The organism is Antrihabitans stalagmiti (assembly GCF_016482825.1).
GTDB lineage: Bacteria > Actinomycetota > Actinomycetes > Mycobacteriales > Mycobacteriaceae > Antrihabitans > Antrihabitans stalagmiti.
The window spans coordinates 57,672-172,423 of sequence record NZ_JAEMNV010000001.1 but is presented as its reverse complement, the minus strand read 5'-3'; the positions used below and the strand labels follow the sequence as shown (position 1 = coordinate 172,423).

Here is a 114,752-nt window from a genome sequence, read left to right as displayed (position 1 = left end):
CGACCGAGATCCCGCAGCGCGTCCAGCGCGGACCGGATGGTCCGACCGGAGAACAGGACGTCGTCGACGAGGACGACAAGTGCGTCCTCGATCCCGCCCTCGGGCACCGAGGTCCGTTCGAGCGGACGGTGGGGTTTGTTGCGAAGATCGTCGCGGTAGAGCGTGATGTCGAGGGATCCGAGAGCCGGCCGCACGCCGGAGAACTCTTCGATCTTGTTCGCGAGCCGAACCGCGAGTGTGGTTCCGCGAGTCGGGATTCCGACCAGAACAACCCTGGCGACAGCGGGATCGTCGGAATCGAGTGCAGTCTTCTCGATGATCTGGTGCGCCATCCGCGCGACCGTCCGCGCGACATCTGCCGAGGACAGCAGTTCACGGGCAGACGCTGCCCATTCAGGACTGTGGCGAGTCGACGAATCGACCGCTCCCGCATGTTCGGAGACCGATTTATCGGGCATACGCATTCTCCGACCTCCTTCTCCGCCTCACTGGACGGATCGTTAAAGGATGTCTTATCGGCCATAACCTTAGCAGCGCGGGGCGCATGTCCAGATATCCTGGTCTCGACGTCGGCGTGAGGGGGAAGTTTGACTGCGGTTCTGATCGCATGTTTCGCCGTAGGCGTTGTCGCGCTCGCGGGGAGCCTGGTCGTCGGGGAATTCGGTGGCGACCACCAGATCGGCGCCGGCGGGCACGGCGACGGCATATCGTTTCTCAGTCTCACGACGATCGCTACGGCGATCTTCGGCTTCGGTGCGGGCGGCCTCGGAACAAAGTTCGCCGGCGGCGGTGACGCTCTGCAGATTTCGGTCGGCGCGGCCGCCTCCGTCGGGCTTGTCGCCCTCTTTCGCGGATTGCTACTCCCCTACCTGCAGCGCCAGCAGTCGAATTCGCACTTCGGGCGCAGTTCCTACATAGGTCTGCTCGGCCGGGTCGAACTGTCGATTCCCGTCGACGGCTGGGGTGAGGTGTCGTTCGTCGATCCCGACGGCAGCCGAGTACGAGCCAAGGCCAAGAGCGCCGAACCGAATGTCCTACCCACCGCGAGCCGGATCTACATAACCGACGTCGACGACGAGTTCGTACACGTCGTCGGTGTTCCGGAGATCTAGCCGTACCGGAGATCTAGCAGTTCCAGACCTCACCCGAAGGACCAACGAATGCTGACGATTGTCATCATCGCCGCCATCGCGGCCCTCATCATCTTCGTCGCTCTGCCTCTGATCTATGTGAAGAACTACATCAAGGTGCCGCCCAACGAAGTCGCCGTGTTCACCGGCCGTGGCACCCCGAAGGTTGTGCGCGGCGGCGCCCGCCTGCGAATCCCCGGTATCGAACGGGTCGACAAGATGTCGCTCGAGCCGTTCAACGTGAACATCAACCTGCAGAATGCGTTGTCCAACAACGGCGTTCCTGTCAGCGTCGAGGCAGTCGGACTTGTCCGAATCGGCTCCAACGACGAAGCGGTCCAGACCGCGGTGCAACGCTTCCTGACCGCCGACCTGCACGAATTGCAACGTCAGATCAACGAAATTCTGTCCGGCAGCCTGCGCGGTATCACCGCGACGATGACCGTCGAAGATCTCAATTCGAATCGGGACACCCTCGCACGCAGTGTCGTCGAGGAGGCGGGCAGCGACCTCGCCAGGATCGGCATGGAGGTCGACGTTCTGAAGATCGCCGGAATCTCCGACAAGAACGGCTACCTGGAATCGCTCGGCCAGCGCCGAATCGCCGAGGTCCGACGTGACGCCATCATCGGAACGGCCGAGGCCGAGCGTGATTCGCAAATCCAGTCGGCCCGCGCCCGCCAAGCAGGTTCGATCGCCCAGGCGGAGGCCGACACCGCCATCGCGACCGCCAACCAACAGCGCGATGTCGAACTCGCACGGTTGCGTGCCCGCACCGAAGCCGAAAACGCCGAAGCAGACCAGGCCGGTCCACTGGCGCAGGCCACCGCCGAAAAGGCCGTCGGTATCGCGAAGGAACAGGCCGAAGCCGCCCGCGTAGAGGCACGGACCATCGTCGAGCAGAAACGCGCACAGCAGGCACAGGCAGCGCTGCAGGCCGACGTGATCGCTCCCGCCGAGGCCGAGCGCCAGGCAGCGATCGCACGCGCCGAAGGTGAACGTCGATCGTCGATCCTGCGTGCCGAGGCAACAGCGGAAACCGCACGACAGACCGGTGCGGCCGAAGCAGACGCGAGAAAGTTCGCCGCTGAGGCGCTGCGAGCCGAACGCCAGGCAGAGGCCGACGGTTTACGGGCACGTCTCGAAGCAGAGGCGGCAGGCAAGAAGCAGGTTGCCGAAGCCTTGAACACGTTCGGTGCCGAAGCCGCGCGGCTACAGATGCTTCCGGACGTGCTGCGAACACTCGTGGATGCGACGTCGGCCGCTGCCGCGCAGGTCGGGCAGATCGAGAGCATCTCCATCGTCGGCGGCGGCGACGACGCCCGCAACTCGATCGGGTCGATCCTCGGCGTATCGCCCCAGGTAATCGCAAGTGTCATTGCAACACTGGAAAATTCGGGTGTGGACATCACGACGATCCTGAACGGTCTCGGTAGGAACGGAACCGAACCGAGGTTGGATCTTGTTCCTGACGCGGCGGAGTGACTGCCACTCCCGCTAAGCTCTGCTGAGCTTGTAAGCGCCCAGGGGCAAGGGAGATTCGGTGGACGAGACGCCGTTCGGTCGATATCGCCTTCGGGAGTTGATCGGCGAAGGCGGTATGGGCCAGGTGTACGAGGCCTACGACACCGTGACCGACCGAATCGTCGCATTGAAGGTCCTGCCGCAGCAGATGGCCGCCGACAAAGAGTTTCGCGAACGGTTTCGGCGCGAGGCACATGCCGCCGCAGGTCTCCGTGACCCACACGTCGTGCCGATTCACGACTTCGGCGAGATCGACGGTCGCCTCTTTCTGGATATGCGCCTCATCGAGGGCACGGATGTCGGAGCCATGCTGCGGGCGAGCGGGCCGATGCCACCTCGGTTCGCGGTGTCGGTCATCGATCAGGTCGGGTCCGCATTGGACGCCGCGCATGCCGAAGGCCTGGTCCATCGCGACGTCAAACCGTCGAACATGCTCGTCACGCCGAAGAACTTCGTCTATCTCATCGACTTCGGTATCGCCCGCTCGGCCGGGGACACCAACCTGACCAGCACCGGAATCGCCATCGGAACCATGACCTACATGGCTCCCGAGCGCTTCACCACCGGGCAGGCCGATGCTCGGTCCGACGTGTACGCGCTCGCCTGCGTCCTGCACGAATGCCTCACCGCGTCGCGTCCGTATCCGGGAAAGAGCCTCGAGCAGCAGGTCGCGGGACATCTGAACAAACCACCGCCGAAGCCGAGTGCCCTTCGGTCGAGCGTCCCGACCGCATTCGACGAAGTTGTCGCACGCGGGATGGCGAAGAACCCCAACGACCGCTACGACACCGCGGGGGAACTCGCCGCCGCCGCCTATCAGGCACTTCGCGCGGTTCCCGGTCCGAGACTGCCGACTCCCCCGCCACCTCCCGCCGAAGAACCGACGATCGACTTCAGCGAGACGAGGGCAAACGCAACTCGACAGAATCAGCCGCCACAGAATCAGCCGCAACCGACGCGGCGTGAGACGAGTCGGCAAGCACCGCCGCCGACGAGGGTCGGGCCTCCGCCCGTGCCGCCGCTGTCACGGCCACCGGTTCCCTCGCGGTCACCGGCACCAGCGCCGAAGTCACGGCGCTGGATTCTCGTCGCCGCGATCGTCGGGATACTTGCCCTCGCAGGCGCTTTCGCGGTTTGGCAACTTGCCGCCTCCGACGATAAAGCAAAGGACTCGACCGCAAGCAGCACACCTGGAGACACCGCCGATTCAGGCGCCGCCATCGCCAACGGTCCCGCCGCCTCGATAGCCACGACGATTCCGGTGGGGACCACACCCGTCGCCGTCGTCATCGAGGCCAATTTGCGCAAGTTGTACGCCGCCAACGCCGACGATTCGTCCATCACCGTCATCGACGTCGACTCCGGTGCGGTCACCACCTCGATCGACGTCGGAAAGACACCGGTCGGTCTTGCAGTCGATTCGGATACGCAGACGCTGTATGTCGCAAACATCGGCGACGGCACCCTGTCGGTCATCGATGCCTCGACCGACTCCGTCACTGCGACGGTCGACATCGGCAAGGCAATCGCGCGTATCGCCGTCGACCCTGGTACTTCCTCGCTGTTCGCCTCGAACCCGGACGACGGCACCGTCATCGTGGTCGATACCTCGACCCGTGAGGTCGTCGACACCATCACGGTCGGCGCGTTCCCGTGGGGCGTGACGAGCGATCCGTCGAGTCAGACCGTCTATGTAGCGAATTCGCGCGACAACACCGTCTCGGTCATCGACTCGTCCACACGCGCGGTGCGTGCGACGATTCCGGTCACCGACAAACCCGCTCGAATCGGGATCGATCCGGCGTCACAGACCGCGTACGTCACCCACGAAGACGCGAACGTGGTCTCCGTGCTCGACACCAGCTCCGACACGGTTGTCGCGACCGTTGCCGTCGGCGCCTTTCCGGTTGGCGTCGTCGCAGATTCCGACCTCGCGGTCGTCTATGTCAGCAACATCGAGGACAACACGATCTCGGTCATCGACACGACATCGCGGTCCGTGGTGAACACGATCACCGCAGCCGACGGACCGTCAGGTATGGCGGTCGATCCGATAACGCACGTGCTCTACGCGGGCAACGAGTACGACGGCACGGTCTCGGTGTTCGAGCCGGCCCCGAGCTGACCGCTCAGGCCTCCGGCCGATCGGCCAGAGTGGCTGCCGCCGCTGCGCGCACCTGAGGTGCTACGAGCACAACCTGTCCGAGAACTCCGTTGATGAACGATGGCGAATCGTCGGTCGACAATTCCTTCGCCAACTCCACGGCCTCGTCGACGGCGACCACGGGCGGCACGTCGTCGGCGTGGAACAGTTCCCACACGGCGATCCGCAGGATTGCGCGGTCGACCGCGGGCAAGCGGTCCAGCGTCCAGTCCTGCAGATACGACGCAATGGTCCCGTCGATGCGATCGAGATTCTCTGCGACGCCGCGCACGACGGTCACCGCGTAGGGGTTCACCGGCGCAACAGCGTCGTCGCTGATTGCGAGTCGAACCCGCTCGTCGGCCATGTCGACAGGATCGACGTCACGTGCCTCTGCCTCGAAGAGCAGGTCGACAGCGCGACGCCGAGCCTTGTGCCGGGCGCCGAGCTTCTTCGGCGCTGGCTTGTCCGAAGGGCCCACCGGATCCTGGGAGTTCGAACTGGACGACGCCACGACTACTTCCTGTCCCGTCACTCGACCGGTCAGCTGTTCACGCGGCCGAGGTAATTACCGTCGCGCGAGTCGATCTTGAGCTTGTCGCCGGTGTTGATGAACAGCGGAACCTGCACCTCGGCGCCTGTCTCCAGCGTGGCGGGCTTGGTTCCACCGGTCGAGCGGTCGCCCTGCAGACCGGGATCGGTGTGCTTGACCTCGAGCTCGACCGTGACCGGGAGCTCGACGTACAGCGGCGCGCCGTCGTGAATCGCGACCTGTGCGGTCATGTTTTCGAGCAGGAAGCGTGCGCTGTCACCGATCGTCGCCTCGCTGATGGAGTGCTGATCGTAGGTGTCGCCGTCCATGAACACGTAGTCGCTGCCGTCGTGGTAGAGGTACGTCATGTCGCGGCGGTCGACAGTTGCGACCTCGACCTTGACACCCGCGTTGAACGTCTTGTCGACGACCTTGCCGGAGAGCACGTTCTTGAGCTTCGTCCGCACGAACGCGGGACCCTTGCCTGGCTTGACGTGCTGGAACTCGATGATGTTCCAGAGCTGTCCCTCGATGTTCAGGACAAGGCCGTTCTTGAAATCGCTGGTTGAAGCCACTTGCTTCGCGTCTCCTCAATGCGTCTGTCTCGACGCGTTCATCGTGATGTTGTTCGTACCCGCCCCTATACGACGGTCAGGTCTTTGCTGGTGAGGGTGAGCAGTTCCGGGCCCTCGTCGCGCACCACAAGAGTGTCCTCGATTCGGACGCCTCCGCGGCCGGAGAAGTACACACCAGGTTCGACGGTCACTGCCTCGCCGGTAAGAAGTGTACCCGTGCCGAGCTTGCCGATTCCCGGCGCTTCGTGGATCTGCAGCCCGACACCGTGGCCGAGTCCGTGGAGAAACAGCTCACCGTGACCTGCGTCCTCGATGACCGTGCGTGCCGCAGCGTCCACATCGACGACATCCGCGCCGGGAAGCAGTGCAGCTCGACCCGCTGCCTGCGCACGCGCAACCAGGTCGTAGACGTCGATCTGCCAGGCCGCCGGCGCGTCGAGAACATAGGTCCTCGTCATGTCCGAGTGGTATCCCCCGACAATTGCGCCGAAGTCGATCTTCACGAAGTCGCCGCGCGCCAACAGCGCATCGGTAGGACGGTGATGTGGGATCGCCGAATGGGCACCGGCCGCGACGATCGTTTCGAACGACACGCCTTCGGCGCCGTGTTCGAACATCAGAAATTCCAGCTGCCTGCCGACTTGACGTTCCGTTCGCCCAGGCGCGAGGCCGCCGGCTTCCAGCAACGCCGCAAGCGCCCTGTCCGCTGCAGTGCAGGCCGCGCGGAGCAAAGAGACCTCGTGCTCGTCCTTGACTCGGCGCAGTTCTTCGACCAGCCCTGGGGTCCGCACCAAATCGAGTGCCGTGCTCAGCTCGGTCCACCCGCGGAGTTGGTCGACCGTCGCGATGTGACTCTCGAACCCGATCCGCCCGACGTCCGTTTCGAGCGCAAGCTCCACCAAACGGCGCGCGCTGGCGCGGGCTATCTCCGCGCGAAGGTCCGGCACCTGCGCGGCGACCTGGGCCAGGTAGCGACCGTCGGTGCAGATGACGGTGCGATCCTCGGACGTGCGTGAATCGCCTGTATGAATCAGCAACGCAGCATTCGACCCGGTGAACCCGGTGAGATAGCGGATGTTGACGAGATCGGTGACCAATAACGCATCGACGTTGTTACCAACAAGAAGGCATCGCAACGCTTCGCGTCGAGCACCGTGATCAGCGGACATTTCACAAACCTACAGGCGGGCAGCCCACGGCTGTGGTTACCTCTATTTATGAATTCTTGGTTGTTGCGTGGTCTGGGTCTTGCGCTGGTGCACGTGGTTATCAGGGTCGTACTCGGATTCGCGATCGCGCAATGGCCGTTGCACGGTTCCATCGCTCGCTTCGCTCTGTTCGCCGTCGTCGTCGTTATCGCAGGCGTGTGGGGATACGCCGACGCCAAGGCCGATCGACGCGATTTCCCGAGCGGCAGAGGCGGCGCGGACCTGACCATCGGTTGGCTCTGCGCGAGTGCGCTCGGCGCGGTCGCTGCAGGGATCGCGTGCTGGGTGATCGGTCATTTCCCGAAGATCGACACCGGCGGCGAAGGGCTCATCTTCGAGCTCACCTCGGGCGCGGCGTGGACCCTGTTGCTGATTTTCATCCCCGCAATGATCGGCATCGGAATCAGCCACTTCCTGGCACGGCGACACGAAAGCCACGAATCGGAGCGCACCACCGCATCGGTTTAAGGCAGCTCCCACGCCTTCTGCACTGCCAACGGCGTCTCGGCCTGAGTTCGGTCGGACAGCGCATCCACTTCGGCGTTGGTGATCGGCGTGTCACCGCGTGCGAGCAACAGGTTCTCCAATGCGACAGCCTCCGCCGTCTTGACCTCCGCGCTCTGCCAGATCGGGACTACCACCAAAGACATGGTCGGCGCAGCAGTCGCGGCGAAGGTCAGCGCTGCGACTTTCTTCGGTCTGAACGGCAGCCACGGCCAGTTGGTCGGCATACCGTGCGAGCGCTCGAAGATCGTCCAGACCGCTGCAGCGATCCAGTTGAACACCCAGTAGGCGACGAGACCGATCGCGGCGACGATCGTCACCGGCAGCACCGTGATCACACCGAGCAGAAAACCACCGACGAGTTGCAGCAGCTTGATCGGCAACGACGGACCGTCGATCCCGAAGCGACCGTGCACGACGGCGTTGGTGCGAACACCCCACCACATGAGCCCCCTGGTGAGCGCAGGCATACCCGTCTCCCGCAGCGCGCGTCTGAACAGACCGTCGGCGTTCCAGGGATCGATCCGGCGAATATCCTTCGGCTCTTGCGACTCTCGCCAGACAGCATCATGCAGGACCGCAGCCTCGGAGTTGCCGCCCGAACTGTCGAGCAACCACGCGATCGGCTTCGGGATCGATGCGAAGTCGGTCTCGAACCCTGCCTTGATGACGTAGTAGTCGCGTTTGCCCTTGTATACCAACGGCGCGTTGAGCTTCCACGTCTTGCCCAAGACATGGGACACCGTCAAATTGGTCATGAACATAGGACACCCCCGAACTCGAACCCACCCGCATCGACCTGACGCCGTGCGCGAAGTTTAGTGCGAGGTACCGACATTTCTATTCGCCGTGCTCGTTCGGCCTCGACCGACGAACGTCTCGACCTTGACAGCATCTGCACTCTTCTCGAGGATCGGGGTGTGTCAACCGAAAGCCTCGTATGGTGAACGTCCGCGGCATCTCGTACCTCGTCGACGAGATGGCGCTCGAGGACATCCAACGCGACCTGACGATCATTGCCGAAGGCCTGCAGTGCAATTCGGTGATGCTTATGTGCCGTGACACAACGCAGCTGATCATGGCCGCTCGCTGCGCCCTCGATATCGGCTTGGACGTCTACCTCCGGCCCGACGCCACCGATCGGACGCAGTCGTGGATGCTGGCGAACCTGGCCGAGCTCGCCGAAGCCGCGGAGACACTGCGTCGCGACCATCCCGATCGCGTCACGCTCCTGGTCGGCAGCGAGTTCTCCCACACCGTGCCCGGCGTCGTCCCCGGACCGAAATCGTTCGCGCGGCTGTGGCTGATCATTCGGTACCGCAGAGTGCTGCGTCGCAGGATCGACCGACGCCTGCACAAGCTCCTGACCCGGACGATCGCCGTCGCGAGGCCCCGCTTTCACGGCCCGATCACCTACTCGGCCGCCGCCTGGGAAAATCCGGACTGGTCCGTTTTCGACCTTGTCGCCGTCAGTCTCTACCGCGCCGCCCGCAACCACGCCACCTACGGGGACCGGTTGCATGCCCTGGCACACGACCACGGCAAGCCCATGATCGTCTCCGAGTTCGGCTGCGGCGCTTTCACTGCCGCCGACCAGCGTGGCGCGGGTTCCTTCCAGATCGTCGACTGGTTCGCCAAACCGCCGCGCATCCGCGGCGACCACCCACGCGACGAGTCGGTGCAAGCCCGCTACCTCACCGAGTTGATCGACCTCTACAACGCCGAGGGCATACACGGCTACTTCGTCTTCACCTTCACGATGCCCGATTTCGTGCACCGCGCCGATCCGGCCTTCGATCTGGACAAAGCCGGCTTCGCAGTTATGGCTGCACTCGAAGACGGCACCTACCGGCCCAAGCAGGCCTTCCGTGCCATCGCCGACCGCCACACCGGTGCGACCTGACTTTTCCCGCTACAGCAGGACCGCACCGCCTGGTTTCGCATCGCGGGCAACGGCCGAATATGCCGCAGCAAGGAGCGAGGGATCCGGACCTTCGAGTCTGCCCGGCTTCGCCAGCCCGTCGAGCACGACGAACCGCAGAATGCCCGCCCTGCTCTTCTTGTCGGTCTGCATACCTTCGAGCAACTGTCCGAGGGCATCGGCGTCGTACGTGGTCGGCAGCCCGACGCTCTCCAGAACCGCACGATGCCGATCGGCGGTCGCGTCGTCGAGGCGACCGGCAAGGCGACCGAGTTCGGCAGCGAACACCAGACCGACCGACACCGCCGCACCGTGACGCCACTTGTACCGCTCGCGTCGCTCGATGGCGTGGCCGAGGGTGTGACCGTAATTGAGGATCTCGCGGAGATTCGACTCGTGCAGGTCGGCGGCGACCACCTTCGCCTTGACTTCGACGGACCTGCGAATCAGTTCGGGAAGGACCTCGCCGGTCGGATCTAACGCAGCCTCGGGGTCGCGTTCGATCAGTTCGAGGATCACCGGATCGGCGATGAAACCGGCTTTGATGATCTCTGCCATACCGGCGATGATCTCGTTGCGCGGCACCGTTTCCAGGGTCGCGAGGTCGATCAGTACGGCAGCGGGCTCGTGGATCGCACCGACGAGGTTTTTGCCTGCTTCGGTGTTGATACCGGTCTTGCCACCGACCGCGGCATCGACCATCGCGAGCAGCGTCGTCGGGACATGCACGATCTTCACCCCGCGCATCCAGGTCGCCGCGACGAAGCCCGCGAGATCGGTTGCCGCTCCCCCGCCGAGACTGACGATCGCGTCGCTGCGAGTCAGGCCGATACGGCCGAGGACCTCCCAGCAGAACCCGGCGACAGCGAGATCCTTACCGTCCTCGGCATCGGGAATCTCGATGCGGTGCGCGTCGATTCCCTTCTCGCTCAACGCCGCACGCACCGCTTCCGCGGTCTCCGCGAGCGGTGGCTGATGGAAGATGGCGACCGTTCGCGTTCCCGACAGCTCGGCAACAAGGTCGCCGAGCAGACCACGCCCGATGATCACCGGGTAGGGCCGCGCTGTGCGGACTTCGACTCGTACCGGCTCGGTCACGTTGTTGGCTCCGATTCTGTTGGGCGTTCGGTATCTGGTTCTGCCACACCGAGTTTGGCGAGGATCTGCTTGACGACACGGCCAGGGCTGCGGCCGTCGGTCCGTACTCTGATCGTCGCGACCTCACGGTAGAGCGGTCGGCGTCGACGCATCAGTTCTCGATACTTCGCGGCCGGATCGGCCCCCGCAAGCAACGGCCGCGACTTGTTGGAACCCGTGCGGCGCAACCCTTCCGCCACACTGATCTCGAGATAGACAACCTGCCGACCTTTGAGTGCCTGCCGCGTCGACCTCGACAGGATCGCACCACCGCCGAGCGACACGATGCCCTGCTGCTCGGCAACAGCCTGCTTCACAACACGTTCTTCGATCTTGCGGAACTCGGGTTCGCCGTCGGTCGCGAAGATCTCCGAGATGGTGCGGCCCTCGTCGCGCTCGATGGCGGCGTCGGTGTCGAACAACTCGACGCCGAGCGCGTTGGCCAACCGACGACCGATCGTCGACTTGCCTGCTCCCGGCGGTCCGACCAGCACGGCGCGCGGCGTCGCCGCTACGGCGCGAGCACGTCGGCTCTGAGGTATCACCGCGGTACGCGGGCCGATGTGCCCTTGATGTACCCGGTGATGTTCGCGACCGTCTCACCTAGCGAGTCGCCCCCGAACTTCTCGAGTGCCGCCTGCGCAACCACCAGTGCCACCATGGTTTCCGCAACAACTCCGGCAGCGGGTACCGCACACACATCCGAGCGCTGATGGATGGCGACAGCCTCTTCACCCGTGCTCATGTCGACGGTCGCAAGCGCCCGCGGCACAGTCGAAATCGGCTTCATCGCGGCGCGGACCCGCAGCGCTTCGCCGTTGGTCATGCCACCTTCGAGACCACCTGCCCGGTTGGTCGAGCGCAGCACACCGTCCGGTCCGGGGCGCATCTCGTCGTGGGCCTGACTCCCTCGACGACGTGCGGTCTCGAAACCGTCGCCGACCTCGACACCCTTGATCGCCTGGATTCCCATCAGCGCGCCGGCCAGCCGGGAATCGAGGCGGTTCTCGCCGCTGGTGAACGAACCGAGACCGACAGGCAGACCTTCGACAACCACTTCGACGACACCGCCGAGCGTGTCGCCGTCCTTCTTCGCCGCCTCGATCTCGGCGATCATCGCGGCTTCTGCTTCCTTGCTGAATGCGCGGACCGGGCTTTCGTCGATCGCGGCGAGGTCGGTCGCGGTCGGGACGAGTCCGTCCGTCGACGCTGCGGACCCGATGGACACCACGTGCGAGATCACCTCGACGCCGAATGCCTGACGGAGGAACGCCCTTGCGACCGTGCCGACGGCGACACGAGCGGCCGTCTCACGAGCACTCGCCCGTTCGAGCACATTGCGAGCGTCGTCGAAGCCGTACTTCAACATTCCGGAATAGTCCGCATGGCCCGGCCGGGGTCGCGTCAACGGTGCGTTACGCGCCAGGTCCGCGAGTTCGGCTTCGTCCACGGGATCCGACGACATAACCGTCTGCCACTTCGGCCATTCGGTATTGGCGACCTCGATGGCGATCGGACCGCCCATCGTCTTGCCATGGCGAACACCACCGATGATGGTGACCTTGTCTGCCTCGAACTTCATCCTCGCGCCGCGGCCGTAGCCGAGGCGGCGGCGGGCAAGCTCTCCGGCGATATCGTCAGTCGTCACCTCGACCCCTGCAACCATCCCGTCGAGCAGAGCGACGAGGGCGGGACCGTGCGATTCTCCTGCGGTTATCCAGCGCAACACGGTGTCCATCCTTCCATGTCCGACGGACTGTCGAACGACGTGGCCTGTGCCCACACACCCGAAGAGCCGGAACGGATGTCGCGCACGGAAAGTTCGGCAGACGGGAAAGTTGGCGAAAAGCTACCCGGCGACGAGCGCGAACACGGTTGCGGCGCACATGAAGGGCCCGTGTGGAACGACGGTCCGGCCACTTCGGCGGCGCCGAACGATCAGCACGAGCCCGGCGACCGCGGTTCCGAGCGGTGCGAGCAACGCCGCCAGCACCCAGGCTTCGCCACCGCCGAGCGCCGCCGCTGCGCCGACGCCGATCGCTAGTTTCACGTCGCCCGCACCCATCGCGCTCGGCGCGAGAAGATGGACCGTCAGGTACAGCAATGCGAGCAGCAGACCGCCGATCACGGCGACCGAGCCACGTCCGGTCGCGACGCCGTAACCGAGGACGGCTACTGCTCCGAGCAGGGTCGATGCGTTCGGCAGGCGCAGCGTTGTGGCGTCGATGACGGACAGGGCGGCACACCACGCGGTGAAGACAACGAAAGGGATCCACTCGGGCACCGATCCAGCCTGCCCGACCGGAACCGACCTGCACGCGACGAATTTCGCAGCCTGTGGATGGACGCGAAGTTGTCCACAGCCTGTTCTGGAATCAGCAGGTCAGTGCGTGCGCACGGCCTCGGCCATCGCCGCGTGCGGTGCCGGCATTCCGGTGAATTGCTCGACCTGGCGGTAAGCCTGGTTGAGGAGCATCTGTAGTCCGCTCACAACGGTCCCGCCGGCGTCGAGGACAGCTTGTGCAAGCGGTGTCGGCCAGGGGTTGTAGATCGCGTCGAGGACAACGGGTGCCTGCGCGACCGCACCGGCGATCGGCTCGACCGCCGCGGGTGGAACGGTACTGACCACAGCTCGGCTCTGCGCACACGCGGCGGCGACGAGTTCGGCGGTGAAGTCGATGACACGAGCCGACATTTTGAGCGCACCCGCCAACTCGAGCGCGCTTTGGGCCCGACCGGCGTCACGGGCCACGATCGTCACCCTTGTCACACCGAGTTCGGCCAATGCCAGCAGGGCGGGCCGCGCTGTCCCACCTGCACCGACGACAACAGCTTCGGCGCCGGTCAGGTCGGTCACACCACCGTCGAGCAGTGCGCCACGGACGCCGTCGACGTCGGTGCAGTCCGCACGCCAGCCGTTGTCGACCCGGACCAACGTATTCGCCGATCCGACCAGTACCGCCCGTTCGGTGCGTTCGGTTGCGAACTCGAGGGCCTCGACCTTGCCGGGCATCGTGACGGACAACCCGACGTATTCGTTGCCAAGTCCGCTGACGAGCAATGGCAGTGCCCCCGAGGGGCACTCGATCCGCTCGTAGGTCCAGTCGTCTAGCCCGAGCGCCCGGTAGGCGGCAAGGTGCAGATCGGGCGAACGCGAATGCGAGATAGGACTGCCGAGGACGGCAGCCTTGCGAGGACCGGTCGCTCGATCAGCGGCCACTGTCCAGGATTCCGCTCTCCAATGCCCGCTCGATGCTGCGCAGGTGCTCCTCGTAGCTGTCTGTGAAGACCGTCGTTCCTTCTTTGTCGACCGTCACGAAGTACAGCCAGTTGCCCTCGGTTGGGTTCTCCATTGCTTGCAGCGCCGCGATGCTCGGGGACGAAATGGGCGTCGCAGGCAAACCGGGCATCGCGTAGGTGTTCCACGGTGTCACGGCCTCGCGGTCGGCATCTGTGGTGGCGACTTCGGTTTTGTCGAGGGCGTAGTTGACGGTCGAATCGAACTGCAACGGCTGATTCACCTTGAGGCGATTCAGGATCACTCGCGCGACCTTCCCGAAATCCTCGGGCTTGGACTCACGCTCGACGAGTGACGCTGCAACGAGCAGCTGATACGGCGAAAGATTTCCGCTCCCCGATTCGAGGATTCCGGTCGCGGTGTAGGCAGCAACGCTGTCGGTTACGAGTTCACTGAGAATCTGAGTCGGCGTGCCGGTCGGGTCGAAATCAAGGCTCCCAGCCGCCAACAGACCTTCGAGTTGGCGATCACGATCGGGAACCTTGCGCACACTGTCCTGCGCCCATTCCGGAACGCCGAGCGAATCCAGATCGGACGCCGCGCCGGCTTCGTTGAGTTGGTCGTAGGTGACGCACTTGTCCTCGATGCAACTCGCCTTGGCGATCTTGGTGTAGATGCCTTCTTTCACAGCATCGGTATTCACGTCACGTGAATCGTGCAGTTGCCGACCCTCGGAGATGACGAGAGCACCGACGCGGGTCGCGGGATCGACCACCTTCGTCACCGCTTCGGCCGCCGGAATCTGCGACGGCATCGCGTAGTAGCCGGGCATGACGCTGCCCATGTCCGGGTTGGCGACCGCAGCCTCGTAGAAGGCTTCCCAGCTCGCGACGACATCCTTGTCGGCCATTGCTGTGGCGATCTCCCGCGCGGTATCGCCCTTGGCGACCTCGACGACGACGACGGCGCCACCGGGACCTGCGTAATCGGCGGCAATGGCCGGCTTGTCGATCACCTTCTTGTAGAAGACGAACCCCAACACCAGGATCAGAATCACGACGACGCTGCCTGCAAGCAATGCAACAGCACGGCCACGCTTACGCCGAGCTCGAGCCTCTCGCGACTTGCGGCGACCCACCCGACTCGGCTGAGCGCGTGCCGGGTCCGGGGTCCAGCCTTCGCTCACAAATCTCCCCCGGATTCGGTCTGGCCTGCTGCACGCTTTGCCGCCAAGGCACTTCTCCGTTCGTCGAGCCAACTCTGCAAGATCGATACCGCTGCGGCCTGATCGATCATGGGCCGCTGGCCTTTCGCGCGGACTCCACTTTCTCGCAGGGCCCGCGTTGCAGTCACCGTAGTCAACCGTTCGTCTGCCATGCGAACCGGCACTGATACCAACCGCTCGCGCAACCGATCGGCAAACCTGGTTGCCAACTCCGCTGCAGGTCCGTGGTTACCCCGCAATGTTCGCGGCAAACCGACGACGATTTCGACTGCCTCATACTCCCGCACGATCGCCTCGATTCGACGCAGATCCGACGCATTCGGCGAATCGTCCTTCGACCGCGCGACGGTTTCCACCGGGGTCGCGATCATGCCGTCGGGGTCGCTCGATGCGACACCGACGCGCACGCTGCCCACGTCGATGCCGATCCGCCGGCCGCGTCCCGGGTCGTCGTTGCCTGGACGGTCCGGTGCCTTGTCCACCGTCAGCTGTTTCCGGCAAGCTCGACGACACGGTTTCGAACAGCATCGAGCCCGGCGTCGATGCCTGCCGGATCCGAGCCCGCGCCTTGGGCCATGTCGGCCTTGCCGCCACCACGTCCGGCGATCGACGGACCGAAGCTGCCGACCAGATCGCCTGCCTTGATTCCGAGGTCTTGTGCCGCCTTGTTCGCCGCAACGACGAACGGCACCTTGCCGTCGGCGTTGCCGAGCAGCACGACCACAGCTGGATCGGTGCCGAACCGTCCGCGTATGTCGACCGCAAGCGAGCGGAGGTCGTTGCCCGACACGCCCTCGGGCGCACTTGCGGCAACGAGTTTCACCGCGCCGATCCGCTCGGCAGCATCGACGAAGGTTCCCGCAGATGCCAGGACCGCCGCAGCCTTCGTCTTGTCGAGTTCTTTCTCCGCGACCCGAAGCCGCTCGACGAGTTGCTCGATGCGGGCGGGAACCTCGTCGGAGGGCACCTTCAACGACGACGCGATGCCCGCAAGCAGAGCACGCTCCTTCGCGAGGTAGCGGTAGGAGTCGAGGCCGACGAACGCTTCGACACGACGAATGCCCGACCCGACCGACGACTCACCGAGGATCGTGACCGGACCGATCTGCGACGAATGCTGCACGTGAGTGCCGCCGCACAGCTCCATCGAAAAGGGTCCGCCGATCTCGACGACTCGAACCTCGTCGCCGTAGTTCTCGCCGAACAGGGCGAGGGCGCCCATCTCCTTGGCCTTGGGAAGATCGGTGACGAAGGTGTTCACCTGGAAGTCCGCGCCGACGGCATCGTTGGTGACCGTTTCGATCTCGTCGCGCTGCGCGTCGGACAACCCGCCCTGCCAGTTGAAGTCGAAACGTAGATAGCCGGGCTTGTTGAGCGATCCGGCCTGCACCGCATTGGGGCCGAGCACCTGCCGCAGTGCGGCGTGCACCATGTGCGTGCCCGAGTGGCCCTGGGTCGACCCGTGCCGCCACTGCGGATCCACCTGGGCAAGGACGACGTCGCCCTCGGTCAGCTGACCTTCTTCGATCGTGACCTTGTGCACCCACAGCTTCTTGGCGATCTTCTGCACATCGTTGACGCGCACCCGCAGTCCGGTCGCACTCAGCGAACCCTTGTCCGCGATCTGGCCACCGGATTCCGCATAGAGCGGGCTGCGATCGAGCACAACCTCGACGTCCTCGCCCTGCACCGCGGTCGGGACTCGCACGCCACCCGAGATCAGCGCGAGCACGTTCGCCTCGGTCGTGAGTTCGGAGAAACCTGTGAACTCGGTGGGTCCGCGGTCGACGAGTTCCTTGTATACCGACAGGTCGGCATGCGCGTGCTTGCGCGACTGCGCGTCTTCTTTTGCGCGTTTGCGTTGCTCGGCCATCAAGGACCGGAAGCCGTCTTCGTCGACGGTAAGCCCTGCCTCCGCCGCCATTTCGAGGGTGAGGTCGATCGGGAAGCCGTAGGTGTCGTGCAGGGCGAATGCCTCGGTACCCCCGATCACGTTGCCGCCCTTGGTCTTCACAGCGTCGGCCGCGTTCTCGAAAAGCTTCGAGCCCGACGTCAGAGTGTTGCGGAACGCCGTTTCCTCACCGACAGCGACGTTTTCTATGCGCTCGAAGTTCGTTGCAAGTTCCGGGTAGGACGGCGACATCTCGTCGCGGACGACCGTCATCAACGCACCCATGGTCGGCTGATCGGCTCCGAGTAGCTTGGCGGAGCGCACGATTCGTCGCAGCAATCGCCGCAGCACGTAGCCACGACCGTCGTTGCCGGGGTTGACGCCGTCGACGATCAGCATCGCTGCGGTGCGTGCGTGGTCGGCGATCACGCGGAAGCGAATGTCGTCCTGGTGATCGACGCCGTAGGTGCGGCCAGTCACTTCCTCGGCCTTCGTGATGACGGGGCGAACGAGGTCGGTCTCGTAGACGTTCGCGACGTTCTGCAGCAGGAATGCGACCCGCTCGACACCCATGCCGGTATCGATGTTCTGCTTCGGCAGCGGACCGAGGATCTCGAAGTTGTCCTTGGAAGTACCCTGACCGCGCTCGTTCTGCATGAACACGAGATTCCAGATCTCGATGTAGCGGTCCTCGTCGGCCTCTGGTCCACCGTCGGCGCCGAATTCCGGACCGCGGTCGTAGTAGATCTCCGAACACGGTCCACAGGGCCCGGGGATTCCCATGGACCAGTAGTTGTCGGCCATGCCGCGCTTCTGGATGCGCTCGTCCGGCAGCCTCGCGATTTCCTTCCACAGCGAGATCGCCTCGTCGTCGTCGAGATAGGCTGTGGCCCAGAGCCGTTCGGGGTCGAAGCCGTAGCCGCCGTCCTCGATGCTGTTGGTCAGCAGACTCCACGCGAACGCGATCGCGTCCCGTTTGAAGTAGTCGCCGAACGAGAAGTTGCCGGCCATCTGGAAGAACGTGTTGTGCCGCGTCGTGATGCCGACATTCTCGATGTCGAGGGTCCTTACGCATTTCTGCACGCTCGTCGCCCGTACGAACGGAGGCGTCTGAGCACCGAGAAAGTACGGCACGAACTGGACCATGCCTGCATTGACGAACAAGAGGTTCGGGTCGTTGAGAATCAACGACGCACTCGGCACTTCGGTATGCCCGGCCGCGACGAAATGGTTCAGAAACCGACGGCGAATCTCATGTGTCTGCACAGCAGTTCAGGTTACCGGTTGTGGACAGGTCTTTTTCAGAGCATCGCAGTTACCGGTTCAGGTCAGCCGGGTAACCGTCGCGGTCGCCGCGGTCACGCCGTTGGCAAGCAACCACATCTGCAACTGGTCGCCCTCCCGTCGACGGCGAACGGTCAACGCGATCGTGTCCGGTGAAATCGGCCGCAGGTACTCGAGTACGGCGCGGTGTCGCGTGGCCGTCAGATCGGGATGGTCGACGAGTTCGTCCTCGACCGCAGCCCAGTAGGCCGCGTTGTTCATGTGCTTGAACGGATCGAAGTCGGTGCTGCGCAGGACATGCTGCCGGTCGACGGGCGCGGCTGTGTCCGCGTCTGCCTCCGACGGCAGATCCGGATTCATCGACTTCCACTTCAACCGATGCACGTCGTTCATCGAACTGAGCAGCGCGAAGCCACCGTCGCTGATCCGCGCAGGCAGACCCTGCTGGTTCACGTTGATCCAGAACGCCTCGGTTTCCACGAGACCCGCAGGACGTTGGGTCGGGTTGAACAGGTTCGTCTCGTGCTCGGCCGTCATCCGCACCCGCATGTTCGTCCATCGGGTCGACAGCGCGCCACACCACCGTTGGGCAGTGACTGTGCCAGGCCAGCTGATCGGCTCGATCACGTCGATCACGGTCCTGCGCACGATCCAGAACGGGTCGGTGTGTGCGAAGTCGGTCGCTTCGAGGTTGTCGTTCGCAACGTCCTGCAGGGTCCGAGCCATGCCGTCGAGGCGCAAGCGCATGTCCTGGTCGACGTCACCGGTCCGCAGTCGGTATTTCGCCTCGAAGAACAGAGCTCCATCGCGTCGGTCGGCGAGCGGTTGGCGGAAAGCATCCGACGGCGAAAAGCCTTGCATGTGATCCTTTCGAGGCAGGCAGCATCGGTACATCCAAAAAGTCCTGTGGGATGTGTCGAAATCGTAGGCGCTCGTGCGACGCATCGATAACGAGCACGTTCGATACCACCCAAGGAGCCAGAGAATGCCAACGGTCACCTCGAAGGACGGCACGACCATCGCCTACGAAACCGCAGGCAGCGGACCCGCGCTGGTGCTCGTCGATGGCGCGCTGTGCTGGCGCGAATCAGGCGTCACTCCCACCCTGCTTCCGGAGCTGGCCAAGCACTTCACGGTCTATGCCTACGATCGGCGCGGGCGCGGCGAGAGTACCGATACCCTCCCCTACGCCAACGATCGCGAGATCGAAGACCTCGACGCAGTCATGAAAGCCGCGGGCGGATCGCCGTTCGTCTGCGGGTTCTCCTCGGGTGCGGTGCTCGTCATGTACGCGGTCCAGCAGGGCCTGACGCCGTCGAAGGTCGTTCTGTTCGAGGCACCTCTGGTGGTTGTGGACGACACCGATCGCAAGCATCCGGCCGACGCGGTCGAACAGTTGACGACGATGGCTGCCGAAGACCGCCGCGGCGACGCTGTCACCTACTTTCTGGTCGACATCATCGGTCTGCCGAAGGTGTTCATGCTCGTGATGAAGGTGTTCATGCGCAAAGGCTGGAATGCCACCCGCGCGGTCGCGCACACGTTGCCCTACGACATCAGTTTCATACAGCGCAGCGGCTCCCGTGTCCCGGAAGATGTGGCGGCGTCGATCACGATGCCGTGTGCCGTCTTCGGCGGGGCGAAGAGTCCGGCATCGATGAAGAAGGCTGTAAAAGCCTTGGCCGCAGCAATTCCCGGTGCCGAACTCGTCGAGGTGCCCAAACAGTCGCACATCGTGAAACCCAAGATGATGACGCCGGCGTTGGTCGAATTCCTAGGAGGGCCTACGGCCTCGTGAGTCCTTTCGGAGGGCCGGACCTCCGAAAGGACTCACGAGCGGCGAAGCCGCACGATCCGCCGCAGCTTCTCGACACGGCGTCCGATCTCGCGTTCCAGGCCGTGGTCGGTCGGCGTGTAGTAGTCGACGCCGACCAACTCGTCCGGCGGATACTGCTGCGGCAGTACACCATCGGGGTCCTTGTGTGGGAACCGATAGCCGATGGCGTTGCCCATTTTCTGCGCGCCCGCGTAGTGACCGTCGCGCAGGTGCGCTGGCACCAACCCCGCCTTGCCTGCCGTGATGTCGGCCATCGCAGCGCCGAGACCAGAGGTGACCGAACCCGATTTCGGCGCGGTCGCAAGATGAATCGTCGCCTGCGCCAACGCAAGCTGGGCTTCCGGCATACCGATCATCTGCACCGCGCTCGCCGCTGCAGTCGCGGTCAACAAGGCTGTCGGATCCGCCATGCCGATGTCTTCGCTGGCAAGGATGACCAGCCTCCGCGCGATGAAGCGGGGATCTTCGCCCGCGGTGATCATCCGGGCCAGATAGTGCAGCGACGCATCGACATCCGACCCACGCATCGATTTGATGAACGCGCTGGTGACGTCGTAGTGCTGGTCGCCGTCGCGGTCGTAGCGGACGGCCGCTCGGTCGACGCTGGCCTCGACCAGTTCGAGAGAAATCTCCGACGACGGTGCCGCCTCGGCCGCAGCTTCCAGGGCCGTCAAACCTCGACGCGCGTCACCTCCCGCGATTGCGACGAGGTGCGCCATTGCATCGTCGGTCACCGTGTATCGATCGTCGAGGCCGCGAGAATCGGCGAGTGCCCGCCTCAGCAATGTTGTGATGTTGTCGTCGGTCAGTGGTTGCAACTGCAGGACGAGAGACCGCGACAGCAGCGGTGAGACAACGGAAAAGGACGGATTCTCGGTGGTTGCGCCGACCAGCAACACGATCCGGTTCTCGACGGCCGCGAGCAGCGCGTCCTGTTGCGTCTTCGAAAAGCGATGTACTTCGTCGATGAACAGGACGGTCTGTTCGCCTGCTGTCAAGCGGCGGCGGGCAAGGTCGATGACCGCGCGGACCTCCTTGACGCCGGCGGACAGAGCGGACAACGCTTCGAATCGACGGCCCGTGCTCTGCGATACCAGTGACGCGAGGGTCGTCTTTCCAGTACCCGGCGGACCGTAGAGCAGGACCGATGCCGCGCCCGACCCCTCGACGAGACGTCGAAGCGGAGCGCCCGACCGCAGCAGATGCTCCTGCCCGACGACCTCGTCGAGGTTGGCGGGACGCATCCGTACCGCCAGTGGAGCGCCTGGTCTTGGCCGCTCGAGTCGCGGTTCCGACTCCCCCGACGCAGCATCGCTCGGCGCGTCGAACAAACCGTCGCCGTCTTCGTCCATACCGAGCTGCTGCACGTTTCGACGTTACCGTCTGACGAATATCGGAAAAACCGTCGATCTGGTCGGTGCTCGTTCGACGTGTAGTCACGGGCCGCGAAAATGCAGTCCACCGATCCGAGAGGAATCCAGCAATGCGCTACATGATCGTGCACAACACCGAGGTCTACTACGACAGGGCGACGCCACCACCGGCCGAGTTGATGACAGGGATGGACGCGCTGCTCGGCGACATGAACAAGGCAGGTGTTCTGCTTGCGGCAGAGGGTCTGCGCCACCCGGATCACGGCGTCAAGATCACCTACTCGAAGGGCAACCGGACCGTCACCGACGGACCGTACGCGGAGGCGAAGGAAGTGGTCGCCGGATTTATGATCGTCGACGTCCGATCGAGAGACGAGGCGATCGAATGGGCGAATCGGTTCGGCGCCATTTTCGACAACATATTCGACGAGATCGTGGTCGAGGTTCGCCCCGTCGGTGAGCGCTCCGACTTCGAATAGCAGCGTCGGACCCGTGGCGTAGCCTGCATTTCTGTGACGGCACCCCGGACGACAGCCGACGTCAACGCCAGCATCGACGCGGTCTGGCGTATCGAATCCGCGCGCCTGATCGCGGGGCTGACGCGGATGGTGCACGATGTCGGGCTCGCCGAAGAACTTGCGCAGGACGCGCTTGTCGCGGCGCTCGAGCAATGGCCGGAATCAGGTGTCCCCCGCAATCCCGGCGCCTGGCTGATGGCCATCTCGAAGCGCCGCGCCATCGATCGGTTCCGTCGACAGGAACGCCTCGATCGCAAGCATCAGGAAATTGCGCACGACCTAGAGCTCGATCAGGGGTCCAGCGAATACGACGACGTTCTCGACGACCGCATCGAGGACGACCTCCTGCGGCTGATGTTCATCTCCTGCCACCCGATCCTGACCACCGAGGCTCGCGTCGCGTTGACGTTGAAGCTGCTCGGCGGTCTGAAGACGGGCGAAATCGCTCGCGCCTTCCTGGTGTCGGAAGCGACTGTCGCACAACGGATCGTGCGCGCGAAGCGAGCGCTCGCCGACGCCGACGTACCGTTCGAGGTACCGGGCCGTGACGAACTGCCCGCGCGCCTTGCGTCCGTGCTCGAGGCTATCTACCTGGTATTCAACGAGGGCTACTCCGCGACCGCGGGTGACGACTGGATGCGGCCCGAACTCTGCGCCGAAGCACGTCGCCTCGGCAGGCTGCTCGCGGGGCTGATGCCCGACGAGCCCGAAGTGCACGGTCTGGTCTCGCTGATGGAGATTCAGGCATCGCGGACGGCAGCGCGAACGACGCCTGCCGGCGAACCCGTGCTGCTGCTCGAACAGAACCGCGCCAAATGGGATCACCTGTTGATCCAGCGCGGTCTGACGGCACTCGAGCGCGCCGAGTCGCTCGCCCCGACCCGCGCGAAGTACACACTGCAGGCAGCGCTCGCCGCCTGCCACGCCCGCGCCCGGACCGCGGCCGACACAGACTGGGTTCGGATCGCGAGCCTCTACGAAGAGCTCGCTGTTCTCGAGCCGTCGCCCATCATCGAATTGAACCGGGCGGTCGCACTGTCGATGGCGTTCGGTCCGCAGGCAGGGCTGGATCTGGTGGATCAGCTCGTCGATCTGCCGTCGCTGAAGAACTACCACCTGCTCCCCAGCGTGCGCGGCGACCTGCTCGCGAAGCTCGGCCGCGGCGACGAAGCGCGAGCCGAATTCGAGCGGGCGGCCGGAATGACGCAGAACGAACGAGAGCGGGCTTTGCTGCTCGATCGCGCCAAAGCTGCGGGTGCATGACGTCGACGACGTGTTTGCCAACTGTTCATCGAGCCGATTTGCCTTCCGTGGTCCGACTCGGATGTGATCGTCACTGTGCCTGAATCCTTGTCGCGTCGTTCTCTGCTCAAGGGCGGTGTCGCCGCAGCCGGAATAGGTGCGGCCGCGACGGTCCCATCGACGTTCTTCGCCGCGCAGGCTCAGGCCACGTCGGCGTCCTTCCGGCACGGGATTGCCTCGGGCGACCCGCTGCCGAACGGGGTCATCATCTGGACCCGCATCGAGTCCGGCGGCAACGACGTCGACGTGCGTTGGGACCTCTCCCGCGACGACCGGTTCGAGTCGATAGCAGCGTCCGGAACAGCAACGGCCACAGCGTCTTCCGATCACACCGTCAAGATCGATGTCACCGGACTGTCGCCCGCTACCGACTATTGGTATCGCTTCACAGTGCAGCGGACCGACCAGGTGTCACCGACAGGCCGGACCCGAACCGCACCTGCGGCCGACGCCGACCTCGATCGGCTTCGTTTCGGAGTCGTCTCGTGCTCCAACTGGGAAGCAGGCTTCTTCAGCGCCTACCGCCACCTTGCAGCGCGTACGGACCTCGACGCGATCGTGCACCTCGGCGACTACCTGTACGAGTACAAACGCGGCGAGTTCGGCGGCCGCGACGGCGTCGTCCGTCAACACGACCCCGAGCACGAGATCGTCTCGCTTGCGGACTACCGAACGCGGCACGCGCAATACAAGACCGACCCCGACCTCGCCGCCCTGCATGCCCGCCTCCCGTTCATCTGCACCTGGGACGACCACGAGACGGCAAACGACGCCTACAGCGACGGCGCGGAAAACCACACTCCCGCAACGGAAGGTGATTGGCACGCCCGCCGCGCAGCCGCGATGCAGGCCTATCTGGAGTGGATGCCGGTGCGGGCAAGCGGATCGGGTCGCGATGCGAAGCTCTACCGCCGGCTCCGCTTCGGCACGCTCGCCGAACTCTCGATGCTCGACCTACGCAGCTACCGCAGCGAGCAGGTGGCGCCCGGTGCGGGCTGGCGCAGTGTCGACGCTGCCGACCGCTCGATCACCGGCGCGGCGCAATTGGACTGGCTCACAAAGGGAGTCACAACGTCACCGACCAGCTGGCGCCTCGTCGGCAATCCCGTGATGATCGCGCCTCTCGTCGTACCACCCCTCGAGCCTGCGACAACGGCGGCCGTCACAGCTGCCCTCGGCATCCCGCAGTCGGGCGTCCCTGTGAACGTCGACCAGTGGGACGGCTACACCGCGGATCGGCGACGGCTCTTCGGGGCGATCGATGCCGACTCCGTCGACAACGTGGTCTTTCTGACCGGTGACATCCACTCGTCGTGGGCAGCCGACCTCCCGCTCGATGCGGCGACGTATCCGGCAGGCAAGACAGTCGGGGTCGAGTTCGTCGTTCCCTCGATCACGTCGTCGAGCCCAGGTGACTTCCTGAAAGCGCCGCCGCGGACCGCAGCGATTCCGGCGGAAACGGCCATCACATCGATCAACCGGCACATCCGCTATGCCGAACTCGACTCGCACGGCTACGGGGTTCTCGACGTCACCCCTGCTGCCGCGCAGATGGATTGGTTCTACGTCACCGAGGTCGGCGATCCCAACGCCGCCGTCCGGCACGGCGCCTCGCTTGCAACCCAGTCCGGGATCAGCCGACTCCAGTCCCGATCGGCACCCGTACCGCAATAATCGACAGGCGGCGAAAACTTTCTCGATATTTCTCCTACGAGGTTGTCGATTCCCGCGAACCCCGTTCGTCGGTACTGATACGCGGTCCGATCAGCGGGCCCCGAACAAGGAGTCGCAATGTCGCAATATCTCGTCCTCATCTACGAAAACGAAACCGGCTACGCGACGGCGAGCGATCCGGTCATCGGCGAAATACTGGCTGAGCACGTCAAATTCCAGGCCAACGTCGGTGCGGCCAACCAGGGCGGCGGCTGGTTGCAGCCGACGATGACAGCAACCTCGATTCGGACCGACGACGCTGGAGGGTTCGACGTGACCGACGCACCGTTCGCCGAAGCCAAGGAGGCACTCGGTGGCTATTACCTGATCGAGGCCGACGATCTGGACGCTGCGATCGCGATCGCCAAGCAGGTCCCCGCCCGCTTCGGCGGCGTCGAAGTCCGCCCGCTGCGAGCGATGTAGCGAATCGTCCGACCTCCAGACGTGCAGGGCAGCGAGATGGTCGACGTCACGGCTGCGGTAGCGCAGGCGCACCGCCGCGAGTGGGCATACGTGCTCGCCGCGACGGTGCGCCTCACTCGGAACCTCGACCTCGCCGAAGAGTGTGTTCAGGATGCATATTCGCGCGCGCTCACCGACTGGCCGCGCAGCGGTATCCCGTCGAATCCGGCTGCCTGGCTGACAACTGTTGCTCACCGCCTTGCCCTCGATGCGCTCCGCCGCGAAATGACCTTGCGGCGCGCGCTGCCGCTGCTCGTCGAGGACGAAGTCGGTTCCGACACAGCTGAACTCGCGCTCGACGCCATCGAGGTTGCACGCAGCATTTCCGACGATCGGCTACGCCTGATCTGTACCTGCTGCCACCCGGCATTGGCACGCGAAGCTCAGGTCGCGTTGACGCTACGACTGATGTGCGGAGTCACGACGGCAGAGGTCGCGCGCGCTTTTCTGGTGAGCGAATCGACGATGGCGGCGAGGATCACTCGGGCGAAGAAGAAGATCGCGATCGCGCGCATTCCCTATCGGGTGCCGTCGGCTGCCGAGCTGCCCGAACGGGTGGATGCGATCTGTGCTGTGCTGCATCTGCTGTTCACAACGGGCCATACTGCGCCGTCGGGTGCCGCGCTCGTTCGAAGCGACCTCTGCGATCGCGCTGTGCAGCTCGCTCGCATGATGGCAGCGCTCACTCCCGACAACCCGACCGTGCAGGGACTGCTTGCGCTGATGTTGCTCACCGACGCCCGCCGATCCGCGCGGACCGCTCCCGACGGCCGAATGCTCACCCTTGCCGAACAGAATCGTGACCAATGGGATCGCGAGGCCATCGCCGAAGGCATCGCACTTGTCCGCGAGGCACTTCCGCACGTCGATCGGTACACACTCCAGGCCGCGATCGCCGCCGTCCACGCGGAGTCCCCGTCGTGGGACGAGACCGACTGGGTGGAAGTCACGGGTTTGTACGAGTTGCTGATCCGGGTCTGGCCGTCGCCGGTCGTCCATCTCAACCATGCGATCGCCGTCGGCTTCGCTCACGGCGCGGCGCGCGGCCTCGCGCTACTCGACGCGTTGGCGGGAGAACCAGCGCTGGCGGCCTACGGCTATTTCGAGGCGTCGCGGGCGCATTTTCTCGACGAACTCGGCCGCGCCGACGAATCGCAGACGGCGTATCGAACCGCATTGCTACTGACGGAGAACGCCGTCGAACGGCGGTACCTGCTCGACAAGCTACAAGGCGATTAGTCCTCGCCCGACCACTTCGAGTCCAGTTCTCCCGCAACACGTTCAGCGAGTGCGGCAAGGTGGCGGTCGCCCGCGACTCCTGCCGATTCCGAGAGTGACGCCCACCGGGACAACAACGCCTCCGACCGCGGCACCGACAGTCCGTGCGTGCGCACGGCCGCGATTCGGGCGTGATTGTCGGGCAAGAACCAATACGTCGACAACCACACCCAGATCAGCTTCGCGTCGAGCATCTTTCTGGCCAGTATCTTGTCGTCGGCAAGGAACGGCCAGATCCCGACGACCTCCGAACGCCATGCTTCGATCATCGCCTGCGCGCGTTCGTCCGACATGTCGAAGTGACACAGGCAGCCGGGGTACGAGACGAGCGCGTAGGCGATATCGAGTGACGCGTCCCGATAGCCACCCCACTCGTAGTCGAGGAACCGAACACCGTCGTCGTTGACGATCACGTTGTCGGGGCACAGGTCCGACGGGCTGAACGCGCGCAGGCGGCCGCCGCGGAAGAGCCGCAGGCAATGCCTGGATGCGTCGACAACGGCGTCCGGCACCGTTATGCCGAGACTGTCATCGAGCATGCCCGGCAGTCGCTCGACCGCGGTGACTGCCTGCGACGTCACACCGTCCGCGTGATGTGCAACTTCGGCCCGGCGGAGCAGAGCCGTGAAATCGGATTCGCGTCCGACCGTCGTCGAGTGCATGCGGCCCAACGCCTGAGCGAACGCCATCAGCGAGTTCTCCGCGGCGGCGTCGTCACCGCTTTGCAGTTGCGTCGTGAGGCGCACACCCTCGCCGAGATCGCTGATGATGAGCAGGCGCTCGTCGAGGTCGTGAGCGAGCAGATCGGGCCCGGGTCTGTCCTCGATCGCAAGCGCCGTCGCGAATTGGTACGAGACTGCCTCACGCAGGAAAGCGGAGTCGACGCTTGCAACACCCGGCTCGAAACCGGCTCTGAACGTGGTGTCGAAGTCGCGAACTTTCTTGACGATGAGGGTTCGCGGTAGCGAAAAAGTGTTGTCCGCGACCCGTACTCGAAGAACGACAGTGCGTCCGCTGCCGCCGAGTTCGGTCGGGTCGACGAGTCGGACGGGTGCGCCCATTCGCCTGGCCAGCAGCTTCTCGGCTGCTGCGACGACCCCGGCTGCGCGGTCTGCCACTAATGCGCTCATCGACCTCCAACCTACCTGCCCGACGCGAGCGCCGGGTTTCCTCGTTGTAGCGTGACCCCGACCAGTACCGATGCGGATCCGCTCGAAGTTTGTGGCGCGTTGTTGTCGCATCGGCGCGTCGTAGTCGACATAGTTGATCGACGAACGTTCCGCCTCAGACAATCCAGACATGACTCGCGATCTAATCCCCGATTGGGAAGGAACACGATATGACCGACTATCCGCCACCGCCGCAGGGTGGGCCGGGCGAAGGACCTGACACGACGAAAAGGTTCCCGCCCGGTAGCGATCCAGCAGGAAACTATCCGCCACCGCAGTCTGGCGGGTATCCACCGCCCCCATCCGGCGGCTACCCGCCACCGCCCGGCGGCTTCGGGCCTCCTCCAGGCGGCGGTTACCAGCAACCTCAGGGAGGCTACGGTCAACCCAACTACGCGGCGGATCCCTATCCGGCCGGTGGCGCCGGTTACGGCGGCGGCGTGCCACAGCTCAACATCGGTGAAGCACTGACCTACGGCTGGAACAAGTTCAAGGCGAACGCCGGGGTCTGGATCGGCATCTCCGTCATTGCCTTCCTCATCAGCATCGTGATCCAGCTTCCGACCGGCGGCCTCGCAGGGTTCGGTATCGGACCTGAAACGTCGGTGGCGCTTAGCCTCTTCGGATCACTCCTGAGCTGGATCGTTGGCATGATTCTGCAGGCTGCGTTCATCAACGGCGCGCTGCGTGAAGTCGACGGCAACAAGCCCGCGATCGGCGACTTCTTCCAGTTCCGCAACCTCGGTGCTGTGCTGATCGCGGCGATCCTGGTCGGCATCGTGACCACGATCGGCTTCATCCTCTTGGTCATTCCCGGCATCATCGCGACGTTCCTGCTGTGGTACACCCTGCAGTTCGTCATCGACCGCAATCAGGAGCCGGTCGCCGCGATGAAGTCGAGTTTCGAGCTGACGTCGAAGAATGTCGGGCCGCTGCTGCTGCTCGCACTGGCACTGGTTGCCATCAACTTCGTCGGAGCGCTGCTGTGCGGACTCGGACTGCTGGTCACGATGCCTGTCACCCTGATCGCCAGCACGTATGCGTACCGCTTCCTCACACAGGGACCGATATCGCCCGCGGTGTAGCTATTTCGATCGTCCGAGCAGGTGGTGCCGCGCTCTGGCCAACCAGGAATCATGAGGTTCCATGGTCGGCCGGAGCGCGAGCACGATAACCCCGGCGACGACTATCCCGACCAGGTTCACAGCCAACTGCCCCGTCGAGAGCAGAGCGATACGCCACTCGCTGTTGGTTGCGGCGACGACGGCAAACCCAGCGGCCGGAACTGTCGTCACCGAGATGAAGACGCCGACGAGTGCTGCCGATTTCGCGGTGACGAGGGCGAGCATGCCCGCCGCGCCGGCGAGCAGCGCAACCACCAGTGAAAACGGTCCGACCTTGTAGATGAAGTCGACTTGGTCGAGCGTCTCGACGGTGTCGATTTGGATCCAGCCGATCGCTTCACCGAGCAGCGTCCCAAGCCCGGTCGCCACCATCGCAATCGGGAATCCGAACAGCAAAGCGATCATCGATCGACGAGCCAGCGAATACTTGCGTCGGACCAAGCTGACGGCAAGCGCCGCGAGCGGTCCGAACTCCGGACCGACGACCATGGCGCCGACGATCGTCACCGGCGAGTCGGTGACCACACCGACAGCGGCAAGTAGGCACGCGATCGTCAGAAACGCCAGAAATGCACCGTTGAGCGTCGATTCTTCACGCGTGCGCGCGAGCAACTCCTCCCAGACGACCGCGTCGGCCGGATCCCCTGGTGCTTCGTGTTCGGCCTTGACCGCCGCATCGGACAGCACCGTTTCCAACGGTTCGAGCGTCAATGCACCCGACTGTTCGAGGCCGAGCTTGCCCAGCTCGGCAAGAACATCGTTCGCGGCCTCACGAGCGATGTCGGCCTGCACTGCATCGCCGACCGGCTGCACTGCAGCGCCACGCGACAGGATCAGGTGAGTGACTCCGACGTGCTCATGCAGGATCGTGAGGACGGCGTCGGTGTCCTCCGCCGGGCAGATCACGCGCAGGTGCAGCACCGTGAGCCCGCCGGATCAGGCTTTTGTTTCCGGCGTCGCGTCGGGCTCGACTTTCGCTTTCGGCTCGAGCTTTGCGTCGATACCCGACTCCTTGCGCTGCTGCGCCGTGATCGGCGCAGGCGCATCGGTCAGTGGGTCGACCCCGCCGCCGGACTTCGGGAATGCGATCACTTCGCGGATCGAATCGACCCCGGCAAGCAGGGCCGTGATGCGATCCCAGCCGAAAGCGATGCCGCCGTGCGGCGGTGCGCCGTAAGCGAAAGCGTCCAGCAGGAAGCCGAACTTCTCCTGGGCTTCCTCGTGAGAGATGCCCATCACCGCGAACACCCGCTCCTGGATGTCCTTGCGGTGGATACGGATGCTGCCGCCACCGATTTCGTTGCCGTTGCAGACGATGTCGTAGGCGTAGGCGAGAGCCGAGCCAGGATCGGTGTCGAAGGTTTCGAGGGAGTCGGGCTTCGGCGAGGTGAATGCGTGGTGCACCGCGGTCCAGGCGCTGTGGCCGAGTGCGACGTCACCACCTGCGACCGCTTCGGACGTCGGCTCGAACATCGGCGCATCGACGATCCAGACGAACGACCACGCCTTCTCGTCGATCAGCCCTTGCTTGCGAGCGATCTCACCGCGTGCGGCGCCGAGCAGCGCGCGCTGCGCCTTGGTCGGTCCGGCCGCGAAGAACACACAGTCGCCAGGCTTCGCGCCGACATGCGCGGCAAGACCGTCACGCTCGGACTCGGACAGATTCTTTGCGACGGGTCCACCGAGGGTGCCGTCTTCGGCGACGAGGACGTAGGCAAGCCCCTTGGCACCACGTTGCTTTGCCCAGTCCTGCCACCGATCCAGCTCGCGGCGGGGCTGGTCGGCACCGCCGGGCATGACGACGGCGCCGACGTACGGCGCCTGAAACACGCGGAACGGAGTCTGCGCGAAAAAGTCGGTGCATTCGACGATCTCGACGCCGAATCGCAGGTCGGGCTTGTCGGAACCGAACCGTCGCATGGCTTCGGCATAGGTCATCCGCTGGATCGACTTCTCGATCTTGTGACCGACCAGTTTCCACAGCGCTCGGAGCAGTTCCTCGGCGAGCAGGATCACGTCGTCCTGAGAAACGAAGCTCATTTCGATGTCGAGCTGAGTGAACTCCGGTTGGCGGTCCGCGCGAAAATCTTCGTCGCGATAGCAACGGGCGATCTGGTAGTAGCGCTCGATACCGCCGACCATCAGCAGCTGTTTGAACAGCTGCGGGCTCTGTGGCAGAGCGTAGAAACTGCCGGGCTGCAGCCGAGCTGGCACCAGGAAATCGCGTGCACCCTCCGGCGTCGACCGTGTCAGTGTCGGGGTCTCCACCTCGACGAATTCGTGGTGCGCGAGGACGGCACGCGCAGCCGCATTGACCTTCGACCGCAAGCGAATCGTGTGTGCGGGCCCTTCGCGTCGCAGGTCGAGGTAGCGGTACTTGAGCCGCGCTTCTTCACCCGGTGTCTCGTCGAGTTGGAACGGCAGTGGCGTGCTCTCGTTGAGGACTACGAGCTCTTTGACGTCGACCTCGATCGCGCCGGTTTGGATCTCGTGGTTCTCGTTGCCTTGCGGCCGCAGCTCGACGGTGCCGGTGATGCGGACGCAATACTCGGCGCGAAGCCGGTGGGCCTGCTCGGCGGGTGCACCTTCGCGGAAGACCGCCTGCGCCACACCGGACGCGTCGCGGAGGTCGATGAAGATAACGCCACCGTGGTCGCGCCGCCTTGCCACCCAGCCGGTGAGAGTGACGGTGTGACCGGCGTGCTCGCTACGAAGCGAGCCGGCCAGGTGGGTACGCAGCACGATGTTCCCTTTCTCGGACTCGACAGCGTTGGTCGGACGAATCAACTCCCTCGACACAACCGCACGAACGGCGAATGTCGGCAGCAAATCCTCGCAGCGCCGCGATCGTTCATGATGCCAGAGCCGGTCGAGGCTACCGCAGTCGGTTGCCCGCTCGACACCCGTTTTCAGCCCTGTAGTGCTGGTTTGCCAGCGTGCTGCTCGCCCGTCGTGACGACGTGCCTGTGCCAAATTTGCCGACCGCGGGCCACAGTTGCGCACACATGGAAAGGTGTAGCGCGACAGCGGCAATCGCTACGGCCTCCTCTGCAGAAAGAGTGACGACGATGACCTTCAACGAAGGCGCCCAGATCGACTCCGGTCGCGTATCCGTCGGCGGTGGCGGCGGGCCGGGCACCGGCGGCAAACTCGCGATCGGCGGCGGTGCAGGCGGTCTGATCTTGCTCGTCCTCACGTTGCTCTTCGGCGGCGACGCAGGCTCGGTGCTCGGCGATCTCACCGGTGCGCAGAACAGTGGTCAGTCCGGTGGTGGCGCAGCGACCCTGCAGGGATGTGAAACAGGTGCCGACGCCAACCGCGACGTCAACTGCCGCGTCGCGTTCACGGCCGCGAGCCTCGACGACGTCTGGAACGCACAGTTGGAGATACAGACCGGAGTTCAGTACATACCACCCGGCATCACCCTGTTCTCCGGCTCGGTACGCACCGGTTGCGGTGCCGCGTCGAGCGAGGTCGGGCCGTTCTACTGCCCCGCCGATTCCACCGGCTACTTCGACACCAGCTTCTTCCAGTTGCTCGTCGACCGTTTCGGATCCAGCGGTGGACCACTCGCGCAGGAGTACGTCGTCGCACACGAGGTCGGCCACCACATCCAGAACCAACTCGGCGATATCGGCCGCGCCCAGCAGGACCCGAGGGGCGAGGAGTCCGGTGCCGTCCGCACCGAGTTGCAAGCCGATTGCTACGCAGGAATCTGGGCACACTTCGCTGACAAGCAGCCCGCGCCCGGCGGTGGCCAACCGCTGCTGGCTCCGTTGACGGACAGAGACATCTCCGACGCGCTCAGTGCCGCCCAGTCCGTCGGTGACGATCGCATCCAGCAGTCGACCAGCGGCCGCGTGAATCCCGAATCCTGGACCCACGGTTCGTCTTTGCAACGGCAGAAGTGGTTCCTCGCCGGCTACAACACCGGCCAGGTCAAGGCGTGCGACACCTACTCCGCGCGCGATCTCGACAACCCGCCCGGCCAGCGTTAGTCCGACCGTGGTTCGCGCGTTCCGGCATGCAGGTGCTGGCGTTGTCGCGTTGTCGTTGTTGCCCTGCACGTCCACAACGACCGGCGCCGCAACGGCACCCTGCGTCGACAAGCCCCGGCCGACCAGCACTTCCCCAGGCGACACTCCCCCGCTGTTCACGTTGACCACGACGCCGAACGGCTGGGAAACCCATATCGATCTCGGTCCGCAGCTTGTCGTCTATGCCGATTTCCAAGCGGTCTCGACGCCGGGTGCAGTCGGACCGGGCGGTAACCCATCGACACCACCGGAAAAGTTCGACGGTTATCTGCCGAGTTGCATCGTCGAACAGGCTATCGCCGACACGGAAGCACTCGCTACCACCGACTTCGGCGACCCCGGCATCACCGACCAAGGTGGGCAGACGATCGACTACACGCCGACGCCGCCCTCCGATCCGGTGAAGCTCTACATCTATGCGCCCGGCTTCGACGAGTACATCACCGCCGAGCAGAGCGCGGCCCGAGATCGGTTCGAGGCGTTGCACACGCTGCTCGTGGGCGGCTTCGTGCCGAATTGACCGGGCGCGGCCTAGCCGACAGTCCAGGTTTCGCGGCCGTTCAGCAAGGCCTGCAACGCTTGTGATGCATCCGGACCCACCGGTCGCTGCGCGTTTGCCTGCTGAAGTTGCGCGCGGGCGGCGTCGTCGTAGGTCGTTCGTCGAACGCTGCGGAAGATTCCGGTGAGGACATGGCGCAGGTCCTGATCGGAAAGCCGGGATAGTGCATGCGCATAGTCGGGGTCGTCGGTGTAGGCGTCGTGGACCACGATGTCGGACTCCGCAACCTCGGCGGTCGCGGCAATGTCGAGCCCGAATCCTTTTCGCACGACACAGAATTCGCCGTCGGCACCGAAGCGAATCGGTGCGCCGTGTACCAACCGGATAAGCCGTTGTTCCGCATCGTCTTTGCGCAGCACGTCGAACGAGCCGTCGTTGAAGATCGGGCAATCCTGCAGGATTTCGACGAACGACGTTCCACGATGCTCGGCGGCCGCGCGCAGCACTTCGGTGAGGCCCTTGCGATCGGAGTCGAGTGCGCGGGCAGCGAAGGTGGCCTCGGCGCCGAGTGCGAGTGAGAGTGTGTTGAACGGGTGGTCGATCGACCCCATCGGCGTCGACTTCGTCACCATTCCGACCTGAGACGTCGGCGAGTACTGACCCTTCGTCAGACCGTAGATCCGGTTGTTGAACAGCAGGATCGTCATGTTGACGTTGCGCCGCAGCGCGTGGATCAGATGGTTGCCGCCGATCGAGAGCGCGTCACCGTCACCTGTCACAACCCACACCGACAAGTCGGGGCGAGTGACAGCGAGTCCTGTTGCGATCGCAGGCGCACGACCGTGAATGGAGTGAATGCCGTACGCATCCAGGTAGTACGGGAACCGGCTCGAACAGCCGATGCCGGACACGAACATGAGGTTTTCGCGACGCAGTCCGAGTTCGGGCAGGAAGCTCCGAACCGTCGCGAGGATGACGTAGTCGCCGCAGCCCGGACACCACCGCACCTCTTGATCCGAGGTGAAGTCCTTGGCCTTCTGCGGGGTATCGGACGTCGGGACGTCGGCGTAGGACGTCAGTCCCAGATCTGTTCCGACAAGCCGATTTTCGATCGTGGTCACGCCTGAGTCCCCCTGGTGTCGTGATAGGTGGCTGTGGCACGCGCAGCTCTCGACTTCGCCGATTCGAGATCGCCGAGCGAACCGTCCAGCGCCGCGTCGATCACTCCGACAAGTTCCTGTGCGGAGAACGCGAGTCCCGCGACCTTGGTCCACGGCTGCACATCGACGAGGTAGCGCGCCCGCAGCAGCATGGCAAGCTGGCCGAGATTCATTTCCGGTGCAACAACTTTCGGGTACCGCCGCAGCACCGACTCCACGTTTGCTGGAAACGGATTGAGATGACGCAGGTGCGCATGCGCGACAGCGATACCTTTGCGCCGTGCCCGACGGCAGGCCTCACCGATCGGACCGTAGGAACTGCCCCAACCGATGATCAACAGTTCGGCGGCACCGCTCGGATCGTCGACGATCAGATCGGGCACAGCGATACCGTCGATCTTGGCCTGTCGAAGCCGAACCATCAGTTCGTGATTGGCGGGTTCGTAGGAGATGTTGCCGCTGCCGTCTGCCTTCTCCAACCCGCCGATGCGGTGTTCCAGGCCCGGCGTACCCGGCACGGCCAACGGACGGGCAAGCGTCTCGGGGTCGCGGCTGTAGGGCACGAACTCGTGAGGCCCGTCGGGTGCGGGCTCGAAGGCGGCGTCGATCGGAACCAGGTCCGCGGTGGACGGGATCGACCAGGGTTCGGACCCGTTTGCGATCGCACCGTCGGACAGCAACAACACCGGCGTCCGGTAGGTCAGCGCTATTCGCGCGGCCTCGACGGCCGTGTCGAAACAGTCCGCGGGTGAGCGAGGTGCGAGTACCGCGACCGGTGATTCTCCGTTGCGACCGAACATCGCCTGCAGCAGGTCGGCCTGCTCGGTTTTGGTCGGAAGTCCGGTCGAGGGTCCGCCGCGTTGGACGTCGATGACGAGCAGAGGTAGTTCGGTCATCACTGCGAGACCGATCGTTTCGCTCTTCAATGCGAGCCCCGGACCGGACGTGCTCGTCACGCCGAGCGCACCGCCGAACGACGCACCGAGGGCAGCGCCGATACCCGCGATTTCGTCTTCGGCCTGGAACGTCGTGACACCGAAGTTTTTGTGTTTGCTCAACTCGTGCAGGATGTCCGACGCCGGGGTGATCGGGTAGGTGCCGAGGAAGATCGGCAGGCCGGCGAGTTGTCCCGCCGCGATCACGCCGTATGCCAGAGCGGTATTGCCGGTGATCTGCCGGTAGGTTCCCGCAGGCAACGTCGCTGGGGCGATCTCGTAGGTGGTTGCGAAGCTTTCCGTCGTTTCGCCGTAGTTCCAGCCTGCTTTGAACGCGAGAATGTTGCCTTCGCCGATCTCCGGCTTGGTCGCGAACTTCTCCCGCATAAATCGCTCGGTCCCGCCGATCGGGCGGTGATACATCCAGGAAAGCAGTCCGAGCGCGAACATGTTCTTCGCCCGCTGGCCGTCCTTCTTGGCAAGTCCGGCCGGTTCTACGGCGCCGAGGGTCAGGGTCGTCATCGGAACCTGGTGCACTACGAAGTCGGTCAACGAGTCGTCGTCGAGCGGATTGATCGAGTACCCGACTTTCGACAGATTCCGTTTGGTGAACTCGTCGGTGTTCACGATGATGGTCGCGTGGCGCGGCAGATCCGCGACGTTCGCCTTGAGCGCGGCCGGGTTCATCGCGACGAGTACGTCGGGCTGATCACCGGCGGTGAGGATGTCGTAGTCCGCGATCTGGATCTGAAACGACGACACCCCGGGCAGGGTGCCCTGTGGTGCGCGAATCTCGGCGGGAAAGTTGGGCTGTGTCGCGAGGTCGTTGCCGAATGCGGCGGCTTCGTGTGTGAAGCGGTCACCGGTCAGCTGCATGCCATCACCCGAGTCGCCCGCAAACCGGATTACGACCCGTTCCAACTGTTCGGCTTCGATGCCAACGGTCATCGACCGTCCACCTTTCGGGGGCCAACATGGTCGAACTACCTATCCGAGCCCACGCTACGTCAGGCCGATCGGCCTCGCCATCCGGGCCTGACCTCGCAGTCCGATCCCCGTCCTGCAACGTGTTTCACCCGATCAGAACAGTGTCATCTCGGGCACCCGAACGAGCCCACCGCCCGCGACGGCAGTCGTGAGCCCCTCGACACTCTGGCCACGCTCGCTGGCTAGACCGTGTTTGTCGACAAGCGGGGCGATGCGCGACGCCAACCAAGTCGTGTACTCCGGCGTCACGTACGCGCCGTGGCCGTAGAGCTGGCGGTACCGACGGACCAACGCGGGATGCTCGGCGGCGAGCCAGGACAGAAACCACCCTCGGGTGCTCCCGCGCAGATGCATCGGAAAAGCTGTGACGCCGACTGCGCCGGCTGACGCGATGTCGCCGAGCAGTCCGTCGAGATGCGCGACAGAATCCGTCAGATACGGAATGACCGGTGCGACCATCACATTCACTCCGAAACCCGCGTCGGCGATCGCCCGGATCAGTTCGAGTCGGGCTTTCGGCGACGGCGTCCCGGGCTCGATCTCCTTCTGCAACACCGGATCACCGATCGCCAGGGAGACACCGATGCGGACCCCGAGCTCCTGCGCGGCAAGCGTGAGCAGCGGCAGATCACGGCGCAGCAGAGTCCCCTTGGTCAGGATCGAGAAGGGAGTTCCTGACTCCGTCAGTGCTCGAATGATGCCTGGCATCAACCGATATCGACCTTCTGCTCGCTGATACGGGTCGGTGTTCGTGCCGAGCGCAACAGGATCGCGGCGCCACGACCGGCGCGCCAGTTCCTTGCGAAGCACCGCCGCAACGTTGGTCTTGACGACTATCTGCGAGTCGAAGTCGCGTCCGGCGTCGAGGTCCAGATACTCGTGTGTCGACCGCGCAAAGCAGTACCGGCACGCATGGGAACACCCACGCATCGGATTGACGGTCCAGTCGAAAGGTAGCTTCGACTCCCCCGGCACCTTGTTGAGCGCGCTTTTGCACAAGACCTCGTGAAATGTGATTCCTTCGAATTCGGGTGTCTGGACGCTGCGGACGAAGCCGGCGCGCTCGAGGCCAGGAAGCGCGCCGTCGTCGGCATCCAAGGTCTGGCCTTGCCATCGCATTGGCCAAGTCGAACATGCGTTCTATTCAGTGTCAAGCTGGGGGCTGTGAGTTTCTCGCGACACCTGTCCGACCGGTCCGCTATATTCATCTCTGCGTGGCACAGGGGTAGGCACAGGGGGTCGAGCCGCCACGCATCGGGGCGGGTCGCAGTGGGTTCGCAGCCGATCATCATTCACAAACGGGGGGTCGTATGACTGCGGTAAATGCCGAATTGGCAGGGATTCGAAACTACGGCAACAGCGCGGCGGAGGTGTCGAGTCGTATTGCGGGGGCAGGCGCGATCGACCTTGCCGCCAACATTGCCGCACTGACACCGGTCTTCGGTGCGATCGGCGCAGACTTTCTTGCGATGTTCGGTGTGGCGCAAGCCAATCACGCGAAATCGGTGCTGCAGCTAGCGGAGCACTACGGTGCGACGGCGGTCGCCGCACACAAGACCGCGGGCGAGTACGAGGGCATCGACGATGCGATCGTTGCCGACCTCGGCCGCGCTGGTGGTGAAACGGCATGAGCGCCAATGCAACTCAACCAGTAGTCACACCAGCTGGCGCGGGTGAGCCAACGTCGGCAGCACCACCGGTGACCGTGCTCGACGCGTTGGAGCAATCGCCGATCGGACCGTTCCTGCACCTACCGCTACCTCAACTGCCACCGCTCCCACAGCTTCCGGCGCTCCCACCGTTACCGCCGCTGCCGCCCAACCCGCTGGACGGCTTGCTCAGCGGTCAGATGTTGCCCGCGCTGCCGGGTGTCGACGAGATGCTGAAGCCGATCACCGATCTGGCGAGCGGCTTCGGTTCCGGAAAGCTCGGGTCGCTCGATCCGACGAAGCTCATCGACGACTCGGTACTGATGTTGAACTCCGCACTCGAGACCGGCATAGCGGCAATGAAGGTCATGGACGAGTTCTGGGGCGGCCAAACCTCCACCAACGCACAGGGACTCGGCACGCAGGCACAGGATGCGGGCACCGGCGTAAGCAACCGCGGAACCCAGATATCGTCGGTGACTCAGGACGCCGCAGCCACCGTCGCACGCGGGAACATGAACCTGATGTCCGTCGCGGAATCGTTCGCGGCCACCGCCATCGCTGCCGCGCCGCTTGCCTTCACACCGCCAGGTCAGGTCATGTTGATGACAGCAGCGGCCGAGCACCTGGCGATGGCGATCGAAGTGGTGACCGGTACGCGGGCAGAACTGACGACTCATACCGCCGAGATGTCGACGCTCACCGATCCGGTTCCCGTCCCAACCGGACCCGATACCGGCATACCGTCGACACCCTCGGGGAAGTCTCAGTTCGCCTTTGCGGCGGCAATGTTGGAAAACGTCGGAAAGCCGCTGATCGAGACAGGGAAAGCCGGAGTCCAGGTCGTCACCGACATCGTCGGTCTCGGAACGGAGGCTCTTCGGACCGACCCTGCGGCAACGGCCACCGATCCGGTGACACCCAACTCGACCGGTCCGGCACCGAGTACGAACCCGAGCAGTGTCGCGCCCGGACAGCAAAGCGCAACTGCAACACCAGGTTTGCTGGCAGGTGGTCCGACGGCAAGCGCACCGCGCCCGCTGACGGCAGCTCTCGGCGGACCCGGCGACATCCCGGCGGCAACGACCACGTCGAGCACGGGCGGACCGAGCGGTCCTGGCAATACGCAGGGGCCGGCGACCAACCCAGCCGGGGCCGGGATGATGCCGATGGCCAACCGCGGCGCAGTCGGCGACACCGACGCGCCGAGGTCGTCCTATCTGGTCTCCGCGGGAAACCGCACCGAGGTCGTAGGCGACCTCGGCACGGTAGTGGCGCCGGTTATCGGCGCTACCGACACCGACGACGACAGTTAGTCGCTGACGTACCCCAGCTCGCGGACCGACTCGTATTCGTGCGCAAGCTCTGCGACGGAGGCGTCGATACGGCTGCGTGAGAAGTCGTTGATCTCGAGGTCGGGCACGATCGTGTACTCCCCGCCTGCGCAGGTGACGGGGAAGGACGAGATGAGCCCTTCCTGCACGCCGTACGAGCCGTCCGAGCACACGGCCATGGAGACCCAGTCGTCGGTGCGCGTGCCGCGAACCCAGTCACGCATGTGATTGATCGCGCCGTTGGCGGCACTCGCAGCCGAGGACGCTCCTCGGGCCTTGATGATCGCCGTACCACGTTCTTGCACAGTGGGTATGAAGTCGTCGACGAGCCAGTTCTCGTCGTCGACGACGTCGACGGCCGGTTTTCCGTCGACGAGTGCGTGGAAGATGTCCGGGTACTGGGTGTTCGAGTGGTTACCCCAGATGCCGACGCGATGAATGTGTGACGCGGGCGTACCGGTCTTCTTGGCGAGTTGAGCGATCGCACGATTGTGGTCGAGACGGGTCAGTGCCGTGAATCGGGTACGTGGGACGTCGGGAGCGTTGTGCATTGCGATCAGAGCGTTGGTGTTCGCCGGATTTCCGACGACGAGCACCTTGATGTCGTCGGCGGCGGCGGCGTTGATCGCCGACCCGTGTTCGGTGAAGATCGCGCCGTTCGCCGAGAGCAGGTCGGATCGTTCCATGCCCTTGGTGCGGGGCCGCGCGCCGACGAGCATGGCAATGTTGGCGCCCTCGAAGGCAACTCGCGGATCGTCGGTGATGTCGATCGAGGACAGCAGCGGATAGGCGCCGTCTTCCAGTTCCATAGCGACGCCTTCGAGGGATCCGACCGCTGCCGGAATTTCGAGCAGCCGCAGTTTGATCGATGCATCTGCTCCGAGCATCGCTCCGCCTGCGATACGGAAGAGCAGCCCGTAGGCGATCTGGCCGGATGCACCGGTGACGGTCACGGTTACTGGAACTGTCACAAATTCTCCTCGTTCGGGGGTGGATGAGACGTTCGGACGAGAGACCTCGCTAGTCGACGAGGCTCGCCACCTCTGCGTCGGTCAGTGTCGTCTGGCCGGACCTGCCCGCATCGAGGGCGACTCGCATCGCTCGGTACAGCGGCCGTTCACCGAGCACCGCATCGCGCGCTTCGGCCCGGAGTTGTTGCACGAGAACCGATGCCATCGCGGCAGCAGGGACAAGATCGCCCGCGGCAAGGGCATCGGCAAGCCCACGCTGGCCGCGGGCGTTGAGCTCACGTCCGGCGTCGTCGATGTACATCGCCAAACCGATGGTGGCACTGGAATTTTCGTCGCTGATGCGAAGCAGCACACGGTTGACCCGCGACACCCGGACCAGCAGTTCGACCGATACGGCCTTGGACGCGTCGACGTGCCGCGATCCGAGCACCCGTCGCACATGAATCACGTTGTCCGTCAGCGTGATCCGGACCCGCAGACCCACGATGGACACGAGAACCAACGGTACCCCGACGATAAGTCCCGTGATGATCGCCGCCGTCGCCGATACGACGAAACTCAGCAGCACCGCAAGCAGCACGCCGACCGCGGCCGAGACGAGAGCGGTCTTCACCAGTCGTGGCGCAATCAGTTCGCGCGCTACGAGATCCAGGGACACAGGCTCAGTCGGCAAGAATCGCTCCCGTCACTGCGACGATGTCGTCGATCGGCACCTGCTGCTGCTCCCCCGTACCGAGGTTCTTGACACCGATCGTCTCGTCGGCAAGGTCGCGTTCGCCGAGGACCAGCGCGATTTTCGCGCCCGACCGATCGGCAGCCTTCATCGCACCCTTCACGCCGCGCCCGCCGTAGGCGAGATCGGTCCGAATGCCTTCGGCGCGTAGCCGTCCCGCGATCTCGACGAGCTTCGCCTTCGCGTCGTCGCCGAGCGGGACGCCGAAAACGTCGCATCGAGCGGGCACACCTGCGGACTTGCCTTCCGCGGCGAGCGCAAGAATCGTGCGGTCGACGCCGAGCCCGAACCCGATGCCGGACAATTCCTGACCGCCGAGCTGGGCCATCAGCCCGTCGTAACGACCGCCGCCACCGATACCCGATTGTGCGCCGAGACCGTCGTGCACGAACTCGAAGGTCGTCTTCGTGTAGTAGTCGAGACCGCGCACCATCCGTGGATTGACCACGTACGGGACCCCGAGCGCATCGAGGTGACGCAGCACTTCGTCGAAGTGTGCCTTCGCCGAATCGGACAGGTGATCGATCATCAGCGGTGCGGCCGCGGTCATCTCCTTGACCTCCGGACGCTTGTCGTCGAGTACGCGCAGCGGGTTCAGCTCGGCACGGCGGCGGGTGTCCTCGTCGAGGTCGAGCCCGAACAGGAACTCCTGCAACAGTTCCCGGTACTGCGGTCGGCAGGAGTCGTCACCGAGCGAGGTGATCTCCAGCCGGAAACCGTCGAGGCCGAGGCCGCGGAAGCCGGCGTCGGCGACAGCGATGACCTCAGCGTCGAGCGCTGGATCGTCGACGCCGATCGCCTCGACGCCGACCTGCTGCAGTTGCCGGTAGCGCCCCGCCTGCGGTCGCTCGTACCGGAAGAACGGTCCCGCGTAACTCAGCTTGACCGGCAGCACTCCGCGATCGAGCCCGTGCTCGATGACCGCACGCATCACACCGGCCGTGCCCTCGGGTCGCAGTGTCACGCTGCGCTCACCGCGGTCGGCGAAGGTGTACATCTCCTTGCTCACGACATCGGTCGACTCTCCGACACCACGGGCGAAGAGCGCCGTGTCCTCGAACACCGGCAGCTCGATGTGGCTGTAGCCGGCCATTCTCGCAGCGCCAGTCAGTCCGTCGCGTACGGCGACGAACTCCGCGGACGCGGGCGGCACGTAGTCGGGCACGCCCTTGGGCGCCGAAAAAGAACTTGGCTTGCTCACGATGGACTACCTTCCCGAATCCGAGGCGACATCGATGGTCGCACCGCAAGCTACGCGATCGAGTCCAACGAGAAACGGGTTGCCTGCGCGCTCCCGGCCGATGGTTGTCGTCGTGCCATGCCCTGGCAACACGGTCGTCTCGTCGTCGAGAACCATGAGTTTGCCTGCGATCGAACGAAGCAACTGCTCCCCGTCGCCGCCGGGCAGGTCGCTTCTGCCGATCGAACCGGCGAAGAGGGTGTCGCCGGTGAAGACCAGGTCAGCCGAGCCTTGGTCGCTGTCGATTCGACTGCGCAGGACCACCGAACCCTGCGTATGGCCAGGGGTGTGGTCGATCCGAAACGAGATCCCCGCAAGCTCGAGCACGTCGCCGTCTGCGAACTCCGCGACCAGTCGTGGTTCGGCGAACGTCATGCCCGCGATGAACTGCCCCATCTGCGGACCGACGCCTGCCGTCGGATCGGCAAACAAATGCCGGTCGGCCGCGTGAATGTAGGCCGCGACGTCGTGCTCGTCGCAGATTTCCTGTGCACTCCACGTGTGGTCGAGATGACCGTGCGTCAACAGCACTGCGGTCGGCGTGAGTGCCGACGACTCCAGGAATCGACGTAGCGGCTCGGCGGCGTCCTGTCCGGGATCGACGACGACGCATTCGGTTGCGTCGTCGTGCGCGATCACGTAGCAGTTCGTCTGGAACATTCCGGCCGGAAATCCAGTGACAAGCACGGGTGGGAAGCTCCTCGAGGTGGGCAGAGGTGGTTATCGGGGTCGAGCGCGATCCCGCGTTACAGGGTATGCGCAGCGACCCGCCAGGCTCGTCTCAGGTACGGATGGCAGACTCTAACCTCGGCCGCCATGTTCAGGCCTGACACGAAGCAGACACCCCGAAGACCAGGAGGACCGCGGCAGTGCCCACAAACGAACAGCGACGTGAGGCGGCGAAGCGCAAACTGGAGCGACAGCTCGAGCGACGCGCACAACGGGCGCGGAAGCGACAGCTACTCACAATCGCGGGTTCGGTACTCGCCGTCGTACTCGTTGCCGGTGGTGTCGCAGCGGTCTACTTCGTAACCAAGGGCGACGACAGCACGACCGATACGGCCGCTGCCTGCGCCTATCCTTCGAGTCCCGAGCCTGCCGCCAAGCCGGTCGATCCGCCGAAGGCCGACGGCGTCGAGGCAACCGACGACACCATCACGGCAAGTATCGAGACGAACCAGGGCAACATCGGTCTCACGCTCGACAACTCCAAGTCGCCGTGCACCGTCAACAACTTCTACAGCCTCGCGAGCCAGGGGTACTACGACAACACGACGTGCCACCGAATCGTGAACGGCGCCAGCCTCAAGGTGCTGCAGTGCGGCGATCCGTCGGCAACGGGCGCAGGCGGACCCGGCTACACCTTCGCCGACGAGTACCCGACGCCGCCCGGCGGACCCGATCCCACCGCGACCCAGCCGAGCGACCTGTACAAGCGGGGCGTCGTCGCAATGGCCAACGCCGGCCCCGGCACCAACGGGAGCCAGTTCTTCCTCGTCTTCGGCGACTCGCAGCTGCCTGCCGCGTACACGATCTTCGGAACGGTCGACGAGACCGGCCTCGAAACCCTCGACAGGATCGCCGCCAACGGGATCGCGCCGCCACCGAACACACCTCCCGCCCCCGAGGGGTCGCCCGACCCCGAAGACGGCTCACCCAAGCAACCGGTCGAGTTGACGTCGGTTCGGATGGACAACTGATGCGTCGCACACTTCTCGCCGCCGCAGGCATCGGACTTCTGCTCGCCTCGGTTGGCTGCTCCGACGATTCCGGTTCGGCCACAGCCCAGGACTCTTCGGTCCGATCGACGGCCAAGGCAACGCCGAGCGAAGCTGCCTCGGCGACAACGACCAAGTCGACAACGCCGGGTGCAACCGAATGCACGTACCCATCGTCGCGGACGGCGTCGAAGCCGGTCGATGCGCCTGCTTCCGAGGTCCTGCCTGCCGGCGCTGCGACACTCGTGACACTCACAACGAGCCAGGGGCCCATCGGGTTGACCCTCGATCCGGTCAAGGCGCCGTGCACGGCCAACAGCTTCGTGAGCCTCGTCGACCAGCAGTATTTCGATTCGACGTCGTGCCACCGGCTCACCACCGCCGACTCACTCAAGGTGCTGCAGTGCGGTGACCCGTCCGGTACCGGCGCAGGCGGACCCGGCTACAGCTTCGCCGACGAATACCCGGCGACCGATCCAGCGCTGAGCAGCGACTCGACGCTGTACAAGCGCGGAACCCTCGCAATGGCCAATGCCGGACCGAACACGAACGGCAGCCAGTTCTTCCTCGTCTATGCGGACTCGATGCTGCCGCCCGACTACACGATCTTCGGAACGATCGACGAAGCAGGGCTTGCGACGCTCGACAAGGTCGCGGCAGCCGGTGTCGAGGCAAGTGCGCGCGGCACCGACGACGGCAAGCCGACCCTGCCGGTCGAGATCACAGCCGCCCGAACAGCCTGAGGCCGCAAGCGGCTCGTGAGTCCTTTCGGATGTTCCGCCCTCCGAAAAGACTCACGAGGCGCGAAGCGCCCTACTGCGCTGAGGTGACCCGATAGACGTCGTACACGCCTTCTACGTTGCGTACGACGTTGAGCACGTGTCCCAGATGCTTCGGGTCGCCCATCTCGAAGGTGAACTTGCTGATCGCGACGCGGTCCCCCGAGGTTGTCACCGATGCCGACAGGATGTTGACCCGTTCGTCGGCAAGGACTTTGGTGACGTCCGACAGCAGGCGGTGACGATCGAGTGCTTCGATCTGGATCGCGACGAGGAACACCGAAGACGGCGACGGTGCCCATTCGACGGCGATGAAGCGTTCCTCTTGCTCTTTGAGCGAGCCGGCGTTCGTGCAGTCGGTGCGATGCACACTCACCGCACCGCCCCGTGTGACGAAGCCGAGGATCTCGTCGCCCGGCACCGGCGTGCAGCACTTCGCGAGCTTCGCGACCGTTCCCGACGCACCGGGGATCAGCACACCGACATCGCCGGAGGTCCGCGGCCGAACCGGAACGTTCGACGGAGTCGACCGCTCGGCCAACTCCTCTTCGACTGCGCCTACGCCACCGAGTTGCGCGACGAGTCGCTGCACTACGTGTTGAGCCGAGACGTTCTTCTCACCGATCGCCGTGTAGAGCGCGGAGACGTCGATGTATCGAAGTTCGTGCGCGATCGCGGACATCGATTCGGCATTCATCAACCGCTGCAACGGAAGTCCGACTCTACGGACCTCCTTGCCGATGGCTTCCTTGCCCGCTTCGAGTGCTTCTTCGCGACGTTCCTTCGCGAACCACTGCCGTATTTTCGCCTTGGCACGCGGTGAGACGACGAACTGCTGCCAGTCCCTGCTCGGTCCGGCTGTTGCGGCCTTCGAGGTGAACACCTCGACGACCTCACCGTTTTCGAGTTCCCGTTCGAGCGCGACCAAACGACCGTTGACCCGGGCGCCGATACACCGGTGCCCGACCTCGGTGTGGACCGCGTAGGCGAAGTCGACCGGCGTCGACCCGGCAGGCAACGTGATCACATCGCCCTTCGGGGTGAACACGAAGATCTCTTTGACCGCGAGATCGAAGCGCAACGATTCGAGGAACTCCCCCGGATCGGCTGCCTCACGCTGCCAGTCGAGCAACTGTCGCATCCAGGCCATGTCGTCGACTTCGGTGCTGTCGCCGGTGTTCTTGCCTTTGGTTTCCTTGTAGCGCCAGTGCGCGGCAATGCCGAACTCGGCGGTGCGGTGCATGTCCGTCGTTCGGATCTGGACCTCGAGCGGCTTGCCTTCGGGTCCGACGACGGTGGTGTGCAGCGACTGATAGACCCCGTAGCGCGGCTGTGCGATGTAGTCCTTGAACCGCCCTGCCATCGGCTGCCACAGCGAATGCACGACGCCGACAGCGGCGTAGCAGTCACGGATCTCGTCGCACAGGATCCGCACACCGACCAGATCGTGAATGTCGTCGAAGTCGCGGCCTTTGACGATCATCTTCTGATAGATCGACCAGTAGTGCTTCGGGCGACCCTCGACGACCGCGCTGATTCGCGACTGGTTCAGAGTCGAATTGATCTCCGCCCGGACCTTGGCTAGATAGGTATCGCGCGACGGGGCACGGTCGGCGACGAGACGGACGATCTCGTCGTACTTCTTCGGGTGCAGGATCGCGAACGACAGATCCTCCAGCTCCCACTTGACCGTCGCCATACCGAGCCGATGCGCTAGCGGCGCAATGACTTCGAGTGTTTCCTTCGCCTTGCGAGCCTGCTTCTCCGGAGGCAGGAACCGCATGGTCCGCATGTTGTGCAACCGGTCGGCAACCTTGATGACGAGGACGCGCGGATCCCGTGCCATCGCGATGATCATCTTGCGAATGGTTTCCGCTTCGGCAGCGTTCCCGAGGTTGACCTTGTCGAGTTTGGTCACACCGTCGACCAGGTGCGCGACTTCGTCGCCGAAATCCTCGGTCAGCTGCTGCAGCGAGTAACCGGTGTCTTCGACGGTGTCGTGCAGCAAGGCGGCAACGAGGGTGATCGTGTCCATGCCGAGTTCGGCAAGAATGCTGGCAACAGCAAGAGGATGCGTGATGTACGGGTCGCCCGACTTCCGCATCTGATTCGCGTGCTTGTCGTCTGCAACGTCGTAGGCGCGCTGCAGCAACGCCAGGTTGGCCTTCGGATACAACTCGCGATGGACCGCGACGAGGGGTTCGAGCTGCGGTTTGACGGCGGCATGGCGTTGGGCCGTGATGCGGCGCGCAAGCCTGGCACGGACGCGTCGCGACGCAGAGGTCGGAACGGGTGCAGGAGTGGCAACCTCGGCCGCCGCAGGTTCCGGCGACTCCTTCGGCTCCTTGGTCTCGGCGCGTTCCACATGAGTGGTGTCCACCTCAGGGGTGTCCACGCTTGCGCCATCGAGATGCTGAGTCATGCCTCACCTCCTCATCCGCAGAGTGTTCGACCCCCGGTGCGCGACGACAACATCGCTTCGTTCAACTTTAGTCCCTCAGATCCGGACGAGAGACTGCAGAGGCACCGTTGGCAGCTCGCGTTCGACCTTTTCGCGCCCGGCGAGTGCGGTCAGCTCGAGCACTACGGCAAGCGTAACGACGTCGGCGCCTGCGTCGGTCAGCAACTCCGCGGCTGCGACGAGGGTGCCGCCGGTGGCGAGGACGTCGTCGAGAAGCAGGACCTTGCGACCGCGAAGTTCGATGCCGTCGGCGGGTATCTCGAGCGTCGCGGTGCCGTACTCGAGTGCATATCGCCTGGCGATGACCGGAGGCGGAAGTTTGCCGCTCTTTCGCACGGCGAGCACGCCGCAGCGTTTTGCGACAGCGACAGCACCACCGATGAGAAAGCCTCGTGCATCGATGCCTGCGACGACATCTGCATCGGGTGCGAGTTCGGCAAGCGGACGGACGAGAGCATCGAGTCCGGCAGCGTCGGCGAACACCGGCGTCAGGTCAGCGAAGCGCACGCCCGGCACCGGAAAATCGGGTGCCCAGCGCGTGAGCCGGTCGACCGCCTGCGCCGCGCTCTCGGTCATTTCTTCAGGACCCAGCGATCCATGTTCCAGCCCGCGCCTGCTTTGGTCGGATTGACGACGCCGGACGCCAAACCGTCTGCGAAGGCGAACGTCCGCGGCGAATCGAACAGCGGTATCGACGGCATCTCGCTCCACAGCAATGCTTCTGCCTCGCTTGACAGCCGCATCTGGACGTCGCCTGCACCGTTGGTCAGCAGCTGGTCGACGAGGTCGTTGTAGCGCGGGTTGTCGAACTTCGAATAGTTGATCCCCGCGCCGCCACGCAGCGAAACCAATGCATCGGTGTTGACGCCCGACCCCGCCGGACCCTCGACCGACGCGGTACCGCCGAGCAACGCGTCGACCTGACCGTCGCGCAGTGCAAGCGGTGTGAACTGCGGCGACGACACGTCCTGCACCGTGATACCCGCGTCCTTACACGCCTCTGCGATGACCCGAACCGTTTGCGCTCGACGTTCGTCGGGCGCGGTGTAGCCGATTCGGACAGTTGGGTTCTGCTCGCCTGCAGCGGCAAGTGCGGCGGTCGAACCCGGAACGTCTGCGTTGCTGTACTTTCCGCCTTCGGCAGCGGCAACGGGTCCGTAGATCAAGGTGTCGGACTGCACGGTGCGCGAGTTGAGCACCCCCGAACCGAGGCCCTGGGTCCGGTTGTAGTCGGGGTGACCGAGTTCGTCGAAGAGCTTCTTCCGCGGCACGCACAGCGCGAATGCCCTACGCGCATCGGCGGATTGGAATACCCCCGAGGTCGCGAGCATCAGCTGTTCGGAACTGCGCGACGGTTCGTTGGACGCATCGAACCCTGCAAGGTCGAGGTCGCCCACCGACTTTGCGCCGATGTCGAGCACCTCGACGGCGTTGGCCTCGATCTTGGCCTTCACGTCGTTGTTCCTGCCGAACAACACGATTCGTGGCGTCGCCGGTGCGTTACCCCACCAGCGTTCGTTCGCCACGAGCACCAAACCGTCTTCTGCGCTGAAGGATTCGACTCGATACGGACCCGAGGACGGCAACAGTGACAGATCGAGCGGGCCCGGAGTCAGCTTCCAGCCGTTGTTCCAGAAATCGGCGATCCTGCCGAGCTCGTCGTTGTCACCGGACTGCAAGACCGAGACGATGTTCGCGACCCCTGCGACCCGTGTCGCGACGTGCGCGGGCAGCAATTCCGTTGCACCGAAAAGCGACTTCCACTCCGCGAAGCCTCTCCCGGGCCGGAAGACGACCTTGGCGTCTTTCGAACCTGGCTGGCAATCGACCCGTTCGATATCGGAGTAACCGGCAGTCGAGGCTGCGTCGAACATCGGCACCTGGTCGCCGTCGTCGTTCGTGCGCGTGAACTTTCCGCTGCGCGCAGCCCACGCGAGTGCCATGTCCTCGCACGAGGTGGGTATGCCGTCGGAGTACACGCCCGCCGGGTCGAGGCGGTACTGAATGGTCAGCGCTTCTCCGGGTACGACGCTTGCCGTGCCGTAGTCGGTGTCCATCAACGTCCCACCCTGCGGACCCGTGTAGCTGAAGCCCGTCAGCACCCGTGGAAACGCTTGTGCCGCAGCGCTGAAGGCACCTTCGGCAGTATTTCCGTTGTAGGTGGTGATCACGCTGTCGACCGCGTACCCGATGGACGGAACTTGGCTTTCACTCGAACAACCGGTAACCGTGCCGGCGGCCAGGGCACCGGCAGCGATCAGACTCACGTACGCGCGGCGCATGTCAGTGCCTCTTCTTGTGTCGCTTTCCCGTTGGTCTCGCACCAGGTCGCGGCGACCGCGCGGTCGTCCGGTCGGTGGGTCCGGAGGCCGACGGGGTCGCCTTCGTGATCGTCACCGTGGATCCGGAGCCTGCGACGGAAGTACCTGCGGTCGCAGCTTTCGGAGTGCCGTGCACGGCAGCTTCCCTACGAGCGAGCACCTTCTTGGTGTGTGCGGCCACAGGTCCCCAGCGCTCCTTAATGGACACCAGCAACGGCGTCGCGAAGAAGATCGACGAATACGCGCCGACGATCATGCCGACGAGTTGGACCAAGGCTAGATCCTTGAGGGTGCCGACACCGAGCAGCCACACCGCAATGACCATCAATCCGACGACGGGCAGCACACCGATCAACGTGGTGTTGATCGATCGCATCAACGTCTGGTTGATCGCGAGGTTGGCCTGTTCGGCGTAGGTGCGTTTGTTCAGGTGCAGCACACCTCGGGTGTTTTCTTCGACCTTGTCGAACACGACGACGGAGTCGTAGAGCGAGAAACCGAGAATCGTCAGCAGGCCGATCACCGTCGCGGGTGTCACCTCGAATCCGACGAGCGAATAGAACCCGGCGGTGACGACCATGTCGAAGAACAGCGCAGCCAAAGCTGCTGCGGCCATACCTCGTTCGTAGCGCAGCGCGATGTAGGCGGTGACGAGTACAAGGAACACCGCCAGCGCGATCAACGCTTTGCGCGTGATCTGGCCACCCCACGTCTCGCTGACATCGGAGGTGCTGATCTCGTTGATGTTCGGCACACCGTTGCCGTCTCGGGGCTGGAACGCGTCGAACAACGCTTTCTGCAGTGTGTTCACCTGGTCGAGGTCGAGTGCCTCGGACCGGATCTGGAAAGTCTTCGACCCGCCCGACCCGACTGTCTGGACCGACACCGGCTCGCTTCCGATGGCGGTCGAGTACACGTCCTCGACCTGAGTGGTGCTGATGCCATCGCCGGCCGGGAACTGAACCTTGGAACCACCCTCGAAGTCGATGCCGAGTGTGAATCCACGAAAGAGGATGCTCGCCAACGAGATCAGGATGATGACGGCCGTGATGATGTAGTAGATCCGCCGTTTACCCACAACCTCGAACGCGCCGGTTCCGGTGTAGAGCCGCGAGAAGAACGAGTGGTGCGGTGCTGCGGTTGTCTTGGGTTCTGTGATCGTCGATTCGCTCATCTCAGAACTCCTTCATTGCGGCGCCGGCTGCGACGGCCTTGCGCTCACGGGCAACCTGCTGAACGGCACCGAGTCCGTTGATCTGCGGTTTCGACCAGAACGTCGAGCGCGACGCCAGATATACGAGCGGCCAGGTTACGAGGAACACGACGGCAACGTCGAGAACCGTTGTCAGGCCGAGGGTGAAGGCGAAGCCCTTGACCTGTCCCGCGGCAAGTACGTAGAGCACAGCCGAGGCGATGAAGCTGACAGCGTTGCCGGACAGAATCGTCCGTTTGGCGCGTTCCCAACCACGTGGCACCGCCGATCGGAAGCTTCTCCCCTCCCTGATCTCGTCCTTTATTCGTTCGAAGAAGACGACGAAGGAGTCGGCGGTCATGCCGATGCCGATGATCAAACCGGCGATACCGGAGAGGTCGAGGGTGAAGTTCATGTAGCGGCCGAGCAGCACGAGGATGCCGAAGACCATGATTCCGGACGCGATCAGCGACAACGCCGTGAGCAGTCCGAGCATGCGGTAATAGAACAGGCAGTACAGCAGGACGACCGCGAGACCGATCGCACCCGCGAGCAACCCGGCTCGCAACGACGAGAGTCCGAGCGACGCCGACACCGTCTCCGCTTCCGACGACGAGAACGAGAGCGGCAGCGAGCCGTACTTCAGCGTGTTCGCCAGTTCTTTTGCGGCACTCGGCGTGAAGTCGCCGGTGATCTGTGTCGCGCTACCTTCTGGTGTCGCACCCTGGATGACCGGTGCGCTGACGACCTTGGAATCCAGCGTGAATGCTGCGCGCTTCTGCAGGTTCTCCGACGTGAACTTCGCCCACGTCTTGCTGCCTGCCGAATCGAATTCGAGGCTCACGACGTTGCGGGCCTGCTGCTGCTCGTAGTAAGAGGAGGCGTCCGCGATGTCCTGGCCGTCGATGATGCTCGGTCCGAGCAGGAACTTCTCGCCCTGCTCACCACAGGTGACCAGCGGCAGAGCTGGGTCGTCGTTACCCTGCAGCGGATCGGGAGCGTTGCAGTCCAGCGCGGCGAAGGCCGCTGCCTGAATGGCGGGGTCGAGACTCTGCCGCGCATTTTTGGCGTCGGTGATTTCCTTCGCGGCCTGGTCGGGCCCGGAAAGTGGTGGCGGCTCGTTCGATGCGGTTGTCGGCGGTGCATTGGGGGCCGAGGTCGGTTCGGACCCGTCTGTCGGAGCCGGAACGTCGGTCGGTGACGGCGGGTCCTGCGCAGGGAACGGACGGCTCTGCGGTTGCTGTTCGGTCGGTGGCGTAGCAGGCACCGGTGCAGAGTCCGCTGGTGCGGGAGTTGTGGCCGCGGGTGGCGCGGCCGCGGCGGGCGGATCGAGCACCGGCCGGATGTAGAGGCGTGCGGTCTGACCGAGTGTGCGGGCTTGCGAACTGTCGTCACCAGGCACCGTGATGACGAGGTTGTCGCCGTCGATGATCACTTCGGAGCCGGAAACGCCGAGTCCGTTGACACGGGTCTCGATGATGGCCTGCGCCTGCTTGAGCGAATCTTGGCTCGGTGCGCTGCCGTCAGGAGTACGTGCGGTCAGCGTGACGCGCGTGCCGCCCTGCAGGTCGATCCCCAGCTTAGGGGTCGGGGACTTGTCGCCGGTGAAGAACACCAGCGCGTAGACGATGCCCATCAGTACGCCGAAAACGATGAGCGAGCGCGCTGGACGCACCGATCCCTGGGGTGCCACGGTTCGTATTTCTCCTCGGTAGCGAGTGATTGGGCTTGTCGAACAACCCCGTGGTCGTCGCGGCCTTTACCGGCCGGCGGCTATATGGACAACTGCGGTTGTCGACGATGCGGCACGACGCGGTCGTGCCGTTGCGAGCGTCAGTCCTTGTTGAGGCGCGGGGTCGTGTCCGTCGCCGACGTGTCGTCCGCGGCCGATTCGACCTCGGCGACCGGATCCGACTCGTCGTATGCGTCGTCGGACAGCACTTCCCGCACCGCGGAGCGCGTCCACGTCGTGATCACGTCTTCGGCGATCTCGAGGTCGATCGATGTCTCGTCGACCTCGACGATGATGCCCTGGATGCCACTGGTCATCAGGACCCGATCGCCGACGGAGAGCTCGGACTGCATTGCAGCTGTCTTCGCCATCTCCTTCTTCTGCCGACGCGTCGCGAGGTACATCGGGACGATCAGGGCAACGAGCAGAAGCGGAAAGAGCAGATTTTCCATTGCGACAGTCAGTCCTCAGCGGTTCGGCAGGCATGCGGTATCGCGGGTCGGATTGACCCACGGCAGTACCCCAGTCTGCCATTACCCAACCATGATCGCCTCCACGACCCGATCAGCGGTCTTCGAACAGCTCCAGTTGCGGTTCGCTGGCTCGCACCTCGATGCCGCCTACGGCGAGGTCCGGTGGCGGGACGAGGCCGAGTTGTTCCCACGCGGCGGCGGTGGCGACGCGGCCACGTGGGGTGCGCGCGATCATGCCTGCACGCACCAGAAACGGCTCGCACACCTCTTCGACGGTGGCGGGTTCCTCACCGACGGCGACGGCGAGTGTCGAGACTCCGACCGGTCCGCCGCCGAAACTGCGCACGAGTGCGCTGAGCACCGAGCGGTCGAGGCGGTCGAGTCCGAGCCTGTCGACGTCGTAGACCGCAAGCGCGGCTCGTGCGATGTCGCGGGTGATGATGCCGTCCGCCCGCACTTCGGCATAGTCGCGCACTCGCCGCAGCAATCGGTTCGCGATGCGTGGAGTGCCACGGGACCGCCCGGCGATTTCCGCAGCGGCTTCCTCCCCCAGCTCGACGCCCAGGATCCGCGCCGACCGCGCGAGAATTCGCTGGAGCTCGGCGGGTTCGTAGAAGTCCATGTGGGCGGTGAAACCGAAGCGGTCGCGCAGGGGTCCGGTCAATGCTCCGGACCGCGTTGTCGCACCGACAAGGGTGAACGGTGCGACCTCGAGCGGAATCGACGTCGCACCGGGCCCTTTGCCGACGATCACGTCGACGCGGAAGTCTTCCATCGCGAGGTAGAGCATCTCTTCGGCAGGACGCGCGATCCGATGTATCTCGTCGATGAACAGCACGTCGCCCTCGACGAGGTTGCTGAGCATGGCGGCGAGATCACCCGCGCGTTCCAGTGCAGGACCGGAGGTCAGCCGCAGGGATGAGTTCAGTTCGGCAGCGATGATCATCGCCATGCTCGTCTTGCCGAGCCCGGGCGGACCGGACAGCAGGATGTGATCTGGTGTGCCGCCACGCATCTTCGCGCCGCTCAAGACGAGTTGCAGCTGTTCCCTGACCCGCGGCTGACCGATGAAGTCGTCGAGGCTTTTGGGTCGCAGGCTCGCTTCGACGTCGCCGTCGGACGTCAAATAGCTTGCGGTGACTTGAGATTCGTCCGAATCCACGGTCATCGGTTCCTACCGAGCAACCCGAGTGCCGACCGTAGCGCGACCGATGTGGTCGCCTCTGGCTCGGCGGCGAGCACCGAATCGGTTGCCTGTTCGGCCTGTTTGGCAGGAAAGCCGAGCCCGGTCAACGCCTCGACGATCTGGTCGCGGACGGGTCCTGATCCGACAACTGGCTGCGAACCGGCCGGACCGGCGTGCACGGGGACTGCTTCGACCTTGTCACGCAGTTCGACGACGAGACGCTCTGCTCCGCGCTTGCCGATGCCTGGTACGCGCATCAGGGCTGTGTGATTGCCTTCGGCGAGCGCCTTGCGCAGCGCTTCGGGTTCCAGGACTGCGAGCACCGCCATCGCAAGTCTGGGTCCGACACCGGAGACCGTCTGCAACAGACCGAAGAGGTCGCGCGATTCGGTGTCGGCGAAGCCGAAAAGAGTCATCGAGTCTTCGCGGACGATCATGGCGGTGACAAGACGCGCCTCCGACCCACGTTGCAGCGTTGCGAGAGTTGCCGGTGTCGCGTTGAGTCGATACCCGACGCCGGCCGCCTCGATGACGACGTGATCGAGCGCGATCTCGAGAACCTCACCGCGGACGGATGCAATCATCTGGCCTTCGCCTCCTTACGAACCTGCGCCAACCGCGCCTCGTAGCGTTTCTTCTGTTCCGCAGCAGCCGCTTCGGCCTGCGCCATCCGCTCCATCATCGGCGCCCGCCAGCAATGACAGATCGCGAGCGCGAGCGCATCGGCCGCATCCGCGGGTGTCGGTTTCGTCTGCAGGCCGAGGATTCGAGTGACCATCGCGGTGACCTGGTTTTTGTCTGCAGCACCGTTGCCGGTAACCGCCGACTTCACCTGACTCGGCGTGTGAAAAGTGACAGGAATGTCTCGCCGCGCAGCAGCCAATGCGATCACGCCGCCCGCCTGAGCGGTTCCCATCGCGGTCCGGACGTTCTGTTGCGAGAACACCCGCTCGATCGCAACGGCCGTCGGCTTGTGGGTGTCCATCCAGTACTCGGCGGCATTGGCGATCAGCAGCAGCCGTCGCGACAATTCCATATCGGCGGGAGTGCGCACGACATCGATATCCAGCGCGGTGACTTCGCGCCCACGACCGCTCTCGATCAAGCTCAGGCCACACCGAGTGAGCCCAGGGTCGACACCCATCACCCGCACCCGAACTCCTCTCGCCCGCGTTCGAAACAGCTACGAACAGCTGTTCGATAGCCTAGCGGGCGGAGCCGACAATCCGTGGTTGCGACACAACGGAACAGTCGGAGACCTCAGTCCTCCAGTTCGGCGAGGACCTCGTCGGAGACGTCGACGTTGGAGTAGACGTTCTGTACGTCGTCGAGGTCTTCGAGTGCGTCGATCAGCTTGAACACCTTGCGCGCGCCGTCGGCATCGACTGCAACGCTCACCGACGGCTGAAAGCTTGCTTCAGCGGAGTCGTAGTCGATGCCCGCCTCTTGCAATGCGGACCGCACGGCAACGAGATCGGTTGGCTCGCTGACGATTTCGAAGCTTTCACCAAGGTCGGACACATCTTCGGCCCCGGCCTCTAGTACAGCCGTCAAGATGTCGTCCTCGGTGAGTCCGTTCTTGTCGAGCGTGACCAGACCTTTGCGGGAGAACAGATAGGCGACGGAACCCGGGTCGGCAAGGTTGCCGCCGTTGCGGGTCATGGCGGTGCGGACCTCGCCTGCGGCACGGTTGCGGTTGTCGGTCAGACATTCGACGAGCAGAGCGACACCGTTGGGGCCGTAGCCCTCGTACATGATCGTCTGCCAGTCGGCGCCGCCCGCTTCTTCACCGGCACCACGCTTGCGTGCGCGTTCGATGTTGTCGTTGGGGACCGACGTCTTCTTTGCCTTCTGAATCGCGTCGTACAACGTCGGGTTGCCCGACGGGTCACCGCCGCCGGTGCGCGCGGCGACCTCGATGTTCTTGATCAGCTTTGCGAAGGACTTGCCACGCCGGGCGTCGATCACGGCCTTCTTGTGCTTTGTGGTCGCCCATTTGGAGTGGCCGCTCATGCGCTAGTTCCTTCGAGTCGAGTGCCCGGTATCCGCGTGACCGGCTGACAGCTATTTCACTTTACTCGCCGCGTTAACGCGCTTTTCGCACGATATCGACGAACAGGTCGTGGACGCGTAGATCTCCGGTCACTTCCGGATGGAACGACGTCGCCACCACCGCACCCTGCCTGACAGCGACGATCCGTCCCGCAGCTGGACCGTTCGGCACAGTGGCCAGCACATCCACAGCATCGCCGGCGCGCTCGACCCACGGCGCTCGAATGAACACCGCACGCATCTTCTCGCCGTCGATGCCTGCGAATTCGAGGTCGGTCTCGAACGAGTCGACTTGACGACCGAATGCGTTGCGTCGCACCGTCATATCGATTGCATCGAGGTGCTGCGCGTCCGGCCGGGTATCGAGCACTTCCGAGGCAAGCATGATCATGCCCGCGCACGAGCCGAAGGCAGGCAGACCATCGCCGAGCAGCTCGCGAAGTGGCTCCAGAACCTCGAAAACGGTAAGCAGACGGCTGATCGTCGTCGACTCGCCGCCGGGAATCACAAGACCGTCGATGCTTCGCAGCTCGCTGACTCGGCGAACGCCGACAGCGTCGGCCCCGCAGGCGTCCAACGCCGAGAAGTGTTCGCGGACATCACCTTGCAGCGCTAGAACGCCGATCTTGGGTCGGGAGGTCACAGGTTCGGCGCTCAGTCTTCTCGCAGCGTTCGAGTCAGGCCCTCTTGCACGACCGCTGCAACCATATTGCCGGCAGCGTCGAAGATCCGGCCCTGCGTGAGCGCCCGACCGAACCCGGCCGAAGGTGAGGACTGATCGTAGAGCAACCATTCGTCGGCGCGGAACGGCCGCAGAAACCACAGCGCATGGTCGAGCGATGCGTTCATAGTCGTCTCGTCGGGGTGAATCACCTTCGCCGAACCGAGCAGCGTCATGTCGCTCATGTACGCGAGTGTGCAGACGTGGAAAACGGGCTCGTCGGGCAGTTTCTCCCGGTAGCGGAACCACACCTGCTGCTGCGACGCAGCGCCAGGTCGCTTGACGACCATGCCATCGGGCAGTACCCGGATGTCGTAGTTGGACCATTCACGCAGCACCCATTGCCGGTCCGGGCTCAGCGTTTCCACCGAATCGGCGATCTCGTCGGGACCGGGGACGTCGGGCATCTCGTCCTGATGCTCGATGCCTTCCTCGAACACGTGGAAAGACGCGGACATGGTGAAGATCGCCTTGCCGTCCTGTACACCCGTCACGCGACGCGTGCAGAACGAGCGCCCGTCTCGAATGCGGTCGACGAGGTACACCGTCGCCTTCGCAGGGTTGCCGGGTCGCAGAAAGTAGCCGTGCAGGGAGTGGACCCGAAATTCGGGGTCGACCGTTCGCACCGCCGATACGAGCGCCTGACCTGCGACCTGCCCGCCGAACGTGCGCATCAGTGTCGTCTCGGTCGACGCACCTCGGAAGATGTCTTTCTCGAGCTTCTCGATCTGTAGCGCTTGCTCGATAGTCGCCATGCGCAATCCCCTTCGGTCGTCGGGCTCAGGCTAGCAATTGCTGTACCGGGCAAGATCGAACGGTGCCGACGTACGTACCGATCACCGCTGCCGGGTTGACAGGTCTGCTCACGGATCGAATCCTGGCCGCCCGCAACCGTATCGTCGTCGCGGTCGTCGGTGCGGACGCCGCCGATCCAGTGCCGTTCGCGCACATCGTGTCTCGTGCGTTGCGTGATCGGGGCCGACCCGCTTCCGTCGTCTCGTTACACGACTACGTGCGCCCCGCATCGATCCGACTGGAGTACGGCCGCAGCGACGAGATGTCTTACCGCACACTATGGTTCGACTACGACGCACTCGCGAGAGAGGTCGTCGATTCGCTCCGCACGCAGGGCCGCTGGCTCCCCGCGCTGTGGGACGAGAAGACGGACCGGTCGGCGCGGGCAACCGTCGAAACTGCGACGGACAACACAGTGGTCATCGTCGCGGGTCCGATGCTGCTCGGGCGTGGCCTCGCCTTCGATCTGACCGTCCGGCTTCAGCTCGGCGAAGGCGCACTACGCAGAGCGACTGCGCCCGAGCATCTGTGGACGGTCGATGCCCTGCTCGCTCACGACCGCCTCGTCGCGGAGATCCCGGACATCGACGTGCGCTGGGACCACCGCGACCGGCCTGCGGTTGCGGAGCGGGGCGACTACCAGCCGCGCTGAGCGAGCCTGTGATCGACGGGCAGTTCTTCGACGTTGATGCCGACCATCGCTTCGCCGAGGCCACGCGACACCTTGGCAAGCACATCCGGGTCGTCGTAGAACGTCGTTGCCTTGACGATTGCCGACGCGCGCTCGGCGGGGTTGCCGGACTTGAAGATGCCGGATCCCACGAACACACCTTCGGCGCCGAGCTGCATCATCATCGCCGCGTCGGCGGGAGTCGCGATGCCGCCCGCGGTGAACAGCACGACCGGGAGTTTGCCAGCCTGCGCGATCTCCTTGACGAGGTCGTACGGTGCCTGCAACTCCTTCGCGGCAACGTACAGCTCGTCTTCTGGGAGCGACGTCAGGCGGCGGATCTCGTCGCGAATCTTGCGCATGTGAGTGGTCGCATTGGACACGTCACCGGTGCCCGCTTCACCCTTCGAGCGAATCATGGCCGCGCCCTCGGTGATCCGGCGCAATGCCTCGCCGAGGTTGGTCGCGCCACAGACGAACGGGACGGTGAAGTTCCACTTGTCGATGTGATTGGCGTAGTCGGCGGGGGTGAGGACCTCGGACTCGTCGACATAGTCGACGCCGAGGCTCTGCAGGATCTGCGCCTCGACGAAGTGGCCGATGCGGGCCTTCGCCATCACGGGGATCGAGACTGCCTCGATGATACCGTCGATCATGTCGGGATCGCTCATCCGCGAAACGCCGCCCTGAGCGCGGATGTCTGCGGGTACCCGCTCGAGTGCCATCACGGCGACCGCGCCGGCATCTTCGGCGATCTTCGCCTGGTCTGCGGTGACGACGTCCATGATGACCCCGCCCTTGAGCATCTCGGCCATGCCGCGCTTCACGCGGGCTGTGCCGGTCGTCTGGGTGCTATCGGGGGTGCTCACGGCGAACTCCTGGGTAGATGTCTATGTAGGTGATAGTGCGGCCACAAGCCTAGTCGGGCACCGAAGCCAACTTCATAGCCAGTCCGGTGCCGCTGGCCTTGTCGCCCGCGTCACACCAGGGGGTCACACGGAGATCAGCAGTGCCGCGGTAGCTCCGAGGACCACCAGGGGCGCGCCGCACATCCCGACCAACGCGAGCTTCCCGATCGGCACCTCGACGCCGCGGGCCAGGCACCGTTCACGCCAGAGCAGGGTCGCCAGCGACGCCCACACCGTGATCAGCGGGCCGGTGTTGGTTCCGACGAGAGCCGTGAACAGCTGCGTCGTCTCCCCCGGCGCGATCGCCTGCTCTATGGCCAGGTAGGCGGGCAGATTGTTGACGAGATTCGCAGCGCCGGCGCCGACGATCGAGGCGAGCCACGGCGAATCACCCGCCAGGCGGGCAAGAAGACCGGTCAAGCCGTGGCGCGAGAGCGCGCCGACGACGAGAAACAGTCCCTCGGTGAGGACGACGAGTCGCCACGGAATCAGCGACCACTCGAGCCCGGCACGATCTCGCACGGCGAATACGACGACGGTCGCCAGCGCACAGACCGAAGCCGCGACTGCGGGCGCGACGCCGACGAGCACTGCGGGGGCCAGTGCGGCACAGCTGATCGCGCAGAGTCGGTAGGTCCACACGTCGGGTGGGTCGGCGCGGTCGGGGATGTCGTATCGACCGACGAGGTCGCGTCGGTACAGCGCTGCGAGAAAGGCGACGGTGATGACCACCGCGGCTAGCTGGGGCAGTGCCATGCGGCGCGCGAACTCCAGCGCATGCAGCATCTCTCGTTGTTGGGCAAGCAAGTTGGTCAAGTTCGACACGGGAAGCAGCAGGCTGGAGGTGTTCGCGAGCCACAGCACGAGCAACGCGAACGGCCACGGCCGCACACCGAGTCGCAACGTCAGAGCCAGGACCACCGGCGTCAGGAGCACGGCGGTCGTGTCGATACCCATCACGACGGTCGTCGCCACGGCAAGCACGGCCACGAGAAGAAACAGTCGAAAGATGCTCCCGCGTGCTGCTCGCGCACACGCAGCCGCGGCAACGTCGAACACTCCGGCGCGGTCGGCGAGTTCGGCCAATACCGTCGCCGCAACAAGAAAAGCAAGCACAGGGCCGCCGCGGTCGATCGCGATCTCCTCGGCCGCCGAGCCAGGCAACCAACCGGTTGCGATGACGACGGCGCCCGCTACCGCAAGGACTGCCCACACCGCCGACAGCATGCCAGGTTTCCGCGAACGTCTCGAAACGGGCTGTTTTGTCCGAATAGCGTTTCGACCGGCGGAAACAGGGTAGATATGAATCGTTCGTGCATCGCTTTTTCTCGGTTCGTCGAAGGAGATCCAAAAAATGTCGAAACACAACGCACGGCGTACGTCGCTGGTCATGGCCGGCGCTTTCGCAGCAGCCGGGGCAGCCATAGCGCTGGCACCAGCAGCAGGAGCGGCACCGACCGCGGACTGTCGCGCCCCCGGTTCCGCCACCGTCACCTCGACCACGTCGGAGCAGGCTTCCTGCTCCGCGACAAGCGTTCCCGGTAGCGCGGCGGCCGCCTTCGGGATGGACGGAACGGCAACGGCGAATTCCGGTCCTCAGGGTCTCGCACTCGCGATTGCAAACGGCGGCGGAACAGCATCGTCGGACGCCCAGAACCTCTCGGCACCCGCGGTCATCGCAATCGGACCTGGCGCTTCGGTCACGGCCGAAGGCGTCCGTCCCGGCTTGGCCCTCGGTATCGCGGGCACCAACGGCAAGGTGACGATCGACGGCGTCAACGGCCCGACCTGCAGCGGTGGCCTCGCATTCGCCGGTGACTTCCAGACCCTCAAAGGTTGCTTCTCGATGAGGTAATCCCCGGCTGACTCAGGTCAGCGGATCGAGCGGACCTCGGGCTGCACGCCTTTGGCAACGACGGCGCGCGCCTCGTCGAGCAGGTCTGCAAGATCGTACGGATACACGGTCTCACCGGCCTCGTTGAGCTTGCCGATCTCTTCGGCATCGCACCAGCGATGGCCGGTGATCGCGTGTCGCTCGACCTCGGTGAAGCCGCTCTGACTCGGTTCGAAATGCGGCACCTGCAGTGCGAAGAACAGCTCTTCGGATCTGATGAGTTCGCCGTTGAACGGAAACACGGCTACCCGACGCCACATCGGTCCGCGTAGTTGGTCCGGGTCGGCCACCTTGCCCGTTTCTTCGGCGATCTCGCGGACAGCGGCCGCCCGCAAGGTCTCCCCCGCTAGAACGCCGCCGCCGATCGTGAACCAGAACGACACCTCGGGAACCATCGGATCGTGGCCCTGCATCAGCAGCACTTTGCCCGTCTCGTCCAGCAGCACGACACGCGACGAGGTTCGGTTGGAATCCAGAGTCAGACCCGTTGCGGCCGAAGGCTTTGCGCGTTCGGTGATTTCGAAGTAGGTCGGCAGCGGTGCGGTACCGCCGAGATGAAGGATCCGGACAAGCGGTCGAGAACGGATCGCGAGGGTGTCTCGTACAGCATCGTTGTGGAATCGGCGCGCGATCAGCACCCTGGCCTCGGCGTCGGCCAACTCTGCAACTAGTTGTGGGCGCAGCGTTTCGATGTCGATCGACGACAGCGCGCCGGACAACGCGTTCTCGACGACCTCACGGTCCTCGCGATCCGCGCGTTCGGCATTGTCGGCCAAGATCGTCAGCCGTTGACTCCGTTCGGGGTCCGATGCCATCGACCCGAGCGCAACCGCACGAACGACCACCGAGCGCCGCGCCAAGGCGGCATCGAGAGCCTGCCAGGACTTGTCGGATCGAACATGTAACCGGTCGAGGCGATTCGCGGTGGAGTACGCCCAGAGCCCGACCGCCATGAAGACCACGGCAATCAGGCCGAGAACCAGGATCGTGAGCGCGGAGAACGTCATCAGCCGGCAACACTGACGCGACTGTCACCGAGGGTCACGGTCTCGTAGACCCGCAAGATCTGCTCGGCGACCACCGGCCAGTCGTAGTCGGCGACTGCGCGAGTTCCCGCTGCAATCAATGATTCGCGCCGGACGGAGTCGGTGAGTACGACGTCGAGCGCATCGGAAAGCCTGGCCGAATCGCCGATCGGCACGAGTATCCCTGCGGCTCCGTCGCGTAACACGCGCCGGAACGCATCCAATTCGCTTGCGACGACGGGCGTTCCAGCAGCCAACGCTTCCACGAGCACGATGCCGAAACTTTCCCCGCCCATGTTCGGTGCGCAGTAGACGTCGGCGCTACGCAGGGCTGATGCCTTTTCTTCGTCCGTAACCTGTCCGAGCAGGCGCAGATGCTTTGCGTACGGTCCGGCGTCCTTGCGAAGTTTCTCGTCGTCACCGCGTCCGACGACGAGCACTTCGAGGTCCGGGTGGCGCTCGACGAGTGCAGGCAACGCCTCGAGAAGAACCGACATACCCTTGCGTGGTTCGTCGTAGCGCCCGAGAAACAGGACTGTTCCACCTGCCCGCGGATAGCCGTCGAGCGGTGCTGCGTTTGCGAACGCCGGGACGTCGACGCCGTTCGGGATCTCGACGGCGTCCGAGCCGAGCGCCTCCACCTGCCAACGCCGAGCGAGCTCGGAGACGGCGATCCGACCGCTGAGCTTCTCGTGATACGGCTTGAGCACACCCTGAAAGGTACTCAGCATCAACGACTTCGTGGTCGACGTGTGAAAAGTCGCCACGATCGGACCTTCCGCGATCTTGAGCGCAAGCATCGACAGACTCGGAGCATTGGGTTCGTGAATGTGCAGCACGTCGAAGTCGTTGTCGTTGATCCAGCGCCGAATTCGCGCGTAGGCAACGGGGCCGAAGGACAACCTGGCGACTGAACCGTTGTACGGAATGGCGACTGCCCGGCCGGCCGAGACGACGAAGTCCGGCAGCACTGTGTCGTCGGAGGCCGGTGCCAGCACGCTGACCCGATGGCCGCGCTCGATGAACACCTCCGCCAACTCGACGACGTGCGCCTGGACACCGCCGGGAACGTCGAACGAGTACGGGCAGACCATTCCGATGTTCACCGTGTCTCCCCCATGCGCTCGAGGCGCGAATCGGAGAGGTCCGCCAGCCACAACGGTTGCAGCATGTGCCAGTCAGCGGGATGTGCGGCGATGTTGGCTTCGAAATGACCGGCGAGCAACTGAGTTGCCTTCTCGACGCCGCCGCTCGTATCCACGGGCGCCTCGACCGAGAAGCCCCAGTCACCGTCGGTGAACCAGCAGTGCACCGGTAGCAACGCGGCGCCGGTTTCGATCGCCAACTTCGCCGGACCCGCGGGCATCCGGGTCGGTTCGCCGAAGAACGTCACGGGCACACCGTGTTTCGCGAGATCGCGTTCACCGAGCAGGCAGACGATCTTGCCCGATCGCAGTCGCTCCGACAGCACTGCGAACGGTGGGGCCTCCCCACCGCTGAGCGGAATGATCTCGAACCCGAGGCTTTCGCGGTAGCGGACGAAACGCCAGAACAACGATTCAGGCTTGAGCCGTTCGGCGACGGTCGCGAAGGTGCCCCAGCGATGCACCGCATACACACCGGCAAGATCCCAGTTGCCGCTGTGTGGCAACGCGAGAATCGCACCCTTGCCCGTGGCCAGGGCCGCGTCCACGTGCTCGGTGCCGACGATAACCCTGTCGACGGCGGCGGCGAGTTGGTCGGCATCCATCGACGGGAGCCGAAACGCCTCGCGCCAGTACCGCGCATACGACCGCAGGCTGGCCTGAATCAGCTCGTCGGGCACCTCCTCCGGCGCCGTACCGATCACACGAGCAAGGTTGCGGCGCAACTGATCCGGACCACCGTTGCGGTGTGCGGCGAAGTCGGCACCGCGGTCGAAGAGACGGGACGCTCCGCGCTCCGGCAAGGCTCGGACCACGCGCCACCCTGCTGCATAACCGAGGTCTGCGGCCCGCTCCTTGAACTTCATCGCTCTGCCGCCGCGTCGGGTTCGTCGGTCGGCTTGGCCTGCACAGGAATGATGACCCGAGCACCTTCGGAACCGCGGACTTCGAGGACCCGCTGGAACACCGTGATGACGCTCGCGACCGCAAGGATCCACATCGCGACATGAATCGACCAGTGCAGCCATTCGATATCGAGGTAGCCGCCGATCCCGGTGAACCCGGCGCCGACCAGCACGATGATCAGGCGGTCCGGACGTTCGATGAGGCCACCGTCGGCGGAGAGCCCACTCGCCTCCGCACGCGCCTTCGCGTACGAGATCACCTGCGAGGTCACCAAGCAGATCAGGGTCGCGACCAGCAGATGCTTGCTGTTCTCGTGGTAAACGGCCCACCACGTCAGGCCGGCGAAGATGGCACCGTCGGCGACGCGATCGCAGGTGGCATCGAGCACCGCTCCGTACTTGGTGCCGCCACCGCGGGCGCGGGCCATCGCACCGTCGAGCATGTCGAACATGACGAACAGCCAGATGACCATCGCGCCCCAGAACAGGTGCCCTGTCGGGAACAGGGTCACCGCAGCGACGATCGACGCAACCGTGCCGATGACCGTCACGGCGTCCGGCGTCAGACCGGTACTGTTCAGCGCTCTTCCCAGCGGCGCGGTGGCCTTCGAGACCGCTGCTCGACCGAAGAAGCTCAGCACCTGGTTGTCCCCATTCCAGTCATGATTGTTCGGCCCATGCTTCGGCGAGCAGAGCACGGGTGTCGCGCAGCAACTGCGGCATCACCTTCACACCGCCGACGATCGTGATGAAGTTCGCGTCGCCGCCCCAGCGCGGAACGATGTGCTGGTGCAGATGCTCGGCGAGTGAACCGCCTGCCACCCCACCGAGGTTGAGCCCCACGTTGAAGCCCGGGGGGTTGGAGACACTCTTGATCACGCGAATTGCCTTCTGGGTGAACGCCATCAACTCGGCGCTCTCCTCCGGCGTCAGATCCTCGAGATTGGCAATCCGGCGGTACGGCACGACCATCATGTGCCCCGGGTTGTACGGATAGAGGTTGAGGACGGCGTAGACGAGTTCGCCGCGCGCAACGACAAGGCCGTCTTCGTCGGACATCTTCGGGATGTCGGAGAACGGTTCGCTCGACGCGTTGCTCGGCGTCGTCGCTTCCGCGATGTAGGACATACGGTGCGGCGTCCACAGACGCTGCAATCGGTCGGGACGCCCCGCGCCACGATCGACGACGGACTCGCCGTTGCCGACGCTCTCGCCGTCGCTCATTCCTGCTGCTCCTGTGCGTGAGCTTGGAACAGCGCAGCCGTCGGTGAGGCGTTTTCGCGTCTGGTGACCCAATCCACAACGGCAGCAACAGCATCGGCGACGCGAACGCCGTTGACCTGGGTCCCGTCCCTGAATCGGAAGCTGACAGCACCAGCGGCGACGTCACGTTCGCCCGCGAGCAACATAAACGGCACCTTCTGGGCGGTGTGGTTGAAGATCTTCTTCTGCATCCGGTCGTCGCTCGAATCGATTTCGACGCGGATGCCGTTCTTACGCAACAGATCCGCGACGTCATGCAGATGCTCGACGTACGGTTCGGCGACCGGGATGCCGACCACCTGAACCGGCGAAAGCCAGGCGGGGAACGCGCCTGCGTAGTGCTCGGTGAGAACTCCGAAGAAGCGCTCGATCGAGCCGAACAGCGCTCGGTGAATCATGACCGGACGCTGCTTGCTGCCGTCGGATCCGGTGTACTCCAACTCGAATCGCTCGGGGGTGTTGAAGTCGAGCTGAATCGTCGACATCTGCCAGGTTCGCCCGAGCGCGTCGCGCGCCTGCACGGAGATCTTCGGACCGTAGAACGCCGCGCCGCCCGGATCGGGGATCAACTCGAGTCCGGATGCCGTCGCGACCTCTTCGAGTACCGCTGTTGCCTCTTCCCACACCTCATCGGACCCGACGAACTTCTTCGGGTCCTTGGTCGACAGTTCGAGATAGAAGTCGTCGAGTCCGTAATCCTTCAGCAGGTCGAGAACGAAGGTCAGGATGCTCGCGAGTTCGTCGCGCATCTGCTCTTTGGTGCAGTAGATGTGCGAGTCGTCCTGAGTCATGCCACGAACACGGGTCAGGCCGTGGACGACGCCCGACTTCTCGTAGCGATACACCGAACCGAACTCGAACATCCGCAGCGGCAATTCTCGGTATGACCGGCCGCGAGTGCGGAAGATCAGGCAGTGCATCGGGCAGTTCATCGGCTTGACGTAGTAGTCCTGGCCCGGCTTGCGCACGGTCCCGTCGTCGTTGTGTTCCGCGTCGAGGTGCATCGACGGGAACATCCCGTCCTTGTACCAGTCGAGGTGGCCCGAGACCTCGAACAGCTTGCCCTTGGTGATGTGTGGTGTGTAAACGAACTCGTAGTCGGCCTCGACGTGTCGCTTACGCGAGTAGTCCTCCATCTCCTGGCGGATGATGCCGCCCTTGGGGTGGAAGACCGGTAGTCCGGAGCCGAGTTCGTCGGGGAAGCTGAAGAGGTCGAGTTCCGAACCGAGCTTGCGGTGATCGCGACGCTCGGCCTCGGCAAGCAGTTCGAGGTGGCGGTCGAGTGCCTCCTGCGATTCCCACGCGGTGCCGTAGATCCGCTGTAGGTCCTCGCGACTCTGGTCACCGCGCCAGTAGGCGGCGGAGCTGCGAGTGAGCTTGAACGCGGGAATGTGCTTGGTGGTCGGGATGTGCGGTCCACGGCACAGGTCGGACCAGACCCGTTCGCCCGACCGCGGATCGAGGTTGTCGTAGATCGTCAGTTCTTTCCCGCCGACCTCCATCACCTCGGGGTCGTCGATGCCGGACTTGTCGTCGATCAGTTCCAGCTTGAACGGTTCGTTCGCGAGTTCGGTGCGGGCATCCTCGATGTTCTCGACGACACGACGCGAAAAGCGTTGCGAGCCTTTGACGATCTTCTTCATCCGAGCTTCGAGCTTGACGAGGTCTTCCGGCGTGAACGGCTTGTCGACGCGGAAGTCGTAGTAGAAACCGTCCTTGATCGGCGGACCGATGCCGAGCTTCGCGGTCGGGAACTCCTGCTGCACCGCCTGCGCGAGGACGTGTGCCGCGGAATGCCTGATGACGTTGCGTCCGTCTGCGGTGTCCGCACCGACGGGTTCGACCTCGACATCGGTGTCCGGGATCCAGCCGAGATCCTTGAGCTGACCCTCGCTGTCGCGGACGACGACGATCGCGTCGGGCCCCTTGCCCGGCAGCCCTGCCTCGCGTACCGCGGCGCCTGCCGTCGTCCCAGCCGGAACCCGGACGAGGGTTTCTGGCGATGACGAGGCTGGCATGCTCACGGCGATGTACTCCTGAGGTTGGGTGGTGTGCTGCCGGAAGAGTTCGTCTCCGGCGGACCTATGTTATCGGCCACGACGCGCCACGGCAGCCAGCAGCCCTGCGCGATCGGTCGGCGTTCGACGTGGGCAGCTCGAGCATTTGTCGGCGCGCTCGGTTTCGTAGATGAGACAGCACGATGCGCGACGCACGAACGGGCTGTTGCCGACGTGGACGAAACGTGGTGTCGGCAGCTCGGATCCGACTGCCGTTGCGAGTCGAATCGCCAGGTCGGGGCCCTTTTCGCGGCTCCCGTCCAGCGCGCGGTTGCCGAGCGCGTCGGTGGCAACGGCCCATAACGACGGTGTCGGGGCGTCGCTCGCGACGGTCACGGCACCGATCACGGACGTCAACGTGTCGCGGATCGCCACCGCGAACGCCGCGGGACCGTCGACCGTCGCCGCGAATGTCACGTTCTCCAGCGATCCGTCGGGTCTGATCGTGCAGGTCGTTCTCGCCAAGGTCGGGTCCGCAGCTGGTCGACCGTGAACCAGGTCGCGCAGCGGCTGCTCCAGCAATGTCGAGCTGGCCATGTACCACCACAGCGTCCCGATGACCCGGCGATCCTCACAGCGCCAGGTTCGCGCCAGCGCCGACAACTGCGGGGCCAACCAGGTCGGGTCGGCGAGCGCAGTGCCAGGCACTGCAAGCGAAGGCTCGGTTATAGCGGACTCTCCAGCCAACTCGACTCGAGCCCGAACCAGCCTCCGACCAGAGCAAAGGTACCGAGCACCCACAGCGTCACAACCACGATCGCAGCGGTCAGCAGCACGCCGAGTCCCTTGACCCACACCGATTGCTTGGCAAACCAGCCCATAAAACGGTCGTAGCGCTCCTTGACCCATTCCAGAGCCGTGTGCGCCCACTCGAACTCGGAAGCGAGGATGCCGAGACCGGCGAAGACGATCAGCCAACCCGGGCCCGGGTACGGGATGGCGAGGATTCCGAGGACCAGGACGGCGGCACCGACGACGCCGACGACGATTCGGTAGGTCAGATTGAGTGCGGGGTTCGCGGCGATCTTGGCGCGCCGCTGACCCCACGGGCCGAGTTCGCGGTCGCTTTTGTCAGCCTGCTTCACTGTTGCCTCGTCGTTCACATCGCTACCTTATGTGCGTTCACAGCGACTTGACAGTTTCGCGTGACCGGAATGCCAGTTATGCCGCTTACGTTGGCTCGGGTCAGCTCCTGAATCGAGAACAACGGAAGGCCCGACACGTGGTGGACGAGAAGCAAACTCCGGATCCGAACGAACCGGTGACGGAGCGCATCGCACAGCCGGTTGCCCAACCCGATCCGCAGCCCGCAGCGGCTCCACCGCCGCCTGCGGCGAGTGCGCCGCGTGAATCCGTCGCCGCCCGCTGGCGGGCATCGCTTGCAGCCCAGATCGTCACGGCCGCACTCGCTGTCCTGCTGATCGGCGGGATCGGCTTCGCGCTCGGTTATGTCGTCGGCGACGGCAACGACGGTCATCATCGCCACGGTGGGCACCACATGATGTTCCGCGACGGTGCCGGACCCGGCGGTCCAGGCGGACCACCGTGGATGGAAAGAATGGAACGTCCCGCACCCGGTGGGCCCGGCGGACCGATGCGCGGTGAGCAACCGACACCTCCTGCGCCGCCTACCGGAGCCCCGACGGCACCTCCCGCGGCTCCCCCGACGCCCTAGCGTTCGAGTTCGGTGATCTCGTAACGGAAGAATTCGCCCGCGTCCCACCGACTTGTCCCGAAGTGCCAGCCCATTCGGCCTGCGCTCGGAATCGTCAGACCGCCGAAGGTCCGGTGGCCGGTGATCTCGCCGCCGAAGCGGTGCCAGTCCCACGATCCGGTTTGGTCGGGATCGCCCCAGCGGTCGAACACCAGCGACGTCATCCGTCCGGCATCGTCGATGGTGAGCTCGAGATCGATCGGCGTCGATCCGAGTATTCGGCTCGCGACGATGTGGTTGTCGTCGATGGCGGACCAGGTGACGCCGAACCGCGGCAGCATTGCGGTTGGTAGCCAGATCCCCTCGGCGCCGCCGCGACCCGCTGCGCTCTTCGACACGTCGTCGCCCTCGCTGTGGACGACGGTGAACAGACCCCCGAGCTTCCAGTCCATGCCGCCAACCCCGTCGAGATATTCGTCGGAGCCGCTGATGATGCCTGCCGCACGCGCCATCCAGACGAAACCGCGGGATGGGTCGATTACCTGGCGCGCACGAAACGGTAACCAGCCGCCGACCTTGATATCCCCGCGCATCCGGAGAGTCACGCACGTTCCGAGGAGAGTTCCGGTGGCGATGGCGGCGTGAAAATAGCGGCGGACCGGATCAGGAAGACCCTCGAGTTCGGTGTCGGAAAACGCTTCTGCGACAGCGTCTCCCGACAGGCGCACCTGCCAGTCGGCGAAGGTGTGCGGCCGGCTCCCCTGCTGCGTCGACATATTGGAAAGGCTCACATAGGAACTCGGGCGACGATGATCGGACACTCGGCCGTGTGCAGCAGCGAGCGACTGGTGGAACCGAGCAGCATCCCCGCGAAACCACCGCGTCCGTGACTGCCGACCACCAGCAACTGCGCGGTCGCGGATTCCTCGAGGAGTTGCCGAACAGGTCTGTCTTTCACAAGAACTCGGCGAACCCCGACATCGGGATACTGATCGTGCCAACCCGCGAGGCTTTCGGAGAACACGGCCGCCTCGGTGTCTTCTGCAATCTGCCAGTCGGCGCCTTCCAGAGCGAACTGGCTGGTGTCCATCCACGCGTGGACCGCGACGAGTTCCACACCACGCTTGGAGGCCTGGTCGAACGCGATACCGATGGCATGGACGCTGGTGGCAGAGCCGTCGATGCCGACAACCACCGAACCTGCGTCGGGGGTCGCGCTGACTCGCGCGTCGCGAATCACCGCAACGGGACAGTGGGCATGCATGGCTAGTGCGGTGCTGACGGAACCGAGCAGGCTCGAACGAAACGCACCGAGCCCGCGACTGCCGACAACGAGCATGCGGGCGTCCTTGGACCTGTCGAGAAGCGTCTGGATCGCTGATCCAGTCACGAACTCGGTCTGGACATCGACCGTACCGACAGTGGCTTCGGCGAGGACTTTCGCTTCGGCAAGCGTGGCCCGTCCCGCAATGGCTTGGTTGTCGATCTCGGTCTGGTAGAACCCATTTCCGGGAACATAGCCGAGTGGAATCAGGTCGGTCAGGATGAGCAAAAGTGGTGCGTGCTGCCTGGACGCCTCGAGCGCGGCCCAGCGAACTGCTTCGTTCGAGGACGGCGAACCGTCGACGCCGACGATGATAGGCGCATTGTGGGCCATTACTTACTCCTGGTTGGTTCGGGTTCGGGTGTGACTGTCCACTCGGCGATTTCCGGCAGATCCTCACCGGTTGCTCTGGTGTGAGCACGGTTCTGCGCGAGCAGTTCGAGGAGGTACTGCCGAAAATCACCCATTCGGCCGGCAAGCGCGGGGATGTGTTCCAGAGCGGCGAGCGCAAGATGGTAGCGGTCGAGTCCGTTGAGCGCGCACATGTCGAACGGTGTTGTGGTCGTGCCATTTTCGCGGAAGCCGTGCACATGGAAGTTCTCGTGGCCGGGCCTGCGGTACATGATCCGGTGTATCAACCACGGGTAGCCGTGGAAAGCGAAGACGACGGGCAACGTGTCGCCGAAGATATCGGTGTACTCGTCGTCCGATATTCCGTGCGAATGCACGTCAGGTGGAAAGAGTCGCGCCAGATCGACGACGTTGACGACTCGAATCCGAATGTCGGGCACCATGTCTCGCAGTATTTCTGCGGCTGCGAGGGTCTCCTGGGTCGGCACATCACCCGCACAGGCGAGGACGACATCGGGCGCATAGCCCGAATCCGTGCTCGCCCAGCGCCATACCCCGAGACCCTGCTCGCAGTGCTCGCGCGCGGCCGGACCGTCGAGATACTGCAGAGCTGGTTGTTTGCCCGCAACAACGACATTCACAAGCCCGCTACTGCGCAGGCATTGATCCATGACGTAGAGAAGAGTGTTCGCGTCGGGTGGAAGGTAGACCCTGGCCACCTCGGGACGTTTGCTCAGGACGTGGTCGATGAAGCCTGGATCCTGATGCGACGACCCGTTCTGGTCCTGCCGCCACACATGTGATGTGAGGAGGTAGTTGAGACTGGGGATCGTTCGGCGCCATGGGATTTCGCTAGCGGTATGCAACCATTTCGCGTGCTGCGCGACCATCGAGTCGACCACGTGCGCAAACGCTTCGTACGTCGAGAACACACCATGCCGTCCGGTGAGCAAATAGCCTTCGAGCCAGCCCTGACACAGATGTTCCGACAACACCTCGAGGACTCTGCCACTACGCGACAGATGATCGTCACCCGGCAGAATCTCGGCGCACCAGCGCCGTTCCGTAACGTCGAATACCGCGTCCAAACGATTGGACGCTTGCTCGTCCGGTGAGAAGTAGAGCAGATTCTTTGCATCGCGATTGAGCGCGAGAGCGTCACGGAGGTAGGTACCGAGTGTGCGGGTCGACTCTGCGAATTCGCTACCCGGCGTGGTGACTTCGATGCAGTGATCAGCTACGGAAGGCAGTCTGAGGTCGCGTTGACGTTGACCGTGCGCGACCGGGTTGGCGCTCATCCGAAGTTGGCCGCCTGGATGCCAATCCGCGATCGCCGCGGCGGGCGCCCCGTTCGGTTCGAACAGTTCCTCGAGACGGTAGGTGCGCATCCACTCGTCGAGCATGTGCAGATGTTCCGGCCGGCCGCGGACATCGGTGATGGGGACCTGATGTGCGCGCCACGATCCTTCGATCTGCACGCCGTCGACCTTGTCCGGTCCCGTCCAGCCCTTGGGAGTTCGCAAGACGATCATGGGCCAGCGTGGGTTTCGGGGGCCGCGCCCGGCAGCGTCTTCTTGGCGAATCTCTCGGATCCGGTCGACGGCGAAATCCAGTGCCGCGGCGTACGCGCTGTGAACCTGCGCTGGATCGCTGCCCGAAACCTCGATCGGTTCCCAGCCGTAGCCGTTCATCAGAGCGAGTAGATCGCCGCTCGGAATCCGCGACAGCACTGTGGGATTCGCGATCTTGTAGCCGTTGAGATGCAGAATCGGCAGCACAGCGCCGTCACTGGACGGGTCGAGGAAACGCGGCGCCTGCCAACTGGTTGCGAGCGGGCCGGTTTCGGCCTCACCGTCGCCGACCATGCACGCGACGATCAACTCCGGATTGTCCAGTGCCGCACCGGTTGCGTGCGCGAGCGAATACCCGAGTTCGCCACCTTCGTGGATGGATCCTGGGACATGTGCCGACGCGTGACTCGGCACGCCGCCGGGAAAGGAGAATTGCCGGAACAACGCACGTAGTCCCGCGGTGTCGCGACCGACGTCGGGCCATCGCTCGGAGTAAGTCCCCTCCAGCCAGGACGCGGCGTTGAGCGCTGCGGCAGCGTGGCCGGGTCCGAGGACGAACAGCATAGAGATTTGCTCGCGCATGATCACCCGATTGAGGTGCGCGTAGGTGAGCGTGACACCGGGGACACTCCCCCAGTGCCCGATCAGTCTCGATTTGACGTGTTCAGCTCGGAGTGGTTGCAGCAGAAGCGGATTGTCGAGCAGATAGATCTGACCCACTGCCAGATAGTTCGCTGCACGCCACCACGCGTCGAGTTGGGAGAAGTCGTCGGGCGAGTCGATGCCCTCCGGTAGAAAGTCGGGCACGACGGCGGTCATCAGTTTGCTTCCATTTTTCAACGCTACGCCCGTGGGCGCACAACCGCAGAAGCCGTTCGGGTCATGCTTGCGATCTCCTTCAGATCGTCGGCTTGACCTCGTCGCCCCAGGCGATGCGCTTGGGTTCGCCGTGGCACTCGACGATAGCCGCGTGATCGCGATCGAAGTAGTCCCATGCCCAGGACATAAATGCGTCGATCTTGCTGTGTGCGCCGCTGAGCAGCGCCGCATGGACACCGAGCCATGCCGCGTAGGCGAGCGGACCTTCCACCTGATGACGGTGGGCGCCAACCTCGGCGATCGCGGCGCCGCGGCCGATCATCGCCATGATGCCTTTGTCCTTGTAATGAAACGGCTTTCGGTCGTGACCAGCGATGTCACGCCGAATGTTGTGCGCCGCCCACAATCCCGATTGCTGTGCGACCGAGCCCAATTGCGGAAGCGTCTTGCCATCGGCGTCCGGAATGTTCGCGACGTCGCCGACCGCATAGACGGCTGGGAAGTTTTCGACGGTGAGGTCTGCTGTCGCGTCGATACGACCACCGCGGCCGGGCTCGGCGCCGCAGCCGCTCGCCACCTCCGACGCCGATTCACCGCCCGCCCACACCGCGGTGCGCGACGCCAACGTAGTTCCGTCGCTCAGGTGAACGAGCTCGGGCTCGATTCGGCTCACTCCGACACCGAGTTTCAACTTGGCGCCGTGAGCGAGGAGTTTGTCGTGTGCGTATTTGTGCGATCGTTCGCTGAACGGCGCCAGCAAGTCCTTGCCGTGGTTGACGAGGTAGACGTCGGCGTCGCCGCCGCGATGGTTCATCGTGCGAAGTGCGGCGAACAGTTCGGCGAATGCGCCTGCCGTCTCGACGCCGGTCGGTCCCCCGCCGACGACGACAACATCCAGTGGGCCGCCGCTGGATTCGAGCATCGACCGTACGTGCAGTCGGAGCCGTTCGGCGTCGACGACCGAGTACAGCGGAAACGAATGTTCCGGCGCGCCAGTGGTTCCGAAGTAGTTCGCGCGCGCTCCAGCCGCCAACACCAGGTAGTCGGCGGAGGTCGAGGTCCCGTCAGCGGTGACGGCCGTGCGAGTCGCGAAGTCGAGGTCGGTGATTTCCGCCTGGACCACACGCACATTCGGGTGCTTGGCGAAGATCGCGGCCAACGGTCGCGCAATATCCTGGGCCGGCAACTGCGAGGTCGCAACTTGATACAGAAGCGGCTGAAATTGGTGGTAGTCGTTGCGGTCGATCAGCGTGACATCGACGTGGTGCTTGGCGAGTTCGTATGCGCAGGCAACACCAGCAAGTCCAGCGCCCGCTATGAAAACATGAGTCATGTTGCCTCAGTACGATGTTCGATGTTGGTAGTCGACGATACGGCCGTCCGCCGCGAGGTCGACCCAGTACAGATTGCCGAAGTCCGTTTCGGCTATCGGCGCCACCTCGCACCCGCACAAGCTGGCAACGATCGACGACGCCGTCTCGCTGTGGCCGACGATGAGTACGACCCCCGTCGGATGATCGGTGCGTACCGTTTCGATGAAGGGCGCCGGATCTCTCGCCGGTTCGTAGGTCGTGACGTCGACCTTCCATTCCTTCGCAGTCGGGGCCGCTGTCTGCTGGGTTCGTTTGTACGGCGTCGCGTACACCGCAACTCCGGGATCGGACGCGAGTTCGGCGGCCAGCCGGTTGGCTCGGTCGGTGCCGTCGCTCGCCAGGTCGGGATCGGCGTCGGAGCCTGCCCGTTCCGCATGCCGCACCACGACGACCCTGGAGACAGCCCCTGACTCCGTGGAAAAGTCTCCGACAGACGTTTCGGTGGCTGCGTCGTCACCGTTGGTTTCCTGCGACGAGCAGCCGGTCAGGGCCGTGAACATCGCGACAACGGTCAGCAGCCCGAATACGTGACGCATGCCTGACACTGTAAGCGCGCTAGCCTCGTGCAGGTGACACGTTGGCGATTCGAAGGACAGATATACGGAGTCGGAACTGCATCCGGCACGCGAATCGTGATCGGCAATTGGCAGCGGTCGCCGCTGGGCAGTTTCGCCGACGTCATGGTCGAGTTCCCCGACGGCAACCGACTGTTGCTTGCCCCGTCCGAAGTGGTCCGCGACTTTGTCACGGCTACCTACACATTCGATGAAACAGCGATCGTTCCGGTCACGTTGGTGGCATCCGGTCGCGAGCACAAGTTGTCTGCGGGTGATTTGCGAGTTCGCATCGACGTAGGTCACCCGACTGTTTTGGGACGCCTGTTGCAGTTGGTCCCTCGCGCGGTGGCAACTGCGCCGTGGTTCAGTGCGATCACGGATCCGATTGCTCGCGTCGTCCTCCGTGGGGTCCGCACGCGGGGCACAGCAGGCGGGGGTCGCCGCGAGTACTACGGGGCGAGCGCACAGCACCGAGTCGACGCGGTGTCTGCGTCATGGCGCGACGACGATCTAGGGGAATTGCGACCGATCGAGCCGCCGGTGCGATTCGGCTTCGGGTCCGTACCCCCAGCGCCGTCGGTTACGACGATCACGACGACGATCGACGCCGACTCGATCTAGCTCAGTTTCTGTACACCCGAATTTGCCAGTCCGAGAACGACATTGCGGACGTCAGGGATCTGACCGAGATCGTCGTTGATTCTGATACTGAACGCGGTGTCCCCTACCCGAACGTGGAGTAGGTCGGCGCCCTCGATCCAGAATGCGTCGTCGCCGAGTCCTTCGACGGTTCCCGAGGAGGCACCGGCGTCACGGAAGGCAGAGAAGTCGTCCTTGTTGGTCACGTAAGTGTTGATCGTGACGTTCGGGTCGCCGCTGAATCGGCATGCCGATCCGCCGTCTTCAGCCAGTTGCTCGTCGCCGTCTTCGAGTTCTGCCCCGGTGGCGGTCTGCAGTTCTTCCTTGGAGAAGAACGTGCACGCGTCGGGCGCAACGCCGCCGCTGGACTCCTCGCCTGCCGAGGCAGCCGACGTTTCCGCGGCGACAGTGGCTGTTGCACCGCTGTCCTTGTCGTCGCTGCCGCCGCACGCAGACATCGAGATCGCGACAAACAGGGCAAGGACGCCAATCCGAACGGAAGTGAAAACATCGCGTGACATGCGGTTAATTTACGCTTCGAGGGTCTCCACGGTCGTGGTTTCCGCCCTTCCCGAACAACCCAGTGCAGCAAGCTGCTCGTGAGTCCTTTCGGAGTGCCCGCCCTCCGAAAGGACTCACGAGGCATAGCGCCTTACCTGCAAATCACGACTGGAATTTCCCGGTCGGTCCAGGCTTGGTAGTTGTCGAAGTCTGGGTACATCGCGACGAGCCGTGGCCACAGCCGCGCCCGCTCTTCCGCGTTCGCCACGGTCGCCGTCCTGTGCGTCACCTGCGATCGAACTTGGACGGTGACAGCCGGGTTGCTCTTGATGTTCCAGTACCACGCCGGATTCTTCGGGAGCCCACCCTGCGACGCGACCACGACGATCGAGTCGCCGTCTTCCATGAATATCAGTGGGCTGACTCGCTCGATCCCGGTTTTGCGTCCGGTGGTTGTCAGCAGGCACACCGGCAGGCCTCGCGGGAAAGCGCTACCGACCCGCCACTTCCCGCCGAGCCGGGCGCCGGTCGCGCGGTACAGCCGCACGTTGACTGCCGACATCGCCTTGATGAACTTGACGGTGAACGCAGAGTCGAGACCTTTCGGCCGTGCTGTCGGCATGTATTTCGACCTCTCACTGAAACCTGTGGTGGAGCACAGTAAACCCATACCAGTCGTGAGTCCTTTCGGAGGGCCGGGCCTCCGAAAGGACTCACGAGGCGCGAAGCGCCCATATTGACAGCACACTGTCATCATGACAGTCTTATGTCATGAGCAACCAGAGCAACGAAAGTCTTATGTCATGAGCAACCAGAGCAACGAAACAGTCCACCTCGCCATCTACAACACACTTGCCGACTGGGAGACCGGGCACGCCATCGCGCACATCAATCAAGCTGCGTGGCAACGCGAACCCGGCCGCTATTCGGTCACAACAGTCGGGCTCGACCTCGAACCGATCACGACGATCGGCGGCGTTCGTATGATTCCCGACATGACCATCTCCGATCTGAACCCAGCCGACAGTGCGATGCTGATCCTGCCTGGAGCGAGCACATGGGAGGACGGGTCACTGGCGGTGTTCGCGGCAAAGGCACAGGAATTTCTCGCAAACGACAAGCCGGTCGCGGCGATCTGCGGTGCAACCTACGGGCTTGCAGCCGCTGGCATACTCGACGATCGTCTTCACACGAGCAACGTCGACTTTTACTTGGCTGCAAGCGGTTACGACGGCGCACACAACTATCGCGACGAATCCGTAGTCACCGACCGCAATCTCATCACTGCCGGTGCCACCAACCAGATCGAGTTCGCTCGCGACATCCTCGGTCGCCTCGACGTCTACACGCCCGAGGTCCTCGACGCCTGGTACCGCCTCTACGCCCACTCGGACGCGAGCGCTTTCGCGGTGTTGGCAGCAGCGTGAGCGAGCGCAGCCACGCCGAGCTGTTCGCGGGCAGTGCGCTGACGACATTTCGGTTGAACGGCCAATTCCTCTCGGTGGCAGAGGAATTGGCCCGCCCAGCGGGATTGACGGCAGCGTGGTGGCAGGTACTCGGGGCGATCATCGACGAGCCGCTGACGGTTGCGGGCATTGCACGGGACATGGGAATCACTCGGCAGAGCGTGCAGCGCATTGCAGACCTGATGGCAGACAAAGGTTTTGCGGAGTATCTGCCGAACCCCGCGCACCGACGAGCGAAGCTACTGCGATTGACCGACCACGGTCAGGCGGCCCTGCACCGCATCACCCCTGATCATTCCGCGTTTGCCGACCGGCTTGCCGCAGAGTTGGGAACCGACGGACTGCGTGACGCGCTCGACGCTCTGACCAGGTTGTCCACCGCGCTGGACGCACTCGGCTCGACAGTGACGGAAGTTTCCCAGCACAGGTGACATGCTTGCAGGACAGACACGACCAGAGATCCCACCGAGAAAGGTGCCGCAGTGGAAGAGGTCGACGAATCTTTCGGGCCCGGTTCCCAGGCGGCGCTCCGCGATGCCAACCAGCAACGAGTCGCGCGCGTACTGCAGTCCTCCGGTGAATTGACGCAGGCCGAGATTGCCCGCAGCACCGGGCTTGCACCCGCGACGGTATCGAACATCATTCGCGATATGACCAACGACGGTGTGGTCGTCGTGTCCGAACTTCGCGGTCGTCGCCGAGTCGTCAGCCTGGCGCCCTCGGTCGGGCTTGTCGTCGGAATCGACTTCGGACACCGACATGTGACCGTCGCTGTGTCGGACATGGCACACGAGATTCGCGCCGAACATCGCGCCGAACTCGGTGTCGAGACCTCGGCCGCCGGCGGAATCGCCAGAGCCGCAAGCCTTCTGCAGACCGCCCTGAACGACCTCGACGCCGACATGTCTGCCGTCGTTGGCATCGGAATGGGGTTGCCTGCACCGATCGACGGACATTCGGGTGAAGTCGGCGCGCCGTCGATCCTGCCCGGCTGGGTCGGTATGGATGCCGCAGCGATGATGTCCGAACGGTTCGGCATGCGCGTGGCAGTCGACAACGACGCGAACCTCGGTGTGCTCGCCGAGCACATGTGGGGCGCCGGAATCGGCGTCGACAACATGGCCTATCTCAAACTGTCCGACGGTGTCGGTGCGGGTCTTGTACTCAACGGCAAGCTGTTTCGCGGCCGAGACGGCACCGCGGGGGAAATCGGCCACACGACGATGGACGAATTCGGCGCGGTATGCCGCTGCGGCAACCGCGGCTGCCTGGAGACGATCGTCGCCTCCGGCGCGGTTCTCGAATTGCTCGAACCCCGCCGCGGACGCGGACTCACCATTCCCGACGTCGTGCAGATGGCCCGCGACGGCGACAAAGCCTGCGAACGGATTCTCACCGATACAGGTCGACATGTCGGCGTCGCCGTTGCGAACCTGTGCAACATCTTCAACCCCGAACTCATCCTTGTCGGAGGCGAACTTGCCATCGCCGGCGAACTTCTGATGGCACCGATGCGAGAAGTAGTGCGACGCTGCGGAATTCCCAGCGCGACGGCGAATCTGCAGATCCTGCCCGCCGCTCTCGGCGCCCGTGCACCAGTCCTCGGTGCCGTCGCGCTCGCACTGCAGTCCGCGCACATACCCCTCAACAGCTGAGCCGATGTTCATTAAATGAACATGAAAGACAACTTCTAGCAATTTTTCGTTCACCTCTTGCACATCCCGCAATCCTCGGATTGAATGTGTTGCAGATCACAACGCGGTCACTTTCACGATCCGCGAACAAGCACACATCACAGTCGCGCTGCGCCGACCCGCGCCCGCGCGGCATCTGAGCCTGCGCCGGGGCCGCCCGGACATGTGGAAGGGAACCAGCATGAGCGAGCATGGATCGTTCACCAACGAGCCGTCGTTGTTCGACGACGGCGAGGAGACGCAGTCGGGCAGAAGCGTTGTCAGGATCGCCGCCGTCGCCGCCCTCGGCGGTCTGCTCTTCGGCTACGACAGCGCCGTCATCAACGGCGCAGTATCGGCGATCGAGGACAAGTTCGAGGTCGGTTCGACGACCCTTGGCTTCGCGGTCGCCTCGGTCCTGCTCGGTGCAGCGACCGGAGCGATGACGGCAGGCAAGTTCGCCGACAAGTTCGGCAGGCTCTACATGATGAAGGTCGCGGCAATCCTGTTCTTCGTCAGCGCATTCGGCGCCGGACTTGCCGTCAATCTGGAAATGTTCGTCTTCTTTCGAATCGTCGGCGGCTTCGGTGTCGGCGTCGCGTCGGTGATCGCACCGGCCTACATCGCAGAGATCTCACCTGCCCGAATACGCGGCAGGCTCGGCTCCCTACAGCAACTCGCGATCGTCTCCGGCATCTTCATATCGCTGCTGGTCGACTACCTCCTTGCACACATTGCCGGTGGCTCACGAGAAACACTGTGGCTCGGCCTCGAAGCATGGCGCTGGATGTTCATCGCAATGGCCGTGCCGTCGATCGCGTACGGGCTTCTTGCGCTGACGATTCCGGAATCGCCGCGCTACCTCGTCGCCAGCCACCGGATCCCTGAGGCACGCAAGGTCCTCGCACTGCTCCTCGGCGAGAAGAACCTCGAGATCACGATCGATCGGATCAAACGCACACTCTCGCAGGAGAAGCCACCGTCATGGCGTGATCTTCGCACTCCCGCAGGCGGTTTGGTGCCGATCGTCTGGGTCGGACTCGCGCTCTCGGTGTTCCAGCAGGCAGTCGGCATCAATGTGATCTTCTACTACTCCAACGTGCTCTGGGAGGCAGTCGGATTCGACGAGAGCAGCTCGTTCATCATCACCGTGATCACGTCGGTCGTGAACATTGCAACGACCCTCATTGCGATCGCCCTCGTCGACAAAGTAGGCAGAAAGCCTTTGCTACTCGTCGGCTCCACCGGAATGGCCGTGACGCTCGCCACGATGGCCGTGATCTTCGGAACCACGCCGATCGGAGAGGACGGTGTACCGCACCTCTCTGGTGTGACCGGTCCGATCGCACTGATTGCGGCGAACCTCTTCGTCGTCGCATTCGGAATGTCCTGGGGCCCCGTCGTATGGGTGCTGCTCGGCGAGATGTTCCCCAACCGTATTCGTGCAGCTGCACTTTCGTTCGCGGCAGGCGGTCAGTGGGTCGCCAACTGGATCATCACCGTCACCTTCCCGTCGCTGAAGGATCTGTCGCTCGGACTCGCCTACGGCATGTACGCCACCTTCGCGATCCTCTCGTTGCTCTTCGTCATGAAGTGGGTCCGCGAAACCAAGGGCGTCACCCTCGAAGACATGCAGGGCGAACTTCCTGGTCAGACCAAATCCGTCTCCTAGCACCAGCGTCGAATCAAGGAGTTCCAATGTCCGACAATCGCACCGTCGCCGTGCTCGGGCCCATCCCCCGCGACCGCATCATCACCCACCGTGGTGAGACCTTCGAGAAGTACGGCTGCGTGATCTACACCGTCGCAGCACTATCCGCCCTGATGGGACCCGACGACCGCATCTGCCCGGTCGTGCACGTTCGCAAAGAGGACGCCGGCCCCATCACAGAACTGCTTTCGGCCTTTCCCAACGTAGACACCTCCGGTATCAGATCCCGCCACGATCACGGCGACGTCGTCGAACTCAACTATGTCGACCAGAACGTCCGAATCGAGCGACAGGTCGGATTTATGGACCCGATCCTGCCCGAGGACGTCGAATTCGTTTTGGACGCAGACGCATTCGTCTGCGTGCCCATCACGGACTACGAGGTCGGTCAGTCGACATTGGCCTACATCAAGGCGCACAGCGACGGACTGGTCTTGCTCGACGGGCACGGACCGACGAACGCGCTCACCAGCGAGGGTCAGCGCTTTCACCGAATGTGGGTCGACCGCGACGCGTGGCTGCCGAACGTCGACATCCTCAAGATGAACCTGGAAGAAGCGGCCTGCAGCTGGTTCCCACCCACTGCCGGACCCGACGGACCGACCTTCGGCGCCACTCCGTCCCGCGCCGACCTGACCGAGTTCGCGTCGCATTGTCTCGGCAAAGGAGTCCAGGCCGTTGCGGTGACCCTCGACGAAGAAGGCTGCGTCGTCTACTTCCTCGACGCGAACGGCGGTCTGCGTGAAGAAGTAGTCGGACGAGTCCCGGTCGAGCACGTCGTCGACACGACCGGCTGCGGCGACTCCTTTGCTGCGGGAATGGCATTCGGCTACCTCGAACACCGCGACTTCGTTGCCGCCTGCAGATACGGAAACGCCATGGGCGCGCAGCGCTGTGCCGGCTCCGACCTCGCGATCTACCGATCACTGATCGATACCCGCCACCAGATGCAGTCCGCCTACGGCGAATTCGCCGTCGGTGCCGTCTGATCCGAAAATTTGCTGACACAGAGAGTGACAAAGCAATGCTGCGTAGCACACTCAGCACCGACGAATGGCTACTGACCGAGTCGGGTTTCGACGTTGCCAAGGCGAATTACTTCGAGACTGTCTTCACGGTTGGCAACGGTCTGCTCGGCACCCGCGGATCGTTGGAGGAGGGGCATCTCGGCGAACTCTCCGGAACCTATCTCAACGGTGTCTTCGACAGCCACGACTCCCCCGTCATCGACCTCGTCAATGCTCCCGATTGGCTGTCGGTTGCCGTCCGCGTCGACGGTGTCCGCCTCGACGTGCAGTCCTGCACGGTCGTGAGTCATCACCGCGCACTGGACATGCGGCACGGAATCCTCTGGCGAGAAACCGTATTCGAAGACGATGAGGGTCGTCGGACGCGGTTGGAAACCCTTCGTTTCGCCAGCATGGCCGACCGTAGGCTCGTTGGTTTACGGGTGCAGATCACGCCGGAGAATCACACGTCGGAGGTCACTGTCGACAGCGCTATCGACGGGCGCAGGCGAAATCTCGAACGCCTACCTGTGTATCCGGAAGGCACGACGTTCGAACCCGAGATCAGGTGGGAGAAATGGGCTCGCACCAAACATCTCGTCGAGGTCGGCGCAGCGTCCGAGCTCGATGCGATCTACCTCCAAATGCGTACCGTCGACAGCGGAATCCACATCGGCTACGCCGCGACGACGCAGGCGTCGAAGACGGCGATCAGACAATCCACCGACCGCAGCTTCGAGCGCATCTCACGGACCGGAACCTACGAGGTCGGACTCGGTGAGACGCTCCGAATCGACAAGCTCGTCACCGTTGCCACCTCTCGGGACATCGATGCCGATTCGACACCGTTGCGGGACAGCTGCTTCGACGCTCTCTGGGCACGGCGGGCGGAAGGCTTCGACGCCTGTCGCGAGGCCAGTTCACGGGTCTGGGAGCGCCGCTGGACCGACAGCGATTGCGAGATCATCGGCGACGCGGACGCAACACAGGCCATGCGATTCAACATCTATCACCTGCTGATCGCGGCGAACGGTGACGACAACACGGTGAGTATCGGCGCCAAATCGCTGTCGGGCGAGGGCTATCGAGGCCACGTGTTCTGGGACACCGAGATCTTGATGATGCCGTTCTTCACCTACACACAACCGGAAACCGCGCGCGCGTTGTTGCACTACCGGCACCACACACTCGACGGAGCTCGGGAACTGTCGCGCAGCAACGGAACCCGAGGCGCGCGGTACGCCTGGGAGTCTGCCGACACCGGGCGCGAGGAATGTCCCCAGTGGACCCAGGACGGCGCCAACCGATTCTGGACGAGGGAAGAGGAACTACACGTTTCCGCCGACGTCGCCTACGCGATCACGACCTACGTTGCGGCAACGAACGATACGGCGTTGCTACTCGACTTCGGGGCCGAGATCGTCTTCGAGACCGCCAGGTTCTGGGCGGATCGGGTCGAGCCCGCCGGCGAGCGTTACGTACTGAAGACGGTCATCGGCCCGGACGAGTTCCACTCTCACGTCGACAACAATGCTTTCACCAATCGGATGGTCGAATGGCATCTGGGGCAGGCGAACACGATCTGGAGCTGGCTGAAGACCGAGCATCCTGATCGATTCGCCGAGATCACCGACGCGATCGCACTCACGCCCACCGAAGTGTCCCGGTGGCACGACATCTCGGAGTGGATCGTCGAACCCGTTGTCTCACCGGAGGGAATAATCGAGCAGTTCGACGGCTACTTCGAGCGCGACGAGATTCCGATTGCCGAATGGGACCGCAACGACATGCCCCGGTACCCCGCCGGCTACAACCACTTCAATTGCGAGACGACAAAACTACTCAAGCAACCCGATGTCGTCATGTTGATGTATTTGCTGCCCGACGAATTCGACGCAGAAGCCAAGCGGTCGAATTTCGAGTACTACGAATCCCGCACACTGCACAAGTCGTCACTGAGCCCTGCCATCCACGCGATCATGGGGATCGAGGTCGGCGACTTCACCCGAGCGCTGAAGTACTTCACACGATCCGCGTTCGTCGATCTGCACGACAATCAGGGCAACACACACGAAGGTATGCACGCCGCATCCACCGGCGGCACCTGGCAGACGCTGGTCTGCGGATTCGGTGGCTTCCGAGTGCTCAACGGGCACATGTCGTTCACTCCATGGCTTCCGGAGCAATGGGAGGAAATCCGGTTTCGACTGCAGTGGCGTGGCTCGACGGTGCGGGTTGCTGTTCGCCACAACGAGATCGAGCTCGGTCTCGACGCCGCGAGCGGTACAACAGAACCGATCATGGTGTGCGGTCGGGAATACACGCTCTCGTCGCAACGGGATTCGGTCATCGCCTATTCTCGTGCCGAGGTCGGAATAGCGATATGAAGGTGTCGGACTCCGTCGCGGTCCTGTTCGACCTGGACGGAGTACTGACCGACACGGCCGCCGTACACGAGCGCGCGTGGGCGCGCGTGTTCACCGACTTCCTCGCCGATCGACCAGCTGAACTGGAGACCGCGCCGTACACCGACGCCGACTACTTCACCTACATCGACGGCAAACCGAGGCTGGAAGGTGTTCGCGCGGTGCTCGATTCGCGCTCCATCGTGCTACCTGACGGCAACGCGAACGATTCGGTCGACTCGCCAACGGTGTGCGGACTTGGCAATCGCAAGAATGCACTGTTCCTCCAACTGCTGGAAACCGAAGGTGTGCAGGCATTTCCAGGTTCCACCGCGTTGGTCGACCGTTTGACCGAACGTGGTCTGCCGATCGCCGTTGTTTCCAGTTCGCGCAACGCTAACGCCGTGCTTGTCGCTGCCGATCTGGCGTCGAAGTTCAGCACCGTCGTCGACGGCGAACTCGCTGCAACAATCGGACTCGCCGGCAAACCTGCGCCGGATACGTTTCTGCACGCCGCCGCCGAACTCGGCGCCGAGCCACATCGCACGATCGTCATCGAGGATGCGTCCTCCGGTGTCCGCGCCGCCCACGCCGGTGGCTTCTGGGTCGTCGGCGTAGATCGCGGATCGGGACATAGCGCGCTCCTCGACGACGGTGCCGACATCGTGATCACCGATCTGGCGGAACTTCTGGAGCAGTGCTGAGCCGTACCGCTGCTGCTCGTGCTGGCACGTACGTCGAAAGAGATACAGACAAATAGGGGTCATCCCGGAGGCGAATCACTGCACCGCTCCGATACCTTCGGCCCATGACGAATGGCGCCCGAACGACGACCGAGTGGAAACCCCTGAGCCGCATAGCTTTCCGGTTCGTCGTCGCCTATTTCGGAATGTTCTGCCTGCTGTTCGCGCAGGTCACCTTCGTGTTCACCGGACTCGCGGGAAAGTGGCTGCCCGACGGTGCGATCATGTGGCAGATGCGGACCGTCACCCCGCTCACCGACTGGCTCGGCGGCAAGGTGTTCGGCGTCGACGCTGTGCTGCACGAGGATTCGGGTAGCGGCGACCAAGCATCGATCTGGTTGCTGATCTTCGGTCAACTGATCGCCGCTGTCGTCATTACCGTCGTCTGGTCGGTACTCGACAGGCGTCGCCGACAATACGTCACCTTCGGCAGTTGGTTTCTCGCCGCAATGCGCCTGTGCCTCGGTGGCCAGATGCTCTGGTACGGAATATTCAAACTCGTCCCCACCCAGATGCCGTCGCCAGCACTGACGGCATTGCTGACCGACTACGGCGACTTCACCCCGATGATGGTGCTGTGGAATCAGGTCGGCTCGTCGCATCACTACGAGATGGCTCTCGGGGCGGCGGAAGTGGTCGGTGGACTGCTTCTCTTCCTCCCCCGAACCGCCACCGGCGGCGCACTGTTGAGCATGATCTGCATGGCTCAGGTGTTCCTCCTGAACATGACCTTCGATGTGCCCGTGAAGATTCTGTCTTTCCACCTGCTGTTGCTGTCGCTCGTCGTGCTGGCACCGCAGGCGCGACGCCTCGCGAACGTGCTTGTTCTGGAGAAGGATTCCGAACCGGCAACCCAGCCTGCCCTGTTCGCTAGCGCGCGCAGCAACCGAATCTCGGCCACGTTGCAGGTGGCCCTTGGCATCTGGATTCTGCTCGGTGCTGTCCAGATCGCCTGGCAGGGCTGGCGCGAATGGGGCGACGGTGCGCCGAAGCCAGAGTTGTACGGAATCTGGAACGTCACGGAATTCACCATGGACGGGCAACCGGTACCGCCGTTGACGACCGACCCGATCCGTTGGCAACGCCTCGTCGTCGACACCAACGACACGTCGTACCAACTGATGGACGACACGTTCGTTCCCACCGTGGCCACCGTCGATACCACTGCCGACACGATCACGCTCACCGAACCTGCCTCGACTCCGGACGCAGAACCGACCGAGATCGCAACCTTCACCTTCGTCCGGCCGACACCCGAGGAGATGACGTTGACCGGGAAACTGAACGGCCGCGCCGTCACGGTCGTCCTGCAAGAATTCGACATCGACTCGTTCCCGCAACGCAGTCGCGGTTTCAACTGGGTACAGGAATACGCTTAGCCTCGGTCGAGGTCCAGAATGGAGGCCCGCGTGAAGTTCGATACGACGTCGACCGGTGGACTCCATACGATTGCGCAGGACGCCATCGCGGCCGAGCGAGCCGGTTACTCCGGTCTCTGGACCTTCGAGGGCGCACACGATCCGTTCCTACCTCTGCTGCTCGCGGCCGAACACACCGACAACATCGAGATCGGCACCTCGATAGCTGTTGCCTTCGCACGTAATCCACTGCTGCTGGCGACAATCGGTTGGGATCTGCAAGCGTTTTCGCGAGGTCGGTTCGTGCTCGGCCTCGGCACGCAGATTCGTGCACACGTGACTCGCCGCTATTCGATGCCGTGGAGCCAACCTGCGGAACGGATGCGCGACATGGTGTCAGCCGTTCGAGCGATCTGGGCATCGTGGACGGACGGGAGCCGCCTCGATCACAACGGCCCGTTTTATCAGCACACGCTGATGCCACCGCTGTTCATGCCGAATCCGACCGAGGTCGACGGCTTCGGTCCGCCGCCGATCTATCTGTCGGCGGTCGGACCGCGAATGACGCGGGTTGCAGGCGAAGTTGCCGACGGCTTGATGTCGCATCCGTTCTGCAGTCCGCAGTTTCTGCGTGAGGCTACCGTTCCGGAGTTGGCTGCCGGCGCCGATGCTGCGGGAAAGTCGCTGAGCGACATCGTCGTTCACCATTCGGTGATGCTGGCGATCGGCGAGAACGAAGAGCGAATCGCCGCAGCACGCTCCGCGATCCGCAAACAGATGGCGTTCTACGGTTCGACGCAGGCGTATTGGCCGATTCTCGCGCTGCACGACCGCCGGGAGTTGGGGCCACGGCTACGAGCTATGTCCAAGCAGGGCGAGTGGGACCGGATGACGGACCTGATCGACGACGAGTTTCTCGACGCTGTCGCCGTGACCGTCCGTAGTCCGTCGGAGGCAGCTGACGAATTGCGACGTCGCTTCGACGGCATCGTCGATCGTCTGGGATTCAATACCCCCTACGCTGCGGATCCGACACTGCTCACCGGACTCTTGCGCGCATTGGGCGGAACCGGCGACTGATCATCGTCGCCAGCACCGCAACCCCGGTCACTGCCATAAACGCTGGCAGCGGGTACAACACCAACCGCTCACTGATACCGATCCGCACCGCCGAACCCAGAAACAGCACGGCTCCGACGACGCCGCTCAGAGCACACGTCGCAGACCACACGGCAATAACTCGCCGTTGCTGCCACAGCCACACCGCAAGCAAGATCAGCACGATATGCCGGGAAACGAACCCGGGTACGACGGCAAGCATGTGTAGAACGAAGTTGTCGTTCGAGGGCATAAGTCCGGTCGCGGCTGTACTCAGCCCGACGAGAACAGCGAGCGACAGGATCCACTTGCGGCGGTAGCCGTTCGTGAGAGTTTCTCGAAACAGCACAGCGCCAACGATTGTGAGCAGACCCAGCGCGACGAACGTTGCATTCATCACCAGGTGCCGCGGGGAACAGAGATCGACAGTGCATGCGGTGACCCCGAGGTCGCTGATCGTGTCGTACTGGAAGCTGTACGGCGTGCTCCAGGCCAAGGCGGTCACGATCTCGGCTGCGATATAGACGAACGCCAGACTCCACGCGACTGCCGCCGCGGCATGTCGGACACTGCGGGATTGCAGCACGAGGTCGACGCGGACCATGCCCGCGAGGACGTCTTGAGCAATACGAATGCGACGCGGGTCTGACATAGGCCTCGCTCCGTCGCGTTATGTGTCCTACTTCACTACCAACGACGCTACGCTCCGAAATGCGTTACTCACGATCGGAGCTTCATGAGCGAGCCGAGTGGTCAACAAGGATCCACGGACGTGCGCGTCCTGCTGTCGAAACTGCTCGACGCGGTCAGCATCGGTCCGCGAGATGCGGTCAAAGCCGCCGTCGCACTGACAAGGGATCTCGAGACAGCTGACGACCTTCGAAAACGAGGGAACAAGCTGATCCGCGATTCGCACAATCCCGAATCGCAGCCCCGTCGTTTGCATCCCGCGTTCTCCAGAATCATGGACGATCTGACTCCCGACGAGGCACGCATTCTGCGATTTCTCGCTGTTGCGGGTCCGCAGCCGGTCGTCGACGTACGAACGAAGACGTTGTTTCAGCTCGGCTCGGAGCAACTCGCGGAAGGCGTGAGCATGATAGCGGAAATGGCTAGCTGCCGATGGCCGGACCGCGACTACCACTACTTCGCGAACCTCCATCGACTCGGTTTGCTGCGCTTCTCGAAGGAGCCGGTCGCCGACGTTCGGAGGTACGCGTTCATCGAAGTGCAACCTCGGGCTCTCGACGCCATGGCACGAGCGAAGAAGTCGATCACCATCTACCGCAGTATCTGCCTTTCGGTATTCGGCGCGCAGTTCTGCGAGACGTGTTTCGACACAACCGGATACCACGCCGGTGGGTGGGACTCCGACGAGCGAGGCGACAAGATCATCGGCCCTGGTCCCCCGGATCCGTCCACGAAGCACCACCACTGACCGGGAACGTCATGGAAACTCTTGCGGCCGGAATGTTCATCGACTGGGAGCAATTGACAGGCCAGTCGAAGTTCGTCGTCGACATGGTCAGCGTCCCGATCTTCAGCGCGCTTGCCGGCCTCATAACCAACTGGACAGGCGTGATCATGCTTTTCGCGCCTGTCCGTTTCACAGGCTTCTACGTACCCGGTCTGAAATCCATCTTTCCGTTCCTCCCCCGCAAACTGCAGATACTGCCGACCTTCGCGCCGAACGGAGTACTCGGCTTCCAAGGATTCATTCCGTGTCGAGCCGAGAAGATGGCCAGTCTGATCGTCGACAAGTCGATCGCACGTATCGGCAGTATCGGGGATTTCTACGACCAGCTTGGCCCGGACAGCCTGGCCGATCGGCTTGCACGATCGGCTCGACCAGAGATCCGACGGCTGACCGAGGAGGTCATCGAGAAGGAGCATCCGAATCTGTGGCGGTCATTGCCCGATGCCGTCAAGGAGACGGTCCTGCAAACCGTCGACGACGAACTTCCGGACATCTCCAGACGCGCGTTCGAGAAGATCGGCGACAATATCGACGAACTGCTCAATGTGAAGCTGATGACGGTCAACTACCTGCGCAAGAAGCCGGAAGTGTTGCGCGACATCATCAAAGGTATGGCGGTTCCCGAGCTGAGATTTATGGTGAAGATCGGAGCACTCGGCTTTCCGATGGGCATCTTGTTGGCTCTGTGGCTGTCGTTCGTGCATTACAGCAGCGACCACGTCATCGACCATGCCGGACCCGGCGCTGTCACCATCGATCTACCCGGTCCCGTCAGCGACATCGTGCATTTCGTGCCGGCGTGGCTTTGGGTTGTGGGAGGCGCGGCGCTGATCGGAATCTTCGTCAACATCATCGCCATCAAGGTCGTCTTCGAACCCGGCGAGCCTCAGCCGAGGTACAAGTATCTCTGGAAACAGGGGCTCTTCGCGAAGCGCCAGCATCAAGCGGCAGCCGAACTGTCGCACATGTTGTCCGCCGAAGTGTTGACCGTCGCCAACTTCGCAAACGAACTTCTCAACGGCGCAGGTGGTGACAAGACGGTCGAATTCATCGAGGAAGCGGTCTCGGAGGAGGCGAGGCGGATTCTCGGTCCGCTGATGACGATCGCCGAAAACTCGTTCGGTGTCGTCGATGTCGAAGCGCTCGAACGCGACGCGGGTTCGGCTGCTGTTGCGTTCGCACCGACCCTCTTCTACGACCCGGAATTCAATCGTGAGCAAGCCGAGAAGATCGACGCCTTCGCTACCGAGAAGTTCCGCGAACTACCACCCGAGGAGTTCGGCGAGATGTTGTATTCCGCCATCGAGCAGGACGCGTGGCTACTCTACGCACACGGAGGCTTGCTCGGGTTGGTCGTCGGTGCGCTGCATATCTTGATCTTCGGGGCCTGAGACCCATACGGAACGTCGGCACACGAAAGAGCCGGACTTCCTTCGAAGTCCGGCTCGACCGTTGTGCAAACTACTACTGTGCTGCGCGCTGACGCTCTTCGTCTGCCTTCGCCGCGGCACGGGCCTTCTCGGCCTCTGCTTCCTTGAGCGCAACCTCGCGCTGGTTCTCAGCCTTGTCCTGCTGAGCTGCGCCTTCCTGCTGGAGGTTGTCGTTGCCGACGACACTGCCAACTGCTTCCTTGGCCTTGCCCTTCACATCTTCGACAATGCCCTTGGCGCCTTCGGCGGGTCCACTGTTTTCGTCAGCCATGTCGCTCCTTTATGTCGTTGGGTTCGTGCTGAAGAGGTAGTACCCACACCGCCCGCGGTCGTAAACGTAGCTGGAACGGACTTTCTTTGGATCCGGCAAAATACGTTGCCTTGCAGCACTTTTCGTTGTGTCGACAAACCTTTCGCGAGCAGATCGTTTGACCTCGCGCCCATCTGGGTACACCTGGTCCGATGAGCGAAGGGTCGGTGTCATGACAGACGAACGGGAATCCGCGACGGCCACTCCGGAGCGGAAGAGGGACAAGGACGTCCACACCGATCCACCGGGCCCGGCCGATCACGGTGGCCACGGCGGTATGGCGACGCGGGAACAGGATTCGAACGAGGCAGAGAGATAATCTGCTTCGACTGCCACAGATTTGCTATCACCTGAGTTAGACTTGGCGACTACCCGTCAGCCATGAAGGTGAGGCGCGATGCGCGAACCCGACCACACATCCGGGCGGCCCGCTGCTGGTCACGCTGTGTACGGAATCTCGGTCGCTGCCGAACTCTCCGGCGCCGCAGTGCAGTCCCTGCGCTTGTTCGAACGCCACGGCTTGGTCACCCCCGCACGCAGCGAGGGAGGCACCCGCCGGTACAGCAGCGACGACATCGACCGCATTCGACGAATCACCGAACTGATGAAGTCCGGCATCAATCTCGCTGGGATCGATCGAATCCTGGAGCTCGAAGACGACAACGCCGAGCTTCGCGAAGCGAACGGCCGCTGATACATTCCGATCCATCGATCGAAGTCCTCGTTGAACCGGGGAGGATGCGGTGCAGAACGAAACAGAGACCGTCGAGCTGCTGCGCTCGGTCTTCGACGGATCACCCGATTCGATTGTCCTGACGGATTCGGCAGGTCAGGTTCTCTACATCAACCCGGCAGGGACGGCGTTGGCAGGTATGCCACAATCCTTCGCGGGCTCGAACCTTTCGGTGCGAGATTTGTTCGGCGGCAGCGATTACGACGATCTAGCGCAGGTAGTGGCCCAGTCCGGGCAGTGGTGCGGCCCTGGCCACATCCACCACGGTCCTACCGGGCAACAGATCCCCGTCCAAATTTCAGCGTTTGCCATCGAGAGCATCGACGACGACCCGATCACAGCCCTGATCATCCGCGACTACCGCGAAGTCGAATATGAACAGTGGCGAGCCGCCGTCGACGCACTGGAATATCGAGCAGCGGAACAACAGGCAGTTGCGGGACTGAGCAAGCTCGCCCTCGATGGAAAGCTCGGTGAACTGCTCGAGGCGGCGACCGCGGCCGCGTCGACTTTGATGGGCGTCAACCGATCGATGATCACGCGGATCTCACCCTCCGATGCCGACTTGCTCACCGTCGAAGCCTTCGCGGGCAAGCCACCCCGGCCACCGCACCTGCCCGCGGGCACATGGTCCCTGATGGGTTACTCACTTCTCACCAACGAGGTCGTGATCTGCGAGAACCGCGACTACGAGACGCGCTTCTCCACGGTCGCCATGGCGTCCTACGGTTTTCGAAGTGGCGTATGTGTGCCGATCCCGGCCGGTGCTCACGCGTGGGGTGCACTGTCGGTGCACAGCGTGAAGAACCGCGTTTACACCGATCGCGACATCGCGTTTCTGCAGACCGTCACGGGCATTCTTTCGGCAGCGATTCGACGTCTCGATCTCGATAGACAGCTGCACGAGCGCAGCATGCGAGATGCGCTGACGGGGCTCCCCAACCGTGCACACGCATACGAATGCATAGACGCCTCCCTTGCGCGGGCAAACAGTGCCGGGACGACGATGGCCGTGCTGCTGATCGACATCGACGACTTCAAGATCATCAACGACAGCTTGGGCCACGATGCAGGCGATCTCGCGCTGATCCGGTTCGCCGAACGACTTGTCGCGACCAGTCGTCCGGACGACACGGTCGCCAGACTCGGCGGCGACGAATTTCTGGTCGTCTGCGACGGAATCGTCGGGGCCGACGACGTCGCGGTGATCGCGCGCACCCTGACCGATGCGATCGGCCGCGCCCACGTGTTCGACAAGGACCCCGCACCCCTGAGTGCAAGCATCGGCGTCGCGATCTCGGATTGCACGACAACACGGCAAGAACTGATCCGTCGCGCCGATCTCGCCATGTATCGAGCCAAGGAGACCGGCCTCGGGGGCCACGCCGTCTTCGACCAGAGCGACGTATACGACGCCGAACGAACGCGGGCACTGTCCGTGGACCTGCGAACCGGTCTGAGTCGGGGAAATCTGACTCTCGTCTACCAGCCCTTGGTCGACCTGACCACAGGTGCCATCGACGCCATGGAAGCGCTTGCGCGATGGCAGCATCCGACCCTCGGCGCGATCGGCCCGTCCGAATTCATCGCTATCGCGGAGCGAACCGGACTAGTTGGCGAACTCGGCGAATGGGCATTGCAGACAGCGTGCGAGCAAGCGGTGTCATGGCGCGAATTCTCTGACGTCGGCATCCGCGTCAACGTCAGTGCACTGCAGTTGCGTGACCCGGACTTCGTCTCGCAAGTCGCCGAGATCTTGACGCGGACCGGCCTCGACCCAGCTTCGTTGGGGCTGGAGATCACCGAGACGGTCTGGGTCTCCGACACCGCTCGAGTGGCAGGAACGTTGTCCACACTGCATGAAATGGGCGTGAAGATCGTTCTCGACGACCTCGGCAGCGGTCACAGCTCCATCAACTATCTGCGCCGCTACCCGGTCTTCGACTGTTTCAAAATCGACAAATCCTTCATCGCCGACCTACCCGGCACCCGTCCCGAAGCGATGGTGTCGGCCATGGTGATGCTGGCTAGGGCATTCGACGTCACGTGTGTCGGCGAGGGAGTGGAGACGGCCGCACAACTCGACGCACTGCGAAGGTGCGGTTGCGATGTCGCTCAGGGGTTCCTGCTCGGCCTGCCGATAGCAGCGGACAAAGCTCTGTCGCTACTGATGGCCGGCGTATCGCACCAGTCGACGCAAGTCAGACGCTCGGCGGCTCGCCGAGATGGTTCGGCCACGGCCGCTTGCCTTCGCGAACCTCCACGTACTTGATCGGCTGGTCCGGCTTCAAGTCGACGAGACCGGACTTACGCACCCAGATCGACGGAATCCACGTGCCCATGTCGTTGCGGGCGATGACGGCGGGAGCCGGCGCGTACCAGCCGCGTTCCAACGCAAAATTCTCCAGATCGGCGATCGAATCTGACTCGAGAACCGGCCTCAGGTCGCTGAGCATGTAATGCTTAACCGATTGCCAGAGACCGTATTTCGCCATCGGTCGATTCTAGGTGCGCCCAACACCTGAACCGGGATTCGCAACACCACTGCCTCGTGCCGATGCCGATGTTAGGCTCCGTGATCTAGGTCACAGCGGTGTTTTTGACGGTGCATTTGGAGGCGACATGACCGGCGCAGTCGACGAACGTTTCGAGGCATCCGAGAAGATCTCGAGCAGGCTGATCAAATCCTCGCTCAAGCAGTCCTACGATCCCTGGTCCGACATCGATTGGGACGCTCCACTTGTCGGGGACGCACCGTTTATGCCGCTGCATCGCTCGACTCTCTACGGCACAGACATCTGGGAGACCCTGTCCCCAACCCAGCGCGTCGAGTTGACGCGTCACGAATTCGGCAGCGTGATGAGCACGGGGATCTGGTTCGAGATGATCCTCATGCAGTTGGTGCTTCGCAGCGCCTACGACATGGATCCGCGCACGGCACACATGCAGTGGGCGCTCACCGAGGTTGCCGACGAATGCCACCACTCGATCATGTTCGGAAAAGTGCTCGCGCGCACCGGCATTCCACCGCACCGGCACTCGAAGGTGCTCAACGAACTCGGCCGCGTCTTCAAGGCGATCACCTGGGGACCCAGCTCGTACGCTGCGATCCTGGTAGCCGAGGAGATACTCGACGAAGCTCAGCGCGAGATGTTGTCCGACGAGACGATAGAGCCGCTGATCAAGCGTATCAACCAGATTCACGTCACCGAAGAAGCGCGGCACATTCGATTCGCGCGTGAACAGATCTCCGACATGATGAAGCAGGGTCTGGACCCCGCCGAGTTGCTGATTCAGCAAACCCTCTGCGCCGTAGTCGGATTCGCCATCGTCGAAGCTCTGATCAGTCCCGGGGTGTACGGCGCGATCGGCCTCGACCCCGGTAAGGCTTACAAGACGGCCCGCGAAAACCCGAACATGCACCGAACTCGCGCCGACTGGGGCAAGAACGTGGTCGAGTTCTTGAGCGAGAACAACCTGATCGGTGGACCCGCCGCTGGGCTTTGGCGCGCCAGCCATTTGATCAACGACGCCGACGTCGAGCGCGGGGTGCTAGGTCGGGGCGTCGACACCGGAACCGCAGCGGCGTTCGCTGCAGCGACGAAGATCCTGACCATTCCAGGGCTCGGCAAGTTGAGCCGCGGCACCCTCGCGGGCGCGGGATCGGGGCCGGGTAAACAACCGAAACCGCGTGAGGAGTCGGGGCCCTCCAACGGAACATCGTTGTCGCTGCCGGACATGGTGACCAATTCGGCTCCCGTCCAGGCGATTCGGCGCGCCACCGGGTTTCTACCGTGGGGCCTGATCGGTGATCCGCTCGCACCGTCGGAGCGGCCGCGCCTACGACCGGAGAGTTCGAAGAGCGTCCACCGACTCACCGTCAGCGACGTGACTCGGCTGACTCCCGACAGTGTCGCCGTCACGTTCGACGTTGCGCCCGAACTCGCCGAGACCTATCGCTACAAGCAGGGGCAGTACCTCACTGTCGAAGCCGTCATCGACGGCGAAAAAGTCCGGCGGAGTTACTCGATATGTGCGCCCGTCTCCGCACAAACCTTGCGAGTCGGCGTCAAGCAGACACCCAACGGCGTCTTCTCGACCTACGTCGTCGAGAAGTTGAAAGTCGGCGACGAGGTCGACGTGGTCCCACCCGCCGGTCGGTTCCATACCGAACTGGACGCAGCCAACGCGTTGCACTACGTGGGTGTCGCAGGCGGCAGCGGCATCACACCGATTCTATCGATCATGGCCAGTGTCCTCGAGGAAGAGCCCGACAGCCGATTCACCTTGCTGTACGCCAACAAGGATCGAAGTTCGGTGATGTTCTTCGACGAAATCGCCGCCCTGGACCGGCAATACGGGGATCGGCTGACGGTGCTGCACGTGCTCGAAAAGGGCGGCAGAAGCGGCGCGGGGTTTGCCAGCGGATTCATCGACGCGGACCGACTCGCCGAACTCGAGCTGGAGGACGCCGCCCACTGGTTCCTGTGCGGACCGGCTCCGATGACCGAAGCTGTTCGCGATGCCCTGCTTGCCAAGGACGTGTCGCGCAAAGCAATTCACCTGGAGCTGTTCAACACGATCGCATCGACATCAGCAGTCACCGCCAAACCGGCACCGACCGATGCCACCAGCGTTGCGGGCGCGCAGCTGCGATTCGACTTCGAAGGTGCAGACGAAACGATCGAGCTCACCGACAACGAGCTACTGCTCGACGCGGCACTGCGCACCGGACAGGACATTCCGTGGTCGTGCAGGGAAGCGGTGTGTGGAATGTGCAGGGCCAAGGTGTGCGATGGCCAGGCAACACCGATGGCGGCGAACTTCATCCTCTCCGACGACGAAGTTGCCGACGGGTTCGTGCTGACCTGCCAAACGCGCGCCGCGAGCGAGAAGGTTCGACTCGACTTCGACGCGTGATCGCCGTCAGGCTTTGCCGAAGTTGTCGAGGTAGCGCCTGAATTCGTCGCTGCCGACCGATGACGCCTGCGCCCACGATTCGAAATCGACCGACGTAGCCAGATCCGACGTGGTCGCGATCTGCACCGACCTCTTGATGTTGGCGTTGAGTTCGGGACTGCGGGCAGCGAACCTGGTGGCGAGTTCACGCGCTTTCACCTCCGGCTCGTCGGCGAGAATGTTCGCGAGTCCGAGACGAATTGCATTGTCCGCCTTGATGATGTCGCCGGACAGCAACGCAGCGGTGGCCTGCGCGGGACCCATCCTCTCGGTGAGCATAAACGAGCAGCCGCCGCCTGGATGCAACCCGATTTCCGCGAAAGTCGGTCCGAACGCAGCGCGAGGTCCGGCGACCACGATGTCGCACGCGAGGGCGATGTTCATTCCGGCACCTACTGCGGCGCCCTGCACTGCCGCGATCGTCGGGATCGTCAGGTCTCGGATACCGAGAAACGACCCGTAGACACCTTTGAGATGGCGCCGCAGCTCATGCACAGGTCTCGTGATGTCGCCGAACATGCCACCGAGATCGGCTCCAGCACAGAACGATTTGCCCGCACCCGCGACGATCAGCGCGCGGGCATCACCATCGGCTCGCACCGTCTCGATCGCCGCTGCCAGTTCGCGAAGCAGGTCGGCGTCGAGTGCATTGCGACGCTGCGGCGCGTTGAGCCGGATGGTCCGCACTGCACCTTCGCGCTCGAGCAAGACGAGGTCTTCGGTCGGAGTCATGTCGCTCAGCCTAGAGAAGGCCGCCGACTGCATAGTTGTTCAGGTTCGATGCGCGGAATTTGCCTGAAGAACTATGCACTCGATGGACTACTTGCGCGGCGCGTTCCATTCTCTCCCTCGGCGACAATCCGCAAGGGACACAACAGGGTTGGATCAGCCCGCCCTACACTTCAACGCGCTCGACAACTCCAGCGAGCTGGTCGATCACAGTCCCCCACCCGTCGTAGAAACCGAGCTCTTCGTGCTGATCGCGATCGACGACGTTGCGGTGCATCGCATTGGCGATGTACTCGGTACCGAGCGGATGGTCGCGCATCGTGATGACTGCCGTCATAAACGGGTCTTCGGCGGGTCGCCAACCACCGACGAGCGAGTTGGTGAACACGATCCGTTCGAGATCGTCGATGGCAAGGAAGCAGCCGTTCAGGTGCGGAGCGAAATCGCCGCCGTCTTCGCTGATCAGCGTACGAAACGAACCTCCGGGCCGCAGGTCCATCTCCGCAACCTTGCAGACCGCAGGCGCCGGAACCCACCACTGCTCGAAGCGGGTCGGGTCGGCCCAGGCCTTCCACACCGCCTCGCGTGGCGCCTTGATGATTCGCGTGATCGTAAGGTCGAGCTCGGGGTGTGTCGATGACGTCATTTCTGTTCTCCCTCTTCGTAATTGGTGACGAATGCTTCGAGTCTGTCCGTGCGGCCCTGCCAGAGCCTTTGCTGTTCGGCGAGCCAGGACTCCACGACGTCGAACGAGGTCCGTTCGATGACACAGGTCCGCACACGTCCGGTCTTGTGGGTACGGATCCAACCGCTGCCCTCCAGAAGGTGGATGTGCTTCATAAACGACGGCAAGGCCATATCGAACGGCCTTGCCAGCTCGCTGATGCTCGCGGGGCCCTGACCGAGTCGACCAAGCACCGCACGCCGTGTTGGATCCGCCAGAGCCTGGAAGACTCCGTCGAGGTTCTGCGAATACTGAGCCATAAGGCAAAGTATCAAGGATCAAAACTTAGCGCAAGAGCTAAGCATTAACAGTTGTTACGCGCCCTCGTCGGGTCTTTTGTGAACTCGAACTTTGTGATCGCATTACTCGTACCTGGGTAGGAGCAGAGCTACTCCCCCGCCGAACCGATCCGGAGAACGACCATGCGTCACCTGCCGATTCGCATCGCCCTCGCTACCGTCGCAGCAACCGGACTCACGGCACTAGCCGGGTGCAGTAGCGACGACTCCCCCACTGCTACAACGACATCCACCTCGGCTGCGGCGTCGCCTGCAGCAGCGGCAGACGCACAGTCGATCCTCGACTCGATCCCATCCCCGTTCGCCGACGCGCCACGTCCAGCCGACACCTACCTCGGCAGCGTCGACGGCACGAACGCCTACATCGCGGTCGTCGTATCCGGCGACAAAGCAGTTGCTTTCGTCTGCGACGGTGCGACCACTTGGGCCTGGCCGGCGGGGTCGTTCGACACCTCCCGGCTTGCCCTCGCTGATCCGAACGGCACCACTGTCGACGCCCAAGTGGACGGTTCGACAGTGACAGGCACCGTCCGGATCGGTGGCACCGACCATGCCTTCACCGCCGCACCTGCGCAAACGAACGAGGGCGTCTACCGAACAGCGCTCGACGAAAACGGCCAAACTTTCACGGTCGGCTGGATCGTCCGCGAGGAAGGCGGCCGCGGACTCGAGCGATCAGCCACGGGAACCCTCCGCAACGCCGTCAACATCAGTCAGGACGACGGCGCGGATCGACGCCAGGACGAACAGAACGAGCAACGGCGCTGCGAAGAACTCGAACGCGACCTCGCCGACGCACGGGCAACACTGAGCGCACTCCAAGCCCGCCCCCGCGAAGGTGGAAACATTCAGATGATCGCCCTCGCCCAGCAACGACTCGATCGTTTGATCAACGATCAGTGCTGACCGGTCAAATCCATCCGTACTTGCGCGCGGTGAGAGCCGCTTCGTATCGGTTGGACGCACCCAGTTTGGCCATCGCCGTCGATAGATAGTTGCGTGTGGTGCCAAGCGACAGGTGAGCGCGGATCGCGATTTCCTCTGTGGACGCACCATCGATGGCGTACTCGAGTACGTCGGCTTCGCGTGCGGTGAGCACCGTGTCACCTGTGCTGATGGCTTCGGCAGCAAGTTGTGGGTCGACGTGGCGTCCGCCGTTCGCTACCGTGCGGATGACTTCGGCAAGCGTTGCCGCAGAAGTGGTTTTGGGTAGAAAGCCCCGCACCCCGGCGGTGAGTGCTCGTTTCAGATAGCCCGGTCGGCCATGGCTGGTGACGATCAGAATGCCGGCTCCAGGAGTAAGTGCCAGCAGTTCGATTGCAGTGTCGATTCCGTCCATACCGCGCATCTGCAAGTCGATGACCGCCATTGCGTCCTGCTCACCGTCGTCGACTCGCCGCCGCCAGATGGCGATCAACTCTTCGCCGGATTCGACGTCGGCGATCACGTCGATATCGTCTTCGAGGTCGAGCATCGCCGCCATTGCGGTTCGAATCAGGTTTTCGTCATCGGCGAGCAGGACTGGAATCACGATTTCTCCCAACGTATTTCGAGCACAAAATGATCGCCGGTGGCGGTGGTGTTCAGCACCGCGCCGACAGTGGCGAGCCGCTCGGCGAGTCCGCGCAGACCCGACTGCTGAGCTGGATCACGGGCAGAGCGGGACTTGACGGAGACACCGTTGTTGCGCAACGACATTCCGGCGCCGCCGAAGGTCATCGTCGCCGTTGTGGCTGCCGAATGCTTGACGATGTTCGTCGTGCCTTCGCGCACGACCCAGGCGGTGACCTCGTGGAACTGCGCTGGAATCCGGGTCGGGTCGCCCTCGATGGTGAGCTGACAGCCCGCGGCCGCCAGCAGCGAGCGGGCTCCGGCAACCTCACCTTCGAGATTGATGTCCCGGTAGCCACGGACGAGATCGCGCATTCTGTTCATGGATTCGACAGCGAGGTGCCTGACGTCCTCCATCTCGGTGGCCGCGCGGTCGGCGGCTCCGGATCGCGAGAGTGTCGCGGCGAGTTCACTTTTGACAGCGATCGCCGAGAACCCGCGGCCGACCACATCGTGTAGGTCGCGCGCGAAACGCAATCGCTCTTCGGCAACCTGCAACTGCGCCTCGATCGTTTTGGCGCGATCCAGGTCTTCGACGATCTGAAGGCCCCATCTCGTCAACAGGGTGCTGGCAACGATGACAGCGGCAAGGGCAGCAGTCAGCGCAGCCAACCGCACACCCCCGGCAAGAGACGATCCGAGGGCTGCGCCGGTGGCGATTCCGATCCCGACAACGATCCACCACCGGTATCGCAGGAACGGAACGACCGACTGCGCCAGGAGCAGTGCGCAGATCAGCCCTGTCGAGCGAATCGCGTCACCGTCGGACTCGTCGGTTCCCAGGTAGATTGCGGCGACACAGGCCAGCCAGACCGCGATCAGGATCGATGTCCCGACCGGAAGCGCCCACCGCCGTAGCGCGGATGTACTCCACGCGGCCAGATCGGGTTGGGCCTGCACGGCAAGAATCGCCGCGATCCCGGAGACGACGATCCCGGCAGCAGCCAGTGGCACCGCTGCGCTGACGATGCTCGCAAGGACCACGACCGCAGCGATGGCCACCGGGAGCGTGAGCTGTGCATAAAGACGGAATTTCGCCGGCCCCGACTGCTCACGCCACCAGATGGCCACTCGCATCATCCGCGGTCGTCCCAGCGGAAGCTCGTCCCGACGATTGCCAGTGCCAACACGGTCCACAGTCCCAGTGTCGCAAGCGGTTGGGCCATCTCGGCGAAGGTCCCCGCGAAGTCGAGCGCCGCTGCTGAGTCAGAGGCCGTCGCAGGCAAGCCTGCGGCGCCGAGGGAGATCAGGTCGGAGAGCGCCGCGAAAGGTGTCCAGTCGACGACAGCGCCGAGGCGGTCGGGCAGCACGTTGCGGATCGAGGTCAGTCCGACGAACGCGATCATCATCACCGGCATCGACGTGATCTGTGCTGCCTCAGCGTTTTTCGTGACGGCACTGGTAGCAAGTCCCAGTAGCGAGAAGAGGACGATACCGCCGAGCAGGGCGATCACCAGTGCCACCGGGTTGACCGGTGCCGGCGATCCGGCGCCATAGATCACTCCGCCGACGATCACAGCACCGGCAACGGTGAGGATGGCGCCGGGCACCGCTGGTGCGGTCTGAATTTGCCAATCCGCTGCCTCACCCGTGCGCAGCCGCTTCAAGACCCCTTCGCCACGGCGAGTGGTGATCATCGACAGCACCGAGTAGTACTGCACGAACAGAAATGCCATCAACGCGAACATTTCCAGGCCGGTGGTCGCCACTTCCGCCGTCGACCCGAGGTTGTTCCGTGCGAGGAAGAACGAGACCAGCGGCAGAGCAACGGGGAACACCGTTCCCATGATCACCAGCGTCTTGTTGCGGCGGAACTGCCGGTACTCGGCCGTGGAGAGCGCCGTCAGTGGGCGTTTGCCGTAGCCGACAGCTGGGGCCGCCATCAGGGTGGTCATAGTTGGGCTCCGATCATGTCGTTCGTTGGCGCCGAGGTCTCGGCAGTGTTGTTGGCGTCGGTTTCGTCGGTGGCGATGTCGAGAAACACCGACTCGAGCGAGGCAGCGCGCGCTTCCAGGCCGTTCAGTCGCAGTCGGTGCGCGCCGGCCCAAGCGAGCAGTTCGGACAGATGCGCCTGCAGGTCATGGGTATAGACCGTCACCCGCGATTGTGGATCGAGCCGCGCACCGCGAAGTGGCGGCAACTCGAGGCCAGGATGGTCGAAGACGATGCGCGCAGGGTGCTCGTCGACGATGTCGCGCAGGGTGCCACGGCGCGCGATCCGGCCTTTGTGCATGATCGCGATGGTGTCGGCCAGTGCTTCGGCTTCGTCGAGGTAATGCGTCGTCAAGACCATCGTCACACCGGCTGCCTTGAGCCCGGCGAGTAGTTTCCAGGTCGCACGACGACTTTCGGGATCGAGCCCGGTCGTCGGTTCGTCGAGAAAAAGCAGACGCGGCTGCCCGAGCAGCGCGCACGCAAGATCGACACGTCGCCTTTCGCCGCCTGACAACGATCCGACTCGGACGTCGGCCCGGTCGGTGAGGTCGACCTGAGCCAGGACAGCTGCAGCGGTGGTCGGATTGGAACAGGTGCCGCGCCACATCTCCAAGGTCTCGGCGATGGTCAGTTCGGCGGGGAGGCCGCCGGACTGCAGCATGATGCCCACTTGCGGGCGCACCAGCTTTCGGTCCCGACGAGGGTCGAGGCCGAAGACCTCGACGTCGCCCGCGGTGGGTGCCGAAAGTCCCTCCAAGAGATCGAATGTCGACGTCTTGCCTGCCCCGTTCGTGCCGAGCAGCGCGAAGACCTCACCTTCGGCGACGTCGAGATCGATGCCCTTGACCGCTTCGAATGCGTTGTCGCCCTGGCCATAAACACGACGCAGTCCGCGTGCGGTGATCACGGTGGTCATCGCGAACCCCACTTCCGGGTGCCGAGTGCCCAGCGGACCGCAAAGTTTCCGACGACCAAGGCGCACGCGATAGCCGTGTAGACGATCGTCGGCTGCACTATGGCCAGGATGGCCGCCATCAGCACGACGGTAGTTACGATGACTGCCACTTCACGCCCTCGGCTCGGGGCGGGGCCGAAGCGACTGGCGTCGGTGACCAGGTTGGCCAGAGGTGAATCGATCCGTGTTGTGTTCATGGCTATAAACCTGGTCGAGACAGGCTGTCACCAGTAGTGCGCGCGATCATCGATTTCGCTGGGATCTGTCATCGGCAGGTGCTGACAAAGATCACCCGGCACTCGGTTGCCGGTTCGACGCGTAACCTACGGCGTCACGGAGAACGTGCCGAAGCTCGGTGTACCGAAGACGTCGTCGAGGCCTGGTAAATGTGCTGTCGCCGTGACGATTACCTGACCCGGACCCGTCACCACCGCGTCGCGATCAGGCCACCTCGACGATGTCGTAGATCTCGTCGGGGCGAGCGGCCAGAACAAGTTTCGACATCTTCTCGATCTCAGCGAGAAATTGTGCACGCTCGTCGGTTGTCGCCTTTCGACCGAGCAGGGCGAAACGCATGAGGGCCTCGGGGACGAACTCTTGGCGAGCGTGTGCAGTGACGATTCTGCCGCGGTAAGCAAATTCGAAGACCCACCACGCCATTCGATCGCCGCCGTCCGTACGGGCGAACTGCGGGTCGTGACGGAAGCGGTCCTCGACGACGGCTCGCGTGACGAACTCGATCCCGTCGCGAACGCCCGGCCCTGGATGCGCAGTGCGCACCTGGATTTCGCGTCGTTCGGGAGGTCCATCGGGCGACAGCACTGGGAAGACTCGCTGCATAACTCTGAACGAATGTGCAAGACCGCCTACCGATCTCGGCCCGCTGTACAGCCGCAGATCACCGAACGTGAACTGCAACTGCGAGCCGAAATCGACGACATCGATCGTGTCGGACACAGTGGAAAGGATAACGCGGGAAGGGTGCTAGAGCGACGAACGGGTCACCAGTGCTCACTTTTCGCGAAAATGCGAGCACTGGTGACCCGTTCGGCGGATGTTCGAAAGCCTTTAGTTCAGCTTAAGCCAGTGGTAGTAACGCGACATTGTCATTAACCCTGAGCCCTCTTAGTGTGATTTACGTAACGAAAGCGAAGGATGTGACATGCAGACCCCGAGACCTACCAGCTCAGGATCGGCATCGCTCGCTTCTTGCTCCGATGAGCCCGTGCGCGAACAGCCGCCGAACCGAAAGAACGCCCATGACTTCCGTTGAGATATTGCCCCTGATCGCGTTGGTGGCCATGTTCGTCATAGCCACTTTCTTCCCTATCAATATCGGCATCCTTGGCTTCATCGGTGCTTTCGTCGTCGGCTATTTCCTGCTCGGTTACGACGACAAAGAGATCCTCGCCGATTTCCCCAGTTCGATAGTCCTGACGATCATCGGGGTGACCTACTTCTTTGGGATGGCGAAGAAGAACGGGACGATCGATCTCCTCGTCAACGCCTGCATACGCGGCGTCGGCGGACGAGTGACGATCGTTCCCTGGGTGTTCTTCTTCTGCGCCTCGGTACTCACCGCACTCGGTACGTTCAGCCCCGCCGCTGTCGCGCTGATCGCGCCGGCAGGCATGTCGTTCGCCGCACGGACCCGGATGAGTCCGCTGGTCATGGGCATCATGACGATCAACGGCGCACACGCCGGAGCGTTCTCGCCGATCTCCGTTGCCGGCGTTCTCGTCCGCGACATCGTCGAAAGCAGCGGGCTAACGATCGCTCCGTGGACACTGTTCTTCGCGAGCTACGGGATCAACTTGCTGCTCTCGATTCTGACGGTGGTCGGTTACACAGCCCTCGCCAAGGTGCGGCACCTCGAATTCACCGCAACCGGTTCGAGTTACGACAACGACGACAACGGGGGCGGTAGTGGCAAGATCCATTGCACCGACGACGACCACGCGCCGCTTGCAGGCGGATCGGGCGGTGGCACGACCCAACTGCTCGTCCGAAAGCCGCGAACCGCGACCGTCACAGCACCCGAACCGCTACAGGTCACCAAGGTCCAGAAGCTCACTCTCGTACTGATCGCGGTCGTGTTGGTTCTGGTCCTCGTTCTGCATCTGCCGATCAGCTTCGTCGCTATCGCCGCCGGAGCGATCCTCGCCTTCACCGACATGTCCAAACAGAGTGAGGCAATCGCCGGGATCAGCTGGTCCACAGTGCTTCTCGTCGCAGGCATGGTCACCTACATCTCGCTGCTGCAAGAGATCGGCACAATCGACCACCTCGCCGAAATGGCCATCTCGATCGGCGCACCGCTACTCGTCGCGGTAGTCCTCTGCTACGTCATCGGTGTCACCTCTGCGTTCGCATCCTCGACGGCATTGCTCACCGCGGTGATTCCACTCGCGTTGCCACTGCTGCAAACGGGTGCGCTCCCAGTCGTCGGCGTTGTTGCGGCGCTTGCTATCTCGGCCACCGTTGTCGACGTCTCCCCTTTCTCCACCAACGGCGCACTGGTCCTCGCCAACGCGCAGAACATCGAACGGCCGCGGTTCTACCGTCAACTGCTGCTCAATGCCGGCATCGTCGTCCTGATTGCGCCTGCGCTGTGCTGGCTGGTGCTGGTCGTCGTCCCCACGTTGGTCTGATCGTTTCGACCGACCGGTCGAGGGTTTAGCAAAGGTTAACCCTCGTCGACAAATTCCCGATTGTTCTCCACCCTTATCTCGACCAGTGTGGGTAGTAGACACCGCACGGATAGCGCTCTCACAGCAGAGCGCCGAGCGGAATCGCAAAACTTCTGAAACCGAAAGGTGGGCCGTGGCTGTGTTCACACTCCGAGGAACTTGGATGCGTGGAGGCACCAGCAAATGCTGGCTCTTCAACGCAGTAGATGTCGATCCGTTCATCGCCCAGGCCGGCGGACTGGACGCGATGCTGACCTCAGCGTTCGGGTCCGGCGATCCGTTGCAACTCGACGGGGTCGGCGGCGGCAGTTCGACCACATCGAAGGCGGCGATCGTCCGTCGGTCGAGTGATCCCGGCATCGACGTCGAGTACCTGTTCGCCCAGGTCGCGATCGGAGACCGTCGGGTCGAATGGGGAAGCAATTGCGGCAACTGCGCAACCGCGATCGGCTTGTACGCCCTGCAATCCGGCTTGGTGGCGGTCGATTCGGTATTGACGACCGTTCGAATGCGCAATCAGAACACCGGTTCGGTACTCACGGCCGAGATCGCCACCCCAGGCGGACTGATCCCCACCGAAGGTAGCGCTGCAGTTCCGGGGACCAGCGCCCTCGGCGTACCGGTGGGGCTCTCGTTCACCGGCCTCGATTCCGTTGCAACAGAACTACTTCCAACGGGAAGCGCTACGGACCGGATCCAGATCGGAGAGCACGCATACGTCGCCACGATGATCACCGCAGGCGCGCCCGCAGCGCTGTTCGACGCCGCGGACCTCGGGATGACAGGCGCCGACGACAGCCGGACCCTCACCGACCACCTGCCGCTGCTGATGCGGCTTCGGCGCGAATCCGCATTACGTATGGGACTGAGCAGGCCCGGCGATCCGATCACTCACGCGATCCCGAAAGTCGGGATCATCGGGCCGCCGACGACCTACCGAACCAGTGCGGGCGTCGTCGTCGACGCCGACGAGTACGACATCTCGGTTCGAATGCTGTCCATGCTCGCCCCACACCCCGCCATCGGACTGACCTCGGCCGTCGCCGTCGCAGCGGCATCCACCGTTGCCGACAGCGTGGTCTCCGATCACCTACGCGTCCGCTGGCCAGGGTCGCTCCGGCTGGGAACCCTTGCCGGCGTACTCGACGTCGACTTTGCAACCTCACTCAACGGCGTTCTCGAATCGGTAACGCTGCATAGGGCGGCCCGCCGGATCGCCTCTGCAGAACTCTTCGTCTCCGCACCACTGTCCGCCACCGCCGGATAGCTGTCGGCTACGTCGCCTCGAACGATTCGGCCAACGGTCGAGCCGCCGCAGCGCACACCGCTATCGCTTCCTGAGCAGCCGGACTCAGCCGCCGTTCAGCCAAGTGCGCCACCAGAATCCGACGTTGCGGCGATCGGGTAGCGAGCGGGATCGACCGAACATCAGGCCTAAGGTTGAGCACCGCGAGCCGCGGCGCGATAGCTACACCAAGCTCGACGCCGACCATCGCCTGCACCTCACCGTAGTCGTGAGCGAAAACGCTTGTTCTCGGCATGAAACCACCCTGCTGACAAAGCTTTTCGAGAGTCTTGGCCGCCGGATGATCGTCCGCGCGCACCACCCACGACTCGTCGCGCAGCTCGGTGATCCGGATCGAATCACGGTCGGCGAGACGGTGTCGCGCCGAAAGCAGCAGCACAGTCGGGTCGTTCATCAAATGGTGGTAGGTCAAAGTCGGATCATCGACCCGATTCCACTCGTAGTCCCACAACAGGGACAGCTCGGTCTCACGGCGGCGGAGCGAATCCACGAGCTGAGCGAACCGACCGCTGACCACCTTCACCTCGACACCGGGATGACGGGTCTTGAACTCTTTGACCACAAGCGGCAACAGCGACGAACCCGCTGTGGGGAACGTGCCGATCGACAACACTCCGGCACGCAACCCCCGTATCTCCGCGAGTTCGGCCTCGGCCGCTTCGAGCTCGACGAGAATTCGTTTGGTGTGCCGAACGAGCGAATGACCCGCTTCGGTCAACACAACTCCCCGCGCGTGCCGCTCGACGAGCGGCTGCCCCGCCTCGTTCTCCAACTTGCCGATCTGTTGGGAGACAGCAGAAGTCGTGTAACCCAGCGCAGCAGCCGCTGCAGTGATCGAACCCTGCTCGGCAACCTCGCACAAAGTGAACAATCTGACCGGATCCAGCACCAGCCACTCCTGGTATTAGTGAAATTTAATGGAATCCTGCTCAGTGGCGATCGTACTTCAGTCGCAACCGCACTGACAGTCATCAACCCGGCAGCAGGTCGCGCAACCTGGCGATCAGGGAATCCTTCACCGCTCGGCTGACCGCGTCGTTGATCATGCGGGTGATGTCGTCGGTGTCGGACAGGTCAGCCAGCATCGCGCGGAGGTCGAGGTCGTCGATAGCGCGGAGCAGAATGTCGTCGGTCTTCAAGGCGCCGTTCACCATCGAGTCCGGCAGACGGCGGAGCAGCGACTTCACGTAGCCCGGCAGGTCCGCGTTGGCGAGCGCTTCGTCGGCGAGATCGGAGGCAGGCGGGAGGGTGCCGTCGGCCTGCATTCGTTGCACCGCATTGCGCAATCCCGTTCGCATCGCCTCGATTTCGGCGTCCGAGCGCTCTCTCGGTTGCGCGAGCTGCAACACAAGCGCTTCGCGTGAGACGCGCAATTGGCATGCGGCGCCGTCCAATCCGAGCAACACCAGCCTCGCCCCTAGCGCTTCGATGCCGGTCGCGATCGGTTCGACGACCCTCGCGACGCACGGGTCCGCAGTGCGGGCCGGGGCAAAGTCACCGCCACCGTTGGCGACCTGGACCCCGAGCACGATGCTCACCAGCGCCGCGGCGATGGTCGGAAGGATGGCAGCGCGGACCGTCACGTCTTCACCCTGCTCCGCCATAGGCCGAATGGGATCAGCGGCACAAGCGCGGCAAACGCCAATGCCGCGCCGATGAGGAACGAGTCGCGAAAGGCCCGAGTCGCGGCTCGTTCGAGCTGTTCGTCCAGGTTCCGTTCGAGCGCCTGAGCAGCGGGACGCTGCTCCGGGGCGACCTGCAGCGCGGCGAACGCCGGATGGAGGTCGGGCACCCGGCCTCGCTCGCTCGCCAGTTGGTCGCTCAGGCCATTGGCGAGGGCGATCTTGTCCCGCACGGGCAGCGGCGCATCGAGCACCAATCCCGTGATGGCTTCCTGCGCAGGGCCTTGGGCGTCGACCAGGTCAGCGGTGAACACCGGCGTCAACAGTGCAAGGCCGAGAACAACTCCCGCGTGCCGAGCGCCGATCGTCCAGCCGCCGTGAATCGCCCGCGGCACCCGATCACGCAGGGCTGCGAACGTGAGTGAGTCCACCGTCAGCCCGAGTCCGAGCCCGATCAACGCCTGCGGCGCGATCGTCCAGGCCAGGTGCGCCGATGGCGGAATCGCAAGCCCGACTAGACCGCCCGCGATGAGCAGACAACCGGCGGCGGTCTCCGAGCGTGGCCCAGCCCGGACCCGTCGAGCCAGCGGCGTCGCAACGAAAGCCGCGACCGGCACAACCGACACTGTCAGCGCAGCGGTTGCCGGCGAACGACCCCAACCCTCGACCAGTAGCAAGACGAGCAGAAACAACGCAGCGGTGAGCGCAGCGGAAAGCAACACCAACGCGAGATTCGGCGCGAAGGCTGGGCGCTGCTTGTCTACGGCGCGAACGGGATTGCCTCGGATCGCAAGCGCAGCAGGTACTGCCAGAACTGCGATCGGAACCTGCACGACGAAGATCGATTGCCATGAGATGGCTTGGGTGAGCAGTCCGCCCGCGACGGGTCCGACGGCGGTCCCAAGAACACCCGCCGTCGTCCAGCGAGCAACGCCACGTTTCTCGTCGGTCGCCGAGACCAGCAGTTCCAGACAACCGACCAGAGCGAAGGCACCACCGAGCGCCTGCGCGCAACGCGCGGCGATCAGCACCTCCATCGTGCCGGCCAGAGCACATGCGGCCGAGGCACCGGCGAACACTGCGATTCCGGCTGCGCACAGCGGCGCGGGATTCCAGCGTGTGCAAGCCCACGCGGCGGGTACGACGACCAGAGCGAGTACGAGGTTGAACGCGATCAGCACCCACGCGACCTGAGCGACACTGCCACCGAGATGCCGCAGGATCTCCGGCAGCGCAAGCGTGACGATCGCCGAATCCGCGAGCACAACTCCCACGGTCAACGACAGCAGGGGAACCGCGGCACGACGCACGACAACAGACTTACCGGAGTTGGCACCTGTGTCCAACGAGGCGCGCTGGGCAACGCAGATTGCCATTTAAGCAACACAGTAACTAATATTGTAACATCGTGACAGTTCCGTTGCTAGTCAGACTCTACGTCCCCGAGGAAGTGGGCACACCCATGTCGATCAAGGCCATCTCACCGCTCGATGCAGCGTTTCTGCTGATAGAGAGCGACGACATGCCATGGCATGCGGCGCTGCTTATGTTGTTCACGCTTCCGGACGACGCCACGGCCAGCTTCGTTCCCGAACTCGTCGATCGGATGCGTGGTCCACACAAGCCGGTCAGCCCGTTCAATCTCGCACCTGCGTACGCGAAACTGCCCCAACTCCCGTTTGTGCGTGAAGTCGACACGATCGACGTCGATCACCACGTCGTTGTTCATTGCCTGCCGCAACCCGGAGGCGAGGACGAACTGAACTCTGTAATCGGCGAATTGCACAGCCGCCGACTCGATCCGTCGCGGCCGCTGTGGGAACTGCACCTGATCGAGGGCCTGGCCGACAATCGCTTCGCTGCTTTCATCAAAATTCACCACTCGCTTGCCGACGGAGTCACCGGCATGCGTCGTTTGCTCCAGTGGCTGACGCCGAATCCCGCCGCCGATCCGTGTTCGCCGCTGTTCACCGTTGGACCGACCGGCCGCGTCGATACACCGGTCACACCGCGGCGGGGTCTGCGCGCAGCGCGTAAACAGTTGGCTGCCAGAGCAACTGCCGGACACGAATTGAGCCGGACGATCTACGAGATGATGCGCCGCACCTATGCCGGTCAGGCACTGACGGTTCCGTACCGAACTCCCAAAACCGTGTGGCACGGCAGAATCGACAGCGACAGAAGCATCGCGTACACACAATTCGATCTCTCGCGCCTCAAAGCACTCGCCGACGCAACCGACACAAAATTCAGCGACATCGCCTTCTACACATGCGGATCGGCGCTGCGCACCTACCTCGCCGAACACGCCGATGTGCCGTCGACACCGCTGACCGCCGGGGTGCCGATGAGCACCCGTGACGAAAACGACAATCGTCCAGGTTCGGCATTCGGCTTCATCACCGTCGATCTCGCCACCAACATCGCCGATCCCATCGAGCGCCTGCAGACCATCGCCCGATCGAATGCAACTGCAACAGAGCAGCTTTCGCACCTATCCGAGCCTGGCCTCGTGCTGCAGCCGGTACTCGCCAACGGACCTATGATTGCCGCGCTGGCCCTTCGATTCGGCAAGCGGACGCCTGCGGCATTCGGTCTCGTCATGTCGAACATCCCGGGACCGAAGGTTCAGCTGTACCTGGACGGCGCCCGCCTCGACGCCTTGGTTCCGGTATCGGTGCCGATGCACAACAGCCCCGTCAACATGACGTGCATCGGACACGGCGACAAGATCACCTTCGGCATCGCCGTCGCAACCCGCAAGGTGCCGGACGTCGGACACATTGCCGCAGGGCTCGAAAAGGCCATCGTCGACCTCGAGCGCCAGGTCGCGGCCCGCAAGGCTGCGTGAAGCCGCTGTGTTTCAGCCGTGCTGCTGAATCTGGGTGAGCACCGTCCGGCTAGCGGATCGGCCTTCACCGGCTGCGACGTCGGGATCGCATAGGCGTAGATGTGATCGTCCGGATCGATGTATTCCAGTTGCCCGTCGAGCACACCCCGGCTGACCCATGCGCGAACGGAGCAGAATTCACAACCTCCAGCGCGTCGGCGGGCAAGTCCCCCGATGTCGCGGCGTCGTCCGACCCGCAAGCCGCAACGACAAGCAAGCCGTCAGGAAGGTGGCACCAAGCAACCGCGAACGAGGTCGGGATGGCGCCGAACATGTTGTTCCACAACGATTCACAGGCGCTGTCTGCAACATGGTCGACTTCCTTCGGGAAGAAGGCTGACGCTACCCGATGATGCTCCGTCCGAGACGAGAATCGATGTGGAGCGGCGCACCGACGGCGATAAACTGACGCAACCCCGACTGCCTCGAACCGGTCTCGGTCGGAAAGGAATCGACTGTGAAGCACCAACTCGTAGCGGGGGTGTTCGCGGTAGTCGTATCTGCAACTGTGGCGATGGCACCTACCGTGCATGCCGCTGAGTTCCCGGTAACAACGGACGGTCTAGCAGCCGTTGTCGCAGGCATCGGCCAACCCGACGTCGCGCCACCTGGCGCGAACCGACCCTCGTGTCGCAGTACAGCTCACCCGACGCCGGTTGTACTGGTCCATGGTGCAGGGTTGAACCAGAATGCGAACTGGGCAGCGCTCGCCCCGACACTCGCCAACAACGGCTACTGCGTCTTCACACTGACATACGGACGCACCCCGTTCAGCCTCGGCAGCGGAGCGGTCGACAGCCTCTTCACCTCGGCCGAGCAGCTCGGTGCCTTTGTCGATCAAGTACGGGCCTGGACCGGTGCCGACCGGGTGGACCTGGTCGGACACTCTCAGGGTGCCGCTGTCCAACGCATCTACACCGAAAGCAACCCCGCAGCGGTCCGTCGCGTCATCGGGCTCGCTGCGTCCTATTCACGTGTGACAGCGTTCGAGGGGATCACGTATCTGGTCGATACCCTCCCTGCGTTGCAGCCCCTCCTGTCCCTCGGCTGCCCTGCGTGCGAAGACCTGAACAATCCGGCGACGTACCCGCCGCCCGTGCCAACTGTGCTCTATCACAACATCATCAGCGTCACAGACGAGGTGATCACCCCGTACACCGTCGGCTTCCTGCCGCCCGGCCCCAACGTCGTCAATCAAACCGTGCAGAGTGTGTGCCCCGACGACGAGGTCGGCCATCTCGGCATCGCCTTCGATCCGGCGACGCTGCGAATGGTGCTGAACGCGTTGAGCCCCGACGACGCGGTTCCCGTCGTGTGCGATCAGGGGCTTCCCATCTGAGTCCCGGCCTGCGGCGAACCGATTCAAGCCGAGTGCCGAAGGGATCTCGCTCGAGCGGCCGACTGCTGTGATCGGTCGGTCCACAATCGACGCCTACATACCTTCAGCAACTCGTCGGCGGTTTCGGCGTCCAACCTGTGCTGGCCGGACTGGACCATCCGTTCCACTCTCCGGAAGAACTCCGGAGCGGACAAACCGAATCGGACCATGATGTCTTCGTCAGGGCCACCGCCGAATCGACGCCATGAGCAGGCGAAGTCGAGCATCAACTGAGTCGTGTTGTCGGAGTTCGTCATTCCAGCCTCCATGTGCAGGCGAAGTGAGCTCGTGCGGACCACGACGGCCATGGTCACCACGATAGGTCCGGAAAATGACGCCGATGTTTCCGATCGATCAGATGCTGAAGGCTGCGTCAGCAGGGCTGCCCGTCAATGCGCTGCGAGGCGAATCGATTCGATTGCAGCCGCGGCGTATTGCTCGGGGTGCGTGATCGGCGCCAAATGATCTTCGTCGAGTTCGACTATCCGGGCGCCGATCTGATCGGCGAGTTGATGCTGCAGCCATGGCAGACAGACCGTGTCACGGCTGGTGACAAGCATGGAGGTCGGCAGCTCACGCAAGCCGGCAACCTGGCCGCGCAGGTCGTGCCGTCGGACCGCAGCCCCGGCCTCGACGATGCCGGAGTGCGTCGTACGTGCCAGTTCGGTTCGCACCCAGGGCCAGCGCTGATCGAACGTCGCATCGTGGCGGTAGGTCTGATAGACACGCGCGATCGCCGACGTCGGTTCGGGTCGCTCCCCCAAGATCGTCGTCGCTCGCAACAACGGCCACACCAGACGATCGCGGACCGTTTGTCGGTAGCTCAGAGCACACGCTTGAACGCTCAAACCTGCGACTCGATCCGGGTGCCGCAACGCCAATTGCAACCCCACGATGCCGCCCAACGAGAAGCCGCACACGATTGCGCGCTGGATACCGAGAGCGTTCAACACGTCAACCGCGTCGTCGGCGAGGTCGGCGATGTCGAACGTGGACGCCGATCGAGGGCTGTGACCGTGTCCACGCTGGTCGAGCGCCACGACCGGATGCGAATCTGCAAGGCGGGGAAACACATCCACGAAGTTGAGGTCCATCGACCACGTCCAGCCGTGCAGCAGCAACACCGGAACAGCATCCGTGGGCCCGGACTGGGTCCGCACGAACGCTATACGACCACGGTCGAGTTCCACCCACTGTGCATCGGGCAAACTCGCAGTCCACTGTGACGGTCCGTGCGCCACGTTCGATCGGCGCTGCAGCAACTCTCGGCCGAAGCCACCGAGTTCACCCCAACCGGACGAACGCTTCATAGCCGACGATCCCCTCGATACACCCCGCTCCACGTCGAGCGGGTGAGGCAATGTTAGTGCAGTCCGACGCCGGGCCTCGAACAGGCGGTTACTGTCCGACCCACTCGGCCGATGTCCCAGCAACAGCCTGCTCGGCCTCTGGATTGGAAGCCCAGTGCGGCGAGATCCCCTCGCCGCACCGGGGTTCGGGCGCCCGGTCAAAGCCGGGCAGTGA

114 protein-coding genes (2 of these 114 cut by a window edge) are annotated in these 114,752 nt (G+C 63.7%); 42 read left to right on the top strand and 72 right to left on the bottom strand.

Annotation, left to right across the window (positions count from 1 at the left end):
* Window positions 1-464 carry the 5' portion of a bifunctional pyr operon transcriptional regulator/uracil phosphoribosyltransferase PyrR gene (gene pyrR, locus JGU71_RS00830; protein ID WP_199701066.1) on the bottom strand. It extends 190 nt beyond the left edge of the window, so the window shows 464 of its 654 coding nt (coding positions 1-464); its start codon is at window positions 462-464; its stop codon lies beyond the left edge, outside the window.
* A 123-nt stretch (window positions 465-587) separates the two neighbouring features.
* Here pyrR and JGU71_RS00825 point away from each other — a divergent pair, with 123 nt between their 5' ends.
* From JGU71_RS00825 to JGU71_RS00815, 3 genes are read left to right on the top strand one after another with little or no spacing between them, the layout of a single operon-like run.
* Complete coding sequence (locus tag JGU71_RS00825) at window positions 588-1,112, top strand: NfeD family protein (protein ID WP_199701065.1); 525 nt, start codon at window positions 588-590, stop codon at window positions 1,110-1,112.
* A gap of 48 nt (window positions 1,113-1,160) precedes the next feature.
* Entirely contained in the window at window positions 1,161-2,615 is a 1,455-nt protein-coding gene (locus tag JGU71_RS00820; protein ID WP_199701064.1) for a flotillin family protein, read from the top strand.
* A gap of 58 nt (window positions 2,616-2,673) precedes the next feature.
* Window positions 2,674-4,779 (top strand): serine/threonine-protein kinase, encoded by a 2,106-nt coding sequence (locus JGU71_RS00815; RefSeq protein WP_199701063.1) that lies wholly within the window; start codon window positions 2,674-2,676, stop codon window positions 4,777-4,779.
* Window positions 4,780-4,783: 4 nt separating this feature from the next.
* Here the strand turns inward: JGU71_RS00815 and nusB are convergent, their stop codons facing one another.
* The 3 genes from nusB to JGU71_RS00800 all read right to left on the bottom strand — a co-directional run bounded on the left by nusB (window position 4,784) and on the right by JGU71_RS00800 (window position 7,073).
* Window positions 4,784-5,278 carry a transcription antitermination factor NusB gene (nusB, locus tag JGU71_RS00810; RefSeq protein ID WP_199702715.1) on the bottom strand — a complete coding sequence of 165 codons (495 nt, stop codon included), beginning with the start codon at window positions 5,276-5,278 and terminating at the stop codon, window positions 4,784-4,786.
* 62 nt (window positions 5,279-5,340) lie between these two features.
* Entirely contained in the window at window positions 5,341-5,904 is a 564-nt protein-coding gene (gene efp / locus JGU71_RS00805) for an elongation factor P (protein ID WP_199701055.1), read from the bottom strand.
* A gap of 65 nt (window positions 5,905-5,969) precedes the next feature.
* Window positions 5,970-7,073 carry a M24 family metallopeptidase gene (locus JGU71_RS00800; protein WP_199701053.1) on the bottom strand — a complete coding sequence of 368 codons (1,104 nt, stop codon included), beginning with the start codon at window positions 7,071-7,073 and terminating at the stop codon, window positions 5,970-5,972.
* Window positions 7,074-7,121: 48 nt separating this feature from the next.
* Here JGU71_RS00800 and JGU71_RS00795 point away from each other — a divergent pair, with 48 nt between their 5' ends.
* On the top strand, window positions 7,122-7,580 hold the full coding sequence (locus JGU71_RS00795; protein WP_199701051.1) for a B-4DMT family transporter: 459 nt from the start codon (window positions 7,122-7,124) through the stop codon (window positions 7,578-7,580).
* Here JGU71_RS00795 and JGU71_RS00790 read toward each other — a convergent pair.
* Window positions 7,577-8,374, bottom strand: coding sequence for a DUF1353 domain-containing protein (locus JGU71_RS00790; protein ID WP_199701049.1), 798 nt, complete (start codon window positions 8,372-8,374; stop codon window positions 7,577-7,579). The two genes, JGU71_RS00795 and JGU71_RS00790, sit on opposite strands and share 4 nt — an antisense overlap.
* A gap of 182 nt (window positions 8,375-8,556) precedes the next feature.
* Here JGU71_RS00790 and JGU71_RS00785 point away from each other — a divergent pair, with 182 nt between their 5' ends.
* Window positions 8,557-9,519, top strand: a complete 963-nt coding sequence (locus JGU71_RS00785) for a glycoside hydrolase family 113 protein (RefSeq protein WP_199701048.1) — start codon at window positions 8,557-8,559, stop codon at window positions 9,517-9,519.
* A gap of 9 nt (window positions 9,520-9,528) precedes the next feature.
* Here JGU71_RS00785 and aroB read toward each other — a convergent pair whose 3' ends face one another.
* The 9 genes from aroB to JGU71_RS00740 all read right to left on the bottom strand — a co-directional run bounded on the left by aroB (window position 9,529) and on the right by JGU71_RS00740 (window position 19,173).
* Window positions 9,529-10,635, bottom strand: a complete 1,107-nt coding sequence (gene aroB / locus JGU71_RS00780; RefSeq protein ID WP_199701047.1) for a 3-dehydroquinate synthase — start codon at window positions 10,633-10,635, stop codon at window positions 9,529-9,531.
* Window positions 10,632-11,216 carry a shikimate kinase gene (locus tag JGU71_RS00775; protein WP_199702713.1) on the bottom strand — a complete coding sequence of 195 codons (585 nt, stop codon included), beginning with the start codon at window positions 11,214-11,216 and terminating at the stop codon, window positions 10,632-10,634. Before JGU71_RS00775 ends, aroB begins: the two co-directional genes overlap by 4 nt.
* Window positions 11,216-12,403, bottom strand: a complete 1,188-nt coding sequence (gene aroC / locus JGU71_RS00770; protein WP_307829434.1) for a chorismate synthase — start codon at window positions 12,401-12,403, stop codon at window positions 11,216-11,218. The genes JGU71_RS00775 and aroC overlap by 1 nt, the downstream gene beginning before the upstream one ends.
* Before the next feature lie 120 nt (window positions 12,404-12,523).
* Window positions 12,524-12,958 (bottom strand): prepilin peptidase, encoded by a 435-nt coding sequence (locus tag JGU71_RS00765; RefSeq protein WP_307829433.1) that lies wholly within the window; start codon window positions 12,956-12,958, stop codon window positions 12,524-12,526.
* A gap of 99 nt (window positions 12,959-13,057) precedes the next feature.
* Window positions 13,058-13,894, bottom strand: a complete 837-nt coding sequence (locus JGU71_RS00760) for a shikimate dehydrogenase (protein ID WP_199701042.1) — start codon at window positions 13,892-13,894, stop codon at window positions 13,058-13,060.
* Window positions 13,884-15,098, bottom strand: coding sequence for an endolytic transglycosylase MltG (gene mltG, locus JGU71_RS00755; RefSeq protein WP_307829432.1), 1,215 nt, complete (start codon window positions 15,096-15,098; stop codon window positions 13,884-13,886). Before mltG ends, JGU71_RS00760 begins: the two co-directional genes overlap by 11 nt.
* Window positions 15,095-15,625, bottom strand: coding sequence for a Holliday junction resolvase RuvX (ruvX, locus tag JGU71_RS00750; protein WP_199702707.1), 531 nt, complete (start codon window positions 15,623-15,625; stop codon window positions 15,095-15,097). The genes mltG and ruvX overlap by 4 nt, the downstream gene beginning before the upstream one ends.
* Entirely contained in the window at window positions 15,622-18,294 is a 2,673-nt protein-coding gene (gene alaS, locus JGU71_RS00745) for an alanine--tRNA ligase (protein ID WP_199701041.1), read from the bottom strand. Before alaS ends, ruvX begins: the two co-directional genes overlap by 4 nt.
* Window positions 18,295-18,351: 57 nt before the next feature.
* A complete protein-coding gene (locus JGU71_RS00740; RefSeq protein ID WP_199701040.1) occupies window positions 18,352-19,173 on the bottom strand; it encodes an acyl-[acyl-carrier-protein] thioesterase in 822 nt (273 codons plus the stop codon).
* 124 nt (window positions 19,174-19,297) lie between these two features.
* On the opposite strand from JGU71_RS00740, the gene JGU71_RS00735 reads away from it, so the two are divergent.
* The gene (locus JGU71_RS00735) at window positions 19,298-20,110 is read left to right on the top strand and encodes an alpha/beta fold hydrolase (RefSeq protein WP_199701039.1); all 813 of its coding nucleotides are present in this window, start codon (window positions 19,298-19,300) and stop codon (window positions 20,108-20,110) included.
* A 32-nt stretch (window positions 20,111-20,142) separates the two neighbouring features.
* On the opposite strand, the gene JGU71_RS00730 is transcribed toward JGU71_RS00735, so the two are convergent.
* On the bottom strand, window positions 20,143-21,501 hold the full coding sequence (locus tag JGU71_RS00730) for a replication-associated recombination protein A (protein WP_199702705.1): 1,359 nt from the start codon (window positions 21,499-21,501) through the stop codon (window positions 20,143-20,145).
* A gap of 131 nt (window positions 21,502-21,632) precedes the next feature.
* Between JGU71_RS00730 and JGU71_RS00725 the strand changes: the two genes are divergently transcribed.
* The 5 genes from JGU71_RS00725 to JGU71_RS00705 all read left to right on the top strand — a co-directional run bounded on the left by JGU71_RS00725 (window position 21,633) and on the right by JGU71_RS00705 (window position 26,756).
* The gene (locus JGU71_RS00725) at window positions 21,633-22,001 is read left to right on the top strand and encodes a YciI family protein (RefSeq protein WP_199701038.1); all 369 of its coding nucleotides are present in this window, start codon (window positions 21,633-21,635) and stop codon (window positions 21,999-22,001) included.
* A 33-nt stretch (window positions 22,002-22,034) separates the two neighbouring features.
* The gene (locus JGU71_RS00720) at window positions 22,035-23,303 is read left to right on the top strand and encodes an RNA polymerase sigma factor (RefSeq protein WP_307829430.1); all 1,269 of its coding nucleotides are present in this window, start codon (window positions 22,035-22,037) and stop codon (window positions 23,301-23,303) included.
* A 66-nt stretch (window positions 23,304-23,369) separates the two neighbouring features.
* Entirely contained in the window at window positions 23,370-25,016 is a 1,647-nt protein-coding gene (locus JGU71_RS00715; RefSeq protein ID WP_372433091.1) for an alkaline phosphatase D family protein, read from the top strand.
* 117 nt (window positions 25,017-25,133) lie between these two features.
* On the top strand, window positions 25,134-25,478 hold the full coding sequence (locus JGU71_RS00710; protein WP_199701037.1) for a YciI family protein: 345 nt from the start codon (window positions 25,134-25,136) through the stop codon (window positions 25,476-25,478).
* 36 nt (window positions 25,479-25,514) lie between these two features.
* A complete protein-coding gene (locus JGU71_RS00705; RefSeq protein ID WP_199701036.1) occupies window positions 25,515-26,756 on the top strand; it encodes an RNA polymerase sigma factor in 1,242 nt (413 codons plus the stop codon).
* On the opposite strand, the gene JGU71_RS00700 is transcribed toward JGU71_RS00705, so the two are convergent.
* A complete protein-coding gene (locus JGU71_RS00700) occupies window positions 26,753-27,925 on the bottom strand; it encodes a phosphotransferase family protein (RefSeq protein ID WP_199701034.1) in 1,173 nt (390 codons plus the stop codon). The two genes, JGU71_RS00705 and JGU71_RS00700, sit on opposite strands and share 4 nt — an antisense overlap.
* A 209-nt stretch (window positions 27,926-28,134) precedes the next feature.
* Here JGU71_RS00700 and JGU71_RS00695 point away from each other — a divergent pair, with 209 nt between their 5' ends.
* Window positions 28,135-29,049, top strand: coding sequence for a hypothetical protein (locus JGU71_RS00695; protein WP_199701026.1), 915 nt, complete (start codon window positions 28,135-28,137; stop codon window positions 29,047-29,049).
* Here JGU71_RS00695 and JGU71_RS00690 read toward each other — a convergent pair whose 3' ends face one another.
* Both JGU71_RS00690 and aspS read right to left on the bottom strand, forming a co-directional pair.
* On the bottom strand, window positions 29,050-30,009 hold the full coding sequence (locus JGU71_RS00690; protein WP_199701024.1) for a DUF389 domain-containing protein: 960 nt from the start codon (window positions 30,007-30,009) through the stop codon (window positions 29,050-29,052).
* Window positions 30,010-30,024: 15 nt separating this feature from the next.
* On the bottom strand, window positions 30,025-31,830 hold the full coding sequence (gene aspS / locus JGU71_RS00685) for an aspartate--tRNA ligase (protein WP_199702700.1): 1,806 nt from the start codon (window positions 31,828-31,830) through the stop codon (window positions 30,025-30,027).
* Between the two features lie 326 nt (window positions 31,831-32,156).
* On the opposite strand from aspS, the gene ypfJ reads away from it, so the two are divergent.
* Both ypfJ and JGU71_RS00675 read left to right on the top strand, forming a co-directional pair.
* On the top strand, window positions 32,157-33,086 hold the full coding sequence (gene ypfJ, locus JGU71_RS00680) for a KPN_02809 family neutral zinc metallopeptidase (protein WP_199701022.1): 930 nt from the start codon (window positions 32,157-32,159) through the stop codon (window positions 33,084-33,086).
* 7 nt (window positions 33,087-33,093) lie between these two features.
* On the top strand, window positions 33,094-33,645 hold the full coding sequence (locus JGU71_RS00675; RefSeq protein WP_199701020.1) for a hypothetical protein: 552 nt from the start codon (window positions 33,094-33,096) through the stop codon (window positions 33,643-33,645).
* A gap of 11 nt (window positions 33,646-33,656) precedes the next feature.
* Here JGU71_RS00675 and JGU71_RS00670 read toward each other — a convergent pair whose 3' ends face one another.
* The 3 genes from JGU71_RS00670 to JGU71_RS00660 form a co-directional block, all read right to left on the bottom strand.
* The gene (locus JGU71_RS00670) at window positions 33,657-34,745 is read right to left on the bottom strand and encodes a 2-oxoacid:ferredoxin oxidoreductase subunit beta (protein ID WP_199701018.1); all 1,089 of its coding nucleotides are present in this window, start codon (window positions 34,743-34,745) and stop codon (window positions 33,657-33,659) included.
* Window positions 34,742-36,667 (bottom strand): 2-oxoacid:acceptor oxidoreductase subunit alpha, encoded by a 1,926-nt coding sequence (locus JGU71_RS00665; protein ID WP_199701017.1) that lies wholly within the window; start codon window positions 36,665-36,667, stop codon window positions 34,742-34,744. Before JGU71_RS00665 ends, JGU71_RS00670 begins: the two co-directional genes overlap by 4 nt.
* 132 nt (window positions 36,668-36,799) lie before the next feature.
* Window positions 36,800-37,825 (bottom strand): Rv2578c family radical SAM protein, encoded by a 1,026-nt coding sequence (locus tag JGU71_RS00660; RefSeq protein WP_199701016.1) that lies wholly within the window; start codon window positions 37,823-37,825, stop codon window positions 36,800-36,802.
* Between the two features lie 191 nt (window positions 37,826-38,016).
* On the opposite strand from JGU71_RS00660, the gene JGU71_RS00655 reads away from it, so the two are divergent.
* Window positions 38,017-38,337, top strand: coding sequence for a type VII secretion target (locus JGU71_RS00655; RefSeq protein ID WP_199701011.1), 321 nt, complete (start codon window positions 38,017-38,019; stop codon window positions 38,335-38,337).
* A complete protein-coding gene (locus tag JGU71_RS00650; RefSeq protein ID WP_199701010.1) occupies window positions 38,334-39,671 on the top strand; it encodes a RodZ family helix-turn-helix domain-containing protein in 1,338 nt (445 codons plus the stop codon). The genes JGU71_RS00655 and JGU71_RS00650 overlap by 4 nt, the downstream gene beginning before the upstream one ends.
* Here the strand turns inward: JGU71_RS00650 and JGU71_RS00645 are convergent.
* The 4 genes from JGU71_RS00645 to JGU71_RS00630 are packed head-to-tail and all read right to left on the bottom strand — an operon-like array spanning window position 39,668 to window position 43,320.
* Window positions 39,668-40,660 carry a malate dehydrogenase gene (locus JGU71_RS00645; protein WP_199701009.1) on the bottom strand — a complete coding sequence of 331 codons (993 nt, stop codon included), beginning with the start codon at window positions 40,658-40,660 and terminating at the stop codon, window positions 39,668-39,670. The two genes, JGU71_RS00650 and JGU71_RS00645, sit on opposite strands and share 4 nt — an antisense overlap.
* Before the next feature lie 49 nt (window positions 40,661-40,709).
* A complete protein-coding gene (locus JGU71_RS00640) occupies window positions 40,710-41,333 on the bottom strand; it encodes a hypothetical protein (protein WP_199701008.1) in 624 nt (207 codons plus the stop codon).
* A complete protein-coding gene (hisS, locus tag JGU71_RS00635) occupies window positions 41,323-42,594 on the bottom strand; it encodes a histidine--tRNA ligase (protein WP_199701007.1) in 1,272 nt (423 codons plus the stop codon). Before hisS ends, JGU71_RS00640 begins: the two co-directional genes overlap by 11 nt.
* Window positions 42,595-42,600: 6 nt before the next feature.
* Window positions 42,601-43,320, bottom strand: a complete 720-nt coding sequence (locus tag JGU71_RS00630; RefSeq protein WP_199701006.1) for an MBL fold metallo-hydrolase — start codon at window positions 43,318-43,320, stop codon at window positions 42,601-42,603.
* Window positions 43,321-43,502: 182 nt separating this feature from the next.
* Between JGU71_RS00630 and JGU71_RS00625 the strand changes: the two genes are divergently transcribed.
* Together JGU71_RS00625 and JGU71_RS00620 are read left to right on the top strand one after the other, a co-directional pair.
* Window positions 43,503-44,333: a peptidylprolyl isomerase gene (locus tag JGU71_RS00625; RefSeq protein WP_199701005.1), complete on the top strand. Its 831-nt coding sequence runs from the start codon at window positions 43,503-43,505 to the stop codon at window positions 44,331-44,333.
* Window positions 44,333-45,094: a peptidylprolyl isomerase gene (locus JGU71_RS00620; protein WP_199701004.1), complete on the top strand. Its 762-nt coding sequence runs from the start codon at window positions 44,333-44,335 to the stop codon at window positions 45,092-45,094. Before JGU71_RS00625 ends, JGU71_RS00620 begins: the two co-directional genes overlap by 1 nt.
* Before the next feature lie 70 nt (window positions 45,095-45,164).
* On the opposite strand, the gene JGU71_RS00615 is transcribed toward JGU71_RS00620, so the two are convergent.
* The 12 genes from JGU71_RS00615 to JGU71_RS00560 all read right to left on the bottom strand — a co-directional run bounded on the left by JGU71_RS00615 (window position 45,165) and on the right by JGU71_RS00560 (window position 58,023).
* Window positions 45,165-47,552, bottom strand: coding sequence for a RelA/SpoT family protein (locus JGU71_RS00615; RefSeq protein WP_233528551.1), 2,388 nt, complete (start codon window positions 47,550-47,552; stop codon window positions 45,165-45,167).
* 75 nt (window positions 47,553-47,627) lie between these two features.
* Complete coding sequence (locus tag JGU71_RS00610) at window positions 47,628-48,167, bottom strand: adenine phosphoribosyltransferase (RefSeq protein ID WP_199701002.1); 540 nt, start codon at window positions 48,165-48,167, stop codon at window positions 47,628-47,630.
* Window positions 48,164-49,873, bottom strand: a complete 1,710-nt coding sequence (locus tag JGU71_RS00605) for an ABC transporter substrate-binding protein (protein ID WP_199701000.1) — start codon at window positions 49,871-49,873, stop codon at window positions 48,164-48,166. The genes JGU71_RS00610 and JGU71_RS00605 overlap by 4 nt, the downstream gene beginning before the upstream one ends.
* A gap of 1 nt (window position 49,874) precedes the next feature.
* On the bottom strand, window positions 49,875-51,086 hold the full coding sequence (secF, locus tag JGU71_RS00600) for a protein translocase subunit SecF (protein ID WP_199700998.1): 1,212 nt from the start codon (window positions 51,084-51,086) through the stop codon (window positions 49,875-49,877).
* Between the two features lies 1 nt (window position 51,087).
* On the bottom strand, window positions 51,088-52,797 hold the full coding sequence (gene secD / locus JGU71_RS00595) for a protein translocase subunit SecD (protein ID WP_199700996.1): 1,710 nt from the start codon (window positions 52,795-52,797) through the stop codon (window positions 51,088-51,090).
* Between the two features lie 140 nt (window positions 52,798-52,937).
* Window positions 52,938-53,288, bottom strand: a complete 351-nt coding sequence (gene yajC / locus JGU71_RS00590) for a preprotein translocase subunit YajC (RefSeq protein WP_199700994.1) — start codon at window positions 53,286-53,288, stop codon at window positions 52,938-52,940.
* Between the two features lie 112 nt (window positions 53,289-53,400).
* Window positions 53,401-54,477, bottom strand: a complete 1,077-nt coding sequence (gene ruvB, locus JGU71_RS00585) for a Holliday junction branch migration DNA helicase RuvB (protein ID WP_199700992.1) — start codon at window positions 54,475-54,477, stop codon at window positions 53,401-53,403.
* On the bottom strand, window positions 54,474-55,079 hold the full coding sequence (ruvA, locus tag JGU71_RS00580; RefSeq protein WP_199700988.1) for a Holliday junction branch migration protein RuvA: 606 nt from the start codon (window positions 55,077-55,079) through the stop codon (window positions 54,474-54,476). The genes ruvB and ruvA overlap by 4 nt, the downstream gene beginning before the upstream one ends.
* Window positions 55,076-55,648: a crossover junction endodeoxyribonuclease RuvC gene (gene ruvC / locus JGU71_RS00575; RefSeq protein WP_199700984.1), complete on the bottom strand. Its 573-nt coding sequence runs from the start codon at window positions 55,646-55,648 to the stop codon at window positions 55,076-55,078. The genes ruvA and ruvC overlap by 4 nt, the downstream gene beginning before the upstream one ends.
* Window positions 55,649-55,755: 107 nt before the next feature.
* Window positions 55,756-56,508 carry a YebC/PmpR family DNA-binding transcriptional regulator gene (locus JGU71_RS00570; protein WP_199700983.1) on the bottom strand — a complete coding sequence of 251 codons (753 nt, stop codon included), beginning with the start codon at window positions 56,506-56,508 and terminating at the stop codon, window positions 55,756-55,758.
* 73 nt (window positions 56,509-56,581) lie between these two features.
* Window positions 56,582-57,190, bottom strand: coding sequence for a pyridoxal 5'-phosphate synthase glutaminase subunit PdxT (gene pdxT, locus JGU71_RS00565; RefSeq protein WP_199700982.1), 609 nt, complete (start codon window positions 57,188-57,190; stop codon window positions 56,582-56,584).
* Window positions 57,191-57,201: 11 nt separating this feature from the next.
* Entirely contained in the window at window positions 57,202-58,023 is an 822-nt protein-coding gene (locus tag JGU71_RS00560) for an acyl-CoA thioesterase (protein WP_199700981.1), read from the bottom strand.
* A gap of 62 nt (window positions 58,024-58,085) precedes the next feature.
* Here JGU71_RS00560 and JGU71_RS00555 point away from each other — a divergent pair, with 62 nt between their 5' ends.
* On the top strand, window positions 58,086-58,715 hold the full coding sequence (locus JGU71_RS00555) for a nucleoside/nucleotide kinase family protein (RefSeq protein ID WP_199700979.1): 630 nt from the start codon (window positions 58,086-58,088) through the stop codon (window positions 58,713-58,715).
* On the opposite strand, the gene pdxS is transcribed toward JGU71_RS00555, so the two are convergent.
* Together pdxS and JGU71_RS00545 are read right to left on the bottom strand one after the other, a co-directional pair.
* A complete protein-coding gene (gene pdxS, locus JGU71_RS00550) occupies window positions 58,700-59,602 on the bottom strand; it encodes a pyridoxal 5'-phosphate synthase lyase subunit PdxS (RefSeq protein ID WP_199700977.1) in 903 nt (300 codons plus the stop codon). The genes JGU71_RS00555 and pdxS overlap by 16 nt on opposite strands.
* A 123-nt stretch (window positions 59,603-59,725) precedes the next feature.
* Window positions 59,726-60,868, bottom strand: coding sequence for an SLC13 family permease (locus JGU71_RS00545; protein WP_199700976.1), 1,143 nt, complete (start codon window positions 60,866-60,868; stop codon window positions 59,726-59,728).
* A gap of 127 nt (window positions 60,869-60,995) precedes the next feature.
* Here JGU71_RS00545 and JGU71_RS00540 point away from each other — a divergent pair, with 127 nt between their 5' ends.
* Window positions 60,996-61,496, top strand: coding sequence for a DUF6764 family protein (locus JGU71_RS00540; RefSeq protein ID WP_199700974.1), 501 nt, complete (start codon window positions 60,996-60,998; stop codon window positions 61,494-61,496).
* A 17-nt stretch (window positions 61,497-61,513) separates the two neighbouring features.
* On the opposite strand, the gene JGU71_RS00535 is transcribed toward JGU71_RS00540, so the two are convergent.
* The 8 genes from JGU71_RS00535 to JGU71_RS00500 form a co-directional block, all read right to left on the bottom strand.
* Window positions 61,514-62,542, bottom strand: a complete 1,029-nt coding sequence (locus JGU71_RS00535; protein ID WP_199700972.1) for an NUDIX hydrolase — start codon at window positions 62,540-62,542, stop codon at window positions 61,514-61,516.
* The gene (locus JGU71_RS00530) at window positions 62,542-63,666 is read right to left on the bottom strand and encodes a glycosyltransferase family 4 protein (RefSeq protein WP_199700971.1); all 1,125 of its coding nucleotides are present in this window, start codon (window positions 63,664-63,666) and stop codon (window positions 62,542-62,544) included. Before JGU71_RS00530 ends, JGU71_RS00535 begins: the two co-directional genes overlap by 1 nt.
* The gene (locus JGU71_RS00525; RefSeq protein ID WP_199700970.1) at window positions 63,663-64,571 is read right to left on the bottom strand and encodes a phosphatidylinositol mannoside acyltransferase; all 909 of its coding nucleotides are present in this window, start codon (window positions 64,569-64,571) and stop codon (window positions 63,663-63,665) included. Before JGU71_RS00525 ends, JGU71_RS00530 begins: the two co-directional genes overlap by 4 nt.
* Window positions 64,568-65,251: a phosphatidylinositol phosphate synthase gene (gene pgsA, locus JGU71_RS00520; protein WP_199700969.1), complete on the bottom strand. Its 684-nt coding sequence runs from the start codon at window positions 65,249-65,251 to the stop codon at window positions 64,568-64,570. Before pgsA ends, JGU71_RS00525 begins: the two co-directional genes overlap by 4 nt.
* A 19-nt stretch (window positions 65,252-65,270) precedes the next feature.
* Window positions 65,271-65,834 carry an ATP adenylyltransferase gene (locus JGU71_RS00515; RefSeq protein WP_199700968.1) on the bottom strand — a complete coding sequence of 188 codons (564 nt, stop codon included), beginning with the start codon at window positions 65,832-65,834 and terminating at the stop codon, window positions 65,271-65,273.
* The gene (gene thrS, locus JGU71_RS00510; RefSeq protein ID WP_199702696.1) at window positions 65,831-67,891 is read right to left on the bottom strand and encodes a threonine--tRNA ligase; all 2,061 of its coding nucleotides are present in this window, start codon (window positions 67,889-67,891) and stop codon (window positions 65,831-65,833) included. The genes JGU71_RS00515 and thrS overlap by 4 nt, the downstream gene beginning before the upstream one ends.
* Window positions 67,892-67,960: 69 nt before the next feature.
* Entirely contained in the window at window positions 67,961-68,578 is a 618-nt protein-coding gene (locus JGU71_RS00505) for a (2Fe-2S)-binding protein (RefSeq protein ID WP_199700967.1), read from the bottom strand.
* Between the two features lie 17 nt (window positions 68,579-68,595).
* Complete coding sequence (locus JGU71_RS00500; protein ID WP_199702694.1) at window positions 68,596-69,015, bottom strand: TIGR02611 family protein; 420 nt, start codon at window positions 69,013-69,015, stop codon at window positions 68,596-68,598.
* A 137-nt stretch (window positions 69,016-69,152) separates the two neighbouring features.
* Between JGU71_RS00500 and JGU71_RS00495 the strand changes: the two genes are divergently transcribed.
* Window positions 69,153-69,605, top strand: a complete 453-nt coding sequence (locus JGU71_RS00495) for a hypothetical protein (protein ID WP_199700966.1) — start codon at window positions 69,153-69,155, stop codon at window positions 69,603-69,605.
* On the opposite strand, the gene JGU71_RS00490 is transcribed toward JGU71_RS00495, so the two are convergent.
* The 5 genes from JGU71_RS00490 to JGU71_RS00470 form a co-directional block, all read right to left on the bottom strand.
* Complete coding sequence (locus JGU71_RS00490) at window positions 69,602-70,360, bottom strand: DUF6544 family protein (protein ID WP_199700965.1); 759 nt, start codon at window positions 70,358-70,360, stop codon at window positions 69,602-69,604. The genes JGU71_RS00495 and JGU71_RS00490 overlap by 4 nt on opposite strands.
* Before the next feature lie 11 nt (window positions 70,361-70,371).
* Window positions 70,372-71,241, bottom strand: coding sequence for a universal stress protein (locus JGU71_RS00485; RefSeq protein WP_199700964.1), 870 nt, complete (start codon window positions 71,239-71,241; stop codon window positions 70,372-70,374).
* Complete coding sequence (locus JGU71_RS00480) at window positions 71,241-73,649, bottom strand: phosphoketolase family protein (protein WP_199700962.1); 2,409 nt, start codon at window positions 73,647-73,649, stop codon at window positions 71,241-71,243. Before JGU71_RS00480 ends, JGU71_RS00485 begins: the two co-directional genes overlap by 1 nt.
* 79 nt (window positions 73,650-73,728) lie before the next feature.
* Window positions 73,729-74,982 (bottom strand): NAD(P)/FAD-dependent oxidoreductase, encoded by a 1,254-nt coding sequence (locus JGU71_RS00475; protein ID WP_199700960.1) that lies wholly within the window; start codon window positions 74,980-74,982, stop codon window positions 73,729-73,731.
* 6 nt (window positions 74,983-74,988) lie between these two features.
* Complete coding sequence (locus JGU71_RS00470; protein WP_199700958.1) at window positions 74,989-75,558, bottom strand: phosphoglycerate mutase family protein; 570 nt, start codon at window positions 75,556-75,558, stop codon at window positions 74,989-74,991.
* Window positions 75,559-75,591: 33 nt separating this feature from the next.
* Between JGU71_RS00470 and JGU71_RS00465 the strand changes: the two genes are divergently transcribed.
* A complete protein-coding gene (locus JGU71_RS00465; RefSeq protein WP_199700956.1) occupies window positions 75,592-76,200 on the top strand; it encodes a hypothetical protein in 609 nt (202 codons plus the stop codon).
* On the opposite strand, the gene JGU71_RS00460 is transcribed toward JGU71_RS00465, so the two are convergent.
* Complete coding sequence (locus tag JGU71_RS00460) at window positions 76,197-76,739, bottom strand: hypothetical protein (protein WP_199700955.1); 543 nt, start codon at window positions 76,737-76,739, stop codon at window positions 76,197-76,199. The genes JGU71_RS00465 and JGU71_RS00460 overlap by 4 nt on opposite strands.
* Before the next feature lie 131 nt (window positions 76,740-76,870).
* Complete coding sequence (locus JGU71_RS00455) at window positions 76,871-77,341, bottom strand: nitroreductase family deazaflavin-dependent oxidoreductase (RefSeq protein ID WP_199700954.1); 471 nt, start codon at window positions 77,339-77,341, stop codon at window positions 76,871-76,873.
* Window positions 77,342-77,522: 181 nt separating this feature from the next.
* On the opposite strand from JGU71_RS00455, the gene JGU71_RS00450 reads away from it, so the two are divergent.
* From JGU71_RS00450 to JGU71_RS00410, 9 genes are all read left to right on the top strand, one after another.
* Entirely contained in the window at window positions 77,523-78,146 is a 624-nt protein-coding gene (locus tag JGU71_RS00450; protein WP_199700953.1) for a DJ-1/PfpI family protein, read from the top strand.
* Window positions 78,143-78,616, top strand: a complete 474-nt coding sequence (locus tag JGU71_RS00445; protein ID WP_199700947.1) for a MarR family winged helix-turn-helix transcriptional regulator — start codon at window positions 78,143-78,145, stop codon at window positions 78,614-78,616. The genes JGU71_RS00450 and JGU71_RS00445 overlap by 4 nt, the downstream gene beginning before the upstream one ends.
* A gap of 51 nt (window positions 78,617-78,667) precedes the next feature.
* Window positions 78,668-79,840, top strand: coding sequence for an ROK family transcriptional regulator (locus JGU71_RS00440; protein ID WP_199700945.1), 1,173 nt, complete (start codon window positions 78,668-78,670; stop codon window positions 79,838-79,840).
* Window positions 79,841-80,060: 220 nt separating this feature from the next.
* On the top strand, window positions 80,061-81,530 hold the full coding sequence (locus tag JGU71_RS00435; RefSeq protein ID WP_199700943.1) for a sugar porter family MFS transporter: 1,470 nt from the start codon (window positions 80,061-80,063) through the stop codon (window positions 81,528-81,530).
* A 26-nt stretch (window positions 81,531-81,556) separates the two neighbouring features.
* Window positions 81,557-82,558, top strand: coding sequence for a carbohydrate kinase family protein (locus tag JGU71_RS00430; protein ID WP_199700942.1), 1,002 nt, complete (start codon window positions 81,557-81,559; stop codon window positions 82,556-82,558).
* Between the two features lie 35 nt (window positions 82,559-82,593).
* Entirely contained in the window at window positions 82,594-84,963 is a 2,370-nt protein-coding gene (locus tag JGU71_RS00425) for a glycoside hydrolase family 65 protein (RefSeq protein ID WP_199700941.1), read from the top strand.
* A complete protein-coding gene (locus JGU71_RS00420) occupies window positions 84,960-85,685 on the top strand; it encodes an HAD family hydrolase (RefSeq protein ID WP_199700940.1) in 726 nt (241 codons plus the stop codon). The genes JGU71_RS00425 and JGU71_RS00420 overlap by 4 nt, the downstream gene beginning before the upstream one ends.
* 104 nt (window positions 85,686-85,789) lie before the next feature.
* On the top strand, window positions 85,790-87,103 hold the full coding sequence (locus JGU71_RS00415; protein WP_233528550.1) for a DoxX family protein: 1,314 nt from the start codon (window positions 85,790-85,792) through the stop codon (window positions 87,101-87,103).
* Window positions 87,104-87,121: 18 nt separating this feature from the next.
* Window positions 87,122-88,162 carry a TIGR03617 family F420-dependent LLM class oxidoreductase gene (locus JGU71_RS00410; RefSeq protein ID WP_199700937.1) on the top strand — a complete coding sequence of 347 codons (1,041 nt, stop codon included), beginning with the start codon at window positions 87,122-87,124 and terminating at the stop codon, window positions 88,160-88,162.
* Here the strand turns inward: JGU71_RS00410 and JGU71_RS00405 are convergent.
* Window positions 88,122-88,832, bottom strand: a complete 711-nt coding sequence (locus JGU71_RS00405) for a DUF998 domain-containing protein (RefSeq protein WP_233528549.1) — start codon at window positions 88,830-88,832, stop codon at window positions 88,122-88,124. The genes JGU71_RS00410 and JGU71_RS00405 overlap by 41 nt on opposite strands.
* Before the next feature lie 84 nt (window positions 88,833-88,916).
* On the opposite strand from JGU71_RS00405, the gene JGU71_RS00400 reads away from it, so the two are divergent.
* A complete protein-coding gene (locus tag JGU71_RS00400) occupies window positions 88,917-89,618 on the top strand; it encodes an Abi-alpha family protein (protein WP_199700936.1) in 702 nt (233 codons plus the stop codon).
* Between the two features lie 11 nt (window positions 89,619-89,629).
* Complete coding sequence (locus JGU71_RS00395; RefSeq protein ID WP_199700935.1) at window positions 89,630-91,048, top strand: DUF445 domain-containing protein; 1,419 nt, start codon at window positions 89,630-89,632, stop codon at window positions 91,046-91,048.
* A gap of 73 nt (window positions 91,049-91,121) precedes the next feature.
* On the opposite strand, the gene mbp1 is transcribed toward JGU71_RS00395, so the two are convergent.
* Window positions 91,122-91,358 (bottom strand): microaggregate-binding protein 1, encoded by a 237-nt coding sequence (mbp1, locus tag JGU71_RS00390; protein WP_199700934.1) that lies wholly within the window; start codon window positions 91,356-91,358, stop codon window positions 91,122-91,124.
* A gap of 211 nt (window positions 91,359-91,569) precedes the next feature.
* On the opposite strand from mbp1, the gene JGU71_RS00385 reads away from it, so the two are divergent.
* The 3 genes from JGU71_RS00385 to JGU71_RS00375 all read left to right on the top strand — a co-directional run bounded on the left by JGU71_RS00385 (window position 91,570) and on the right by JGU71_RS00375 (window position 94,402).
* Window positions 91,570-91,716: a hypothetical protein gene (locus JGU71_RS00385; RefSeq protein ID WP_199700933.1), complete on the top strand. Its 147-nt coding sequence runs from the start codon at window positions 91,570-91,572 to the stop codon at window positions 91,714-91,716.
* 78 nt (window positions 91,717-91,794) lie between these two features.
* Window positions 91,795-92,091 (top strand): MerR family transcriptional regulator, encoded by a 297-nt coding sequence (locus tag JGU71_RS00380; protein ID WP_199700932.1) that lies wholly within the window; start codon window positions 91,795-91,797, stop codon window positions 92,089-92,091.
* 49 nt (window positions 92,092-92,140) lie between these two features.
* Window positions 92,141-94,402: a bifunctional diguanylate cyclase/phosphodiesterase gene (locus JGU71_RS00375; RefSeq protein ID WP_199700930.1), complete on the top strand. Its 2,262-nt coding sequence runs from the start codon at window positions 92,141-92,143 to the stop codon at window positions 94,400-94,402.
* Here JGU71_RS00375 and JGU71_RS00370 read toward each other — a convergent pair.
* The gene (locus tag JGU71_RS00370) at window positions 94,332-94,625 is read right to left on the bottom strand and encodes a hypothetical protein (RefSeq protein ID WP_199700928.1); all 294 of its coding nucleotides are present in this window, start codon (window positions 94,623-94,625) and stop codon (window positions 94,332-94,334) included. The genes JGU71_RS00375 and JGU71_RS00370 overlap by 71 nt on opposite strands.
* 127 nt (window positions 94,626-94,752) lie before the next feature.
* Here JGU71_RS00370 and JGU71_RS00365 point away from each other — a divergent pair, with 127 nt between their 5' ends.
* Entirely contained in the window at window positions 94,753-97,050 is a 2,298-nt protein-coding gene (locus JGU71_RS00365) for a diiron oxygenase (protein ID WP_199700926.1), read from the top strand.
* Window positions 97,051-97,056: 6 nt separating this feature from the next.
* Here JGU71_RS00365 and JGU71_RS00360 read toward each other — a convergent pair whose 3' ends face one another.
* The 3 genes from JGU71_RS00360 to JGU71_RS00350 all read right to left on the bottom strand — a co-directional run bounded on the left by JGU71_RS00360 (window position 97,057) and on the right by JGU71_RS00350 (window position 98,802).
* Entirely contained in the window at window positions 97,057-97,821 is a 765-nt protein-coding gene (locus tag JGU71_RS00360) for an enoyl-CoA hydratase (protein WP_199700925.1), read from the bottom strand.
* A 163-nt stretch (window positions 97,822-97,984) separates the two neighbouring features.
* Window positions 97,985-98,464 (bottom strand): SRPBCC family protein, encoded by a 480-nt coding sequence (locus tag JGU71_RS00355; protein ID WP_199700924.1) that lies wholly within the window; start codon window positions 98,462-98,464, stop codon window positions 97,985-97,987.
* Window positions 98,461-98,802, bottom strand: coding sequence for an ArsR/SmtB family transcription factor (locus JGU71_RS00350; RefSeq protein WP_199700923.1), 342 nt, complete (start codon window positions 98,800-98,802; stop codon window positions 98,461-98,463). Before JGU71_RS00350 ends, JGU71_RS00355 begins: the two co-directional genes overlap by 4 nt.
* 162 nt (window positions 98,803-98,964) lie before the next feature.
* On the opposite strand from JGU71_RS00350, the gene JGU71_RS00345 reads away from it, so the two are divergent.
* Window positions 98,965-99,747: a hypothetical protein gene (locus JGU71_RS00345; protein ID WP_199700922.1), complete on the top strand. Its 783-nt coding sequence runs from the start codon at window positions 98,965-98,967 to the stop codon at window positions 99,745-99,747.
* Window positions 99,748-99,751: 4 nt separating this feature from the next.
* On the opposite strand, the gene JGU71_RS00340 is transcribed toward JGU71_RS00345, so the two are convergent.
* The 6 genes from JGU71_RS00340 to JGU71_RS00315 form a co-directional block, all read right to left on the bottom strand.
* A complete protein-coding gene (locus tag JGU71_RS00340; protein WP_199700921.1) occupies window positions 99,752-100,372 on the bottom strand; it encodes a response regulator transcription factor in 621 nt (206 codons plus the stop codon).
* The gene (locus tag JGU71_RS00335) at window positions 100,369-101,529 is read right to left on the bottom strand and encodes a sensor histidine kinase (RefSeq protein WP_233528630.1); all 1,161 of its coding nucleotides are present in this window, start codon (window positions 101,527-101,529) and stop codon (window positions 100,369-100,371) included. The genes JGU71_RS00340 and JGU71_RS00335 overlap by 4 nt, the downstream gene beginning before the upstream one ends.
* On the bottom strand, window positions 101,529-102,347 hold the full coding sequence (locus JGU71_RS00330) for an ABC transporter permease (RefSeq protein WP_199700919.1): 819 nt from the start codon (window positions 102,345-102,347) through the stop codon (window positions 101,529-101,531). The genes JGU71_RS00335 and JGU71_RS00330 overlap by 1 nt, the downstream gene beginning before the upstream one ends.
* Window positions 102,344-103,303, bottom strand: coding sequence for an ABC transporter ATP-binding protein (locus JGU71_RS00325; protein ID WP_199700918.1), 960 nt, complete (start codon window positions 103,301-103,303; stop codon window positions 102,344-102,346). The genes JGU71_RS00330 and JGU71_RS00325 overlap by 4 nt, the downstream gene beginning before the upstream one ends.
* Window positions 103,300-103,539 carry a hypothetical protein gene (locus JGU71_RS00320; protein ID WP_199700916.1) on the bottom strand — a complete coding sequence of 80 codons (240 nt, stop codon included), beginning with the start codon at window positions 103,537-103,539 and terminating at the stop codon, window positions 103,300-103,302. Before JGU71_RS00320 ends, JGU71_RS00325 begins: the two co-directional genes overlap by 4 nt.
* A gap of 244 nt (window positions 103,540-103,783) precedes the next feature.
* Window positions 103,784-104,299, bottom strand: coding sequence for a hypothetical protein (locus tag JGU71_RS00315; protein WP_199700914.1), 516 nt, complete (start codon window positions 104,297-104,299; stop codon window positions 103,784-103,786).
* Window positions 104,300-104,601: 302 nt separating this feature from the next.
* On the opposite strand from JGU71_RS00315, the gene JGU71_RS00310 reads away from it, so the two are divergent.
* Complete coding sequence (locus JGU71_RS00310; protein WP_199700913.1) at window positions 104,602-105,993, top strand: SLC13 family permease; 1,392 nt, start codon at window positions 104,602-104,604, stop codon at window positions 105,991-105,993.
* Between the two features lie 202 nt (window positions 105,994-106,195).
* Window positions 106,196-107,299 carry a PrpF domain-containing protein gene (locus tag JGU71_RS00305; protein ID WP_199700912.1) on the top strand — a complete coding sequence of 368 codons (1,104 nt, stop codon included), beginning with the start codon at window positions 106,196-106,198 and terminating at the stop codon, window positions 107,297-107,299.
* 7 nt (window positions 107,300-107,306) lie between these two features.
* Here JGU71_RS00305 and JGU71_RS00300 read toward each other — a convergent pair whose 3' ends face one another.
* The 3 genes from JGU71_RS00300 to JGU71_RS00290 all read right to left on the bottom strand — a co-directional run bounded on the left by JGU71_RS00300 (window position 107,307) and on the right by JGU71_RS00290 (window position 110,336).
* Entirely contained in the window at window positions 107,307-108,227 is a 921-nt protein-coding gene (locus JGU71_RS00300; RefSeq protein ID WP_199700911.1) for a LysR family transcriptional regulator, read from the bottom strand.
* Between the two features lie 82 nt (window positions 108,228-108,309).
* A complete protein-coding gene (locus JGU71_RS00295; RefSeq protein WP_199700910.1) occupies window positions 108,310-108,942 on the bottom strand; it encodes a hypothetical protein in 633 nt (210 codons plus the stop codon).
* Window positions 108,918-110,336, bottom strand: coding sequence for an MFS transporter (locus JGU71_RS00290; protein WP_199700909.1), 1,419 nt, complete (start codon window positions 110,334-110,336; stop codon window positions 108,918-108,920). The genes JGU71_RS00295 and JGU71_RS00290 overlap by 25 nt, the downstream gene beginning before the upstream one ends.
* A gap of 32 nt (window positions 110,337-110,368) precedes the next feature.
* On the opposite strand from JGU71_RS00290, the gene JGU71_RS00285 reads away from it, so the two are divergent.
* Window positions 110,369-111,811: a wax ester/triacylglycerol synthase family O-acyltransferase gene (locus JGU71_RS00285; RefSeq protein ID WP_199700908.1), complete on the top strand. Its 1,443-nt coding sequence runs from the start codon at window positions 110,369-110,371 to the stop codon at window positions 111,809-111,811.
* Between the two features lie 496 nt (window positions 111,812-112,307).
* Window positions 112,308-113,189 (top strand): esterase/lipase family protein, encoded by an 882-nt coding sequence (locus JGU71_RS00280; RefSeq protein ID WP_199700907.1) that lies wholly within the window; start codon window positions 112,308-112,310, stop codon window positions 113,187-113,189.
* A 23-nt stretch (window positions 113,190-113,212) separates the two neighbouring features.
* On the opposite strand, the gene JGU71_RS00275 is transcribed toward JGU71_RS00280, so the two are convergent.
* The 3 genes from JGU71_RS00275 to JGU71_RS00265 form a co-directional block, all read right to left on the bottom strand.
* The gene (locus JGU71_RS00275; RefSeq protein WP_199700905.1) at window positions 113,213-113,485 is read right to left on the bottom strand and encodes a hypothetical protein; all 273 of its coding nucleotides are present in this window, start codon (window positions 113,483-113,485) and stop codon (window positions 113,213-113,215) included.
* A gap of 132 nt (window positions 113,486-113,617) precedes the next feature.
* Complete coding sequence (locus JGU71_RS00270) at window positions 113,618-114,538, bottom strand: alpha/beta fold hydrolase (protein ID WP_199700903.1); 921 nt, start codon at window positions 114,536-114,538, stop codon at window positions 113,618-113,620.
* Between the two features lie 197 nt (window positions 114,539-114,735).
* On the bottom strand, window positions 114,736-114,752 hold the final stretch of the coding sequence (locus tag JGU71_RS00265; protein WP_199700901.1) for a bifunctional 3,4-dihydroxy-2-butanone-4-phosphate synthase/GTP cyclohydrolase II. The gene runs 1,222 nt beyond the window's last position; only the last 17 of its 1,239 coding nucleotides appear in the window; its start codon lies beyond the right edge, outside the window — the gene reads right to left on this strand; its stop codon occupies window positions 114,736-114,738.

Coding starts and splice junctions, on each gene's coding strand:
- JGU71_RS00820 (WP_199701064.1), top strand. CDS start 1,161: ATGCTGACGATTGTCATCATCGCCGCCATCGCGGCCCTCATCATCTTC.
- JGU71_RS00800 (WP_199701053.1), bottom strand. CDS start 7,073: ATGTCCGCTGATCACGGTGCTCGACGCGAAGCGTTGCGATGCCTTCTT.
- JGU71_RS00795 (WP_199701051.1), top strand. CDS start 7,122: ATGAATTCTTGGTTGTTGCGTGGTCTGGGTCTTGCGCTGGTGCACGTG.
- JGU71_RS00790 (WP_199701049.1), bottom strand. CDS start 8,374: ATGACCAATTTGACGGTGTCCCATGTCTTGGGCAAGACGTGGAAGCTC.
- JGU71_RS00785 (WP_199701048.1), top strand. CDS start 8,557: ATGGTGAACGTCCGCGGCATCTCGTACCTCGTCGACGAGATGGCGCTC.
- JGU71_RS00740 (WP_199701040.1), bottom strand. CDS start 19,173: ATGCAAGGCTTTTCGCCGTCGGATGCTTTCCGCCAACCGCTCGCCGAC.
- JGU71_RS00735 (WP_199701039.1), top strand. CDS start 19,298: ATGCCAACGGTCACCTCGAAGGACGGCACGACCATCGCCTACGAAACC.
- JGU71_RS00730 (WP_199702705.1), bottom strand. CDS start 21,501: ATGGACGAAGACGGCGACGGTTTGTTCGACGCGCCGAGCGATGCTGCG.
- JGU71_RS00725 (WP_199701038.1), top strand. CDS start 21,633: ATGCGCTACATGATCGTGCACAACACCGAGGTCTACTACGACAGGGCG.
- JGU71_RS00710 (WP_199701037.1), top strand. CDS start 25,134: ATGTCGCAATATCTCGTCCTCATCTACGAAAACGAAACCGGCTACGCG.
- JGU71_RS00705 (WP_199701036.1), top strand. CDS start 25,515: ATGGTCGACGTCACGGCTGCGGTAGCGCAGGCGCACCGCCGCGAGTGG.
- JGU71_RS00700 (WP_199701034.1), bottom strand. CDS start 27,925: ATGAGCGCATTAGTGGCAGACCGCGCAGCCGGGGTCGTCGCAGCAGCC.
- JGU71_RS00695 (WP_199701026.1), top strand. CDS start 28,135: ATGACCGACTATCCGCCACCGCCGCAGGGTGGGCCGGGCGAAGGACCT.
- ypfJ (WP_199701022.1), top strand. CDS start 32,157: ATGACCTTCAACGAAGGCGCCCAGATCGACTCCGGTCGCGTATCCGTC.
- JGU71_RS00665 (WP_199701017.1), bottom strand. CDS start 36,667: ATGACCGTTGGCATCGAAGCCGAACAGTTGGAACGGGTCGTAATCCGG.
- JGU71_RS00660 (WP_199701016.1), bottom strand. CDS start 37,825: ATGCGATGGCAAGGCCAGACCTTGGATGCCGACGACGGCGCGCTTCCT.
- JGU71_RS00655 (WP_199701011.1), top strand. CDS start 38,017: ATGACTGCGGTAAATGCCGAATTGGCAGGGATTCGAAACTACGGCAAC.
- JGU71_RS00650 (WP_199701010.1), top strand. CDS start 38,334: ATGAGCGCCAATGCAACTCAACCAGTAGTCACACCAGCTGGCGCGGGT.
- JGU71_RS00620 (WP_199701004.1), top strand. CDS start 44,333: ATGCGTCGCACACTTCTCGCCGCCGCAGGCATCGGACTTCTGCTCGCC.
- JGU71_RS00615 (WP_233528551.1), bottom strand. CDS start 47,552: ATGACTCAGCATCTCGATGGCGCAAGCGTGGACACCCCTGAGGTGGAC.
- JGU71_RS00610 (WP_199701002.1), bottom strand. CDS start 48,167: ATGACCGAGAGCGCGGCGCAGGCGGTCGACCGGCTCACGCGCTGGGCA.
- JGU71_RS00605 (WP_199701000.1), bottom strand. CDS start 49,873: ATGCGCCGCGCGTACGTGAGTCTGATCGCTGCCGGTGCCCTGGCCGCC.
- secF (WP_199700998.1), bottom strand. CDS start 51,086: ATGAGCGAATCGACGATCACAGAACCCAAGACAACCGCAGCACCGCAC.
- yajC (WP_199700994.1), bottom strand. CDS start 53,288: ATGGAAAATCTGCTCTTTCCGCTTCTGCTCGTTGCCCTGATCGTCCCG.
- ruvB (WP_199700992.1), bottom strand. CDS start 54,477: ATGACCGTGGATTCGGACGAATCTCAAGTCACCGCAAGCTATTTGACG.
- ruvA (WP_199700988.1), bottom strand. CDS start 55,079: ATGATTGCATCCGTCCGCGGTGAGGTTCTCGAGATCGCGCTCGATCAC.
- JGU71_RS00570 (WP_199700983.1), bottom strand. CDS start 56,508: ATGAGCGGCCACTCCAAATGGGCGACCACAAAGCACAAGAAGGCCGTG.
- JGU71_RS00560 (WP_199700981.1), bottom strand. CDS start 58,023: ATGGCGACTATCGAGCAAGCGCTACAGATCGAGAAGCTCGAGAAAGAC.
- JGU71_RS00545 (WP_199700976.1), bottom strand. CDS start 60,868: ATGCTGTCGGCGGTGTGGGCAGTCCTTGCGGTAGCGGGCGCCGTCGTC.
- JGU71_RS00540 (WP_199700974.1), top strand. CDS start 60,996: ATGTCGAAACACAACGCACGGCGTACGTCGCTGGTCATGGCCGGCGCT.
- JGU71_RS00535 (WP_199700972.1), bottom strand. CDS start 62,542: ATGACGTTCTCCGCGCTCACGATCCTGGTTCTCGGCCTGATTGCCGTG.
- JGU71_RS00525 (WP_199700970.1), bottom strand. CDS start 64,571: ATGAAGTTCAAGGAGCGGGCCGCAGACCTCGGTTATGCAGCAGGGTGG.
- JGU71_RS00515 (WP_199700968.1), bottom strand. CDS start 65,834: ATGAGCGACGGCGAGAGCGTCGGCAACGGCGAGTCCGTCGTCGATCGT.
- thrS (WP_199702696.1), bottom strand. CDS start 67,891: ATGCCAGCCTCGTCATCGCCAGAAACCCTCGTCCGGGTTCCGGCTGGG.
- JGU71_RS00490 (WP_199700965.1), bottom strand. CDS start 70,360: ATGTCGACGCAGCAGGGGAGCCGGCCGCACACCTTCGCCGACTGGCAG.
- JGU71_RS00485 (WP_199700964.1), bottom strand. CDS start 71,241: ATGGCCCACAATGCGCCTATCATCGTCGGCGTCGACGGTTCGCCGTCC.
- JGU71_RS00480 (WP_199700962.1), bottom strand. CDS start 73,649: ATGACCGCCGTCGTGCCCGACTTTCTACCGGAGGGCATCGACTCGCCC.
- JGU71_RS00475 (WP_199700960.1), bottom strand. CDS start 74,982: ATGACTCATGTTTTCATAGCGGGCGCTGGACTTGCTGGTGTTGCCTGC.
- JGU71_RS00470 (WP_199700958.1), bottom strand. CDS start 75,558: ATGCGTCACGTATTCGGGCTGCTGACCGTTGTCGCGATGTTCACGGCC.
- JGU71_RS00460 (WP_199700955.1), bottom strand. CDS start 76,739: ATGTCACGCGATGTTTTCACTTCCGTTCGGATTGGCGTCCTTGCCCTG.
- JGU71_RS00455 (WP_199700954.1), bottom strand. CDS start 77,341: ATGCCGACAGCACGGCCGAAAGGTCTCGACTCTGCGTTCACCGTCAAG.
- JGU71_RS00450 (WP_199700953.1), top strand. CDS start 77,523: ATGAGCAACCAGAGCAACGAAACAGTCCACCTCGCCATCTACAACACA.
- JGU71_RS00435 (WP_199700943.1), top strand. CDS start 80,061: ATGAGCGAGCATGGATCGTTCACCAACGAGCCGTCGTTGTTCGACGAC.
- JGU71_RS00430 (WP_199700942.1), top strand. CDS start 81,557: ATGTCCGACAATCGCACCGTCGCCGTGCTCGGGCCCATCCCCCGCGAC.
- JGU71_RS00425 (WP_199700941.1), top strand. CDS start 82,594: ATGCTGCGTAGCACACTCAGCACCGACGAATGGCTACTGACCGAGTCG.
- JGU71_RS00420 (WP_199700940.1), top strand. CDS start 84,960: ATGAAGGTGTCGGACTCCGTCGCGGTCCTGTTCGACCTGGACGGAGTA.
- JGU71_RS00415 (WP_233528550.1), top strand. CDS start 85,790: ATGACGAATGGCGCCCGAACGACGACCGAGTGGAAACCCCTGAGCCGC.
- JGU71_RS00410 (WP_199700937.1), top strand. CDS start 87,122: ATGGAGGCCCGCGTGAAGTTCGATACGACGTCGACCGGTGGACTCCAT.
- JGU71_RS00405 (WP_233528549.1), bottom strand. CDS start 88,832: ATGTCAGACCCGCGTCGCATTCGTATTGCTCAAGACGTCCTCGCGGGC.
- JGU71_RS00400 (WP_199700936.1), top strand. CDS start 88,917: ATGAGCGAGCCGAGTGGTCAACAAGGATCCACGGACGTGCGCGTCCTG.
- JGU71_RS00395 (WP_199700935.1), top strand. CDS start 89,630: ATGGAAACTCTTGCGGCCGGAATGTTCATCGACTGGGAGCAATTGACA.
- mbp1 (WP_199700934.1), bottom strand. CDS start 91,358: ATGGCTGACGAAAACAGTGGACCCGCCGAAGGCGCCAAGGGCATTGTC.
- JGU71_RS00385 (WP_199700933.1), top strand. CDS start 91,570: ATGACAGACGAACGGGAATCCGCGACGGCCACTCCGGAGCGGAAGAGG.
- JGU71_RS00380 (WP_199700932.1), top strand. CDS start 91,795: ATGCGCGAACCCGACCACACATCCGGGCGGCCCGCTGCTGGTCACGCT.
- JGU71_RS00370 (WP_199700928.1), bottom strand. CDS start 94,625: ATGGCGAAATACGGTCTCTGGCAATCGGTTAAGCATTACATGCTCAGC.
- JGU71_RS00365 (WP_199700926.1), top strand. CDS start 94,753: ATGACCGGCGCAGTCGACGAACGTTTCGAGGCATCCGAGAAGATCTCG.
- JGU71_RS00360 (WP_199700925.1), bottom strand. CDS start 97,821: ATGACTCCGACCGAAGACCTCGTCTTGCTCGAGCGCGAAGGTGCAGTG.
- JGU71_RS00355 (WP_199700924.1), bottom strand. CDS start 98,464: ATGACGTCATCGACACACCCCGAGCTCGACCTTACGATCACGCGAATC.
- JGU71_RS00350 (WP_199700923.1), bottom strand. CDS start 98,802: ATGGCTCAGTATTCGCAGAACCTCGACGGAGTCTTCCAGGCTCTGGCG.
- JGU71_RS00345 (WP_199700922.1), top strand. CDS start 98,965: ATGCGTCACCTGCCGATTCGCATCGCCCTCGCTACCGTCGCAGCAACC.
- JGU71_RS00335 (WP_233528630.1), bottom strand. CDS start 101,529: ATGCGAGTGGCCATCTGGTGGCGTGAGCAGTCGGGGCCGGCGAAATTC.
- JGU71_RS00330 (WP_199700919.1), bottom strand. CDS start 102,347: ATGACCACCCTGATGGCGGCCCCAGCTGTCGGCTACGGCAAACGCCCA.
- JGU71_RS00325 (WP_199700918.1), bottom strand. CDS start 103,303: ATGACCACCGTGATCACCGCACGCGGACTGCGTCGTGTTTATGGCCAG.
- JGU71_RS00320 (WP_199700916.1), bottom strand. CDS start 103,539: ATGAACACAACACGGATCGATTCACCTCTGGCCAACCTGGTCACCGAC.
- JGU71_RS00310 (WP_199700913.1), top strand. CDS start 104,602: ATGACTTCCGTTGAGATATTGCCCCTGATCGCGTTGGTGGCCATGTTC.
- JGU71_RS00305 (WP_199700912.1), top strand. CDS start 106,196: ATGCGTGGAGGCACCAGCAAATGCTGGCTCTTCAACGCAGTAGATGTC.
- JGU71_RS00295 (WP_199700910.1), bottom strand. CDS start 108,942: ATGGCGGAGCAGGGTGAAGACGTGACGGTCCGCGCTGCCATCCTTCCG.
- JGU71_RS00290 (WP_199700909.1), bottom strand. CDS start 110,336: ATGGCAATCTGCGTTGCCCAGCGCGCCTCGTTGGACACAGGTGCCAAC.
- JGU71_RS00275 (WP_199700905.1), bottom strand. CDS start 113,485: ATGACGAACTCCGACAACACGACTCAGTTGATGCTCGACTTCGCCTGC.
- JGU71_RS00270 (WP_199700903.1), bottom strand. CDS start 114,538: ATGAAGCGTTCGTCCGGTTGGGGTGAACTCGGTGGCTTCGGCCGAGAG.